The organism is Microlunatus phosphovorus NM-1, assembly GCF_000270245.1.
Classification (GTDB): Bacteria; Actinomycetota; Actinomycetes; order Propionibacteriales; family Propionibacteriaceae; genus Microlunatus; species Microlunatus phosphovorus.
Genome location: NC_015635.1, coordinates 5,578,436 through 5,683,123, shown reverse-complemented (window position 1 = coordinate 5,683,123; position 104,688 = coordinate 5,578,436). Strand labels below are relative to the sequence as shown.

The 104,688-nt window shown below is 67.3% G+C and carries 106 protein-coding genes, 1 tRNA gene and 1 pseudogene (1 of these 108 running past the window's edge); 45 read left to right on the top strand and 63 right to left on the bottom strand.

What is annotated here, in order from left to right; translation table 11 throughout:
• Positions 1-462 precede the first annotated feature (462 nt).
• From rpmH to MLP_RS25775, 10 genes are all read left to right on the top strand, one after another.
• A complete protein-coding gene (rpmH, locus tag MLP_RS27750; protein ID WP_013866184.1) occupies positions 463-600 on the top strand; it encodes a 50S ribosomal protein L34 in 138 nt (45 codons plus the stop codon).
• A gap of 25 nt (positions 601-625) precedes the next feature.
• The gene (gene rnpA / locus MLP_RS25820) at positions 626-1,015 is read left to right on the top strand and encodes a ribonuclease P protein component (RefSeq protein ID WP_013866183.1); all 390 of its coding nucleotides are present in this window, start codon (positions 626-628) and stop codon (positions 1,013-1,015) included.
• Between the two features lie 4 nt (positions 1,016-1,019).
• Positions 1,020-1,409 (top strand): membrane protein insertion efficiency factor YidD, encoded by a 390-nt coding sequence (yidD, locus tag MLP_RS27745; RefSeq protein ID WP_013866182.1) that lies wholly within the window; start codon positions 1,020-1,022, stop codon positions 1,407-1,409.
• Positions 1,397-2,449: a membrane protein insertase YidC gene (gene yidC / locus MLP_RS25810; RefSeq protein WP_013866181.1), complete on the top strand. Its 1,053-nt coding sequence runs from the start codon at positions 1,397-1,399 to the stop codon at positions 2,447-2,449. Before yidD ends, yidC begins: the two co-directional genes overlap by 13 nt.
• A gap of 114 nt (positions 2,450-2,563) precedes the next feature.
• Positions 2,564-3,193: a Jag family protein gene (locus MLP_RS25805; protein WP_013866180.1), complete on the top strand. Its 630-nt coding sequence runs from the start codon at positions 2,564-2,566 to the stop codon at positions 3,191-3,193.
• On the top strand, positions 3,186-3,848 hold the full coding sequence (rsmG, locus tag MLP_RS25800; protein ID WP_013866179.1) for a 16S rRNA (guanine(527)-N(7))-methyltransferase RsmG: 663 nt from the start codon (positions 3,186-3,188) through the stop codon (positions 3,846-3,848). Before MLP_RS25805 ends, rsmG begins: the two co-directional genes overlap by 8 nt.
• A gap of 1,853 nt (positions 3,849-5,701) precedes the next feature.
• Positions 5,702-6,619, top strand: coding sequence for a ParA family protein (locus MLP_RS25790; RefSeq protein WP_013866176.1), 918 nt, complete (start codon positions 5,702-5,704; stop codon positions 6,617-6,619).
• A gap of 37 nt (positions 6,620-6,656) precedes the next feature.
• Entirely contained in the window at positions 6,657-7,622 is a 966-nt protein-coding gene (locus MLP_RS25785) for a ParB/RepB/Spo0J family partition protein (protein ID WP_013866175.1), read from the top strand.
• Between the two features lie 57 nt (positions 7,623-7,679).
• Positions 7,680-8,465: a cyclase family protein gene (locus tag MLP_RS25780; protein ID WP_013866174.1), complete on the top strand. Its 786-nt coding sequence runs from the start codon at positions 7,680-7,682 to the stop codon at positions 8,463-8,465.
• Positions 8,465-10,105, top strand: coding sequence for a thiamine pyrophosphate-binding protein (locus MLP_RS25775; RefSeq protein WP_013866173.1), 1,641 nt, complete (start codon positions 8,465-8,467; stop codon positions 10,103-10,105). Before MLP_RS25780 ends, MLP_RS25775 begins: the two co-directional genes overlap by 1 nt.
• Before the next feature lie 34 nt (positions 10,106-10,139).
• On the opposite strand, the gene MLP_RS25770 is transcribed toward MLP_RS25775, so the two are convergent.
• From MLP_RS25770 to MLP_RS25750, 5 genes are read right to left on the bottom strand one after another with little or no spacing between them, the layout of a single operon-like run.
• A complete protein-coding gene (locus MLP_RS25770) occupies positions 10,140-10,994 on the bottom strand; it encodes a siderophore-interacting protein (protein WP_013866172.1) in 855 nt (284 codons plus the stop codon).
• A 56-nt stretch (positions 10,995-11,050) separates the two neighbouring features.
• Positions 11,051-11,488 carry a DUF3817 domain-containing protein gene (locus MLP_RS25765; RefSeq protein WP_013866171.1) on the bottom strand — a complete coding sequence of 146 codons (438 nt, stop codon included), beginning with the start codon at positions 11,486-11,488 and terminating at the stop codon, positions 11,051-11,053.
• 27 nt (positions 11,489-11,515) lie between these two features.
• Positions 11,516-13,033 carry a multicopper oxidase family protein gene (locus MLP_RS25760; protein WP_013866170.1) on the bottom strand — a complete coding sequence of 506 codons (1,518 nt, stop codon included), beginning with the start codon at positions 13,031-13,033 and terminating at the stop codon, positions 11,516-11,518.
• Between the two features lie 7 nt (positions 13,034-13,040).
• Positions 13,041-13,505, bottom strand: coding sequence for a COX15/CtaA family protein (locus MLP_RS25755; protein WP_013866169.1), 465 nt, complete (start codon positions 13,503-13,505; stop codon positions 13,041-13,043).
• Positions 13,502-14,218 (bottom strand): hypothetical protein, encoded by a 717-nt coding sequence (locus tag MLP_RS25750; protein ID WP_013866168.1) that lies wholly within the window; start codon positions 14,216-14,218, stop codon positions 13,502-13,504. The genes MLP_RS25755 and MLP_RS25750 overlap by 4 nt, the downstream gene beginning before the upstream one ends.
• A 112-nt stretch (positions 14,219-14,330) precedes the next feature.
• On the opposite strand from MLP_RS25750, the gene MLP_RS26935 reads away from it, so the two are divergent.
• From MLP_RS26935 to MLP_RS25735, 3 genes are all read left to right on the top strand, one after another.
• Positions 14,331-16,619: a sensor histidine kinase gene (locus MLP_RS26935; RefSeq protein ID WP_156821309.1), complete on the top strand. Its 2,289-nt coding sequence runs from the start codon at positions 14,331-14,333 to the stop codon at positions 16,617-16,619.
• On the top strand, positions 16,597-17,241 hold the full coding sequence (locus tag MLP_RS25740; RefSeq protein ID WP_013866166.1) for a response regulator: 645 nt from the start codon (positions 16,597-16,599) through the stop codon (positions 17,239-17,241). The genes MLP_RS26935 and MLP_RS25740 overlap by 23 nt, the downstream gene beginning before the upstream one ends.
• 166 nt (positions 17,242-17,407) lie before the next feature.
• On the top strand, positions 17,408-18,826 hold the full coding sequence (locus MLP_RS25735; protein ID WP_013866165.1) for an ankyrin repeat domain-containing protein: 1,419 nt from the start codon (positions 17,408-17,410) through the stop codon (positions 18,824-18,826).
• A gap of 100 nt (positions 18,827-18,926) precedes the next feature.
• Here MLP_RS25735 and MLP_RS25730 read toward each other — a convergent pair whose 3' ends face one another.
• The 3 genes from MLP_RS25730 to MLP_RS25720 are packed head-to-tail and all read right to left on the bottom strand — an operon-like array spanning position 18,927 to position 22,023.
• Positions 18,927-19,643 (bottom strand): SURF1 family protein, encoded by a 717-nt coding sequence (locus tag MLP_RS25730; RefSeq protein WP_013866164.1) that lies wholly within the window; start codon positions 19,641-19,643, stop codon positions 18,927-18,929.
• 27 nt (positions 19,644-19,670) lie between these two features.
• Positions 19,671-20,642 (bottom strand): D-alanine--D-alanine ligase family protein, encoded by a 972-nt coding sequence (locus MLP_RS25725; RefSeq protein WP_041793577.1) that lies wholly within the window; start codon positions 20,640-20,642, stop codon positions 19,671-19,673.
• 40 nt (positions 20,643-20,682) lie between these two features.
• Positions 20,683-22,023 (bottom strand): aminotransferase-like domain-containing protein, encoded by a 1,341-nt coding sequence (locus MLP_RS25720; protein ID WP_013866162.1) that lies wholly within the window; start codon positions 22,021-22,023, stop codon positions 20,683-20,685.
• 126 nt (positions 22,024-22,149) lie between these two features.
• Here MLP_RS25720 and MLP_RS28420 point away from each other — a divergent pair, with 126 nt between their 5' ends.
• The 4 genes from MLP_RS28420 (at position 22,150) to MLP_RS25700 (ending at position 24,986) form a co-directional block, all read left to right on the top strand.
• Positions 22,150-22,410 carry a hypothetical protein gene (locus tag MLP_RS28420; RefSeq protein ID WP_013866161.1) on the top strand — a complete coding sequence of 87 codons (261 nt, stop codon included), beginning with the start codon at positions 22,150-22,152 and terminating at the stop codon, positions 22,408-22,410.
• A 2-nt stretch (positions 22,411-22,412) separates the two neighbouring features.
• A complete protein-coding gene (locus MLP_RS25710; protein WP_013866160.1) occupies positions 22,413-23,075 on the top strand; it encodes a GNAT family N-acetyltransferase in 663 nt (220 codons plus the stop codon).
• A 95-nt stretch (positions 23,076-23,170) separates the two neighbouring features.
• Entirely contained in the window at positions 23,171-23,629 is a 459-nt protein-coding gene (locus MLP_RS25705) for an OsmC family protein (RefSeq protein ID WP_013866159.1), read from the top strand.
• An 88-nt stretch (positions 23,630-23,717) separates the two neighbouring features.
• On the top strand, positions 23,718-24,986 hold the full coding sequence (locus MLP_RS25700) for a GNAT family N-acetyltransferase (protein ID WP_013866158.1): 1,269 nt from the start codon (positions 23,718-23,720) through the stop codon (positions 24,984-24,986).
• Positions 24,987-25,196: 210 nt separating this feature from the next.
• Here MLP_RS25700 and MLP_RS25695 read toward each other — a convergent pair whose 3' ends face one another.
• Together MLP_RS25695 and MLP_RS28235 are read right to left on the bottom strand one after the other, a co-directional pair.
• A complete protein-coding gene (locus MLP_RS25695; protein ID WP_156821308.1) occupies positions 25,197-25,586 on the bottom strand; it encodes a hypothetical protein in 390 nt (129 codons plus the stop codon).
• Positions 25,547-25,909 (bottom strand): hypothetical protein, encoded by a 363-nt coding sequence (locus tag MLP_RS28235; protein ID WP_156821307.1) that lies wholly within the window; start codon positions 25,907-25,909, stop codon positions 25,547-25,549. Before MLP_RS28235 ends, MLP_RS25695 begins: the two co-directional genes overlap by 40 nt.
• Before the next feature lie 503 nt (positions 25,910-26,412).
• Here MLP_RS28235 and MLP_RS25685 point away from each other — a divergent pair.
• Positions 26,413-26,697: a helix-turn-helix transcriptional regulator gene (locus tag MLP_RS25685; protein ID WP_013866155.1), complete on the top strand. Its 285-nt coding sequence runs from the start codon at positions 26,413-26,415 to the stop codon at positions 26,695-26,697.
• On the opposite strand, the gene MLP_RS26930 is transcribed toward MLP_RS25685, so the two are convergent.
• The 6 genes from MLP_RS26930 to trxB all read right to left on the bottom strand — a co-directional run bounded on the left by MLP_RS26930 (position 26,698) and on the right by trxB (position 33,487).
• A complete protein-coding gene (locus MLP_RS26930; protein ID WP_013866154.1) occupies positions 26,698-27,480 on the bottom strand; it encodes a hypothetical protein in 783 nt (260 codons plus the stop codon). It abuts the gene before it with no gap.
• Between the two features lie 3 nt (positions 27,481-27,483).
• Positions 27,484-28,146 carry a hypothetical protein gene (locus tag MLP_RS25675; RefSeq protein ID WP_049804686.1) on the bottom strand — a complete coding sequence of 221 codons (663 nt, stop codon included), beginning with the start codon at positions 28,144-28,146 and terminating at the stop codon, positions 27,484-27,486.
• Complete coding sequence (locus MLP_RS25670) at positions 28,139-28,960, bottom strand: TIGR04255 family protein (protein ID WP_013866152.1); 822 nt, start codon at positions 28,958-28,960, stop codon at positions 28,139-28,141. The genes MLP_RS25675 and MLP_RS25670 overlap by 8 nt, the downstream gene beginning before the upstream one ends.
• Before the next feature lie 214 nt (positions 28,961-29,174).
• On the bottom strand, positions 29,175-31,916 hold the full coding sequence (locus MLP_RS25665) for a PEP/pyruvate-binding domain-containing protein (protein ID WP_013866151.1): 2,742 nt from the start codon (positions 31,914-31,916) through the stop codon (positions 29,175-29,177).
• Between the two features lie 132 nt (positions 31,917-32,048).
• The gene (gene trxA / locus MLP_RS25660; RefSeq protein WP_013866150.1) at positions 32,049-32,372 is read right to left on the bottom strand and encodes a thioredoxin; all 324 of its coding nucleotides are present in this window, start codon (positions 32,370-32,372) and stop codon (positions 32,049-32,051) included.
• Between the two features lie 119 nt (positions 32,373-32,491).
• Positions 32,492-33,487 carry a thioredoxin-disulfide reductase gene (trxB, locus tag MLP_RS25655; RefSeq protein WP_013866149.1) on the bottom strand — a complete coding sequence of 332 codons (996 nt, stop codon included), beginning with the start codon at positions 33,485-33,487 and terminating at the stop codon, positions 32,492-32,494.
• 327 nt (positions 33,488-33,814) lie between these two features.
• Here trxB and MLP_RS29145 point away from each other — a divergent pair.
• Positions 33,815-34,174, top strand: a pseudogene (locus MLP_RS29145) (AAA family ATPase); the annotation flags it as partial.
• Positions 34,175-34,363: 189 nt separating this feature from the next.
• Complete coding sequence (locus MLP_RS29140) at positions 34,364-35,080, top strand: ATP-binding protein (protein ID WP_231851513.1); 717 nt, start codon at positions 34,364-34,366, stop codon at positions 35,078-35,080.
• Positions 35,081-35,103: 23 nt separating this feature from the next.
• Here the strand turns inward: MLP_RS29140 and MLP_RS25645 are convergent, their stop codons facing one another.
• The 5 genes from MLP_RS25645 to MLP_RS25625 are packed head-to-tail and all read right to left on the bottom strand — an operon-like array spanning position 35,104 to position 42,992.
• Positions 35,104-35,907 (bottom strand): anti-sigma factor family protein, encoded by an 804-nt coding sequence (locus MLP_RS25645; protein WP_013866147.1) that lies wholly within the window; start codon positions 35,905-35,907, stop codon positions 35,104-35,106.
• Between the two features lie 35 nt (positions 35,908-35,942).
• The gene (locus tag MLP_RS25640) at positions 35,943-36,419 is read right to left on the bottom strand and encodes a hypothetical protein (protein WP_013866146.1); all 477 of its coding nucleotides are present in this window, start codon (positions 36,417-36,419) and stop codon (positions 35,943-35,945) included.
• Positions 36,419-37,057, bottom strand: a complete 639-nt coding sequence (gene sigM, locus MLP_RS25635; RefSeq protein WP_013866145.1) for an RNA polymerase sigma factor SigM — start codon at positions 37,055-37,057, stop codon at positions 36,419-36,421. The genes MLP_RS25640 and sigM overlap by 1 nt, the downstream gene beginning before the upstream one ends.
• Positions 37,058-40,837 (bottom strand): murein biosynthesis integral membrane protein MurJ, encoded by a 3,780-nt coding sequence (gene murJ, locus MLP_RS26925; protein ID WP_013866144.1) that lies wholly within the window; start codon positions 40,835-40,837, stop codon positions 37,058-37,060.
• Positions 40,830-42,992, bottom strand: coding sequence for a DUF6049 family protein (locus tag MLP_RS25625; RefSeq protein WP_013866143.1), 2,163 nt, complete (start codon positions 42,990-42,992; stop codon positions 40,830-40,832). Before MLP_RS25625 ends, murJ begins: the two co-directional genes overlap by 8 nt.
• Positions 42,993-43,157: 165 nt before the next feature.
• Between MLP_RS25625 and MLP_RS25620 the strand changes: the two genes are divergently transcribed.
• Complete coding sequence (locus MLP_RS25620; protein WP_013866142.1) at positions 43,158-44,639, top strand: CCA tRNA nucleotidyltransferase; 1,482 nt, start codon at positions 43,158-43,160, stop codon at positions 44,637-44,639.
• A gap of 156 nt (positions 44,640-44,795) precedes the next feature.
• Here the strand turns inward: MLP_RS25620 and MLP_RS25615 are convergent, their stop codons facing one another.
• Positions 44,796-46,118: an MFS transporter gene (locus MLP_RS25615; RefSeq protein WP_013866141.1), complete on the bottom strand. Its 1,323-nt coding sequence runs from the start codon at positions 46,116-46,118 to the stop codon at positions 44,796-44,798.
• A 283-nt stretch (positions 46,119-46,401) separates the two neighbouring features.
• Here MLP_RS25615 and MLP_RS25610 point away from each other — a divergent pair, with 283 nt between their 5' ends.
• Together MLP_RS25610 and MLP_RS25605 are read left to right on the top strand one after the other, a co-directional pair.
• On the top strand, positions 46,402-46,827 hold the full coding sequence (locus MLP_RS25610) for a hypothetical protein (protein ID WP_013866140.1): 426 nt from the start codon (positions 46,402-46,404) through the stop codon (positions 46,825-46,827).
• Position 46,828: 1 nt separating this feature from the next.
• Positions 46,829-47,254: an MmcQ/YjbR family DNA-binding protein gene (locus MLP_RS25605; RefSeq protein WP_013866139.1), complete on the top strand. Its 426-nt coding sequence runs from the start codon at positions 46,829-46,831 to the stop codon at positions 47,252-47,254.
• Between the two features lie 18 nt (positions 47,255-47,272).
• Here MLP_RS25605 and MLP_RS25600 read toward each other — a convergent pair whose 3' ends face one another.
• The 6 genes from MLP_RS25600 to MLP_RS25575 all read right to left on the bottom strand — a co-directional run bounded on the left by MLP_RS25600 (position 47,273) and on the right by MLP_RS25575 (position 52,060).
• Positions 47,273-48,079, bottom strand: a complete 807-nt coding sequence (locus MLP_RS25600; RefSeq protein ID WP_156821306.1) for an ABC transporter ATP-binding protein — start codon at positions 48,077-48,079, stop codon at positions 47,273-47,275.
• Positions 48,054-48,929, bottom strand: a complete 876-nt coding sequence (locus MLP_RS25595; RefSeq protein ID WP_013866137.1) for an ABC transporter permease — start codon at positions 48,927-48,929, stop codon at positions 48,054-48,056. The genes MLP_RS25600 and MLP_RS25595 overlap by 26 nt, the downstream gene beginning before the upstream one ends.
• 158 nt (positions 48,930-49,087) lie before the next feature.
• On the bottom strand, positions 49,088-49,888 hold the full coding sequence (locus MLP_RS25590) for a deoxyribonuclease IV (RefSeq protein ID WP_013866136.1): 801 nt from the start codon (positions 49,886-49,888) through the stop codon (positions 49,088-49,090).
• A gap of 49 nt (positions 49,889-49,937) precedes the next feature.
• Positions 49,938-50,648 carry a glycosyltransferase family protein gene (locus tag MLP_RS25585; RefSeq protein ID WP_013866135.1) on the bottom strand — a complete coding sequence of 237 codons (711 nt, stop codon included), beginning with the start codon at positions 50,646-50,648 and terminating at the stop codon, positions 49,938-49,940.
• A 115-nt stretch (positions 50,649-50,763) separates the two neighbouring features.
• Complete coding sequence (locus tag MLP_RS25580; RefSeq protein ID WP_013866134.1) at positions 50,764-51,819, bottom strand: M48 family metallopeptidase; 1,056 nt, start codon at positions 51,817-51,819, stop codon at positions 50,764-50,766.
• A gap of 7 nt (positions 51,820-51,826) precedes the next feature.
• Entirely contained in the window at positions 51,827-52,060 is a 234-nt protein-coding gene (locus MLP_RS25575; RefSeq protein ID WP_041790643.1) for a hypothetical protein, read from the bottom strand.
• Between the two features lie 364 nt (positions 52,061-52,424).
• On the opposite strand from MLP_RS25575, the gene MLP_RS25570 reads away from it, so the two are divergent.
• From MLP_RS25570 to MLP_RS25535, 8 genes are all read left to right on the top strand, one after another.
• Complete coding sequence (locus MLP_RS25570) at positions 52,425-53,648, top strand: ATP-grasp domain-containing protein (RefSeq protein ID WP_013866132.1); 1,224 nt, start codon at positions 52,425-52,427, stop codon at positions 53,646-53,648.
• Between the two features lie 29 nt (positions 53,649-53,677).
• On the top strand, positions 53,678-54,700 hold the full coding sequence (locus MLP_RS25565; protein WP_013866131.1) for a hypothetical protein: 1,023 nt from the start codon (positions 53,678-53,680) through the stop codon (positions 54,698-54,700).
• A gap of 100 nt (positions 54,701-54,800) precedes the next feature.
• On the top strand, positions 54,801-55,955 hold the full coding sequence (locus MLP_RS25560) for an alpha/beta hydrolase (protein WP_013866130.1): 1,155 nt from the start codon (positions 54,801-54,803) through the stop codon (positions 55,953-55,955).
• Between the two features lie 214 nt (positions 55,956-56,169).
• On the top strand, positions 56,170-56,460 hold the full coding sequence (gene rpsF / locus MLP_RS25555) for a 30S ribosomal protein S6 (RefSeq protein WP_013866129.1): 291 nt from the start codon (positions 56,170-56,172) through the stop codon (positions 56,458-56,460).
• Positions 56,461-56,545: 85 nt separating this feature from the next.
• Entirely contained in the window at positions 56,546-57,163 is a 618-nt protein-coding gene (locus tag MLP_RS25550) for a single-stranded DNA-binding protein (protein ID WP_013866128.1), read from the top strand.
• 108 nt (positions 57,164-57,271) lie between these two features.
• On the top strand, positions 57,272-57,508 hold the full coding sequence (rpsR, locus tag MLP_RS25545; protein WP_013866127.1) for a 30S ribosomal protein S18: 237 nt from the start codon (positions 57,272-57,274) through the stop codon (positions 57,506-57,508).
• Between the two features lie 18 nt (positions 57,509-57,526).
• Entirely contained in the window at positions 57,527-57,976 is a 450-nt protein-coding gene (gene rplI, locus MLP_RS25540; protein ID WP_013866126.1) for a 50S ribosomal protein L9, read from the top strand.
• Positions 57,977-58,169: 193 nt separating this feature from the next.
• Positions 58,170-58,505 carry a hypothetical protein gene (locus MLP_RS25535; RefSeq protein ID WP_156821305.1) on the top strand — a complete coding sequence of 112 codons (336 nt, stop codon included), beginning with the start codon at positions 58,170-58,172 and terminating at the stop codon, positions 58,503-58,505.
• Positions 58,506-58,601: 96 nt separating this feature from the next.
• Here MLP_RS25535 and MLP_RS25530 read toward each other — a convergent pair whose 3' ends face one another.
• Positions 58,602-58,982, bottom strand: a complete 381-nt coding sequence (locus MLP_RS25530) for a VOC family protein (RefSeq protein WP_013866124.1) — start codon at positions 58,980-58,982, stop codon at positions 58,602-58,604.
• A 148-nt stretch (positions 58,983-59,130) separates the two neighbouring features.
• Between MLP_RS25530 and MLP_RS25525 the strand changes: the two genes are divergently transcribed.
• The gene (locus tag MLP_RS25525) at positions 59,131-59,685 is read left to right on the top strand and encodes a potassium channel family protein (protein ID WP_013866123.1); all 555 of its coding nucleotides are present in this window, start codon (positions 59,131-59,133) and stop codon (positions 59,683-59,685) included.
• 6 nt (positions 59,686-59,691) lie between these two features.
• Here the strand turns inward: MLP_RS25525 and MLP_RS25520 are convergent, their stop codons facing one another.
• The 3 genes from MLP_RS25520 to MLP_RS25510 all read right to left on the bottom strand — a co-directional run bounded on the left by MLP_RS25520 (position 59,692) and on the right by MLP_RS25510 (position 62,402).
• Positions 59,692-60,510: a sugar phosphate isomerase/epimerase family protein gene (locus MLP_RS25520; RefSeq protein ID WP_041790640.1), complete on the bottom strand. Its 819-nt coding sequence runs from the start codon at positions 60,508-60,510 to the stop codon at positions 59,692-59,694.
• Between the two features lie 146 nt (positions 60,511-60,656).
• On the bottom strand, positions 60,657-62,000 hold the full coding sequence (locus tag MLP_RS25515; protein WP_013866121.1) for an MATE family efflux transporter: 1,344 nt from the start codon (positions 61,998-62,000) through the stop codon (positions 60,657-60,659).
• Positions 62,001-62,129: 129 nt separating this feature from the next.
• The gene (locus tag MLP_RS25510; RefSeq protein WP_013866120.1) at positions 62,130-62,402 is read right to left on the bottom strand and encodes a cell division protein CrgA; all 273 of its coding nucleotides are present in this window, start codon (positions 62,400-62,402) and stop codon (positions 62,130-62,132) included.
• A gap of 73 nt (positions 62,403-62,475) precedes the next feature.
• Between MLP_RS25510 and MLP_RS25505 the strand changes: the two genes are divergently transcribed.
• On the top strand, positions 62,476-63,282 hold the full coding sequence (locus MLP_RS25505) for a DUF881 domain-containing protein (RefSeq protein ID WP_013866119.1): 807 nt from the start codon (positions 62,476-62,478) through the stop codon (positions 63,280-63,282).
• Between the two features lie 97 nt (positions 63,283-63,379).
• Complete coding sequence (locus MLP_RS25500) at positions 63,380-64,018, top strand: aminodeoxychorismate/anthranilate synthase component II (protein ID WP_013866118.1); 639 nt, start codon at positions 63,380-63,382, stop codon at positions 64,016-64,018.
• 37 nt (positions 64,019-64,055) lie between these two features.
• On the opposite strand, the gene MLP_RS29310 is transcribed toward MLP_RS25500, so the two are convergent.
• The gene (locus MLP_RS29310) at positions 64,056-64,970 is read right to left on the bottom strand and encodes an Lrp/AsnC family transcriptional regulator (protein WP_013866117.1); all 915 of its coding nucleotides are present in this window, start codon (positions 64,968-64,970) and stop codon (positions 64,056-64,058) included.
• Positions 64,971-65,245: 275 nt separating this feature from the next.
• Here MLP_RS29310 and MLP_RS25490 point away from each other — a divergent pair, with 275 nt between their 5' ends.
• Genes MLP_RS25490 through MLP_RS25480 form a run of 3 tightly spaced genes read left to right on the top strand, consistent with a single transcriptional unit; the run spans position 65,246 to position 69,541 of the window.
• A complete protein-coding gene (locus MLP_RS25490; RefSeq protein ID WP_013866116.1) occupies positions 65,246-66,922 on the top strand; it encodes an amidohydrolase in 1,677 nt (558 codons plus the stop codon).
• 2 nt (positions 66,923-66,924) lie between these two features.
• A complete protein-coding gene (locus tag MLP_RS25485; protein ID WP_041790638.1) occupies positions 66,925-68,601 on the top strand; it encodes a thiamine pyrophosphate-binding protein in 1,677 nt (558 codons plus the stop codon).
• 16 nt (positions 68,602-68,617) lie between these two features.
• Complete coding sequence (locus tag MLP_RS25480) at positions 68,618-69,541, top strand: NAD(P)-dependent oxidoreductase (RefSeq protein ID WP_013866114.1); 924 nt, start codon at positions 68,618-68,620, stop codon at positions 69,539-69,541.
• On the opposite strand, the gene MLP_RS25475 is transcribed toward MLP_RS25480, so the two are convergent.
• From MLP_RS25475 to MLP_RS28730, 7 genes are all read right to left on the bottom strand, one after another.
• On the bottom strand, positions 69,538-70,170 hold the full coding sequence (locus MLP_RS25475) for an alpha-ketoglutarate-dependent dioxygenase AlkB (RefSeq protein WP_013866113.1): 633 nt from the start codon (positions 70,168-70,170) through the stop codon (positions 69,538-69,540). The genes MLP_RS25480 and MLP_RS25475 overlap by 4 nt on opposite strands.
• Before the next feature lie 64 nt (positions 70,171-70,234).
• Positions 70,235-72,004, bottom strand: coding sequence for a Stk1 family PASTA domain-containing Ser/Thr kinase (pknB, locus tag MLP_RS25470; protein ID WP_013866112.1), 1,770 nt, complete (start codon positions 72,002-72,004; stop codon positions 70,235-70,237).
• 106 nt (positions 72,005-72,110) lie between these two features.
• Complete coding sequence (locus tag MLP_RS25465; RefSeq protein ID WP_013866111.1) at positions 72,111-73,550, bottom strand: peptidoglycan D,D-transpeptidase FtsI family protein; 1,440 nt, start codon at positions 73,548-73,550, stop codon at positions 72,111-72,113.
• A 43-nt stretch (positions 73,551-73,593) separates the two neighbouring features.
• Positions 73,594-74,961 carry an FtsW/RodA/SpoVE family cell cycle protein gene (locus MLP_RS25460; RefSeq protein WP_013866110.1) on the bottom strand — a complete coding sequence of 456 codons (1,368 nt, stop codon included), beginning with the start codon at positions 74,959-74,961 and terminating at the stop codon, positions 73,594-73,596.
• Between the two features lie 3 nt (positions 74,962-74,964).
• Positions 74,965-76,605 (bottom strand): PP2C family protein-serine/threonine phosphatase, encoded by a 1,641-nt coding sequence (locus MLP_RS29620; RefSeq protein WP_013866109.1) that lies wholly within the window; start codon positions 76,603-76,605, stop codon positions 74,965-74,967.
• Positions 76,606-76,609: 4 nt separating this feature from the next.
• A complete protein-coding gene (locus tag MLP_RS25450) occupies positions 76,610-77,092 on the bottom strand; it encodes an FHA domain-containing protein FhaB/FipA (RefSeq protein WP_013866108.1) in 483 nt (160 codons plus the stop codon).
• Between the two features lie 12 nt (positions 77,093-77,104).
• A complete protein-coding gene (locus MLP_RS28730; protein WP_013866107.1) occupies positions 77,105-78,001 on the bottom strand; it encodes an FhaA domain-containing protein in 897 nt (298 codons plus the stop codon).
• 231 nt (positions 78,002-78,232) lie between these two features.
• Here MLP_RS28730 and MLP_RS25440 point away from each other — a divergent pair.
• The 4 genes from MLP_RS25440 to MLP_RS26920 all read left to right on the top strand — a co-directional run bounded on the left by MLP_RS25440 (position 78,233) and on the right by MLP_RS26920 (position 80,172).
• A tRNA-Leu gene (locus MLP_RS25440) sits at positions 78,233-78,315 on the top strand.
• A gap of 123 nt (positions 78,316-78,438) precedes the next feature.
• A complete protein-coding gene (locus MLP_RS25435) occupies positions 78,439-78,687 on the top strand; it encodes a helix-turn-helix domain-containing protein (RefSeq protein WP_013866106.1) in 249 nt (82 codons plus the stop codon).
• Between the two features lie 157 nt (positions 78,688-78,844).
• On the top strand, positions 78,845-79,090 hold the full coding sequence (locus MLP_RS25430) for a hypothetical protein (RefSeq protein ID WP_013866105.1): 246 nt from the start codon (positions 78,845-78,847) through the stop codon (positions 79,088-79,090).
• 227 nt (positions 79,091-79,317) lie between these two features.
• Positions 79,318-80,172, top strand: a complete 855-nt coding sequence (locus MLP_RS26920; protein ID WP_013866104.1) for a hypothetical protein — start codon at positions 79,318-79,320, stop codon at positions 80,170-80,172.
• A gap of 208 nt (positions 80,173-80,380) precedes the next feature.
• Here the strand turns inward: MLP_RS26920 and MLP_RS25420 are convergent, their stop codons facing one another.
• From MLP_RS25420 to MLP_RS25390, 5 genes are all read right to left on the bottom strand, one after another.
• Positions 80,381-81,667 carry an XRE family transcriptional regulator gene (locus MLP_RS25420; RefSeq protein ID WP_013866103.1) on the bottom strand — a complete coding sequence of 429 codons (1,287 nt, stop codon included), beginning with the start codon at positions 81,665-81,667 and terminating at the stop codon, positions 80,381-80,383.
• Positions 81,660-82,376, bottom strand: a complete 717-nt coding sequence (locus MLP_RS25415; RefSeq protein ID WP_156821304.1) for a hypothetical protein — start codon at positions 82,374-82,376, stop codon at positions 81,660-81,662. The genes MLP_RS25420 and MLP_RS25415 overlap by 8 nt, the downstream gene beginning before the upstream one ends.
• Positions 82,377-82,887: 511 nt before the next feature.
• Entirely contained in the window at positions 82,888-83,241 is a 354-nt protein-coding gene (locus MLP_RS25405; protein WP_156821303.1) for a hypothetical protein, read from the bottom strand.
• 234 nt (positions 83,242-83,475) lie between these two features.
• Positions 83,476-84,045, bottom strand: coding sequence for an ImmA/IrrE family metallo-endopeptidase (locus tag MLP_RS25395; RefSeq protein WP_013866099.1), 570 nt, complete (start codon positions 84,043-84,045; stop codon positions 83,476-83,478).
• The gene (locus MLP_RS25390) at positions 84,042-84,419 is read right to left on the bottom strand and encodes a helix-turn-helix domain-containing protein (RefSeq protein ID WP_013866098.1); all 378 of its coding nucleotides are present in this window, start codon (positions 84,417-84,419) and stop codon (positions 84,042-84,044) included. The genes MLP_RS25395 and MLP_RS25390 overlap by 4 nt, the downstream gene beginning before the upstream one ends.
• Positions 84,420-84,515: 96 nt before the next feature.
• On the opposite strand from MLP_RS25390, the gene MLP_RS28415 reads away from it, so the two are divergent.
• On the top strand, positions 84,516-84,680 hold the full coding sequence (locus tag MLP_RS28415) for a hypothetical protein (RefSeq protein WP_013866097.1): 165 nt from the start codon (positions 84,516-84,518) through the stop codon (positions 84,678-84,680).
• Positions 84,681-85,051: 371 nt separating this feature from the next.
• Here the strand turns inward: MLP_RS28415 and MLP_RS25380 are convergent, their stop codons facing one another.
• From MLP_RS25380 to MLP_RS25320, 12 genes are all read right to left on the bottom strand, one after another.
• Positions 85,052-85,636 carry a hypothetical protein gene (locus MLP_RS25380; RefSeq protein WP_013866095.1) on the bottom strand — a complete coding sequence of 195 codons (585 nt, stop codon included), beginning with the start codon at positions 85,634-85,636 and terminating at the stop codon, positions 85,052-85,054.
• A 1-nt stretch (position 85,637) separates the two neighbouring features.
• Positions 85,638-86,948, bottom strand: coding sequence for an HD domain-containing protein (locus MLP_RS26915; protein WP_049804685.1), 1,311 nt, complete (start codon positions 86,946-86,948; stop codon positions 85,638-85,640).
• A 176-nt stretch (positions 86,949-87,124) separates the two neighbouring features.
• Entirely contained in the window at positions 87,125-88,126 is a 1,002-nt protein-coding gene (locus MLP_RS25370; RefSeq protein WP_013866093.1) for a DUF4917 family protein, read from the bottom strand.
• A gap of 139 nt (positions 88,127-88,265) precedes the next feature.
• The gene (locus tag MLP_RS25365; RefSeq protein WP_013866092.1) at positions 88,266-88,841 is read right to left on the bottom strand and encodes a VUT family protein; all 576 of its coding nucleotides are present in this window, start codon (positions 88,839-88,841) and stop codon (positions 88,266-88,268) included.
• 26 nt (positions 88,842-88,867) lie between these two features.
• Positions 88,868-89,470 (bottom strand): 7-cyano-7-deazaguanine synthase, encoded by a 603-nt coding sequence (locus MLP_RS25360; protein ID WP_013866091.1) that lies wholly within the window; start codon positions 89,468-89,470, stop codon positions 88,868-88,870.
• The gene (locus tag MLP_RS25355; RefSeq protein WP_013866090.1) at positions 89,467-90,654 is read right to left on the bottom strand and encodes a PfkB family carbohydrate kinase; all 1,188 of its coding nucleotides are present in this window, start codon (positions 90,652-90,654) and stop codon (positions 89,467-89,469) included. Before MLP_RS25355 ends, MLP_RS25360 begins: the two co-directional genes overlap by 4 nt.
• Positions 90,655-90,661: 7 nt before the next feature.
• Complete coding sequence (locus MLP_RS25350; protein WP_156821302.1) at positions 90,662-91,165, bottom strand: hypothetical protein; 504 nt, start codon at positions 91,163-91,165, stop codon at positions 90,662-90,664.
• Positions 91,166-91,320: 155 nt separating this feature from the next.
• A complete protein-coding gene (locus MLP_RS25345; RefSeq protein ID WP_013866088.1) occupies positions 91,321-92,139 on the bottom strand; it encodes an 8-oxoguanine DNA glycosylase in 819 nt (272 codons plus the stop codon).
• Complete coding sequence (locus MLP_RS25340; protein ID WP_013866087.1) at positions 92,136-92,393, bottom strand: helix-turn-helix domain-containing protein; 258 nt, start codon at positions 92,391-92,393, stop codon at positions 92,136-92,138. The genes MLP_RS25345 and MLP_RS25340 overlap by 4 nt, the downstream gene beginning before the upstream one ends.
• 433 nt (positions 92,394-92,826) lie before the next feature.
• Positions 92,827-93,378: a hypothetical protein gene (locus MLP_RS25335; protein WP_013866086.1), complete on the bottom strand. Its 552-nt coding sequence runs from the start codon at positions 93,376-93,378 to the stop codon at positions 92,827-92,829.
• A gap of 270 nt (positions 93,379-93,648) precedes the next feature.
• Positions 93,649-93,921, bottom strand: a complete 273-nt coding sequence (locus tag MLP_RS28725; RefSeq protein WP_049804684.1) for a hypothetical protein — start codon at positions 93,919-93,921, stop codon at positions 93,649-93,651.
• Positions 93,922-94,168: 247 nt separating this feature from the next.
• A complete protein-coding gene (locus tag MLP_RS25320) occupies positions 94,169-94,660 on the bottom strand; it encodes a hypothetical protein (protein ID WP_041793542.1) in 492 nt (163 codons plus the stop codon).
• A gap of 666 nt (positions 94,661-95,326) precedes the next feature.
• On the opposite strand from MLP_RS25320, the gene MLP_RS25310 reads away from it, so the two are divergent.
• The 3 genes from MLP_RS25310 (at position 95,327) to MLP_RS25300 (ending at position 97,525) form a co-directional block, all read left to right on the top strand.
• Complete coding sequence (locus MLP_RS25310) at positions 95,327-96,691, top strand: cation diffusion facilitator family transporter (protein ID WP_013866083.1); 1,365 nt, start codon at positions 95,327-95,329, stop codon at positions 96,689-96,691.
• A 21-nt stretch (positions 96,692-96,712) separates the two neighbouring features.
• A complete protein-coding gene (locus MLP_RS25305) occupies positions 96,713-97,081 on the top strand; it encodes a PA14 domain-containing protein (protein ID WP_013866082.1) in 369 nt (122 codons plus the stop codon).
• A gap of 78 nt (positions 97,082-97,159) precedes the next feature.
• Complete coding sequence (locus MLP_RS25300; RefSeq protein WP_013866081.1) at positions 97,160-97,525, top strand: ArsR/SmtB family transcription factor; 366 nt, start codon at positions 97,160-97,162, stop codon at positions 97,523-97,525.
• 604 nt (positions 97,526-98,129) lie between these two features.
• Here MLP_RS25300 and MLP_RS25295 read toward each other — a convergent pair.
• From MLP_RS25295 to MLP_RS28405, 6 genes are all read right to left on the bottom strand, one after another.
• Positions 98,130-100,250, bottom strand: a complete 2,121-nt coding sequence (locus tag MLP_RS25295) for a heavy metal translocating P-type ATPase (RefSeq protein ID WP_013866080.1) — start codon at positions 100,248-100,250, stop codon at positions 98,130-98,132.
• Positions 100,251-100,349: 99 nt separating this feature from the next.
• Positions 100,350-100,652: an ArsR/SmtB family transcription factor gene (locus MLP_RS27730; RefSeq protein ID WP_407938978.1), complete on the bottom strand. Its 303-nt coding sequence runs from the start codon at positions 100,650-100,652 to the stop codon at positions 100,350-100,352.
• A gap of 201 nt (positions 100,653-100,853) precedes the next feature.
• Positions 100,854-101,720, bottom strand: a complete 867-nt coding sequence (locus MLP_RS25290) for an ABC transporter permease (RefSeq protein WP_013866077.1) — start codon at positions 101,718-101,720, stop codon at positions 100,854-100,856.
• Complete coding sequence (locus MLP_RS25285) at positions 101,720-103,735, bottom strand: cytochrome c oxidase assembly protein (RefSeq protein WP_013866076.1); 2,016 nt, start codon at positions 103,733-103,735, stop codon at positions 101,720-101,722. Before MLP_RS25285 ends, MLP_RS25290 begins: the two co-directional genes overlap by 1 nt.
• Positions 103,732-104,319 (bottom strand): copper resistance CopC family protein, encoded by a 588-nt coding sequence (locus MLP_RS28410; RefSeq protein ID WP_013866075.1) that lies wholly within the window; start codon positions 104,317-104,319, stop codon positions 103,732-103,734. The genes MLP_RS25285 and MLP_RS28410 overlap by 4 nt, the downstream gene beginning before the upstream one ends.
• Before the next feature lie 2 nt (positions 104,320-104,321).
• Positions 104,322-104,688, bottom strand: partial view of a hypothetical protein gene (locus MLP_RS28405; protein ID WP_013866074.1) — the final stretch only. 437 nt of this gene lie beyond the right edge of the window; 367 of the gene's 804 nt are visible here — the last part of the coding sequence; its start codon lies off the right edge, out of view — the gene reads right to left on this strand; the stop codon is at positions 104,322-104,324.

Sequence of the window (104,688 nt, the reverse complement as noted above, 5' to 3'; positions counted from 1 at the left end):
CGCTGGCCATTCCCCGTCTCTTCCACACGCTGATGTCTCGTCCCCAACCCTAGTCCATCCACATAGTTATCCACACCCTGTGTATAGATGGGTGGACACCGATCGCCTACCCCACAGGCGACCGCCCAGGCCGAAGCCAGCGTCGTCAGGAGCAGAGATATCGGATGGATCGAAGGGCGTCTGGTGGCGAAGGTTGGCGTACGAAACACTGGGCGAGGGAGAACGTAGCAATGCCAACCGGCGTGCCGCAACCCGTTCGTGACAATTTTGTGACTCGGTTTAGCTATCGTCGGCGTGTCGGCTGGACAGTGTCAGCAGATCCTCAGGATCGACCTTGGCGAGTTTGACCCTGTTGAGTGGGCCCCGTACCGTTAGAAGGTCGCCGCCAGTGCGGTGACCTCTGTTTGCTGCCCGTATATGCGGGTAGTCCTTGGTCAGATAGACGATATAGGGAGCCCTCCCGTGAGCAAGCGCACGTTCCAGCCGAGCAATCGACGCCGCAGTCGGGTCCACGGATTCCGCCTCCGGATGCGGACCCGTTCCGGTCGCGCCATCCTTGCCGCCCGCCGGCGCAAGGGCCGCGCCAAGCTGTCTGCCTGACAGCCGGCTATCCGGGGGTCGGCCCGTGTTGCCCACGTACGCGCGGATGCGTCGGTCGGAGGACTTTCGACGCACCGTGCGGCTTGGGGTGCGCGCCGGTCGCCGAACCCTGGTCGTGCATGCGTTCCGGGAGCCGGCCGCTCCTGCGATCGACGACCACGCCGGTGCCGAGAGCACGGCGAGTCGCGCGCCGCTGGTCGGTTTCGTCGTCTCCAAGACCGTCGGCTCGGCGGTCTGTCGCAACCGGGTACGCCGGCGGCTGCGGCACCTGACCCGGCCGCACCTGAGCGAGCTGAGCGCGGGTACGACGGTCGTGGTGCGGGCTCTGCCACATGCCGCGGCAGCCGGTCCGGACCTGTCGACTGATCTCGATGCGGCCTGGGCCTCGGCGATGGCCAAACTGAGGCGGCGATGACGCGATGAAGTACCTGCTGATCGGCCTGCTGAAGCTCTACCGGCTCGTCATCTCCCCCCTGTACGGGAACGTCTGCCGCTACTACCCAAGCTGCTCGGCCTACGCGTTGCGCGCGGTGCAGGTGCACGGGGCGCTGAAGGGGAGCTGGCTTGCCGGCCGTCGACTGCTGCGATGCCATCCATGGGCGCCCGGCGGCTACGATCCCGTCCCCGGCACTCCTGAGTTCGAGGAGGAGGCTCGGCTGCAGGCTGAGGCCGCTGCCGCCAGCCATGACCTGGCCCATCACGACTCGCCGGAGGTCAGCGCCCAGCGCGTCGACCCGATCCCCCGGCCCGAGGTGTCCGACCACAGAGCCGCCACGGCTCACGTACGAGGTGTGAATTGTTCGACCTGATCCCGCTCATCCCACTGAGCATCTGGGACCCGTTCGTCGCCATCGGCGGCGCGATCATGCGCCCGCTGTATTGGGTGGTGTCGGGTCTCCTCGTGCTGTTCCACAGCCTGTGGACCCCGGTGCTCGGCGCCGACAGCGGCTGGACCTGGGCCCTGTCGATCATCTGCCTCACTGTGGTGATCCGCATCGCGCTGATCCCGCTGTTCGTCAAGCAGATCAAGTCCTCCCGACAGATGCAGCTGCTGCAGCCGAAGGCGCGCGAGCTGCAGAAGAAGTACGGTCACGACCGGGAGAAGCTCGGTCAAGAGACCATGAAGCTCTATCGGGAGCACAACGCCAACCCCTTGGCCTCGTGCCTGCCGCTGCTGCTTCAGATGCCGATCTTCCTGGCATTGTTCCGGGTGCTCGATGGCGTCGCCCACGGGATCGCGCGGGGCCACTGGCTCGAGATCCATCCCGAACTGGTGACGTCACTGCAGAACGCCACCATCTTCGGGGCACCGATCTCCTCGACCTTCATGAAGGCGAGTGCGCTCGGCGCCGCCGCGATGAACGTCCGCATCGTCACCGTGGTGCTGATCCTCGCGATGACGGCGACCTTGTTCATCACCCAGCTGCAGCTGATGCGCAAGAACATGCCGCCGGAGGCGCTGACCGGCCCGTTCGCCCAGCAGCAGAAGATGATGCTGTATCTCTTCCCGATCATCTTCGCGGTCGGTGGCATCAACTTCCCGATCGGTGTGCTGATCTACTGGCTCGCCTCCAACCTGTGGACGATGGGTCAGCAGTTCTATGTGATCCGTCGCAACCCCGCCCCGGGCACGCCGGCGTACGACGCGTGGGAAGCCCGGCGGAAGCAGAAGCAGGCGCATGCGTCTGCCCGTCACCAGAGTCCCCCCGATGAGCCGGGTGGAAGCGCGAGTACCAACGGCAGCGGACCAAGCGGCAACGGCAGTGGTCCAGCCTCCTCACCATCCGATCCGCCCCGGGTGGTGCGCCAGCAGCCCCGGAAACAGACCCGTTCCCAGCGCAAGCGCTGAGGAGCCAGCAGATTTCACTGGTCCAGATGATCGAGGCAGGGACGAGTTCCCGCACGACCAGGACCCAGCCAGCATGAGTTGCGCGCCTGACTGTGGCGCCGGCGAGGGAGGAACATGACGAACACGGACGAGACGTCGACTTCGGTCGATGTGCAGGTAGCCGACGGGTCGGACGGCGTGGCGGGTGAATTGGTCGAGTCTGTCGCCGCGGGGCCGGTGGATGCCGCCGACCGTGCTGACTCGGACGAGGACGAATCAGATGATCCCGGTCAAGCCGACGCGAGTGACAACCCGCTGGAGGTCGAGGCCGAGGTGGCCGCCGACTATCTGGAGGAACTGCTGGACATCGCCGACCTGGACGGGGACATCGACACCTATGTCGACGGCGACCGCGCCCACGTGTCGATCGTCAGTAACAGCGATGCGCTGGTCGGTCGCGACGGCCAGGTCCTCGATGCGCTGCAGGAGCTGGCCCGGCTGGCCGTGCTCGCCGAGACCGGCCAGCGCAGCCGACTGATGCTGGATGTCGCCGGCTTTCGGGAGAAGCGTCGCACCGAGCTGCTGGCATTGGCTGCTGATGCGGTGGAAGTGGTGCGGGACGGTGCTGAGCCGGTGCACCTGAAGGCGATGAACCCGTTCGAGCGGAAGATCATCCATGACGCTGTCGCCGCGGCCGGACTGACCAGCGAGTCCGAGGGCGAGGAGCCTCGTCGGCACGTCGTCGTGCTGCCCGCAGGTGCCTGACGACTCCGTCGACTCCGGTTCTGCCGATCCTTGTTCTGTAGCACATCGTGCGGTGGTCAGCCGGGTCTACGGAGACTCCGATGCCTTCGAGCAGATATGTCGATATAGAGATATATTGGCAAATCGAGGTATTGAGTGGGGACTGCTTGGTCCACGCGAAGTTCCTCGGCTATGGGACCGGCACATCCTGAACTCAGCCGCCGTGGCCCAACTGGTGCCGGATCATGCCGGCGTCGCCGATATCGGCTCAGGGGCTGGGCTGCCGGGTATTCCGGTGGCCATCTTGCGACCGGACCTGGTCGTCGACTTGGTCGAGTCACTGCTGCGCCGGACCACTTTCCTCACCCACACTGTGGATGACCTGGGGATAACCTCGCGTGTCCAGGTGGTCCGTGCGCGGGCCGAGGAGTTGGACCGACGCTACGACGTGGTGCTGTCGCGGGCACTCGCTCCCCTGGATCGGCTGGTTCGCTGGTGTCGGCCATTGCTCAGTGACGGTGGCTCGATCCTCGCCATCAAGGGATCTTCGGCCGAGCAGGAGATCGCCGATCACGCCAAGTTGCTGCGTCAAGCCGGCTTGAATGCCGAGGTGGTTGCCTGCCGACTCGACGATGAGATCCCTCCGACGACTGTGGTGCGACTCCGCGCGCGGTGACGCTGCCGGACTGCGTGGGTCTCTTGCGGCGTCGCTCCTGAGTTCGACTTCGCACCATCTCCTGCGACTTCGCACCAGGCCCGCCGGGTGCGAGGTTGACCCAGTTGGTGCGAAGTGGTGCCGCTGCCGTCGAACTGACCGTGCATGATGTGATGCAGATCACATTGGATTGCACGGCATTCTTCGAGGACTCGCGACATGGTTCGCGTCTTTCCTCGTCCCTATCTGTGAGCGGCGAAGGTGTGGCGGGTGATCAAGGGGGCGTCATCCGCACGAAGCCGCCAGGGGATGCGCCCTCCGCGGCCCGACCGGGCAGCGGAACAGTCGGTGGTGAGTGGTGAATGAGGGAAGGGACACCCGCATCACTCACCACCGACGCGTGGCGGTCACTCCACACCAGCGAACTTCCATGGCAACTCCGCTACCGGCAGCCGTGAGCAGGTTGGTGAGTCCTCTACCTCGACCGCACCGGCCGCCTGATCCGCAGCTCGGCCCGGGACGCCTGACCCCTGACAGATACTCAGAAGAAGGACCTGATGGTGATCCCGCTGGTCTTCAACCCCGGACCTACGGCCACCACTCCGAACGGATCGTCGGACTGGACCGAGTGCCGTCCGGCACCCACCAGCAGACCAGCGCGAGAGTGGGACCGGTGGCTATTGCCAGCCGGGAGCTCAGTTCGGAGTCGGAGTGTGACCGGCACGGGCGGCATCGTGGACCTGGACCCGTTCACCGGCCGGATCGGCGGGTTCCGCAGACATTCGGCGGTTCGATTGGACGAGGCACCTGCCACCTCAGTCTCACCGTGCGTCGACGGAGCGCTCCCGTGGTGACCACGGACGGGTGACCAGACCGGGCGCTGAATCCCGGCGGGGTCGAGTCTTGCTTGGGTGACCCTGCCCCACGCGCCGCCCCCGGATCGGCTCACCGCCCGGTGCGTGGCTGGGCATCCCCTCGGTTTGATCTTGACCTTCTTGGTTGGCGTCCCACCGACGTTGCTGGCCTGTTCGACGTCGGCTCGGAGGCGAAGCCGACCTGGGCCAGCGAGTTACGTCGGTCGCCCGGCGATTGCTGGCAGCTGAGTGCCCTGAGGCGTTGTCTGGTGGTCGCGATGGTCAGGACGCGGACGTACGTCAGCGGATCACGCGGTGGTCTGGCCACTCAGCTGTGTGATTCGACACCGGATTTGATGCGCTGCTGCGCGGCACTCGGATGCTGTCGGTGGACTCGGTTACGGTGCTCTTGCATCGTAAACAAGGAGCGTGATGAGCATCTTCAAGACGGCCCATTCAGCCGCTACCAGGCGTCTGGGTTGGCCGGGTTCGCGACCACGTCGACCATCTCTCCTGGGTTGGCCGGGTGTTGCCGGCCATGCTCCTTCGGATGTGGAGTCGAGTGAGGAGGAAGTCGTTTCACGTGAAACCGACCGTGGGAGTGCCGAGGTTGTTTCACGTGGAACGAGGGAAGACCCGGACGACGAACCGCCAACTGGTGACTCCCGACTCGTCGGCGACGCCTTGGCCGACGATACGTCAGCTGAGCCTGTGCCAGCTGAGCCCTCCCCGACCGATCAGGGGACGACACCGATGCGGGTCGGTCGGTCGGCCGACGCGGTTGTGGTGGTCCCTGGAGATGACCACCTGGACGAGCCAACTGAGGGATCTTCAAAGGAAGACGATCCTGCGGGTGCCACCTCTCGTGAAGCCTCGTCGACATCTTCGGACTCGATTGGTGAGGCACTGGGCCTGGAGTCAGACCGTGATCAATCGGCGTCCGGCGAGTCTGCCACCAACGTTGCTGTGACCTCGACTGTGACGCTTTCAGCTGCTGCTGCTCCAGCGAGCACCGTGACCATGCGTGCTCGGGGCCCACGGCGAGCCAAGTTCGATCGAGACGAGTTCGACAACAGTCCTACACCTGACGAACCGTCGGCTCGACCAGCAGCGCAGGACCAGTCAAGCACCGGGTTCCCGGCACCGACGCAGACCCGCATCTTCGTCGTGGCGAACCAGAAGGGCGGCGTCGGGAAGACCACGACCTCGGTGAACCTCGCGGCAGCACTGGCGCTCGGAGGGCTCAACGTCCTGGTGCTCGACCTCGATCCCCAAGGCAACGCCTCGACGGCCCTGGGGATCGACCACGGCCCCGGCGTGCCGGGCACCTATGAAGTCCTGATCGAGGGCGCGGCGATCGAGGATCATCTGGTCTCCTCCCCCGAAGCGCCACATCTTCAGGTGCTGCCGGCAACGATTGATCTGGCAGGTGCCGAGATCCAGCTGGTCTCCAGCGTCGCGCGAGAGAACAGACTTCGGAAGGCGCTGCGCACCTACCTCGCAGACCATCCCGTCGACTATGTCTTCCTGGACTGCCCACCGTCGCTCGGACTGATCACCCTGAATGCGCTGGTGGCCGCCTCCGAGATCCTGATCCCTATTCAGTGCGAGTACTACGCCCTGGAAGGGGTCTCCCAACTCGTGCGGACCATCAACCTGGTCAAGGGCGAGCTCAACGAGGGTCTCGAGGTGAGCACGGTGCTGCTCACGATGTACGACGCACGGACCCGGCTCGCGGCACAGGTCGCTGAAGAGGTGCGCTCCTACTTCACCGAGCAGACTCTGCCGACGGTCATCCCGCGCTCGGTGCGGATCTCAGAGGCACCGAGCTACGGCCAGACCGTGCTGACCTACCACCCCGACTCGGCTGGAGCGGTCTCCTACCTCGAGGCAGCCCAGGAGATCGCTCGGCGTGGCGCACGACAGGAGGGGCAGTGAACATCCATCTATCCGCATCCAGGAGAGGCATCATCCAGTGGCCGAACGCATAGCAGATCGACGCGGTCTTGGACGCGGTCTCGGCGAGCTCTTCCAGCGCACCGAGCCAGTGGCCGCGCCCGCGGGTGCGTCCTCTGGAATGACGGCCGAGCGGGCGGAGCCGGCGCCGTCCGCAGTCGAGGGGACGCCCACCCCGATCCCGGATGGCTCCTACTTCGCGGAGATCTCCCTCGAGGCGATCACCCCGAATCCACGCCAGCCGAGGACCAACTTCGACGAGGAGGCCATGGCTGAGCTCGTCGACTCGATCGCTGAGGTGGGGCTGCTGCAACCCATCGTGGTCCGCCCGCTGGCTGACGATCGATTCGAGTTGGTCATGGGCGAGCGGCGCTGGCGTGCCGCACAGCAGGCCAGCCTGGAGGTGATACCGGCGATTGTCCGAGAGACCGAGACCCACGATCTGCTTCGCGACGCCCTGCTGGAAAACCTCCACCGCGCCCAGCTCAATCCGCTCGAGGAGGCGGCCGCCTATCAGCAGATGCTGGAGGACTTCGGCTGCACGCAGGAGGAGCTCGCTACACGGATCAAGCGGTCCCGGCCGCAGATCTCGAACACCATCCGGCTCCTGCGGCTGCCACCGACCGTCCAACGGCGCGTGGCAGCCGGCGTCCTGTCCGCCGGCCACGCTCGGGCATTGCTTGCCCTGTCAGACCAGGCGAGTCAGGAGCGATTGGCTCAGCGGGTGGTCGCCGAGGGACTCTCCGTGCGGGCCACCGAGGAGATCGTCACCCTTGGCGATGCCGAGGAGTCCTCGGCGACGCAGCGGTCACCGCGTACGGCTCGCGAGCCGAACCCCCGGGCGGGTGAGCTCGCCGGTCAGCTGGCCGACCGGCTCGACACGCGGGTGCGGGTGGACAGCGGAAAGTCCAAAGGCAGGCTGGTCATCGAGTTCGCGTCCTCGGAGGACCTGGAGCGCATCGCTCAGATCCTGTTGAATAGATAGATAGATAGATATATCGATAAATTTATGAAGAGATAGATCGAGAGAAGGACACAACACGTGACGACACCCAGCTTGCTCGACGCGGTGCAGGCAGCCATCTCCACTGGGTCGATCGAGGTGCTGGACCTGACTGCGCCGCTGTCGCCTCAGACCCCGGTGCTGCAACTTCCGCCGCCGTTCGCGAACACCATCGCGCTGAGTCTGGAGACCGTCAGCGACTTCAATGATCTCGGGCCGATGTGGAAGTGGCACAACATCCACACGGGCGAGCACACCGGCACTCACGTCGATGCCCCGGCCCACTGGGTGACGGGGAGGGATGGCTGGACGGTAGACCAGATCCCGCCGGCGCGTCTGATCGGTCCGGCAGTCGTGGTCGACGTCACCGAGCAGGCCGCCGCGAATCCGGATTTCCTGCTCGGGCCGGAGCATCTGGTGGCTTGGGAGGCCGAGTACGGTCAGATCCCGGAGGGCGCCTGGGTGCTGCTGCGGACCGGCTGGTCGGCACGGAACGGCTCACAGGAGGAATTCCTGAACGCCGACGAGAGCGGCCCACACACGCCTGGTCCGTCGGTCGCCGGCGCTCAGTGGCTCGCCTCGGAACGCGCGATCGCCGGCTTCGGAGTGGAGACCGTCGGCATCGACGCCGGGTCGGCCGGTGGGATGGACCCAGCCTTTCCCGCCCACTACTACCTGCTTGGCGCGGGTCGGTTGGGTCTGACGCAGTTGCAGCAGCTCGATCGGCTGCCGGCGACCGGCGCGCTGCTGATCGTCCAGCCACTACCGATCGTCGGTGGCACGGGCAGTCCGGCTCGGGTTCTCGCGCTGGTCGAACGTCGCTGATGCGGGTCGCTGAGGCGGTCGGGCAGGCGGTTGCCGACCTCGGGGCCGGACACGCGTTCGGTGTGGTGGGCAGTGGCAACTTCGCGGTCACGAACGCCTTGGTCTCCGCGGGCATACCGTTTCTGGCGGCTCGTCATGAGGGTGGTGCGGCGACGATGGCGGACGCGTACGCCCGCACCAGCGGCAAGGTGGGCGTGCTGACCCTGCATCAAGGCTGTGGCTTGACGAACGCGATCACCGGCATCACCGAGGCGGCCAAGAGCCGGACCTCGCTGCTGGTGCTGGCTGCCGATGTCGCGGGCTCGGCCGTCGGCTCCAACTTCAGGATCGACCAGGATGCTCTGGTTCGCAGCGTCGGCGCCATCCCCGAACGGGTGCACAGCGCCGCGTCTGCGCTGACCGATGTTCAGCGTGCCTACCGGACGGCGGCACAGCAGCGGCGCACCGTGGTGCTCAATCTGCCTTTGGATGTCCAGGCGGCCGAGCTGCCGGGGCCCTATCGGCTCGAGCAGGCTTTGCCGAGCCACCGTCCCGCGCCGGCGCCCGCCGCGGTCGCGGAACTAGCTGAGCTGATCGGCCGCGCCGAACGCCCGGTCTTCCTCGCCGGGCGGGGCGCGGTGGCGTACGGTCCACAGATTGCTGCGCTGGCTCACCAGTCCGGTGCGTTGCTGGCAACCTCCGCCGTGGCGGCCGGGACCTTTGTGGGTGAATCGTACGACCTGGGCATCTGCGGTGGGTTCGCCACGCCACTCGCGGCCGAGCTGATCGCCGACGCCGATCTGTTGGTCGCGTGGGGCTGCAGTCTGACCATGTGGACGACCAGACACGGCCGGCTGCTGGGCGCAGACACCGCTGTCGTACAGATCGACGACGACCCGACGGCGCTCGGATCACGTGCGGCGATCCGTCTCGGCGTGTTCGGGGATGTCGGTCTGACGGCGGAGGTGCTGGCCCAGCAGCTCGATGGCCAGCCGGCTCGCCGCGGATACCGAACAGCGCAGGTCGCGGAACGGCTCCGTGCGGAGGGTCGCTGGGCCCAGCTGCCGTACGAGGACTGGTCGACCAGGGACGCCATCGATCCTCGGACGCTCAGTGTCCGGCTGGATGAGCTACTTCCTGGCGAGCGACAGCTGGCTGTCGACTCGGGCAATTTCATGGGCTATCCGGCGGCCTATCTGGCGGTGCCGGGACCCGGTGCGTTCTGCTTCACCCAGTCCTTCCAGTCGATCGGTCTGGGGCTGGCCACCGCGATCGGCGCGGCGCTGGCCGCGCCGGATCTGCTCCCCGTGCTGGGGACCGGCGACGGCGGGTTCCTGATGGGCATCGCGGAGTTGGAGACCGCCGTCCGTCGAGGGATCGGGATGGTCATCGTGGTCTATGACGACGCCGCGTACGGCGCCGAGGTGCACCATTTCGGACCGGAAGGTGCTGATCTGTCGACGGTGGTGTTCCCAGACGCGGATTTGGCAGCGGTTGCTCGCGGGTTCGGCGCCGATGCCATCACCGTACGCACCAGTACCGATCTGGTGGGCCTGGAGTCCTGGCTGACGGGACCACGTGACCGTCCGTTGGTGATCGACGCGAAGATCAGTAGCGACGGTGGCGCCTGGTGGCTGCAGGAGGCCTTCCGCGGGCACTGAGCAGCTCGTCGTTTCGGCCGTTCGTCCGGTTCGTTCAGTGCGCCGCTGACGCCCGGCGTCGGTCGGCCGAGGGGGACTTCCAGAACCCGCAGAAGGTGATCCGGTCCTTCGGCAGACCCTGGCGGACCAGTCGGCGCCGGCCTTCGGTGGCCAGCCGGGACTCACCGACCAGGAACGCGTACGTGTGTGCCGGATCGAGTGGTGCCCTCTCGATCACTGCGGTCAGTGCCGCCAATGCCGCTGCACCAGGGGTCGCCGCTGGATCGCACTCGTCCCGGACCACCCACTGCACATCCAGCCCGGCAGGATGGGGCAGCTCCCGAACGTCGGCACGAGTGGGTACCTCGAGCACGGCGTGGCCCGCCGTACCCGACTCCAGGTTGAGCAGAATGCCGGCCAGCGCCGGAAGAGCGCTTTCGTCTCCGGCCAGCACGACGGCTGAGGTGTCCGAAGGCGGGTTGAAGAGCAGCCCTTCGTCCAGGAGAGCCACCCGATCACCGAGGTCGGCGGACGCGGCCCACTGGGCGACTCTTCCCTCGAGCTCCCCGGAGGGCCGACGGTGCAGCACGACATCGATGTCGAGTTCCCTCTCGGTTGGTCGGAAGTCGGCGACGGTGTAGTTGGCGCAGTGTGGCCGTTGCCGCGCCGGAGTGGCGAGCCACTGGGCGTACCAGAGCTTCGAGGTGGCCGTCGGCAACCGCCACTCGGTCTGGTCCGGGTGGGGGAGAAACAAGCGGAACCAGTGGTCGAAACCCAGATGGTCGAACGCGGACAGCTCCTCGGAAGACACGGTCACGCGCCGGAATCCCGGTCTCAACTCGGCTACCCGCGAGACCTCGGCACGATAGAACCGAACGGTCTCCGGCAGGATGGGACGGCGATTGCTCACCGACTCAGGTTAGCCTCACCTACATACTGCTCTCGATCGCAGGTTTCATCAGGTGATCAGTCGTTGGCGGGAGTCTCTGCCACGGGCGTCGAGGACTCCGGACGATCGGTCCGCACGAAGGTGTCGGCATTCTCGGGCGTCACTTTGGCAGCTTCCTCCGGCAGGGAGGACTGGGTGGCGTACTCGGGATAGACCGAGAGCTTGGCCCGCACATCCTTGGTCGCATAGTGCTCAGCGACGAAAGAGAGGAACGGGACGGTGCCGGCGAGGGCGATCAGGATCAGGCGACCCCAGCCCCATCGGGCGCGTCGGCCGAGGTCGAACGCCGTGATGATCAAGATCATGTAGAGCCAGCCGTGCGGGATGCCGGTCCAGGTCACCACGGTGTCGTTGTCGCCGAGGTATTTCAGCGGGACCCCGACGCAGACCAGGACGATCAGCAGACAGCCGACGACGTAGGCCATCACTCGGTAGCGGATCAGGGCACCAGTCACGGCTGCGAGCTTACGTCGTGGCGCCCCTCACTCCGGTTGGTTGTCCAGGTCACCGCCGATCCGAAACGGAGTGTCGACTCCTTCGTACATCAGGTGCGCGACCATGCCGTCCTCGGCGTGCTCGAGGTTGTGACAGTGGTCCATCCAGATCCCGGGGTTGCCGGCGACGAAGGCGATGTCGTACGTCTCCCGCGGCTGGACGTCGAGTGAGTCGACCCACCACGGGCTGCCGCTGCTGGGCTGACCGTCCCGGGCGAGCACCAGCAGGCGATGGCCGTGCAGGTGCATCGGGTGCACCTCACTGCTCCGGTTTTCCAGCCGCATGGTCACCAGGTCCCCGTCGGCGACCACATACATCGGGACGTGGGGGTAGAGATGGCCGTTGATCGACCACCACATGCCGGGACGTCCCCGGACGAACCCCAATCGCCGCCCGATGACGTAGTCGAAGTGTCGGGTCGCTTGAGCGGGGTCGATGCCGGTCGGCGCAGGCGTGCCGTACGTCAGCAGGTCGAGCCGCTCGGTCGGCTGTGCGGGCACCGCCGCCGGATCAGCAGCTCCCGAGCCGAGCAGGACCGCGGTCGCCCTGGACAACTGGATGCGTGCCAGCCCTCCGGCGGCTGGGACCTTCACCTGCAGATCGGCCCGGCCACCCGCCGCCAGACTCAGCGACCGGTCGGTGACCAGACCCGGTTCGTGCAGGTCGGTGCCGTCGACGGCCAGCACCCGATAGGGGAGGTTCGCCCACACGGTCATCGGTGCGTTGTCGGTGTTCGTGATTCTGACCCGGGCGAGCTGTCCCGGCGCGGCCGGGACGCGCAACTCGCCGGGTGCGCCGTTGATCGTCCGCACGCCGGCGTACGTGTGTGCCAGTGCGGTGACGTCGAGATCGGTGAGACCGGCCGCCGATGTCGTCCGCGGGACGACGACCAGCGAGCCGAACAGACCGCCGGCGACCTGCGGGTTCGACAATTGATGGGAGTGATACCAGAAGCTGCCCACTCGGTCGGCGACGAACCGGTAGACGAACTCCTCCCCGACGGGCACCGCATCCTGGGTGACACCGGCCACCCCGTCCATGGCGTTGGGCACGTCGACCCCGTGCCAGTGCAAGGTCACGCCGGCACCCACCGAGGCGTTGCGCAGCCGCACCTCGACAAGCTGGCCCTGGACGGCGCGGATCTCCGGTCCCGGCGTCACATTGTTCAACGTGAAACCATCGAGCTCCCGCTCTCCGATCCGGATCGACTCTTGCCGTGCAGTCAGCTCGACCCGAACGTCGACCGGTCGGCTCGGATCGGCGACCAGGTCGGTTACCGCGCGCGTGGTGGTCGGTGCGGCGGTATCCGCGTGGCCAGAGTGGCCGGCTGCCGCCGCCGCGGTGCCGCCGAGGTCGGCGTACCCCATCTCCATGATCGAGTACGACGACGGCACCCGGCTGTCCTGCCAGAGCCAGGCCAGCGGGGCGACGATCACCAGTGCTGCGAGCAGCGGGACGACCACCGCCCGATGCCGGCCCGATCGACCGGTGTTCCCCCGAGACACCGTCGGCTCAGCCGGTGGTGACCGACTGATCGGTATGGTGATCGGCCGGCTGGTCGAACGTCACCCGGCGGGCCGCGTATAGGGCCAAGGCGAAGACGACCAGCGCGTTCAGGCCGTGCAGGGCGCCGACGATCGGGACCTCATGGCCCAGGAAACCGAGCTGGCCCTGCAGCACCACACCCACGAACAACGCGACGGCGACGACGATCGGTCGCTTCCGCCGCGTGAAGAAGGACAGCACCATCAGCACCAGCGCGATGACCGGGATCACGATGCCGCCGTTGATGCCGTGGATGATGAACCCGGCGATCTCGGGAAAAGGAGCGGTCTCGCTCTCGATCAAGGACGCGTCGGCGACACCACCACCGGCGATCCACTTGCCCAGACCGGCCATGGCCCAGACGGCCGCCATCGCCTGGACGGCGACCTCGACGGCGATCACGTACGCGAGCACGCGGTAGGCAGTTCTCATCTGAAATCCCCCTTTTTGGAAACGTTCTCGGAAACGGTGGCCGGTTTGACCGCGGCAACCGGAGGCCGGGCTCGGAACACCGTGGCTGCGACCAGCAGCGGCCAGACGGGCAGTGCCAGCCAGTTGATGAAGCCCAGGATCACGGCCGGAATGACGAGCAGCACTCCCGGCATTCCGAACTGTTGCGCGCTGAGGTCGACGCCGCCGATCAGCAGGCCGGCCAGGGTGAGCAGCAGTGCGGCAGGCCAGGAGACTCCGAGCAGCAGACCGAAGCGGGTCACTGGCCGTGGCAGGGCGTTCGCACGGTGCCCGACCGAGCTGACCGCGAGCAGCCAGCCATAGAGCACGACCAGGAAGCCCATGACATAACGGACCTGGACCTCGAACGTCATGGCGCCCACCACCAGCGCGAGCGAGACCACCACCAGGCCCGCGGTGGCCACCAGGGCGAGTCCGGTGATCGCCTTCATCGCGTGGCCGGCCGGCAACAGTCGGGCGACGGCCGCGATCACCGGGATGAACAAGGCGAACTCGACGGTGCCGACCAGGTCGTTGGCGAAGCCGAGCCAACCCCAGGGTGTCTCCCGGGCCGCTGAATAGTCCAGGGCGAAGAACCCGACCAGCAACACGTTGGCGATGAGCCCGACGATGCCGCAGGCGAGCGCGGTTCGAAACGGCCCGCGTGCCAAGGAATCGGGTGTGGAACCAGTCATAGGTCCACGGTCGGCGGGGGTGGGTCCCGATGTCACGGGACGGTGTCCCGATCGGCCCGGGAATCTGCGCCGAAGGCTGTCCTCGCTGCCGGAAACGAGCCCACAATGAGGCATGAGCGCAGCAGTCAGCGGGGAGGCTGCCGGCCCCGCGCCCCGACCTACAGCTCGCGCCCTGACGCGGCGGTGGCCGGCGGTGGTGGCCACGGCCCTGATGCTGCTCGGAGTCCTGGCGGTGATCGTGCGGCTGGACGCGCCGTCCGATGGCACCCGGATCACCGACTGGGTGACCGGCGGCGTGATCGTGGCCGTCGACGCCGCCCCAGCACCCCCGACGGGAACAGTCGAGGGTCTGACCGACGGCGATGTGGTGCGGATGATCGGTGGTCAGTCGGTTGCGGATCGCCTCGATGTGCTGCCTCCCCCCGAGCTGGGGGCCAGGGTGGACTACCAGGTCGAGCGGGTCGAGGCTCCGATCCCGGTGCTGATCGGTCGGCCGGCGGTCCTGCCAATGCTGCAGTACGGCTGGGGCAACCTGGTCTTCGTCGTCACGCTGGCCCTGCTGGCCGTGTGTCTGTACGCCCGTCGGCCCGACGAGCCGGCGACGTCGCCGTTGCTGGTCGCCTCCGCAGGTCTGCTGGGCAGCACTGTTGTTGTGGTGGCCGGCGTCCCGGCGTTGGCGATGGCCGTCGGCGGTCCGCTGCTGTGGCTCTACAACCTGAACATCGTCGGCGCGTACACCATCGCCTGGGGCGCGATCCTGGCCTTCGCGCTGCTTCTGCTCGGTGGAAGGACGGTCTCGCGGGCGTGGCTGGCCGGCGCCTGGCTGCTGCCACCGGTCGCCACGGTCGCGTTGCTCGGCGCTGCGGCGCTGCGAGCCCATGACTGGTCTGAGTGGTTCGGCATGGTCTATGCCGGATCTACGGTGATCGTCACCGGGGCGATGCTGCTCATGCTGTTGCTCGGAGTCGTGGCCTATCGCGCGCCTGGGCATCCCGAGGGCCGCGCGCGGGTGCGCTGTCTCGCCGTGGGCTCGATCGTCACCGCGGTGCTGGCGATCGGGCTGTGGCACCTGCCCCAGCTGCTGATCGGGCACTCGCTCCTGCCCCTCGGAGCCTTGGGTCTGTCGGGGCTGCCGTTCATCGCCGCGGTGGGGATCGCCCTGTGGCGACATCAGCTCTTCGATATCGAGCGGCTGGCCAATCGGTCGCTGACCTACCTCGCCGTGACCGTGGTCCTGGTGGCCGGCTATGCGATGGTGGTCGCACTGCTCGGCAACGTCTTCGGACTGTCGGGCGGCATCGCCGCCGCCCTGGCCGCGATCGCGGCCGCGCTCGCGCTCGCCCCGGTGCTGCGAGCCGCCCGTCGTGGGGTGAATCGGCTGATGTATGGCGAACGCGACGACCCGGCAGGTGTGCTGGCTCAACTGGGCAGCCGGATGCAGGCCGCCATGCTGCCCGACGATGTGCTGCCCGTGGTGGCGGAGACGGTGGCGCAGTCGTTGCGACTGCCGTACGTGGCCATCGACCTGCCCGAGGAGACCGGTGGGTTCCGGACAATCGTCGAACGGGGTCGATCGGTCGGCACTCTGCACACCGAGGAACTGCGGCACCACGGCAGCGTGGTGGGTCGGCTGCGGGTCTCCGCTCGCGGCATCGACGATCCGCTGGAACCGGCCGATCTGGCATTGCTCCGATCGCTTGCCGGGGAGATCGGTCCGGCGGTCCAGGCGGTGCGACTCCATCAGGATCTGGTGCGATCCCGAGCCGAGGTGGTCGCGCTTCGGGAGGACGAGCGGCGTCGACTGCGCCGTGATCTGCACGACGGACTCGGGCCGGCCTTGGCCGCGATCGGATTGAAGGCCGGACTGGCCCGGCGTGACGTGGCGCAGACGACGCGGGCGTACGACCTGCTCGGTGAGATCGATGGTGAGGTGAAGGCATCGCTCGGCGGGATCCGACGGTTGGTGGAGGGTCTGCGCCCGCCGGCGCTGGACGAGCTCGGCTTGGTGGGGGCGCTCCGCACCCGAGCGGCAACGCTGGCAGCAGACCTCACGGTCGAGGTCACGGGGGAGCTCTCGGAGCAACGTCTGCCGGCAGCGGTGGAGGCGGCCGCGTACTGGATCGCAGTGGAAGCGATGACCAATGCCGCCCGACACAGCCAGGGCAGCCGTTGCATGGTGGATCTGCGGTTGTTCCACCACACGCTGGTGTTGGTGGTGGCCGACGACGGCCGAGGACTCGACTCGAGCCGGCCCTCGGGAGTCGGTTTGAGCTCGATGCGGGAGCGAGCGGTCGAGGTCGGTGGCTCGCTGGTGGTGCACGCTGCCGCGGACGGGACCGAGGTGGTCGCTCGGCTGCCGCTGGATCTGGGAGTTGTCGATGGTCACGTTGATCCTCGCTGACGACCACCCGGTGTTCGCTTCCGGGCTGCGCGCGGTGTTCGAGGCCGAACCGGACATCGTGGTGCAGGCCGTGGTCGGGACGGGCCGGGAGGCGGTCGCCGCGGCGCTCGAGCACCGGCCCGACGTCGCCGTTCTCGACATCGCCATGCCGGACGGCGACGGGTTGTCGGTCTGTGCTGAGCTCCGGCAGGCGGGACTGCCCACCCGGGCCCTGATGCTGACCATGTTCGACGACGATGACAACGTGCTCGCCGCGTTGCGCTGCGGTGCCTTCGGCTACACCCTCAAGGGCGCGGGTCCGGATGAACTGGTCGCGGCCGTCCGAGCGGTCGCGCGTGGCGAGGTGCTGTTCGGGGCCGGGATCGCCGCACGGATGCTCGAGCTGTTCGGCCGATCTGCCAGCACATCACCGTTCCCGCAGTTGACCGACCGCGAGTCCGAGGTGCTGGGTCTGCTGGCGCAAGGACTCGACAACGCCGTGGTGGCTCGACGACTCGGAGTGAGTGCCAAGACTGTCCGCAATCACGTCTCCAACATCATCACCAAGCTGCACGTGTCCGACCGGTCGGCGGCCATCCTGCGCGCCCGGGACGCCGGACTGGGTGGCGGACAAGCGAGCTGACACCCCTGTTGCACGGCGACCCCGCGGCGGCGTAGCGTCGGAGGCGGCGCGCAGGGCGCCACCGGTCCGCGGGCAGGGTCCAACCCACCTGACGCGCGACTCGCTGCTGGACGCCACCTCTTTCGCCCCGACGGCGCGGACATCGGGACCAGCGAAGGAGGCCACCGTGCCCTATCGACTCCCGGACCGCCCTGACCTGGAGCGACTCCGCAAGCAGGCGAAGCAGTTGCGGCGCCGCGCAGACATCGGCGACCCGGAGGCGGTCGCCCTCCTCACCCGCTATGACCCGGGTTCCGGACCCGTCACGCTGGCTCGTGCTCAGCGGGTGCTCGCCCGGGCGTACGGGTTCGCCGGGTGGTCACGCTTGCGCCAGCACTTCGCCACGTTGGCGGAATGGGGCCGGGAGCCGGCGGCGACCGCGGACTCCGACGACCCCGTCGACGCGTTCCTCCGGGCGGCCTGCCTGACCTACACCGGGCATTATGAGCCCGCCCGGGCACCGGCCCTCCTCCGCGGCGACCCGGGGCTCGCCGAGGCGACCGCCGCGACGATGGCCGTCTGCGGTGCCGCTGCGGCCTTGGCGGAGCTGCTCCGTCGTGACTCAGCGGCGGTGAACCGGCTGACCGGGCCGCACCGCTGGCCACCGTTGCTCTACCTCTGCTACGGCCGGCTCGATCTCGGTGATCCGGTCGCCACCCTCCGAGTGCTGCTCGATGCCGGCGCCGACCCGAACGCCGGCTTCCTCTGGGGGCGGCTGCCGTCACCGTTCACTGCGCTCACCGGGGTGCTCGGTGGCGGTGAGCGTGACGAGCCGGTCCATCCCAAAGCGGAGGTGCTGGCGACGATGCTGCTGGACGCCGGTGCCGACCCGAACGACAACCAGGGCTTCTACAACCGGCAGTTCCGGCCTGACGACTCCCACCTGCTGCCACTGCTCTCCCACGGTGCCGGTCAACCCCGTCCCTCGCCGTGGCGAGAGCGGCTCGGTTCGGCCTATCCCTCGCCGGCTGAGATGGTGGGTGAGCACCTGCGCACGGCTGCGGCCGCCGGGTTCACCGAGCGGGTCCGGGTGCTGCTCGCGTACGGGGTCGACCCGAACACACAGGGCTACCACCCGATCCTCGGTGACCAGACCGCGTACGAGGTCGCTGTCCGTCACGGACAGGCCGCGGCCGCGGCGCTGCTCGCCGACGCTGGTGGTCGCAGTGCGCGACTGGACGACGTCGATCTGCTGCTGGCGGCGGCACTGGGCGGCGACGGGGCAGCGGTGGACGGGCTGCGGTCGCACGGTCCGGCGTTGGTCGGACGCCGACCCGAGGCGGTGCGGCTGGCCGGTGAGCTGCACGACGTCGGCGCGATCCAACGGCTGCTCGAACTGGGCTTCGGCGTCGACGACACCGGGCCGGATGGTCGCACCGCGCTGCACGAGGCAGCGTGGCGCGGCGACGAGGCCGCGTGCTCCTGGTTGCTGGCCCACGGTGCGGACCAGACGCGTCGCGATCGTGACTTCTCCGCGACACCGGCCGACTGGGCCGCTCACGCCGGGCATGCCGAACTGGCGGAGCGGCTCAGAGTGCCCAATTAGTACGGGTAATGTTTTCGAGAATCTGCCGCACAGAAGAGCCCACTGCGCTCAGTCAGGCACGGCGTCATCTGTTGTGTGGCAGATTATCGAAAATCAGCGGCTAGCGGATGAGGGTGGAATCGAGTTCAGTCTTCTCGCCGATGTCGCGGGCCATCTTGACGCTCATCAGGATGGCGAACAGGCCGAAGATCCACCACTGGGCGGCGTACGCGCCGTTGCGGAGCCGGCCCTGGCCTGAGGGCAGCACCAAGGGCGCGGGCTCCAAGCCTTCCGCCTGGGCACCGCTAGCCGACAAGACGACGAAGCCGTCGACCATCGGGCCGGGCCAGGTCTGGGCGAGCAGCGGGATCCGTACCGACGGCAGCCGTGAGGTCGATCCGGAAATGGCCATGCCGTCGCCGGCCTCCTCCGACGGGAGCAGCACTCCCGTCTGGGTGACCTCGCCGACTGATGTCGATGGCGCCTCGCCGGAGTCAGCCGGGGCGAGCCCACGGACGACGGCGAGCGTCCCACCGCCGGACAGGTGCAGGGCGGTCACGACCCGGAACTGGGCGGGGGAGCCGTCCAGCGGCACCAGGACCTGCAGCGTGGGGTCATAGCTGCCGGTGAACTCCACCGCCCGGCCGTACCCCTCGGTCACCCTGGTCCCCGGCGCCGCGACACTGGTCAGCGGCACCGGCGCCTGGCTCGCCCGGGCGGCTGAGGCCTCGGCTCCCTGCCGGTGATAGACGTCCAGTTGCCAGATCCCCATCAACGCCATGCCCGCACCGATCGCACAGCCGAGCACGATGATGCCGAGCTGCTTGAGCAGGGTCATCCCAGAGACCTCAGGAGAGCGAGGCGGTCACGCGACGGGCTCCGCCGGCACGCGTCCACCTCGACGTGCCGCAACCCGGATCAGGTCGGCGCACATCTTGCCCAGGCTCCAGCCGGCAGACTCGACGGCGAGCGGCACGGCCGACGTCTCGGTCATGCCGGGAGCCACGTTGACCTCCAGGAACGTCGGCACCCCGTCGGGGGTGACGATCAGGTCGGTCCGTGACAGGTCGCGCAGTCCGAGCACGTCGTGCACCCGCAACGCCACGGACGCGCACGCCTCAGCTACCGCTGGATCGAGCTCAGCGGGGCACAGGAACCGGGTCGCGCCTGCCGTGTAGCGCGCGGCGTAGTCATACACGCCCGAGTCCGGCCGGATCTCCACGGCGGGCAGCGCCTTCGGACCGTCGCCTCGGTCGGCGACCGTGACCGTGACCTCCACGCCGGACACGAACTGCTCGATCACGGCCACCGAGCCGTACGCGTACGCGCCCACCATCGCCGAGGGCAGCTCCTCGGGCCGGGTGACCTTGCTGGCACCGAGTGCCGAGCCGCTCCGCGACGGCTTGACCATCATCGGGAACCCGATCTGGTCGGCGAGTGCCGCCATCAGGGCCTGGGCACCGAGCTCGCGGAAGATCTCGTGCGGCAGCGCGATCTGAGTGGGAGTGGCCACGCCGCTCTCGGCTACCACCGTGGTGGCGATCGACTTGTCGAAAGCGACCCGGCAGGCGGCGCCGACCGAGCCGACGAAGGGCACCCCGAGCAGCGACAGCACTTCCCGTAAGGCGCCGTCCTCGCCGGCTTCGCCGTGCAGCACGGGGAACACCACCGCCTGGGGCAGCGAGTCGAGCAGGCCGATCAGATTCGAGTCGACATCGGACTCGATCACCTCGACTCCCCGCGAGCGCAGGGCCATGGCGACCCGGCGGCCCGACCGCAACGACACGTCGCGCTCGTGGGACAGGCCACCGGACAGCACGACGGCGGTCTCTGTGATCGGCTGGCTGCTGAGGGTCACGGTCGTCTCTCTCCGGAGCTCATCGCTGGTTGGTTCCTGGGGACTCGTACAGGCGGTCGGTCGGACTGCCCGACTCGACCATGGTGCCGAACGTCGCCAACACGTCGGTCTCGTACTGCATGACCTCGCCGAGTCGCCGCGTCCCCTCGATGATCCGCTCCGGAGTGGGGAAGCAGTAGGACAGGCGCATGTGCCGGCTGCCGAGGCCATCGGCATAGAAGCCGGTGCCGGGCACGTACGCGACCCGCGCCGTCACGGCGCGCGGCAGCATGGCATGGCTGTCCAGACCCGGCGGCAGGGTCACCCAGACGAAGAAGCCGCCGCCGGGCACCGTCCAACTGGTGCCGGCGGGCATGTGGTCGGCCAGCCCGGCGAGCATCGCGTCGCGGCGTTCCCGGTACATCTCGCGGAACAGCTTGATCTGACCGCGCCAGTCGTGATTGTGCAGATAGGAGGCGACTGCGAACTGGGAGAAGGTCGGCGGACACAGGGTGGCGGATTCCTGCGCCAGCACCAGCTTCTCCCGCACCGCGTGTGGCGCGAGCACCCAGCCGACCCGGAAGCCCGGCGCGAACGTCTTGGAGAACGAGCCGAGGTAGACCACGCGTTCGGCGTCGAGGGAGCGCATTGCCGGCACCGGATCGCCGTCGAAGCCGAGCAGACCGTACGGATTGTCCTCCACCACCAGCAGGTCACCCTCCTCGGCGACGCGCAGGATCTCTGTCCGACGCTCGAGCGGCTGCGAGATGCCGGCCGGGTTCTGGAAGTTGGGGATCGTGTAGAGGAACTTGGCCTTCTTGCCGGCCGTCTTCAACGCAGCCAGCGCCTCGGCGAGCGCGCCGGGCAGCAGCCCGTGCTCGTCCATCGCGACATGGACGACCTCGGCCTGATAGGCCCGGAAGACGCCTAAGGCGCCGACATAGCTCGGCGCTTCGCACAGCACCACGTCGCCGGGGTCGCAGAACAGCCGGGTCACCAGGTCGAGCCCCTGCTGGGATCCGACGGTGACGGTGACATCGTCGGGGTGCGCGGTGATGCCCTCGAGCTTCATCACCTCACAGATGGCCTCGCGGAGCACCGGCTCGCCCTGACCGGAGCCGTACTGCATGGCCCGGCGTCCATCGCTCACCACCAGCTCGTTCAACACGGAGCCGACCACGTCGAGCGGCAGATCAGAGATGTTCGGCATGCCGCCGGCCAGTGAGACCACCTCGGGCCGGTTGGCGACGGCGAACAGCGCACGGATGGCCGAGGCTGTCATGCCGTGCGTACGGGCGGCGTACCGGTCGACATAGCTGTCGAGACGGGTGTCGCGGCGCTGCAGGCGCGCCAAGCCGGCGGCGGCGTCGGCCGCTGTCACTGGCTCGGGGGACGCTCCTCTTCCGCGGGTGGGCTCAGGCTCCTGGTCGGTCACCCTCCAAGGGTGCCTCATTCGCGCGACATGTGCAGGTGGTGACCGCAGGGCGACCGACCTACGATGTGGGGCATGGAGGCGAGCGCGGAGCCCGAGACGACCGGAACGGTCGAACGGCGTCTGCCACGGCCGGTGAAATGGCTGCTGTGGCTGTTGGGTGCGTTGCTGGGCAGCGTGGTGCTGGGGTTCCTCGCGGGACTGGCCAGACCGCGAGAGCCGGATCCTTGGTCAGCGTTGCCTCCGCAGAGCCCGGAGCCATCGGCATCAGGACCGACGGCGTCGTCGGAGCCGCTGGAGCCTCGAGCACCGTCGGCCGTCGCCGAGGATCGCTGACGATGGCCCGCCGCCTCCGCCCGATGACGGCAGCGGATCTGGCGCTGTTGCCGGATCAGTGCGCCCGCTGCACGTTCTGGGAGGTGAGCTTGCACGAACTGGCCGCGCCGGACCGGCACCGCAACCGGGTCGAGGCCAAACGGGCCTGGGCGGAAGCGGTCACGGCACGCTGGGGCTACTGCGGCGTGCTTGCTGCGGACGGTGACGAGGTGCACGGGTACGCGATGCTGGCACCGGCCCGACTTGTCCCGCGACTGAGTGCGATCGACCAGACGCCGCTGCACCCCGACGCTGCGGTGCTGGTGAACATGCGCGTCGAGGAGTCTCAGCGAGGTCGTGGCCTGGGCCGTCAATTGGTCCAGTCCGCTGCCGGTCTGATGGTGCGGCGAGACATCCGCGCGATCGAAGCGATCGGCAGCCATCGCAGCCCGTCGTGCATCCCACCGGTGGGCTTCCTGCAGCGGGTCGGCTTCACCGTCGTTCGGCAGCATCCGGTGACACCGCGGCTCCGGATGGACCTGCAGACGACCGCCCGCTGGCTGCCTGATCTCGGGGCGGCCTGGAATCGGCTGACCGGTCTGATGCCCCAGCCGACTCCCGGGCCCGAGCCGGCGCATCGGCAGCGTACGAGTGGCTCGGTGTCCGGCGCCGGTCTGGCCGGATGACTTCTCAGCGACGACCCTCACCAACCATCCCCCCGAGGATCCCTACCGAAGAACCCCACCTGAGGACCCCACCTAAGGACGGAGAGCGGCGAGACATGAGTGACGGATTGCGTCAGGTCAGCCTGGAGCGGACCAGCAGGGGGCGCCTGGTGGCGCGTAACGAGCGCGGCGCGACGCTGGCGCTGGGGATGGGTGAGGACGGCGACTTCACCCCGGTCGAGCTGTTGCTGGTCGCGATCGCCGGCTGCGCGGCCATCGACGTGGACCTGATCACCGGCAAGCGCAGTGCGCCGGAGGAGTTCCGGGTCGACGCATCCGGGGTGAAGATCCGGGATCAGCACGGCAATCGGCTGGTCGAGCTGAGTGTGGACTTCCAGATTCGCTTTCCCGATGACGACGGAGGTCGGGCCGCCGAAGCGGTGCTGCATCGGGCGATCAACGCCTCCCACGATCGGCTCTGCACGGTCAGCAGGACGGTGGAGACCTCCAGTCCGGTGACCGTCAACCTTCGGGGTGCCAGGGTCGCCGGACCGCAACTGGCGCCGGAGCAGTAGACCGCTCTCGACCGCTGCCGTCGGGCACGACCTTTCTGACTCGGTAACCCGGTGGCGGCGTCGCCTGCGGACGCTGTTGACTGGTCCGATGGCAGGCACTCACCGTCCCCGACCGCCGATGCCCACCTTGACCGAGGCGGGTCCGGACGAGCAGCAGCGACAGGACTTTCTGCGCGCGGTGATTCGCGGCTTCCACAGCGACAATCTCAGTCTGGATCGCTGGGATCTCGATCGGCGGCTGTTCGAGTTCGACCGGTGCTTCGGGTTCACCGTCGACGGGCGATGGGTGGCGACCTGTGCCGCTTACACCCGTCAGCTGACCACGCCTGGCGGATCGGTGCCGATCGGAGCGGTCACGACCGTCACTGTGGCGCCCACTCATCGTCGACGGGGCCTGCTGACGGCCATGATGCGACACCAGCTGGCCGACCTGCATCGCCGTCAGGAGCCGGTGGCCCTGCTCTGGGCCTCGGAGTCGTCGATCTACGGCCGGTTCGGATATGGCAGCGCGGTCCCGCGACTGCTGGTGAGCGGACAGACCCGGGACCTGGAGTTCGGGCCGTGGGCCGAGGTAGGCGACGGTTGGGTCGAGGAGGTGACCAAGGAGGAGTTCGCCGCGGCGACGCCCACCCTGCATGCTCGGCTGTTGCCGGATCGCCCAGGTGCGTTGGACCGGCCGGCGGTGTTCTGGGAGCGGGATCTGCTCGACCGACCTGAGGATCGGCACGGCTCACCTGCAGTTCGGTACGCCCTGTACTCCGCAGCGTCTGGTGAGCTCGCCGGTTACGCCCGGTTCAAGGTCTGCTCGGATTGGAACGGCGAACAGGTGGCCGGCGAGGTGGAGGTCGTCGAGATCGATGCGGTCGACACGCCGGCCAGGGCTGCGCTGTGGCGATTCCTGCTCGATCTCGATCTGATCCGCCGGCTCAAGGTGAGCAGTGTTGCCGTCGATGAGCCACTCCGCCACCTACTCGCCGATCCGCGCGCTCTGGACATGGTGTTCAGTGACAGCGTCTATGTCCGGATCGTCGATCTGCCCCGCGCCTTGCAGTCCCGCCGCTACAGCACCGCGCTCGATCTGGTGATCGAGGTCTCTGACCAGCTGTTGGAGCACAACCAGGGCGTCTTCCGGATCGTGGCTGAAGCCGGTTCGCCGGCTCAGGTGACTCGGGTCGAGAATCGGCAGCCGGATCTGAGGCTGGGCATCCGTGAACTCGGCGCGATCTATCTGGGCGGGGTTTCCCTGGCCGCGCTGCATCGCGCGGGACTGGTCACCGAGCACACGCCGGGATCGGTGGCGGAAATGGCTCTGGCCTTCGACTGGCCGATCAAGCCCTATTGCCCGGACAACTTCTGAGCTCGGCTGTCGCCGGGGAGGGGCCCGGATCGAGGATGGGGAGTTCTAGGTCAGGATCGCCTCCCAGTCCTTGAAAACGACCACACGGCATCCACGTGATCACAAATTGCCCGCCGGCTCGGGGTGCATCAGGGCACGGTGTGTGCGGACGCGGAACCTGTGACGACGAAACGACGCGCTGCCAACTCGTGAGGCGAGTAGTCGCGGCCCTTAGTTGTCCAGGACGCCCTTGAAGCTCACGTCCGAGGGATCCATGATGCGCCGGTTCTCGGCGACAACAGATCCGGCGAGGTAGTACTTCAGGCTGACTGTGCCCGCGCCCTCAGCCTTGGCCCGATCGACGAGCTGCTGGTTGATCGTCCGGATGAGGGTCTGAGCCTCTAGCGTCGTGGCAGACGCCAACATGAGATTCAGGTTGATGTAGTAGACGTCCCTTGTGCTGCCGTTCTCGATGCTGTCGATAACAGTTGCGCCGGCTGCCCCGTTCAGCCCCTCCACATGGTCCTTCAGCGCTTTGAGGAGGTCTGCACCTGACGCGGCCCCCTTCTCCTCCTTGGAGGTTATTCGGAAAATGTCTTCACCGAACGAGCCTTCAGCCATCCATCTGTCGTCTCGCCGCTGATCGTCACCTCGACCGTCTCCAGAACCATCTCGACCTTCGTCCCGTCGGTCCACTCGTCTGCGTCGGACTCCTCCACGAAGACAAGCAAGTCGTCGGCACCGTCCTTGGCCTTGAGCATCACCGAGTAGTCTCCCGATGCCCCCTTTCCCCAAGCATCGGACTCGAACAGCTCAGCGGTCACCCTGAACTGATCGCCGAGCTGGATTCCGCCCATGCCAGGGGAGTTCAGCTTGTCGAGAAGCTTGTCGACGGTGATGTCAGTGATCGTCGGTTCGGAAGGAGTCTCCGACGGCGTTGGCATCTGCGAAGGGGTTGGGGTCGCCTCGGGTGTCGGAGTCGGAGCAGCGGGAGCGGCTTCCGGGGCCGCTCCACCTCCCGATGCCGCAACGGAGACACCGACGATCCCTGCCAGCAGAACGGCTGCGACTACACCAGATGCGATCAGTTGACTCTTGGGCGCCAGGCGTCGAAATGACGCCCAAGCCGATGAGAGGGCTCGGAAGATCTGGAGCAGCGGGTTCTTCGGCTTCGGGCGTCGGAAGATCATCCCTGTCAGGAGCGTCCCTTGGTTCTGGGAGACGAGCTCCCAGCCCTGGTTCTCCATCTTCGACCTAGTGCGGGCTTCCCTGCCGCGCATCGTCTTGACCACCTGGGTCAGATACTGCACTTCCTCGGCAGCGTCGCTTCCGGACTGCGGTTCAACCACTGGTGTCACCTCTCACCGAGAGCGGAAGAGCGTCATCCACTCAAAATCAGCATGTATACATGCGCATGTGAACCCTACAGGGCCGACAGGCTCGATTTGTGGTTCCTCGCACTCCCGATGGCGACTCGTGGGCTGCCTACGCCCGCGAACTCGGGGTGCGACTTCACCGCGAGCGCGTGCGAAACGGCCTCAGCCAGGAGCGGCTCGCAGTCGCCGCCGGCATTACCGCGTTCACCTACCGCAAGTTGGAGAAGGGAGAGTCCAACCCGGGAACTCCGGCCAACCCCCGGCTACGCACCGTCGTCGCCCTCGCCGAGGTCATGGGGATCTCTGTGTCGGAGCTTCTCCCGCCAGAACCGGGAGGAGTGGCCCTTGGCAGGTAGTCACTCGAAGTGACGCAATGGTGGGGACAACCCCACAGGGTTGCCTGAACCTTCGTGAGGTCTGTTGTTCTCAGCGCGGTTCCGTTCTTTCAGTTCTTGGCGCATCGCGCGGCGGATCATGCTGTGTGACTGCGGGTTCTTCAGCAGTTCCTGATAGGTCGAGCCGTCCCGGTCGGCGCGCAACCAGTCCAGACACGCCTGGGTCTCTTCCCGTAGATCATCGCCGCCCGCTTCGTCGCACCAGTCCTCGATCAGGTCGGCTTCCTCGTAGAAGGCAACGGTCTGCTCGTGGAACGTGTGGGTGGGCACCACGACACGGGAGCTGTAGTGCACCCAGCGCTGAAGAAGGAGGTTCACTCCGAACGGTGACAGAGAGGCGATTCGCGAGGTCAAGTCGGCGGGTGCCACTGTGTAGAGGTTGTCGAAGTTCGCCGCCTGGTGCTGGCTCTGGGTCGTCACGTCGGGCCGGATGTCGGGCAGCGGCATCAGGTTGAAGTTTCCGTCCGTCCAGCCGGGTTCGTCGATCTCCTTGCGATTAGTCACCTCGGCAACGAGGACCTGCCAGGCAAGGTCGACCCCGTTCGTGCGCATTGAGCAAGGGTGTTGAAGCACTACAACCGAGCGCGCCTTGGTCTTGCCGGTCGATCCGGGCAGGAGCACTCCGGTGAAGATGTCACCTGTGAAGATCGGTCGGGTCGCCGAGACCTCGTCACCGCGCGCACGGTAGAGGGCGTCCCAGTCTGAGACACCCTCTGCGTACGGGGATTCGAGGTCTTTGCTCAAAGATCAACCCTTCATGCGAATCGAGCGGTTGCCGTCGCCCGCCTCGAAGACCTCGAAGTCTGATCGGTACCGTTCGCGCCAGTCGGGGTCGAACTCCGACAGCAGCGCTTCGGGGTCTACGTGACCGCTCGCAAACTCGAAAACAAGGTCAGCGCGATTAGCTGCGTAGAGCACGATCGGCGTGACGGGAGCAGAAGAAGAGAGTGGCATCTCGAACCAGGATGCAATCTCGTCGACCATGTAGTGACTTGTGATCAGGTCGCAAGCAGCAAGCAAGCTTGCAATCCGATGGCGGCTGTCACCCGATGCCTTCTCGCCTTTCCGCCACCTCTGCACTGCGGGCACGCTCACGCCGACCATCCGTGCGATGTCGCGCCAAGCGAATCCGAGATCAGCAAGCTCCGTAAGCATTGACATCACGCTGGCCTTGCCGCGTTCAGCTGCCGCCTTGCGCCACTCGTTTTCGTGGGTGCGCTTGTGAAGGTCGTCGACATCGTCGCGGAGTGCGCGGGCTACGCCCCGGATTCCGCCAACTTCCGTCGTCGTGAGACGAGGTGGTGTGAGTCGCGTCTCCGTCAGGTTCCGACGGAACGTGGAGTCGCCCGCGGTTGCGCGCGTTCCCAACGCCGACTCGACAGCGGCGTTTCGCACCGACGTGTCAGTCATTTCGCAACACTTCCTCTCGTAGTCGATCGGTAATCACGCTCTCAAACACCCCTCGCACCGGCTCATGTAGTGCGTCGGCCTGGCGCAGGATGAGATCCACGTCAAACTCTGGTACCTCGTCGGCTGCTTGCCAGAAGCTGTCGATGTCCAACTTGAACAGGGGCCCCGGAGGCGGGAGTGGGCGACGCAGGTCGGGCGTCGACTGCACGGCGTAGTCGCTCTGCGCGCCGTACCTGAGAACCAGTGCGTGATCGCTGCCTCCCGAGAAAACGAAGACCCCTTCGTTGACAACCGGTACGAGGCTCAGCTCCGCACCGACGTGCGCGGGTCCCAGCAAGGAGGCGTCCACCCACTGCTCCCACGTGGGAACGCTGCTGCCGTTCTCTGCTGGAACCCTGATTTCATCGATGTACCGAAGCCCGATCCGCTCGACTCCGGCTGGGGCTGCGACGGCCAGGCGGGCCAGGAGCACGATGTCGAGTAGTTCACGCATCCTGTCGTAGCTGCCGTAGTTGGTGGTTTCGATCACCAGGCTGTCCGGGCGGACCGAGAGGGCAGTTCGCTTGTCGCGACTCGTCCACCGCGGGAAGCTCCTGACGACCTGCTGCTGTACTGGTGGGCCATCGGAGCCAGCTTGCACGGTAACTGAGACCTCGTTCATCTCACTCGGCAGAGGCAGCAGGTGTTTGACCCGCGCTGACATGTCCGTCACCTGCTTGCGGTCAAGTGGTTCGCACAGCGGGTGCCGCACCTCGATCGCCATCAGAACGATAGGCGCGCTCGGGTAAATCTCTCGCTCCCTCACACAAGACATACTACCTATGCTGAAACTGAAACAACAACCAAGTCGTCGCTCGTGTACCACGCGTGGAGATCGTGTGCCGGTGTCAGTCCATCAGGCTTTGCCCGTCGAAGCCTGCCGCAGTGGCCTCCTCGACGGCATCGGCGGGCATCGACGCAGACCATTTCGCGAACGTGGCGCAGGCAGGTGCGATGGCTCACAGGTGCGTACCCGGAGTGGGCGTGAGTCAGCGGTGACGGCGGCGCTGAATGACCGCCGCGGCGGCGCTGCCGGCGACCGCGGCAACCGTGCCGCCGGCGATCAACCAGCGATTCAAACGGCGATGCTCGGGACCGACCAGAGCTGAGGCCGGCTCGGCCAGATACACCTTGCCGGTGTCCCCATCGACCGTGATCTGTTGCCCGTCGGTGATCCGGCGGGTGGCGACCGCGGTGCCGAGCACGGCCGGGATGCCGTACTCGCGGGCCACGATCGAGCTGTGACTCAACGGGCCTCCGATGTCGGTGACCACCGCGCCGGCGCGGGCGAACAACGAGGTCCACGCCGGAGTGGTGATGCTGGCGACGAGAATCTCGCCCGGCTGCAGGCGGGCGAAGTCGCTCGGCCCGGTCAGCACTCGGGCGGTGCCCGTAACCCGACCACTGCTGGCGCCGATGCCGGTGAGTACGTCGCCGGTCTGCTCGGTCATGGTGGCCGGCATCATGCTGCCCAGCTTGTCCATCCAGGTGCCCTGGGGCAACAGCTGGGGTGGAGTCGCCCGGCGCTGCCCGCGCCAGACCTCCCGACGCTGCTCGATCAGGGCCCGCAGGTCGTGGCGATCACCATCGGCCAGTGCTGCCTCGATCTCGACACGCTGGCACCAGTAGACGTCGTCGACCTGCTCGACCACGCCCGCCGCGACCAGCCGGTGCCCGAGCTCGGCGAGCATCCGGCGGAGTTGGGGCCAGGCCAGCCCGACATCGGCGAGCGCATCTTCGCGGATCGGCGCGATCGCCTGTGCTCGCCGGAGCAGCCAGTCGAACTGGCCGCGGCGTACCGGGTCGATCCGGCGTCGGATGACGACGGTGGCCGCATCCCGTTTCTGCTGCAGCCGCCGCTGCCGTTCGTAAGGATCTCCGGCCTGGCCTTGCAGATAGAGCCGGACCGTGTCGATCAGCGGTGCTGGGTCGTCGGCGGGCACCGGGTTGACGAAGTCCAGGTTGTAGACCGCGTGCCCGTACGCATCCAGGTGCTGGGTGAAGCGCGCCGCGAATTCCGCCGCCTCGGATTCAAGGCCTTCGGGCAGCTCTTCGTCCGCGGCGACCGATCCGAGGCCCAGGGCCGACACGACCTGATCGGCGGGTGTCGCCGTCAGCCAGGCGGCCAGTGCTGCCCGCTGCTGTGCCCAACGAGCCAGATCCCACAGCGACCGTTCGGCACGGATCGGCTCGCTGTCGAAGCCGAGCAGCAGGCCCGCGGCGGGCGGGTCCCCATCGCGACGGATGAACGCGTCGTAGTACCTGGTCAGCAGGATCTCGGCGGTCGCGGCCAGCGGGATGATCGTCTGCACCGCGGTGTAGTAGATCGCGCCGGCCAGGACCAGCTCGGCGACGCCGTCCAGCAGCTCGGCGGCGCTGAGCTCCCGCAGCGAGCGGCCGGTCCAGCTGTCGACAGCGGCCTGATAGGTGGGACGGGAGACGTTCTCCCACCGAGCCCGGCCGCCGAAGCCCTTCTGGCCGTACGCCCCGCGTAACGCGGCGGGCGACTTGCGCGCCACCCGCCACAGACTGTCGTTGGCGTACTCGTAGTAGGCATAGCCGTTGACGGTCGGCAGCCGAACATCGCCGGGCCGCACCGTCCCGGCCCCGATGAACTCGTTCATCAAGGAGGTGATCGAGCCCGTGACCGCCGGGTCGATCACCTCGGCGAACAGCGGTGTCAGGGGATCCGGCAGCTGCTCGACGATGCTGGCCCGGAAGTACCAGGCGTGGTCATGAGGCACCGGCCAATCCGTCGGCACCGGACCGATCGGGTCCGGCAGGGCGGTGATCGGGCGGGCTTGCACGATCAGCAGCTCACCGTTTGTACTGCGCACCCATTCGATGTCTTGTGGACTGCCGAAGTGCTCGGCGATCCGTCGCCCGAGCCCGGCGAGGGTACGTGCGGCGGTGTCGTCCAGGACGGCGGCACTGCGCCGATCAGCCGGCACTTCGATCTCGGCGGTGCCGTCGGTGGTGCGGACCGTCTGGACCGTCTTGTCGGCGGTATGCCGATCGCTGATCGTGAGATCCTCGCCGGCCAGGGTGAGCTGGTCGGTGTTGACCAGCCCACCGACGACGGCCTCGCCCAGTCCCCAGGCAGCACTGATCAGCACCAGGTCCCGGCGGCCCGTCCCCGGGTCGGCGGTGAACATCACCCCGGACGACGCGGCGTCGACCAGAGTCTGGATCACAACGGCCAGGCTCACCTCGGCCGGGTCGATGCCCTGCCGGGCCCGATAGGCCATCGCCCTGGCCGTCCACAGTGATGCCCAGCAGCGGCGTACCGCGTTCAGCACGGCGGCCGTGCCGACCAGGTTGAGGTAGGTGTCCTGCTGACCCGCGAAGCTCGCATCGGCCAGGTCCTCCGCAGTGGCGGAGGAGCGTACGGCCACCGCCGGCTCACCGAGTTCGCGGTAGGCGTCGGTGATCTCCTGCAGCAACACGTCGGGCATGGTGCCGCCGGCGAACAGCTCGGCGATCTGGGCCGCAGCATCCTCGTACGCCTGGTCGTCGCCGAGCCCGGCGTCGGGAACCAGCGCGACAATCCGATCCTGCAGCGCATTCGCGGCCACGTACGCCTGATAGCCGGCGGTGGTCACCACGAAACCGGGCGGCACCGGTAGCCCGGCACCGATGAGTTCACCCAGGTTGGCAGCCTTGCCGCCGACCACTGACACGTCGTCTCGACCGAATGCCGCCAGCCCAGCGACCAAACCCGAAGTCGTCACAGTTCCTGAATGTACGCCCTCGGCAGAAGGCCCGGACTTGCTCGATCTTGTCGGTCTTGCTCTATCTCTAGCCAGTGCAGATCCGACAAGATCGAGCAGATCAGGTCGGGGTTCGGCCGCTCGGGAAGGAGATCAGAGGTATTCCTCGATGGCCCGCAGCAGGACCGACTTGGGCTTGGCGCCGGTGAACGCCTTGACCAGCTCGCCACCGGTGTAGACCTGGATGGTCGGCAGGCCGAGGACCTGGTTGTTTGCCGGGGTCACCGGGTTGACGTTGGTGTCCATCTTTACGAAGGTCACCTTGTCGCCATAGGTCTTGGCGAGTTCCTCGATGATCGGGGCGACCTGCTTGCACGGACCGCACCAGTCGGCCCAATAGTCGACCATGACCGGCTTGTCGGACTTGAGGACGACCTCCTCGAAGTTGGCATCCGTGACTTCGGTGACTGCGCTCATGTGACTGCTCCTCGATAGGTGATTCTTTAGGTGGATTTCCGGTATCTGGTCCACCGTCGACGTGGACAGAACACCAGAATTCTCACTGGCGGCGGACGGTGGACGATCCGGGGCAAGGGTTAGACAGTGACGGTCTCGGCGAGGGCGGCGGCCTCGACCTCGGCCGCGTCGTGTAAGTCGGCCAGGTAGCGCTCGGCATCCAGGGCGGCGGCACACCCGCTGCCGGCCGCGGTGATCGCCTGCCGGTAGGTGTGGTCGACCAGGTCACCACAGGCGAAGACACCGACCAGGTTGGTCCGGGTGCTCTTGCCCTCGGTGAGGACGTAGCCCTCGGCGTCGGTGTCGACCTGACCCTGAATCAACTCGGAGCGGGGATCGTGGCCGATCGCGATGAACAGACCCTGGATCTCCAACGTACGGTCCTCACCGGTCACGGTGTCGCGCAGGGACACTGACTCCAGCGACTTCTCGCCGTGCAGGGCGGTGACCGCACTGTTCCAGGCGAAGGAGATCTTCGGGTCGTTCTCCGCGCGGGCGGCCATGATCTTGCTGGCCCGCAGGTGATCGCGGCGATGGATCACGGTCACCGAGTTCGCGAACCGGGAGAGGAAGGTCGCCTCCTCCATGGCCGAGTCGCCGCCGCCGACGACTGCGATGTCCTTGCCACGGAAGAAGAATCCGTCGCAGGTGGCGCACCAGGACACACCGTGCCCGGACAGCCGGTCCTCGTCGGCGATACCGAGCTTGCGGTACGCCGAGCCGGTCGCCAGGATCACGGTGCGAGCGGAGTAGATCTTCCCCTCCCCGTCGGTGACCGTCTTGACCGGACCCGTCAGATCCATTGCGGCGATGTCCTCGACAACCAGTTCGGCGCCGAAGCGCTCGGCCTGGGCGCGCATGTTCTCCATCAGCTCCGGGCCCATGATCCCGTCGGTGAAACCGGGGAAGTTCTCCACCTCGGTGGTGTTCATCAGCGCACCGCCGGCGGTGATCGACCCCTCGAAGACCAGCGGCTTCAAGTCGGCCCGGGCCGCGTACACCGCGGCGGTGTAGCCGGCCGGTCCGCTGCCGACGATGATGACGTCACGAATCTCGGTGGAGGTGTTGGGGCTCATCCGTCCTGCTCTCGAATACTCGTCTGCTCGGTTCCTGCGACTGGGACGCGCTGGGGAAGGAGAGCCCGTCGGACGCGCCGACCTTTGGGCCGGTCGCGGTCTGGGCCACCTTACAGCGATGCATCCTCGTCGCACGCGAGCAACGTTCGCTGGTCGAGCGCTATTCCGGCATGGGTTCGGTGCCGACCCGCCGGCCCCCAGGGTCACGCCTGGTTGGCGGCGAAGCTGGCAGTTCGGCAGTTCGTGTCGCGGCAGATCGGAAGTTCAAGGGTTGGCAGTTCGGCAACTCAAGCCTCGGCAGTTCGGCAACTCGACTATGGTTGACTAATGGAAACTAGCGGTGACCTGGTCGAACGCAGGATTTTTCCGGTCGCGATCGACCGCTGCGCGGAGAGCCCCGTCGTCTTGCTCGAGGGCCCGCGCACGGTTGGCAAGTCCACTCTCCTGATGGCTCTGGCCGGGCGACTCGGCGGCGACGTCCTCGATCTTGATGATGTCGACATGCGCACCGCAGTGCGCCGGGATCCCGCGGCGATGGTCGACGGTCCTGGCCCAGTGCTCATCGATGAGTACCAGCATGCGCCGATCGTGCTGGATGCCATCAAGGCACGGCTGAATCGGTCGAGCCGACCTGGGCAGTTCGTACTGACCGGGTCGGCTCGTCACGAGTCGCTGCCGCGGGCGGCGCAAGCACTTACCGGTCGGCTGCAGCGTCTCCCGGTTCTACCGCTGTCTCAGGTCGAGCTCGAGCACTCAGAAAGTGATCTCCTCCTCGGCCTACTGAACGGACCCGCTGAAGCGATTGTCGCCCCGGCATCGACGAGCACCAGGCAGGACTACGTCGACCGGGTAGCGCGCGGAGGGTTTCCTCTCGCCTTGGCAGCGCACGATGCGTCCGCACGCTCACGGTGGATCGATGAATGGGTCCGGCTCACCCTCGAACGTGACGTCGAAGAACTTTCTCGTGTACGGCAGGCGCACCTGCTGCCGCTCGTGCTCGAACGACTCGCTGGACAGACCGCGCAGGTGCTGAATGGTGCCCAGCTTGCGGGCGATCTCGGGATCAACGAGAGGACGGCGCGAGACTACATACGTCTCCTCGAGGCGGTCTTCCTGGTCCGGATGCTGCCGTCGTGGGATCGCACACTGACGAAGAGGACCACGGCGAGGCCGAAGGCGCACCTGATCGATTCTGGTGTTGCCGCCAGGCTGCTGCGACTGACCTCGGACAAGCTGGCGAGTAAGGATCCCGCCGTCCTCACTCAATTCGGCCATCTGCTGGAGAGCTTTGTTGTCGGGGAAGTCCTCGCACAGGCCAGTTGGACTGACGGGATCTCGTCCGCGGGTCACTGGCGAACTCGAGACGGCGTTGAAGTCGACCTGGTGATCGAGACAGATGACGGCCGTGTGGTCGCGTTCGAGATCAAAGCGGCCAGCCGAGCCAGCGGAAGTGACTTTCCGGGTCTGCGATCTCTACGTGACCATCTCGGCGATGCCTTCATTGCCGGCGTCGTGCTTTATACCGGTGCGCGCAGCTATACCTACGAAGACCGCCTCCACGTCATGCCGATCGACCGCCTCTGGCAAGCGTGACTGCCTTTGCGGCGTAGCGCGGGCTATTCGGTGAGGCGGACCGGAGCACCTGCCGTGGGGGTGTCCTCGGCGCAGCCGTGCAGCAGCCTCGCGTACGTGATCCCGCCGGCGCGGGTGTAAACGAGGTAGGTCTCTTCGCCCTCGGTGTAGACGGGGGTGATCCCGGTGATCCGGCCGTCGATCACCTGTCGGGCACAGCGCCAGGCGGCAGAGAACAGATGGGGATCCAGATCGCGGTTCTCGGCCAGCTCGGATGCCTGTGACGCCAGGGCATCCGGTTGGACCTGGACCGGTGAGATCGCCGAAGGCTCGTTCATCCCGGCCGACGCGCTGATCACATAGCCGCTGAACCCGACCACCGATGCCGCCGCGGCAGCGACCAGCATGATCTTGAGAAAGCCGGTCTGCTTCACATAGGAAGCGGTGGCCGGCGCCTTCAGCGGGGTGGGCTGCCGCAACGGCACTATGTTGTCGGTTGCTGGGTTGTCAGCTACGGCGTTGTCGGTTGCCGGCGAAGGGGAGACAGCGACGTCGGACTCCTCGGCCAGCACCCGGTCCAACCGTGCCGCCACGGTCACCGGCAGGTCAGCTGACGGTCCGTACCTCAGCTCCAGCGACCCCAAGGCAGAGCTCATCAGGTCGAGATCGGCCTGCACTTGCGCGAACTCGGCCTGACACCTGGCACAGTCGGCCAGGTGAGCCTCGACTCCGGCGGCGATGACCGGGTCTGTCGGTGGCTCTCCCACCGCCAGGTCGGCCAGCTCGTCCAACCCGAGATGCCCACCGACGGTATCCGCGGCGGGTTGGCTGGCGAGCTGATCGGGCATCGAATGTTCTTCGTCGGGAGGAAACGGCGGCGTGGTCATTCGACCAGCCCTCGGGTCTGCAGCAGTTCGAGCGTACGACGCGACCGCTTGTCCAAGGCCGCGTCCGGTGCCTGGCTCAGTATCCACGTGAACAGGGTCGCGGTTCCGCGCCGCAGCTGGGCGGTCGGCACGGTCAGCCACCTCAGCTCACCCAGACGTTCGACCTGGAGCCGGTACGACGGGCCGCTCGGCGTGATGATCTCCTTGACCGCTCGCACCTGCGGTCCCTCGACCCGTTCGTACGAGCGCCAGTGCCGGGTGGTGAGGACCGGCCCCTCGGTAAGCAGGTACGCCCGGGTGCGCAACCAGACCACCAGGCAATAGCCCGCCCAGCAGAGCAACAGCAGAAGGGAAGCCGACCACCAGCCGACCGCCTGGCCGCGGATGAGGATGCCGAGCAGCACGACCAGCGCGACCGTCGCGAAGACCACCGGGGTGCGCCAGTTGTAGGACAGCGGAAGCGGCTGGGCCATCAGGTCTCTCCCTCCCTGCCGATCAGCGCTCCCCGTTCTCGAAGCAGCCGAGCCAGCCGTACCCGACCTCGAGCACAGCGGCTCTTCACCGTGCCGACCGGTACGCCGAGGATGTCCGCAGCCTCCTGGACCGAGTATCCCTCGACATCGACCACGACCAGTGCGTTCCGCTGATCATCGTTCAACTCCGCCAGTGCCTCGATCAGGTCCCGCTGCACCTCGCGCTGCTCGACAGGGCTCTGCTCGGCCGGCTCGGCCAGCTCCGCCGTACGCTCCGGGTCGTCCGGCAGCGGCTGTTCGCGCTGCCGTCGCTGCAACTGGCGGAGCCGGTCGAGGCAGGCGTTCACCACGATCCGATGCAGCCAGGTCGAGACCTGTGCCTCGCCGCGGAACCCGGCAGCCCGTCGGAACGCGGCCACGTACGCGTCCTGCAACGCGTCGGCGGCGTCGTGCGGGTTGCGCATCATCCGCAAGGCCACGGCCCAGAGCCGGTCTTGATGACGGTGGACCAGCGTGGCGAAGGCGTTCGGATCGCCGGCGACGTGGGCGGCGAGCAGTGCGGCATCCGGGTTGGTGGTCGTCGGGGCACCGTCAAAGGTCGCCAGAGCACTGGTGACTCCGGTGGCACCGGCCCGCAACTACACCACCTCGACCTCGTAGATCCCGCCCCGGTAGCCGCCACCCTCCTTCGGCAAGGAGGTCAGATAGACAAGGACGAACCGGGTGGTCTCCGGAGCCTTGAGCTTGATCGACGCGGAACTGCCCGCTTTGGCCTGGGAACCCACCGTACGCCACTGACTGTCCGACTTCATCGGAGGTTTCGTGACTGTCGCTGGATCGGTCTTCGGCACCCGGATCTGCACATTGGTGCCCTTGCCGGACAGCCTCAGGTTCACCTGGCTCACCGGCACCGGCTTGCCCAGATCGACGATCAGGCCGACTCCCCGCTTCAGCCCCCCGAGCTTCGGGGTGCCGAGATAGCGCACCGTGGTCCAGCGGGTCTTCGGGTCGCCGTCGATCGCGAGCTTGGCGTCACCGTTGTTCTCGTCGTTGGGCGGGTCGCCCTGCGGGTCGAACGCCCGGGCGCCGGTGATCTGGAGCGGGCCGGAGCTCGCGGGCGGGTTCGGCTGGCTGGCTGAGGGCGACTGATCCGACGGAGCGGCACCCTGACGCTGGTTGAGGACGACGGCCGAGGTGATCCCGGTGGCCAGCAGCAGCAGACCCATGGCCGCGATCAGTGCCATCCAGCGCCGCGGCTGAGCCGGACCCGGCTTGGTCGGCTTGCGCAGCGGTCGCGACGGTGGTGGTGGCGTGGGCTGACGGATCAGCGTCACCCGCACCGAGTCCTCCTGCTGCGACGGGCTGGTCGCCGACCGTGGGATCGGTGAGGTGACGGAGCCGGCCGAACGGGCATGCGCGGGAATGGTGATCGGCGGGGTCGAGGTGACCTTGGGGATCGGCTGACGGAGCCGACGCTCCAGATCCGCTGATGCGTCGGCCGTGCCCAGCACCTTCGTCAGCGCGTTCACCACATCGTTGGCGGTGATGAGCCGCTCGGCCCGATGCCGCGGCGGGTCGCCCAGGATCTGGTCGCAGACCACATCCAGAGTGGGTGACACCCCGGCGCGGACCTGCCGCGGGCTCATCAGGTGCCGGCCGGCGACCGGGGCGCCGGGCAGGCTGAATGCCGGGCCGCCGGGCCAACGGGAGACCAGGCAGGCATACAGCAACCGGCCGAGGTCCAGGACGTCGAGATGCTCGGACGACAGGTCGGCGGCCCGGGGCAGCGCGTTCCCGGGGGCCGGCCGCAGCGCGGCCTCGATCAGCAGACCGCTGATCTTGACGTGTCCGTCGGGGGTGAGGATCACGGTGTCCGGGTTGATCCGCTGGTGATAGAGCCCGAGCCCGTGCACGCCGGACAAGGCGTCGGCGACCTCGCGTACCACCCAGGCCGCTTCCAGACCCGACAGCGGGCCGTGGCTGAGCAGCACCTCCAGCGAGCGGCCGACGGCATACTCGCAGACCACGTACGAGCCCTGCTCCGGATCGTCGCTGTAGATCGCGTCCAGCACGCGCAAGAACCTGGAGTCGACCGCCAGCGCCGCCTGCCGCGCGGTCTCCAGGATCTCTGGAGCCTGGGGATCGAGCGGGGCGAGCAGATGCACCACGACCGAGCGGGACAAGACCAGATCGAAGGCTCGCCAGGTCACGGTGCGCGAGGACTCGGCGAGCAGTTCCTCCATCCGATAGCGGTAGCCCAGCACCGTGCCGGCGCTGGTGGTGATCCGCGGCAGCGTGCTCGGGGAGGCGTCCGGGGTCAGGCTGTCCCCAGTGGCTCCCGGTTCCGGGCCGACCAGCGGGTCGGCAGAGTCGGCGTCCCCAGCATCGTGGTGCTGTGAGCCCGTCGTGGAGATGCCGCCGAGCACGTCGGTGGGACCGGGCGCCGAGGGTGGGGCCGACGCCGGCCCCGGCATCGTGCTCGCGCCGGCAAAGGTGACCATGGGATCCACGTTCTCGATCGGGCCGGCCATCGGTGTGGGGTCGGCAGATGCCCTGATGCTAGGCGAGCCCGCCTGGCGGATGAGGGTCGAATCGCCGACGTCATCCTGATCGGGCGAGTTCGCTCGCACCGCAGTCGCCACAGTTCTCTTCCCCTCTGTCCCACTGGACCCTGCCGACCCAACAGCCTCTTCCGTTGCACCGGCCGTCGGGTCATCCGTAGCCGATACGCCCGGACCACCGGGTTTGGCTGCGTTTCCTCCCTGCCTATTACGACGACGTACGGCGCCGACGATGTCGGTGACCTCACGGATTCTCAGGATTCGGGCGGCGACGACGTACAGACCGATCGCGAGCAGACCGGCGATCGCCAGGGTGGCGGCGCGCAGCAGCTGGCTGTCGGCGGCGACGAAGCGGACGACCAGCCAGGCGGCCAGTCCCGCCGGGATGCTGGCCAGGCCGGTCCGGACGACGAGTGCCAGGATCGGCCGCAGCGACAGCGCGGGCAGCGAGCTGCGGAGCTTCCGGAACGAGAGCAGGACACCGATCACGTACGCCAGCGAGTAGCCCAGGGCCAATGCGGCGGCGACCAGCGGATTGGAGTCCAGGTAGATCACCAGGCCGACGCCGATCACCACATTGGCGGTGGCGATGACGACCTGGATGGCGAACGGGGTCTTGGTGTTCTCCAGCGCATAGAAGGCCCGCAGGCACACGTACTGCAAGGTGAACGGCACCAGTCCGATGCCGAGCGCCATTAGGGCATACCCGGTGTATTGCCAGTCGGCGGCACCCTTGCCGAAACCGAACACCAGTTGCGCGATCGGCAGGCCGAGCACCACGAAGGCCACCGAGGTAGGGACCAGCACCGACAACGCGAGGCGCATCGTCCGGGTGGTCTCCTCGGCGACTCCCTTCAGATCGCCGGCAGCCGCCAGCCGAGAGGCACTGGGCAGCATCGCGGTCGCCAGCGAGACGGTGATCAGCGAGTGCGGCAGGATCCAGATCGCGTACGCATACCCGTACGCGGCCAGCCCGCCGCCACCGCCGTGGATCGTGGCCCCGGTGGCGACCTTGTTGATCACGACCAAGGCGAGTTGGGTGACCAGCACATAGCCGAGCACCCACTTGGCCAGCCGGACGGTATGGCCCAGTCCGGTGCCCTTGAAGTCGAACCGCGGCTGGAAGTGGAATCCGACGGCCCGCAGATACGGCACCAGGATTGCCGCCTGCGCCGCGACGCCGACAGTCGAACCGATCCCGAGCAGGGCCTCCTGGCCGGGCGTGAATGCGGCCGCGGTGTCGCTCTGGCCGAAGACGATCCAGAACAACAGCAGCACCGCGATCGAGACCACGTTGTTGGCGATCGGCGCCCACATCATCGGGCCGAACTTGTCCCGGGAGTTCAGCACCTGCCCCGCCAGCACGAACGCGCCGTAGAAGAACACCTGTGGCATGCAGTAGTACGCCAACGCGACCATCGACTGGTACTGCGCCGCGACGACCGGGTCCTTCCAATCACCGGCGGAATAGAGCGAGATGATCCAGGGCGAGGCCAGCGTCAGGGCCAGCGTGATGATGAACAACCCGATCAGACCGAGTGTCATGATCCGGTTGGTGTAGGCCTCGCCCCGATCGGAGTCGGACTTGACCGCCCGGACGATCTGCGGCACCAGCACGGTGTTGAGGATGCCGCCGGCCAACAGGATGTACATGCTGTTCGGCACGGTGTTGGCCAGGGTGAACATGTCGGCCTGCCGGGTGCCGTTGCCGAACAGGAAGACCAGCAGCACGAACCGGCCGAAGCCCATCATCCGGGAGACCGCTGTCCCGGCGGCCATGATCGCTCCGGAGGAGATCAGCCGATGTCGGGCCTGCCGGTCGCTGGGACGGGTCTCGACCGCTTCGGCCTCAGACATCGAGGGTGTCCTTCGTGGTCTCGTCGGGGTGGCTGGACGGGTCCTGGTGGCTGGGCGGGCGGGAGACGTGGATCGGCTCCGGCTCGCTCTCGGTCGCCGCGCGCTCCTTGTTGACCTGCCGGATCCGGAGCACGGTGGTGCCGATCAGGACGATGCCGGCCGCGATCGCGATCAGCCACCCGGTGGTGCCGGCCTGGGTGGCGCGCACTTCGATGGCCGTGGTCTGGCCGACCTGCTCGCCGCCGACGGTCTCGAGCCCGACGCGGACCTGGACGGTGCCGTTGGTCTGAGCGTCGACCTGAGCGATCGCCGTCTCGGCTTGGCCGGCTTCGACCGGTGGGATCTCCAGAGGCGCCACCGTGAGGCGCTGACTGGCCGCGGAGACGAACACCACGCGCACCCGAATGGCGTTGTCGTTCGGATCGTTGCCGACCGGCAGCAGGTTGCGAACAGTGATCGGGAAGGTGCCGGAACGACCCGTGGTCGAGACCTTGGCGGGCGCGGTGATCGAGACCTGACGACGCAGCAGGTCGGACAGCTGATCGGCGACGGCGGAGGTGTAGCGCTGGGCGGCTTTGGGCGCGTCCCGCCAACTCAGACTGACACTGCGGAGCACGGCGGTCGCCGCCTCGTTCCTGGCGGCTGCGGGTTCGACCAGGAGATCGGCGTACGTCTCGAACTGGCTCTCGAGCTGTTGGGTGGCCACCAGTTGGGTGACCGGGAGTTCGGCGCTGCGGGCGGAGTCGGTGTAGCGGTACTCGCCGGACCACGACACGGGCTTCCCGGCCAGCAGTTGGCTGAGAGTGGCGGCGGCGAACCAGTCGGCCTTGAGCGCGTTGTCGCTGCCGGCGGTCTGGCTCGGCTCGGTGATCAGCCGGACCCGACCCGGTGGGGAGCCCGCCGATGCCGATTTGGCGGCGATCCAGGTGTCGGACAGCATCCGCTGCTGGACCTTCGCCGGGGTGTTCCGAGGCGCCGGCCCAGGCCCGCCGCCCGAGGCGGCCGCGGTGTAGCGGACCAGCGTCGAGCGGTTGGGTCCACGCAGGACCGGAGACTCGGTCGCGTCGGGCAGCGTCGTGTCGGACAGCAGGATGGCCGCGGGCTCGAACCCCGCTGCGGCCTCGACGATCTGCTGGTCGGCGGCGCCGTCCCCGGGCAGCACCACCAGCGGCAGGCTGTCGGTGGCCTCCACCTGTGCCCCGGTCTGGACGGCCTCGGCGAGCAGATCGGATCGGCCGTTGTGGACGAGGGCAGCGATGTCAGGGTTGCCGTACGGCAGCCGATAGCCGTCACCCGTCCGGATCAGGGAGGCGAGCCGGCTCAGCCAGGCCTGTGCCGCGGCGGCGCCGCTACCGTCACGGAGGGTGCCGTCGGGTTCCTGGATGCGGTAGCCGCCGGCGACGGTCTGCGCTTCTTCGACCAGGGCCGGGTCCACGGCGAAGCTGGTGCCGCGCGCTCCCGCAGCCTCGAGCATGCGGGTCAGGCGGCCATCGGAGCCGAGCTCGTCGGCGAGGTGGTCGTCGGAGAGGACGCCGGTGCGCAGCAGGCTGGGCCGGCTGGTCAAGATCACGACCGAGACCTGACGGACCTTCTCCTTCGGCGATTTCGCCACCACCGGCAGGAACACCCGGCCACGGCCGAGCGTGATGTCCTGCCCGTACGGCTCGGTGCGACCGCGCAGATGCACCCCGACGAGGTAGACGCCGTCGATGTCGGGCAGTTCCAGCTGCGCCAAGGTGGCCGAGATGGTGAAGGTGGTGGATTTCCCGGGTTTCAGGGTCCGGTTGTTCTCCGAGGGGATGTTGACATAGATCGAGCCGTCCTGGGCCCGGGCGCCGAGGGGATCGTTGGCGGCGGAGGCGAGCGCCCGGTTCATGCCCTCGGCGCTGGTGATCGGGTCCAGTGAGCGCCAGTAGGCGATCTGCAGGTTGGACAGCTCGATGTCGGAGGTGTTGGTGATCCGTCCCGAGATGGTGACCTTCTGCTTGCGGTCGGTGGGGTCCGGCAGCGCGGGACGGAGTGCGTCGATGCTGATCCTGGCCCAGGACTCGGGCTCTTCGGCGTGGGCAGTCGGGGTGGTCTGGACGGCGAGCAGCAACGGCAGAGCGAGCAGTGTGGTGGCCAGGGTCGCCAGCAGCGCCCTCAACACCCTCACCTGCAACGCCTCGTCACCAGGAGGATTGTAGTGAGCGTGCAGCAGAATCGCTGGTATGCCGGGTTCCTCGGTGGCCTCGGGCGGCGAGCTGGCACGTGACCTTCGCCGCATTTCGACGCGCGGCTGGGGTCGCGCGGTTCGTGGTAACCACTAGGATCGACCCTCGTGTCTGGAGCCGAGCGGTTGAGCCGCAGCCAGGCGACCGCGCTGGCCGAGTTGCTGCGGGTCGCCCCGGTCGCCGACCGGTTGGGCGAGGTGTTCAGCGACGCGGGATTCCGGCTCTATCTGGTCGGCGGCAGCGTACGCGATGCGCTCCGCGGTGAGCTGGGGCACGATCTGGACTTCACCACCGATGCCCGACCCGACGACATCGAGCGGCTGCTGCGTACGGTGACGCCGACCGTGTGGACCATCGGCAAGGAGTTCGGCACGGTCGGCGGCCGGGTGGACGAGTCGCCCGGGCGTGCTGAGGCAGCTGGTGGGGAACTGGTGAGCTGGCTGATCGAGATCACCACTTTTCGCTCCGATGCCTACGCCAGTGACAGCCGCAAGCCGCTGGTGCAGTTCGGCGATACCTTGGAAGGCGACCTGGTCCGGCGCGATTTCACCGTGAACGCGATGGCGGTCGAGCTGCCCGGCAAGCGGTTCGTGGATCCCTACGGCGGCCTGGTGCACCTGGCGGAGGGCTGGCTGGACACGCCGGGCACACCGGAGCAGTCGTTCTCCGATGATCCGCTGCGGATGATGCGAGCGGCGCGGTTCACCTCGCAGCTGATGTTCCGGCCGGCGCCGCGAGTGATCCAGGCGATGACCGCGATGGCGGATCGGATCGAGATCGTGTCGGCCGAACGGGTCCGTGACGAGCTGTCCAAGCTGTTGCTGACGGCGCGGCCACGCCCCGGCCTCGGTCTGCTCGTGGCCACCGGACTGGCTGATCGAGTGCTGCCCGAGCTGCCGGCGCTGCGGCTGGAGCGCGACGAACACCATCGGCACAAGGACGTCTACGAGCACAGCCTCACCGTGCTGGAGCAGGCGATCGACCTGGAGGAGCGGCTGCCGGACCAGCCCGACCTGGTGATGCGTCTGGCGGCGCTGCTGCACGACATCGGCAAGCCGGCGACCCGGCGGTTCGAGCCGGGCGGCAAGGTGTCGTTCCACCACCACGATGTGGTCGGGGCGAAGCTGGCCAAGAAGCGGCTCAAGGCGCTGCGGTTCAGCGCCGGCGAGGTCGATGCGGTGGCCAAGCTGATCGAGCTGCACCTGCGTTTCCACGGGTACGGCGGAGGTCAGTGGACCGATGCGGCCGTCCGCCGGTATGTCCGTGATGCCGGCGACCAGCTGGCGCGGCTGCACGTGCTGACCAGGGCCGACTGCACAACCCGCAACGAGCGCAAGGCGGCCCGGCTGCGGCGTACCTATGACGAGCTGGAGTTGCGGATCGAGGCACTGGCCGAGCAGGAGGAGCTGAGCGCGCTCCGGCCGGATCTGGACGGCACCCAGATCATGGCCATCCTGGGCATCGGCCCTGGTCGTGAGGTCGGCGAGGCCTATCGCTTCCTGCTGGAGAAGCGGATCGAGGAGGGTCCCTTGGGCCCCGAGCGCGCCGAAGCCGAGCTCCGTTCCTGGTGGGCCTCCCGGGAGCCGTGAGCTCCGGCTCCCGGGCCCCGCGAGCCAGCCGTTTCGATAATCTGCCACACAGTTACATCGGGTACGCGTGACTGAGCGTAGAAGAGCGCTCAGTGAGGCAGATTCTCGAAAACGAGATCCGTACTAATCCTGCCGGGGTGCGTCTCGGCCGTCTGGTCAGGCATTTTGACCACGCAGGGATTCGGTGCCCTCGTCCATGGACAGGTTCCGGGTGATCAGGCCGAACCACAGCCCTAGCAGGGCGTACGCGACCGCGAGCCCGAGGATGATCGGCACCGATACGCCGTTCGCGGGCAGGATCGCGGCACCGATTCCGGCGGCCACCACGAGAGCGACGTTGAAGATCATGTCGTAGAGGACGAAGACGCGGCCCTTGAACTCGTCATCGACGTGCGCCTGGACCAGCGTGTCGACGCACAGTTTGATGCTCTGTGCGGTGATGCCGAGCAGGAAGCCGGCCAGCAGCAGTGGCAGCTGCCGGAAGATTGCGCCCGGCAACACCTGGAACACCGCGGACGTCAGGAACCCGACGACGACCAGTCGGCGTACCCCGAGGCGGACGCTCAAGGGTGGCGTCACGGCCGCCGCCGCCACGAATCCGGCCGCGGTCACGACCGCCAGGATGCCCAGATCGGCCAGTGCGGCGTTCACGTCATCGACCGCATTCAGGTAGTTGCGAAAGACCAGGATCATCGCCACCGTGACGACGCCGTACACGATCCGATGGGCACCGATCGCGATCAGACCCAGCCCGGCAGCCCGCCGTTCCCGCAGATGCCGGAGTGCCTCGACCAGACCATGCACGATCTCCCGGGCGAGTGCGGGGTCGGGCTGGTCCGGTCCGAGCGCCCGCCGCGGGATCCGCAGCGCCAGCCCCATGCTGATCAGCCAACCGAGCGCGGCAATACAGAACAGCACGGCGTTCGCGCGGTAGTCCGGCATCTGATTCCCCAGCACCACCCGCAGCGTGGTGCCCAACCCGACGCCGACCACGGTGCCGAGCGGTCCGATGGTCGGCATCACGGAGTTGGCGACCATGTACTCGCCCGGCTCGATCGTGTGCGGCAGCGCCGCCGACAAGGCAGCCAACAAGAACCGGTTCAGACTCATCGCCAGCAGCACACCACCGTAGAAGACCGCATCCGACCAACCGGTACGGATGCCGGATCCGACCAGGACCGCCAATCCGACGGCCAACACGGCGCGGGCGAGATCCAGCACCACTAGGATCTGCCGCCGTGACCAGCGGTCCAAGACCACGCTGACGAACGGACCGAGGATGGAGAACGGCAGCAAGGTGATCGCCAGCACGGCGGCGACCGAAGCGGCATCGGGCTGCCGCTGTGGGGAGAACAGCACGAAGGATGCCAGGGCGACCTGGAGTACGCCGTCAGCGGTCTGGGTTGCGACCCGGACCGACAGCAACCGCCGGAACAGCGAATGCCGGACCAGCTGCCGGAGGCTACGGACGAACTCCACCTGTTGAGGTTAGGAGATCGCCAGGAAGTTCGAGGACTTCCGGCATGCGCCTGGACAAAGACGTTCATGGCGCGCTCCAGGTGGGTCTCGAAGCGATCCTCATCGACTGGTGCGCTGTGGTTGTTTCGCGTCAAACGAAGCAACCACGACGCACCAGTGAGTGACCACTCACTTGGTCTTGGTGTGCGGACTCGTCCGATGGAGCATGCGTACGGTCTCGCGGCGTCCCGGCACTAGCCTCACACCGAGGGCGGCAGTATCGTCGCGCCATGGGTGGTTCGCGATGACAGCTGAGAAGCCGGAGTCCAAGCCGGTCGAGTCCACGCGTGCCGAGGAGGCGAAGATCCGACTCCAACTCGCGGCCAGCTCGGGACGCGGGGAGTCGGTCAAGGCCCAGGAGCTGATCGACGAGTTCCTCAAGGATGCCGCCGCAGCCGGGATCGCTCCCGAGCCACTGCGTGCCACGCTCTATTCAGGCCAGCCGGTGAAGACCGACAAACGGGGCTGGTATTTGCGCAAGAACAAGTCGGTCGCCATCGGCGAGGACGGTGGCTACTACATCCTGACCGTGCCCGGTGGCTTCATGGAGCGGATCCGTGGGGTCAAGCTGTTCCGCTCACCGCCGCCATTGGTCGTCGGCCTCGGCGGACGCGACGGTGAGACCGGCGACCTGGTCGATTTCCTCGCCCGGCGCCTCGCAGAGGGTTGAGTTGTCGACCTTCGAGGATGTGGCGCGGCTGGCCCGGGCGCTGCCGGAGACCGAGGAGACGACGTCCTGGGGCAATCTGACCTGGGCCGTGCGCAGCGGCGGCAAGGCCAAGCCCAAGGGCTTCGTCTGGGAGCGGCCGCTGAGCAAGAAGGATCAGGCGTTCCTGACCGCCGAGGGTGCCGAGGTGCCTCCCAACGAAGTGATCCTCGGGGTCCGGGTGGACGGGCTGGCGGAGAAGGAGGCAGTCCTTGCCGCGAATCCCGACTTCATGTTCACCACGCCGCACTTCAACGGCTACCCAGCGGTGCTCGTACGCCTGGACCGGGTGGACGAGGCGCGGCTCCGGGAGGTCGTCACAGACGCCTGGCTGGCCGTGGCACCGAAGAAGTTGGCCGATCAGTTCCTCGCCGGGGAGACCGACAGCTGAGTCCCGGACAGCTGAGCCTCAGACGTCGTCGTCGGCAGCGGAGGAGCCCTTCTTCACCTTGGTGAACTTCTTGTACTCCTCGACGACGTCCTCGGGTGACCCCTGCATCATCATCCGGCCCTTGTCCAGCCAGATGGCGTCGGTGCACATCTCCTTGATGCTGTTCAACCCATGACTGACCAGGAACATCGCTCGAGCAGAGCTGCGCAGTTCGGCCATCTTGTCGGTGGCTTTGGCTCGGAAGCGGGCATCGCCGGTCGACAGCGCCTCGTCCACCATCAAGATGTCCGGCTTCATATGGACAGCTACCGAGAAGGCGACCCGCGCGGACATGCCGGAGGAGTAGGTCTGCATCGGCATGTCGATGAAGTCGCCGATCTCGGTCCATTCCGCCACCTGGTCGGCGCGTTCCTCCACTTCCTTGCGGGACAGTCCGGCGGCGAGCCCGCCGAGGATGATGTTCTCCCGGCCCGACAGGCTCTTGTTGAAACCGACCCCCAGGGCGAGCAGTGTGCTGGCTTTGCCCCACACCTCGACGGATCCCTCGGTCGGTGGCAGGATCCCGGCGACCGCGCGCATCAGTGTGGACTTGCCGGCACCGTTGGCGCCGATGATGCCCATCGACGTACCTTCCGGCACGGTCAGGGTGAGGTCGGTCAGCGCCTTGACCTCTCGTACGGCTCGCTGACCACGGCCGAAGCGGACCAGTGCGGTACGCAGCGTCGGCCTGCGTTCGAACGAGGTGCGGTAGGTGATCGACAGGTTCTTGATCCTGACCGCCAACCCGGTCTGTTGCTCGTCAAGTGAGGCGGACAGCGAACTCACGCTCCCTCGAGATGAAGAACAAGAAGCCCACCAGCACGGCTCCGATTGCCCACGCGGCGGCGGCCAACCACATCCACAGCGGCGGTATGGCTTCGTCCTGCAGCAGGTTGGCGTAACCGGTGAGCATCGGATACATCGGGTTGAGCTGGACGATGAACTGCATCGCGGGGCCCATCCGGCTCAACATTTCCGGCAGCCACAGCACCGGCGACAGATACATCCACAGCCGCAGGACGTACGGCAGGAAGTTCGAGGTGTCCCGGAAGTAGACCTGGCAGGTGGCGAACAGCGCCGCCAAGCCCATGCTGAAGACCACCATGGTGCCCAGGAAGTAGAGGGAGACGATCATCCGCGGATGCCAGGTCAGCTGGAAGATGACGTGGAAGATCAGATAGACCGGAATGGTGGGCAGGAACCGCCAGAACGCCGTACGTACCGCTGACAAGGGGATCAACAGGCGCGGGAAGGCCGTGTTGATCAACAGCCGACCCGATCCGGTGACCGAGGTCGCGCCGGTGGAAGCCGCCGACTGCATCATCGTGAAGGCGAAGAGCGCCAGCGTCAGGTGGGTGAACAGCAACGGATCGTGCCGCTGCCGGATGATGGTGACCAGCAGGTAGTAGACGCCCGCCAGCAACAACGGATTGAGGATCAGCCACAACTGGCCGAAGGCGGTGTTGATATGGGCACCGCGCAGTGTTGCCTTGCTCATCTCCGAGGCGAACTCGCGTCGAGCCCACAGCTCTCGGAAGTACGGCACCAGTGGTGGCAGGCCGGCCCGATGTGGTCCGTAGCGGTGATAGACCGGCTCGAACTCGTCCTCGGAATCCACCCGTGTGGCCGCCGTCATGTCACCTCTTCCTCACCGGCATGGGTCGACCGGGGTCTGCTGCTGCGTTGAGTGTCGCCCGTGATCGGCAACGCGGTACGCCGACTGAGCGCACCATAGTCTGCCATGGGCGATCGATCGGGCGTATCAACTGGCCGAGAGCTGGCGGGCTCGAGATGTCAGCCCAGGTGACGGCGTAGCCAGCTGATGTCGGCTGCCTGACCCGCTAGCCCGCCCGGGGTCTCGACCACCACTGGAGCGCCGGCGGCGCTGATCACCGCCAGCAGGGCGTCGGGGTCGATCTCGCCGTCCTCGAGATTGGCGTGCCGGTCGGCGCCGGAGTCGAAGCCGTCCCGGGAGTTGTTGCAGTGGACCAGGTCGATCCGACCGGTGATCTCCAGAACTCGTGCGACCGCCTCGGCCAGCACGATCCCGCCCGCGTGCGCGTGACAGGTGTCGAGGCAGAAGCCCACGGTGTCGCCGCCGGTGGCCGAGGTGACGGCGTCCCAGAGCCGCTCGATCCGCTCCATCCGCCGAGCCATCGCCTGATCGCCACCGGCGGTGTTCTCGATCAGCAGCGGCACCGGCATCTCCAGGCTCTCGATGCATTTGCGCCAGTTGTCGAAGCCCTTGGCCGGGTCGTCGTTCTTGAGCACGTGGCCGCCGTGCACGATCACTCCGGCGGCACCGATCTCGGCCGCGGCGTTCAGATACTGCTGGAGGAACTTGCGGCTGGGAATCCGGATCCGGTTGTTCGTGGTGGCGACGTTGAGCACGTACGGCGCATGCACATAGAGCGCGATGTCGGCCTCGGCGGCTGCCTGCTTGAGTGCCTCGGCGCCGCCCGGGTACGCGATTTCGGGCCCCTTCCAGCCTTGCGGATCGCCGAGGAAGAACTGGGCCAGGTCCGCGCCGCGGGCCTTCGCCTCGGCGATCGGATCCTCCTGCTCGCCGTGGCCGCCGATCCGGATGTCACTCATGGCCCCGACCCTAGTAGCTGTTGTGCTGGTCGCCACTCGCGACGGGCAGTCAGCGGGAGTCGGGCGACTCCGGCGGTGTAGGCAGGGCCGACGGGAGCTCTTTCTCCAACTGGTCCAGCCGGGCGCGAAGCAGCTTCAACTCCTGGCCCCGGCGCTCCCAGAGCAGCAGAAGGGTGATGACGATCGCCCCGGTCACCGCGCCGAGGATGACTCCCCACAAGGTCGCCTGCCGGAACCCGGGGGCGGTCACGTCGAGCGTGCGCTCACCGGCGTGCGCAGCGGGACTGTTGCCGATGGAGATGCCGAGTGTCATCAGATTCGGCGCAGTCAGTGCGGCAGCAACCAGCACGATGATCGTCCTGGCCCGCCAGCTGAACGAGCGGTGCATGGCCTGAGCCAGCACGACCAGGGGCAGCAGCGTGAAGACGAAGCCGTACGAGAGGCCGAGCAGGATGCCGGTGCTGATCCTGCCGCCGGCCTGTCGACCGACGACTTGCGCCCACCAACGGGGGATCAAGGCGGAGAGCAAGAAGTAGAGCAGTACCGTCAAGATCGCACCGACGCCGATGAACACCACCCAGCGGATGATCGCCTTGCGGCGCTCCTGCTGCTCCGGGGTCGCGGGCTTCCGCTGTTTCGCCGGCTTGGGCTTCTTGGCCTTCTTCGCCTGCTCAGTCGGCTGCTCCGCCGTCGGCTTCGTCGCCGGCTGCCTATCGGCACCCGTCGTGGCCGGCTTCGCCGGATCCGCGCTCTCGCTCACAGAGTCGATGATGGCAGTCTTCCGACGGTTGTGCCCTGCCGGGTTCGCAACCGACCGCCGGATGCTGGTCAGGCTCGCCCACGCTGCCTACTCCGGCAGCGGGCTGGTTCGGTCGTCACTCGTGGTTCGGGTCGTGAGTGCCACGGCCGGTCTGCCACCAGTCGCGGACGCGACCGGCGGCGACATTCCCCACTCCGCCGACCACGGTGCCGACCTTGCCGACCACCCGGAACAGCGGATCGGAGGAGGTGCGGAAGGTGTTCGCGTACGAGGCTGCGGCCGCCTTCACGTCCTCACTCATGGGTGCGTTGGCGTCCTCCGAGCGGCGGGGATAGTCGCCGGACAGGATCGCACGGTATTCCGGGCCGGCCGCCCACTGCTGCAACTCGGCGGCGCGCAACGCAGCGAGCGGATGGGTCTGTGCGCTGATCTGCAAGATCTTCAACAGGCTGTCGCGGACATCGCCGCTGGACAGATACTCGGTGGCCTGATCGAGGAATCCGGCGACATCCATCTCGTCGGGATTCTGCGCTCCGGCCAGGGTGGCGTGGACGCGCAGTGCCGCCTTCGGATCCTGACCGCAGAGCAGACCGGCCCGGTCACAGGACAGCTCGGACTTGCGGTACCACTCGTTGAGTCCCTGGATGATCGCCCGGACACCCCAGTAGCCGATGGGCATCCACTGGATCGACGTCGCGATGTTGATCAGCTGCAGCAGCATCGTGCGATAGACAGCGTGACCGGACAGCACATGGCCGACCTCGTGCCCGATGACGAACCGCAGCCCGTCGTCGTCGACCAGATCGAGCATCCCGGTGCTCAACACGATCATCGGCCGATCAAGACCGATGGTCATCGCCGTCGGCTGGGGGTTCTGCTGTACGAAGAGTTCCGGCACCGGCTGCACATCCAGCGTGGTCGCGCATTCGCTGATCATCTGGTGGAGCAGTGGATACTGTCGCGGCGAGACTCGGATCGACGACGCGAGGCACAGCAGCCGTACGTTCCGTTCGCCGATCGCCCCAGACACGGCTTTCAGCACCGCATCGAAACCCGGGATCGCCCGCAGCGCGACCAGGGCGCCGCGGTCGGCCGGGTGCTCGTAGGCGCGCGGACTGATGTCCGAGAACCGGATCCGGCCCCCGCCGATGGCCCAACGCGAATTCGTCATCGCAGGGTCACCCCGTGAGATCGCGCATATTCAGTCCGAACACGATCAGGCTGATCAGACTGAGGGCTGCAGCGGCTCCGCCGACGATGATTCCGGCCAGTGCGACCCCATTCTTGAAGCCTGAGGATCGCGACTTGCTCCAGCCGATTGCGCTGACGATGACACCTGGTATCGCCAAGATGATGCCGACAGAGCACAGCAGGGTGAACAGGGCCCCGGATCCCGAGAGGACAAGCCCCACTATGCCCATCGTGCGGCCGGGATCAACCGGTGGCGGGCCCCCGTAGCCGCCGGGCGGACCGTAGCCGCCGGGTGGACCGTAGCCCGGAGCGCCGTAGGGCTGCTGCTGTTCACCGTAGGGCTGCCCATATGGGGGCTGCTGTCCGTACGGGGGTTCTTGACCATAGGGCTCTTCGGGCCGCTCAGGATCTGAGGGAGGAGGCTGTTGGTTCGACATGGGGCGCTCGCATCGCTTGGGGGCGGGTTGGCGGGAAACGAGAACAGAGGGGGATGGCTGCCGGCCAGCCTAGGAGACGAAGAGGTCGATCACCGGCAACGGCACCTGGTAGGGACAACAACGCCCAACCGTCGTAGGCTCGCCAGACATGAATGTGATCTTCGTCGAGCCCGCGTTCCCCGCCTATCAGCGCCAGTTCGTCCGCGGCCTGCACGCGGTCGGCGCCACGGTGATCGGCATCGGCGAGCGCCCTGGCGACTGGCTCGACGATGAACTGAAGAGCTGGCTGCATCACTACCACCAGATCGGCTCGGTGACCGACGTCGCCGAGTTGCACGACGCCGTGCGCTGGGTCCAGGACAAGGTCTGGGTGGACCGGCTCGAGGCGACGGTCGAGGCGCACATCCTGCCGACGGCCGAAGTTCGGGAGGCGTGTGGCATCCCTGGCACCTCTCGGCGGACCGCCTGGCTGTGCCGGGACAAGCCGGCCATGAAGGAGGCACTGCGCTCCGCCGGTGTGCCGACGGCCGCCTCGGCGGCAGTGGACTCGCTCGATCAGGCACTCGCCTTCGCCGCTGCCGTCGGCTATCCGCTGATCACCAAGCCGCGCGCCGCCGCGGGTGCCTCGGGCACCAGCCGGGTCGACAACGACACCGAGCTCAAGGCGGCCCTGGACCAGTTCGGGGCGGAGGGGGTCGGCTCGGTCGCGTTGGAGGAGTTCGTCGAGGGTCATGAGGGCTTCTACGACACGCTGTCGATCAACGGCGGTGCGGCGTACGACTTCGTCTGTCACTACTACCCGAACGTGCTGGAGGCGATGCGTACTCGATGGATCTCTCCACAGTTCGTCTCCACGAACCGGGTCGACCACGCGGAGAGCTACGGCGAGCTCAAGGAGCTGGGACACCGGGTCAACGAGGTGCTCGGGATCGGCACCTCGGCCACCCACATGGAGTGGTTCTTCGGCCCGAAAGGACTGCGCTTCTCCGAGGTCGGCTGCCGACCTGCCGGGGTCGGCGCCTGGGACCTGTACGCGGTCGGCAACGACGTCGACATCTACACGGAGTGGGCCCGCGCGGTGGTGCACGGGGATGTGCATGCCCCGTTGAGCCGGCAGTACTCCGCCGGTCTGATCGCGCTCCGGCCTACCGCCGACGGCTACATCCAGGGCTACTCCGGGGTGGAGGAGATGCAGTCCCAGTACGGCGAGTGGGTGATCGATGCACACCTGCCCGGAGCCGGTACGCCGACCCAGCCGGTCGCGGCGGGATTCATGGCCAATGCCTACATCCGGATGAAACACCCGGACTACGACGTGCTGCGTGGCATGCTCAACGACGTGGGCGAGACGATCACCGTGCACGCCGGCTGACGATCGAGAGGATCACGAGAGCACCACGAGTGGACGTCACAGTTCTTGGACCGCAGCGGCGGACTTCCGGCGCGAAGGCGGCGGTCGCCGAGCTCATCCCCCGTGGCCCCGTTGCCACGATCAACGCCGGCTGGCGAGAGCGGGAGAGCGAGGACGGTGAGCTGAATGCCGTCCTCGAGGGCAGGATGGCCAACCTGCGGCTCTATCAGCGGTGGACCGAGCTGATCAGCACCGATCCCGAGTACGCGGCCGCGGAGCGCAAGCTCGCCGACGAGCTGGAGGAGCAGCAAGCGGTCTACGCGCTGCGACTGTTCCACGCCGTCGCCGCATTGGACCAGGTGAACCGCCGGGACAAGATGCCGGCGGTGCGTGCCGCAGCGGTGGCCGACGGGATCCGGCAGCTGCGGGCACTGGATGCCTGGCATCTGTCCGAAGTGGCCGGCAGCCGGCACACCTTCTATCGCTCGATCATGATCGGCGAGCGGCCGAACGTGCTGGCCCATCGGCGAGAGTTGCGGGAGATCTGCCAGGGCAGCGCCGGCATGGTGATCACCGGCGGGCATGTCGGGGTGCTGCTCCATCTCATGCATGTGTTCGGGCTGGCGGCGATGCTCACCGAGCCGGTGATCACCTGGTCGGCCGGCGCGATGGCGCTGTCGGATCGGGTGGTGCTGTTCGGCGCCAACCGACCTGCCGGGCGACGGTTGCCGGAGGTCTGGGCGGAGGGCTTGGGCGCGTACCCGGGTGTGTTGCCGTTTCCCCAGCCACGTTCGAGGTTGCCGATGCACGACCCGTACCAGCTGGCGCTGCTTGCCCGCCGCTTCAAGCCCAGGACCTGCCTGCTGGTGGAGGAGAAGTCGCGGTTGCTGTTGGGCGAGGGCCGTCCGCTGCCGACGTCTGCGCGCTGGGTGGATCGGCAGGGTGCGGTGATCGTCAGGGGCCCGGAGGGTGACGTGGAGGAGCGCCCGGGCGTACCGGTCGATCCCACCGGCCAGCCGGCCCGCCGACCGGCGCATGCCGACCCGGTGACCCTTCGGAGGGTAGGCCCGTGATCGCCCTCCCCACGAATCTGCTCGATCTTGTCGGCTTCGCTCTATCTGCAGATCGAGCAGAGCCGACAAACCCGAGCAGCTCTGCGGAAGTGGGCCCCTGATGGCAGCCCAGCGGCCGAAGCTGGCGATCAACCGGCTCCGGGAGAGCAAGGAGCTCGACCACCAGGCGCTGCAGCGATTCGTCGACCAGCACGAGTTCCCGATCATCGAGGGCAACCAGTGCACCTTCGTCGCCTGGCAGCAGGCCGACGAGGTGTTCCTGCGACATCGCGTGGTCGGGATCCGTGATCCGCTGCCGTTGCGGCGGATCGAGCACACCGACTTCTGGTACGTGGTGCTGGAGATCCCCAAGGACTCCCGGGTGGAGTACCAGATCGAGGTACGCCGGGGCGAGCACTGGGAGCGCTTCAACGACCCGCTCAACCCTCGGATCGCCCGTAGTCCGGTGGGCAACTCCTCGGTCTGCTTCGGGCAGGGCTACCAGGTGCCGGACTGGGCGGTCTATGACCCCGACGCTCGACCCGGCGAACTGGTCGAGCTGATGATCAGGAGTCAGGCCCAGCGCCGGGACAACCGGGTGACGCTCTATCTGCCGGCACGATTCACCACGACCCAGCGCTATCCGCTGCTGGTGGTGCACGACGGCGGGGACTATCTGGAGTACGCGTCGATGAAGGTCGTGCTGGACAACCTGATCCACCGGCTGGACATGGCCGAGACCGTGGTGGCGTTCACCTACCCGGGGGAGCGGCTGCGGGAGTATCCGAACTCCGGGCCGCACGCCCGCTGGATCACCAAGGAGCTGATCGGTCAGCTGGAGGAGCAGTTCCCGCTGATCGCCCATCCGTCGGGGCGGGCGCTGCTGGGGTCCAGCTTCGGGGCGATCGCCTCGCTCACCACGGCGGTGCGCTATCCGCAGACGTACGGCTCGTTGCTACTGCAGTCGGGGTCGTTCGTGTTCACCGACATCGGAGCGCTGCAGGGCGAGGATCCGGCGTTCGATCCGGTGGTGAAGTTCATGAACCGCTATCGGGCCCGGCCGACCAGGTTCGCCGATCGGCTGTTCATGTCCTGCGGGGTGTATGAGCCGTTGATCATCTTCAATCGCTCGATGGTCCCGGTGTTCACCGAGACGGGGATGACGATCAACTACGTGGAGTCCCGGGACGGCCACAACTGGGAGTCGTGGCGCGACCGGCTCCGCGACGGCCTGTCCTGGATCTTCCCCGGCGAGAGCCTGTTCGTCTACGAATAGAGCATCTGCTCGATCTTGTCGGTTCTGCTCGATCTGCAGATAGAGCGACACCGACAAACCCGAGCAGATCGGGAGGGAGTTTGGCCGGACTGGGGCCCAACGGGTAACCTTGCCCGCTGGCGCGCGGCCGTCCTGAGGCCGTACGTCGTTGCATCGCCCTCCTGCCATGGGGACGTCCCATGGCCGCTGAGACCAGAGGAGGAGGAGTTCGCGCATGCGCCCGTACGAGGTCATGGTCATCTTCGACCCCGATACCGAGGAGCGTTCGGTCCAACCGACGCTCGAGCAATACCTGACCGTCATCACCAATGGTGGTGGCACCGTGGACAACCTGGACATCTGGGGCCGTCGCCGGCTGGCGTACGAGATCCAGAAGAAGTCCGAGGGGATCTACGCGGTCATCAACCTGACTGCCCAGCCCGACGACGTGAAGGAGCTGGATCGCCAGTTCCGGATCAACGAGTCGATCATGCGGACCAAGGTCATCCGGCCCGACACCCGCTGATCGCTCCGGCGAGCCCGCCCGAGTGTCAGTGGCCACTGACACGCTGGGCACCGCAACCAACAAAGATCGTCCAACGGAGACACACATGGCTGGCGAGACCTCCATCACCCTGATCGGCAACCTGACCGCGGACCCGGAGCTGCGCTTCACCCCGTCCGGGGCCCCGGTGGCCAACTTCACCGTCGCCTCCACCCCCCGCACCTTCGACCGGCAGTCCGGCGAATGGCGGGACGGGGACGCGATGTTCCTCAACTGCGCCGTCTGGCGGCAGTACGCGGAGAACGTGGCCGAGTCCCTGCAGAAGGGGATGCGGGTCATCGTCCAGGGCCGGCTGAAGTCGCGGAGCTACGAGACCCGTGAGGGTGAGAAGCGCACCGTCTTCGAGGTCGACGTCGAGGAGATCGGCCCGGCCCTGCGGTATGCGACGGCCAAGGTCACCCGCAGCTCCGGTGGGGGCGGCGGGAACTTCGGCGGTGGCAATGCCGGCAACTCCGGCGGCTATGGCGGTGGCGGCGGCTACGGCGGCAACCAGGGTCAGAGCGGCCAGGGTGGCGGTCGCCAGGGCGGCTACGGCGGTGATCCCTGGAATGCCGGCGGCGGACAGTCGGCTCCAGCCCAGGGCGGCCCGTCCCAGGGCAGTCAAGGCAATCAGGGCGGCGGCGACCCGTGGGGTGCCGCCCCCAGCGAGGAGCCCCCGTTCTGATCGTCGGATCAGTTCTGATCCTCGGATCGACGGGCCTCGTCATCCAGTAACAGCACCAACGGCACATTCCGGCTCCGAACGCCGGGCTTTCGAAAGGAGAGCACCACAATGGCCAGCACACCCCCACCTCCTCGCAAGGTGAAGAAGAAGGCCAACCCGCTCCGCGCGGGTCAGCAGATCGACTACAAGGACACCGCGACCCTGCGGAAGTTCATCTCCGAGCGGGGCAAGATCCGCGCTCGCCGGGTGACCGGCCTCTCCGTCCAGGAGCAGCGTCGCGTCGCCATCGCCATCAAGAACGCCCGCGAGGTTGCGCTGCTGCCGTACGCCTCGACGGCCCGCTGAGTTCAGGAGGGATCAGACATGAAGCTCATTCTGACCGCTGCTGTCGACAACCTCGGCCTGGCCGGCGACATTGTCGAGGTCAAGGACGGCTACGGCCGCAATTACCTGGTGCCGCGCGGCTATGCCATCCGGTGGACCAAGGGCGGCGAGAAGCAGATCGAGGGCATCAAGCGGAGCCGGGACGCCCGGGAGATCCGCAACCTGGATCACGCTCAGGAGGTCCGGGCCCAGATCGAGGGCCTGACCATTCAGCTGGACGTCCGCGCAGGTGAGAGCGGCAAGCTCTTCGGCGCGGTGACCCCGGCCGATGTCGCCTCCGCGATCAAGAAGTCCGGCGGCCCGTTGGTCGACAAGCGATCCATCGAGATCGTCAAGCCGATCAAGACCACCGGCAAGCACACCGTGGGCGTCAAGCTCCACGATGCTGTGACCGCGCACGTCGCGCTCGCGGTGACCGCGCAGGGCTGACGCCTGGCGCATCGACGCCAACGCGCATGATTGCACCGGCTGGCCCCTTCGGGGCCGGCCGGTGCCGCATTTCAGGGGTCATTGTGGCCACGGACAGCGGTCGGACGACGGTGAGGTCGCATGCCGCCCTCGTCACGGTGCCGCACGACGGCGATACGACGACATCATCGCCACGTCGACGGAGGGCGCGGAGTTGACGGCGCGCGTCGCTGACACGATGGCGGCGACCTTGCGTGACGACGCAGCCCTGCATCGCCTCTGGTACGACCTGCGCAACCAGTCGCTGTTCGAGGATGGTTTCCGCGACACGATCATCAGGATCGACGACCTGCTGCAGCAGATGGTGTGGACGATCGTCCTGCGCTATGCCGAGTTGATGGGGCGGGCACCTGCCGTGGCGCCCGAGTTCGCGTACGCGCTGGTGGACGGCCTGTTCCAGAATGAGCTGATCCGGTTCCTCCGAGGGGATCCCGAGGCGCTCGACCGGCTGCGCCGCGACTGCGTGACGCTGCTCTCCAACGTCGCCTGACCGGCGAGGTCCTCAGCCAGGCCTGGAAGGAGTCCTCGTCCCGCCAGCGGGTGACGGCCAGCCACTGCTCGCCGTCACAGGCCGTGCTGGTCGCGCTCAGCCCCAGTTGGCGGCGTTGGTCAGGCAGAACGGATGACCTGCGGGATCCAGCAGCACCCGCCACGTCTCGCTCGGCTGCTGCTCCGGAACGCTGGCACCGAGCGCGATGCAGCGCCGTTCGGCGGCTGCGATGTCCACGGCCTTCAGATCGAGGTGGAACTGCTTGCTGCCGTGCGGGTTGGGCCAGGCCGGCGGCTGGTAGTCGGGCACCTTGCCGAAGGCGAGAAGCATCGACTCCGGGCTCTTCAGCAGCGAATACTCGTCCTCGGCCATCACAATCTCCCAGTCCAGCAGCGCCGACCAGAAGGCAGCCTCGGCGCGTGGATCGGAGCAGTCCAGGTTCACCATGCCCAGCGATACGCCCGTGCTCTCTGTCATGGACCCATTCTGATCCGCACGGGAGGCTGCAGACTTGGACAAATCCGACATCGCCAGCCAGCACAGCCGTTCCGTACCGACCTACGAGACTCAGGAGATTCGGCGCGCCTTGGGCCGTGAGCGGCTCGGAGGGGGAAGAGTCTGGAACGTGAGTGACGTGCCCGAGGCCGGCCAACTGCGGGCGGGACAACTGCGGGCGGGACAGGTGCTACCTCTGGTCTGGCTGCTGGCCCGGCTGCTGCTGTCAGTCACGATCCTGCTGGTGATCTATTACCAGATGCCCGTTCACGAGGGCGGTTTGCGCTCGGACCTGCCCTGGCTCGGTCTCGACCTGCTGCTGTTCGGGGCGCTGGTCGGTGCTCAGGTGCCGTTGATCCTCCGCGCCAGGCACCCGGTGCTTCGCTCGGCGGAGGCGATGGCGCTCTGCGTGTGCTTCTACCTGATGATGTTCGCCCGGATCTACGTGTCACTCTCTGCGGCAGATCCGGCCGCGTTCACCCAGATCCTGGACCGCTCCACCGCGCTCTACTTCACCGTCACAGTCTTCGCCACCGTCGGTTTCGGGGATATCGCCGCCGCGACCAATCCGATGAAGCTGGTCGTGACCGTCCAGATGATCCTGAACCTGATCGTGCTCGGGGTCTTGGTCCGCACCCTGTTCACGATCGGACGGCGCAGCCAGGAGCGGCGGGCGAGGTCCTGACGCAGGTCAGTCGGCGAACACCTCGGTGATGATCGCGTACGCCTGCTCCAGGTAGCTCCACTCGTCCGGGTCCGGGCCGTCGTAGACCATAGCCAACGGACCGCCATAGCCCGCGTCGGCCAACACCGTCAGCGACCGGCGATAGTCCTCGACATCCAGACCGGCGTCGGTCACCCGCACCTTCGCCTGGCAGGTCTCGGCGAGGTGCGCGACGCGAGCAAGCTGGTCGTACTTGTCAGGTCCACGCCAGTTGCCCAGGTCGATCAGGAATCCCACCCGGTCCTCGGTCCGTTCCAGTAGCGCGATCACCGAATCGGCATCGGGCAGCAGCGCGAGCCAGTTCTCGGTCACCAAACGCAGCTCACGATGTCGGTCAGCCAGCCGGCGCAGGACGGCAGCGCTGGCATCCAGCCGCAACGGGGTCGGCTCGGACTTGCCGGCCGGCACCCGGGCGCGAGGGGCGCCGAGGATGGTGGCGATCTCCAGCCAGCCACTGAGCCAGCTCTCGCCCGGCGCGCTCCCGGTTGTGTCGGTCGGGTCGCCGTCATCGACCAGGAAGCACTCCAGCTCGACCCCGGACTCGGTGATCGCGGCTCGCAGTTCGTCGAGATAGGACGCTTCCGTGCTGGGCAGATAGAAGTGGGCCAGCTGAAAAGCCCCATAGCCTCGCCGGGCCAGCTCCGCCGGCAGATCGAGCAGGGCGATGCCGCCGCCGCCACCGGTCGGCAGCCCGCCCATCGGCATCGAACCAGGTGCGACGAACGAGCCGAGTGCGCGAAACAACGCCCAGCTGTGGACGGCCTTCACGGGTTGCTGTCGAGTCACGAGCCGAGGGTATTCGATGGGCGTATTCAATTGGCCCGTTCGCGACGACGGCGCGCATTCACCGGCTACGTCGTCACTCTTCACGAAGACGAAAGACGTGTCTTCGCTCATCGCTCCTCCGCACGCCGGGCACGCCGTCTTCCCGCTCACGAGCCGGACAGGTCGGAGCCGGTCCGGATCCAGGCGTTGCCACGGGCTCGGAGCACCAGGGTCAGCATCCGCGCGAGCATGAAGCCGCCGTACGCCACCCAGAGCCAGATCAGGCCCGCCTGGGACCACCCGACGGTCAGCACCAACGGGGTGTATGCCAGCAGCGAGATCACCCCCGCCAGCGCCAGATAGCGGCCGTCGCCGGCGCCGATCAGCACCCCGTCCAGCACGTACACGACGCCGGCGATCGGGGTGACCAGGGCGACCACGATCAGCACCCGAGCCACCAGTTGCTGTACCTGGGGATCGGAGGTGAACAGACCCGCGACGAACTGCCCGGCGACGGCGGTGATCAGCCCGAAGGCGATCCCGCAGAGTACGCCCCAGCCGATCATCCGGTTGGTCATCGCCCTGCCCAGCGCCACGTCGCCGGCACCGAGCAGGCGGCCGATGATGGCTTGGCCGGCGATGGCGATCGCGTCCAGCGCGAAGGCCAGCAGGGTCCAGATCGAGCTGGTCACCTGATGGGCGGCCAACATGACTGCGCCGCCGGCGGTGGCCACCACAGTGGTCATGGTGATCGCGATCTGCAGCGTCGCGGTCCGCGCGATCAGCCAGACGCCGGTCCGGGCCGCGGCCAGGATCCCGGCCGGATGAAAGCCCAGTGGCACTCCGGCGGTTCGGGCGCCCCGGATCACGATGACGGCGATGACCAGCGCGGCGACGGTCTGTGCGGTCAGGGTGCCGATCGCGGAGCCGGCGATGCCCAGACCGACGCCATAGACCAGCAGTCCGTTGAGCGCGATGTTCGCCAGGTTCGTTGCGACGGCCACCTTGAGTGGGGTGGTGGTGTCCTGCAACCCCCGGAGCACACCGGTGCCGGCCAGCAGCACCAGGATCGACGGGAGTCCGCAGATCGCGATCCGCAGATAGGTCAGCGCGGCGTCGCGGACTGCGGCCGGCGGCCCGTATGCGGCCACGATCGTGGGCAACAGGAGCTGCAACACGATGAGGATGACGACGCCGATCAGCACGGCGAGGGCGAGCCCGTCGATCCCGCCGGCCAGCGCCGCCCGCCGATCACCCGAGCCCAGGCGCCGGGCGACCGTGCTGGTGGTTCCGTAGGCGAGGAAGATGCACAGCCCGATCATGATGCCGATCAGGTTCGAGGCGATCCCCAATCCGGCGAGTTGGTCGGTGCCGAGGTGCCCGATGAAGGCCGAGTCGGCGATCAGCAGCAGCGGCTCAGTCACCAGGGTGGCGAAGGTGGGGACCGCGAGGGCGAAGATCTCGCGGTCCAGCGCGGCGTACCGACGCGCCCGGTTCGTGCGGGTAGGCATCCAGTTCTCAGGTCGAGGAGTTATCCACAGGAGTTATCCCCATTGTGGACGAGTTACATTGATGTCATTAGCGCGTCGCCCGGTGTTGGCCTGCAGGACAGCAAGGGCTCACCAGCGCGTCGGTCGGCACTACTTCCAGAGGGTCGCGATCCCGAAGGAGGCCGCCATGGCACCCATGCCGATCAGGATGTTCCAGTTGCCGAGTGCGGCCATGAAGGGGATGTGCTGTCCACCGACGTAGAAGACGATCAGCCAGAGCACGCCGAGCAGGCCGACGGTGATGAACGTCGGTGCGACCCAGCGGCCACCGCCGGGGGACTTGACCTTCTTCGGTTTCGCCTCTGCCGTCGCCTGCTGCTTCTTCTTGGTCTCGGCGGATTTGCGGGTTCTGGACTCGGGCACGCTGACTACTCCTTGGGTGTTGACCAATTAGCGTAGTTCACTCGGGAACAACATGGCGTGAGACGAGGACCGGATGGCCGAGGGCGGACTGACCCGGGTGTGGCAGCGCGTCCGGCGCGTCCTGCTCCGGGCGAGGTCGGCCCAGCGACGCCGGGCGAGCCAGCGAACCTGGTCGGCCCGGTTGGCCACCGCCGCGGTCCTGGTGGTCACCGGGCTGCTGGTGGTCGTCAGTGCGACTCACGCTCGGGGGATCGATCTGCGTCCCGGCCGGAACACCGATCTGGTGAGCCTGGTGCAGTCGGAGTCGCACCGGAACACCCAGTTGACCGCGGAGGTCACCCGGCTGCGCGCCGAGGTCGACCAGCTGGCGGCGGCCGAGGGCAGCACGGACAGCGACCTCGCCGGCGAACTGGCGGAGAAGTCCGCACTGGTGGGCTTGACGCCCGTCACCGGGCCGTCGGTCACGGTCACCCTCACTGATGCGCCGGCATCGGTCGCCGGTGACGGAGTGGACCAGGATCTGTTGGTGGTGCACCAGCAGGACATCCAATCGGTGGCCAACGAGCTGTGGCGTGGCGGCGCGGAGGCGATGACGATCCAGGGCCAGCGAGTGATCGCCACCACGGGCATCAAATGCGTCGGCAACACCGTGGTGCTGCACGGCGTGCCGTACGCGCCGCCGTACCGGATCAGTGCGATCGGCGACCCACGGAAACTGCAGGCGGCACTTGAGAGCGCGGAGTACATCAAGATCTACCGCCAGTACGTCGATGCGTTCCATCTCGGCTACGAGGTCACGGTTTCGGCTCGATCGACTTTCCCGGGCTACCAGGGCTCGGTCGACCTTCGCTACGCGACGGCATTCGACAGCCCGCGCTGAGCCGACCCCGCGGTTTTGTCTCATGGTGCACCTGAGAGGGGGACCATTGAACAAAACGTGGGCGCAGGCGGTCGGGTGGCACGGGAGAATGGTTCCCATGCCGCGCGCGAAGATCCTCGTCGTCGACAACTACGACTCGTTCGTCTACAACCTTGTCCAGTACCTGGCGCAGATCGGTGCCGAGGTCGAGGTCTGGCGCAACGACGACCCCCGATTTGCCGACGACTCCTTCACCGACGGCTTCGACGGCATCCTGCTTTCACCCGGTCCCGGTACGCCCGAGGAGGCCGGCGTGTGCATCGATGTGGTGCGCCGCAAGGCCGGCGTGGTGCCGATCTTCGGGGTCTGCCTGGGACTGCAGTCGATCGGAGTCGCGTACGGGGGGGTCGTCGACCGGGCACCTGAACTGCTGCACGGCAAGACGTCTGCGGTGCATCACGAGGGCGCCGGGGTGCTGGCCGGGTTGCCGAGCCCGTTCACCGCGACCCGCTATCACTCTCTGGCGATCGAGCCGGACTCGTTCCCGGCCGAGCTCGAGGTGACCGCGACGACGACCAGCGGCGTGATCATGGCCGTCCGGCATCGGACGCTGCCGGTCGAGGCCGTGCAGTTCCACCCAGAGTCGGTGCTGACCGAGGGTGGCTATCAGATGCTGGCCAACTGGCTGGTGCTCTGCGGCGACGCCGAGGCACCTGGTCGGGCTCGTGATTTCGCGCCTTTGATGAGTGTGCACTGACGCGGTGCTTGTTCGACGCAGTGCTTCTTCGAGCGGGCTACATCATCCGCCGGCGGTAGTCCTCCTTGACGGTACGCAGGTGGATCCACGATGTCGTGCGATTGACTCCGGGCAGTCGGCGGAGAACCTCGAGGTGCTCGAGGAGCTGGCCGGGGGCGTCGGCGGCGATGGTGGCGACTGCGTCGTAGGTGCCCAGCGTCTCGGTGGCGAACTCGACGAAGTCGGCGTCGCGCAGGAACCTGCTGACCGCGCCGTCGTCGGCTCCCAGGGTGAGACCCACCCCCATGGAGAGCTTGGCTCCTTGCAGTCCGCGGGCCTCGATCACCCCGATCTTGAGCAGCCGGGAGTCCAGCAGCCGCTGCAGCCGCGATCGGACGGCCGAGGGGGAGAGACCGACGCCGGTCGCGAGTGCCTGGTACGTCGCGCGTCCGTCATCTTGCAGGAGCCTGATCAAGGCGCGGTCGATGTCGTCGATCTCGATCGGCTCGAACGTGTCGTGGGCGAAGGAGCCGTGGATGATGCGTGAGTCGACCACCGTCGAGAGATCGGTGACCGATGGCTCACGACGGAAGCGAGCCACCAGACCGTACAGGTCTTCTCGAGTCGCGACGCGTGCCTCGACGAGGAAGTCGTGCTCGCCCAGGATCGCCGAGGCGAAGACGATCTCGTCCTGATTGAGCGCGAGCCGGGCTACGTCGGCGATCGAGCCTCGGGTCGAGATCGCGACCTGGGCGATGAGGGGCTGTCCCATGAATCCGGGGTTCACCACTCCGACGACTCGGACCGCCCCGGAAGCGAGCAACCGGCGGAGGCGTACGGAGACCAGCGATCTCGACTCGTTGACGGCCTTGGCGAGCGCTGAGATGCTCGCGCGAGGATCGGCGTGGAGGGTGCGGACCAGCCGCAGATCGGCGCCCTCGAGTCGTCGCTTCGGAGGGGCGGCAGGAGTCATGCGTAGACTTTCGATCAGATCGTTGATATTGAGGCTCACTGAGCATCGATCATGCCATGAAATGTGAGTTGAATACGTCAGATCAGTGTTCTGGTAGGTAAGTGACTACTGATCTGCATTGACGGGTGTGCTCGGCCTCTCCTATCCTGATGTCCAGCGCACAGGCCACTCCGGGGCCCGCACCACCACGGCCTCCGCAGCGCCAGGACTCCCGTGCTCGAGCCGAAGCCTGGCTCCAGCACGATCATTCTCACCACGCTCGATAAGGATCATCCATGCGGAAGCTCGCTTTCCTGCAGGCGCCCGACGACCGGGCGCCGCTCATTGTCACCGCGACCACGATTCGTACGCTCGATGCGGACGGCACGATCCCGGAGGCCTTCCTGATCGTCGGCGACCGGATCCGCCGGATCGGCACGATCGACGAGTGCCGGGATGCCGCCGCGGCCGTCAGCGCGCTGCCCGCTGAGGTGATCGATCTCGGCGACGCGACGATCGTGCCGGGCTTCATCGACGCCCACGCGCACCCGCTGATGCTCGGCCAGATGATGACCTGGGTCGACTGCGGCCCCGACAAGGCCGGCTCCATCCCCGAGATCGTCGCGCTGCTGCGCGAGGCCGCCGCGCGGATCCCCGCGGGGCGGCCGGTCCGCGGTTACGGCTACGAGCAACGCAACCTCGTCGAGCAGCGTCATCCGACCCGCCATGAGCTGGACGAGGTAGCCACCGACCGCGAGGTCTACCTGATGAACGCGTCCGGTCACGGCGGGGTCGTCAACAGCTACACCTTCGCGCTGCACGGCGTCACCAAGGACACCCCCAACCCGCAGGGCGGGGAGTTCTTCCGCGATGCCGACGGTGAGCTCACCGGCGAGCTCTCGGACGCAGCCTGCAACGTGCTGACGGGTCTCGAGGGTGTCAAGATCGGCCACCACGGTCCGAACTTCCACCTTGCCGACGATCTCGACGAGCACCGCCGCCAGTTGGCCGCTGCACAAGAGAACTTCCTGCAAGGCGGTGTCACCACCATCGGCGATGCGCAGGTCAGCAGACGAGAGTTCGACGTCTACCTGCGCCTCGCCGAGGCGGGCGAGCTCGACGTCCGGGTCTGCATGTATCTGCTCTCGCACCTGCTCGACGAGGCGATCGAGATGGGCCTGCACGGCCAGTTCGGCAACGAGCACCTGAGCTTCGCCGGCATCAAGTTCTATTCGGACGGCACGCTCGGCGGCTGGACTGCCTACTTCCCCGACGGGTACGTCGGCGACCCGTGCCGGACGGGCCAGCTCTACCACGACCCCGTCGACTACACCGAGCTGATCAAGAAGGCGCATCGGGTCGGCCTGCAGACGGCGACGCACTCGCAGTCGCCGACCGCGCTGGAGATGGTCATCAGCGCCATCGAGGCCGCACAGGGCGAGCGCCCGGACGCCGACGCCCGGCACCGGATCGAGCACTGCGGGCTGCCGACCCCGGCGCAGATCGAGCGGATGGCCAAGGCCGGCATCTATCCGGTCAACCAGCCGCAGCACCACTACAACTGGGGCGAGGGCGTCGAGCAGGCCATCGGTACGCCCGGCGAGCGGTTCAACCCGCTCGGCGAATTCGAGCGAGCCGGTGTGCCGGTGACGATCTCTTCTGACGCGCCGGTGGCCGATCCGCGTCCGCTCGAGGCCATCCAGGCCGCCGCCACGCGGATCACCCGCCGCGGTCACCAGCTCGGCCCCGACGACCTCGCGGTCTCGGTCGACACGGCCGTTCGCGGTCACACGATCTCGGCGGCCCGTGCGCTCGGTCGGGAGGACGACCTGGGCTCGCTCGAGGTCGGCAAGCGTGCCGACTTCGCGGTGCTCACCCAGGATCCGTACCACACCGAGCTCTCCGAGATCGCCCGGATCGGCGTCGCGCAAACCTGGGTCGGCGGCCAGCCCGTGTATGTGAAGGGAGCATGATCATGACCACGATTCCGGTTGACGAGATTCCGGTGGACGAAGCCGCCGCCGCCCGCGCGGCAGGCATCGAACCGGACAATGTCGGTCTCGCCGTCCTGCGGCTGTTGCGCGACTACGGCATCGACACGGTGTTCGGCATTCCGGGCACCCACAACCTCGAGTTCTATCGGCACGTGGAGCGGCTCGGGCTGCACGCCGTGACGGCTCGCCACGAACAGGGCGCGGGCTATGCGGCCTTCGGCCTGGCGCAGCGCACCGGGCAGCCCGGCGTGGTCATCACGACCTCGGGACCTGGCCTGCTGAACGCCCTCTCGGCGGCCGGCACCGCGTACGCGGAGTCCAAGCCGATGATCATCCTGGCGCCGGGTGTGCCACTCGGCGCGGAGTTCGCCGACATCGGTGCCCTGCACGAGACGAAGAACCAGGTCGCCGCCGCCGACGCGATCGTCGAGTGGGCCCGCCGGGCCGAGACCGCGCAAGACGCGATCGACGCCGTGCACGATGCGTTCGCGCTGTTCCGGACCGGTCGCCCCCGGCCCGTCTATATCGAGATCCCGCTGGACGTTCTCGAGGCCGCCGCCTCCGGTGTCACCCCGGACAGCCTCAGCCCGCGCCCAGCACCCGCGCCTGCCGCGGCCGATCCGGCGACGGTGGCCGCCGCCGCCGACCTGCTCGCGAAGGCCGAGCGCCCCGCCATCCTGGCCGGCGGCGGGGCGATCAATGGAGCGGAAGAACTCCGGCGGCTGGCCGAGCACCTCGGCGCTCCGGTGGTCACCAGTCTCAACGGCAAGGGGGTGCTGCCTGAGTCGCACCCGCTCGCGGTGGGCGCCGAGCTGCGGCTGGAGGCCGGGCGCTTGGCACTCAACTCCTCTGACGTGCTGCTCGCCGTCGGCACCAAGATCGGCGAGGCCGAGCTGTGGGGCGGCAAGGTCGAGCCCGCGGGCAAGGTCATCCGGGTCGACATCCTTGCCTCACAGCGGGACAAGAATCTGCCGTCCGACGTCGCGCTGATCGGTGACTCCGCCGCCGTGCTGGGGCAGCTCACCGACGCACTCGGGGTAAGCGACAGTGCCCAGCCGACGGCGGCCCCGTGGCTCGACCTCGACGCCGTACGTGAGTCCGTAGCCCTCGAGTCGGCGGCGTTCGCGCCGCTGGAGGATCGTGTCGCGGCCCGGATCGCGCGCGTCCTGCCCGCCGATGCGATCGTCGCCGGCGACTCCTCCCAGATCGCCTACTACGGGATGTCGAGCCGGGTACGCAGCGAGGAGCCGGGGGCGTTCCTCTACATGGCGGCGTACGCGACTCTCGGCTTCGGTCTGCCGGCGATGATCGGCGCCAAGATCGCCAGCCCGGAGCGCCCGGTCGTGGGCGTGATCGGCGACGGCGCGCTGATGTTCTCCATCCAGGAGTTGCAGACCGCGGTCGAGCAAGGCCTGGACCTCACCGTGGTCTGTGTCGACAACGGCGGGTACGGCGAGATCAAGCAGAACGAGGCGGACCGTGGCATCCCGCCGGTCGGCGTCGTGCTCGCGCAGCCGAACTGGCCGGCGCTCGCCGAGGCGTTCGGCGGCACCGGGTTCGCGGTGACGGCAGCCGATGATCTCGAGCGGGTGCTCGCCGACGCGCTCGCCACCGGCGGCGTCACCCTGGTCCACGTGCCGCTCGGACTCTTCGCGTAAGGATTGGAAGCTACTGATGGCACGAATCATCATCACCGACACCGGCGGCCTGACCGCCGAGCACGGGGTCGAGGCGCTGCGGGCGGCCGGCCACGAGGTCGCGGTCTTCGAGGCCGCGAGCTCTGCCGAGATCGCCACGGAGATTGCTGCGGCCGAGGCTCTGATCGTGGGCTATGTCCGGATCTCCGCGGCCGACATCACTTCCGCCCCGGCGCTTCGGGTGATCGCGACCACGACGACCGGTCTCGACCAGATCGACGTGGATGCGGCCCGGACCGCCGGCATCGCCGTCCATCCGCTGCCCAGCCCGGCGAGCGAAGAGGTCGCCACCCACGCACTGGCTGGGATGCTCACGCTGCTGCGGGAGATCCCCGCCGCGCAGGATGCGGCACGGAATGGCTGGGACTTCACCCAGATCCCGACGCCGCCGCGGATCAGTGAGCTCACGCTCGGCGTGTACGGTCTCGGCCGGATCGCGCGCAAGCTGGTCGAGCGGGCGCAGCCACTGTTCGCCCGGGTGGTGGCTTTCGACCCCTATCTGCCCGCCGAGCACTGGCCCGCGGGCGTCGATCGGGTCGACGATCTCGACGACCTCTTCCGGACTTCGAATGTGCTGAGCCTGCATGCGCCCGCGACCGCGGAGAACCATCACGCGGTGAACGAGCGCACGCTGGCGTTGCTCCCTCCGGATGCATACCTGGTGAATGTCGCCCGTGGCGAGCTCGTCGACTCCGCCGCCGTCCTGCTGGCCTTGGATGCCGGCACGCTGCGCGGCGCTTTCCTGGACGTCTTCGATCCCGAGCCGCCGTCGGCGAACGAGCCGCTGCTCAGTCACCCGCGCGCCATCGTGACGCCGCATGCCGCATTCTACAGCACCACGACCGATCTGGCCTATATGGGGATCGCGGTCGAGAACGTGCTCGCCGCGCTCGGCGACTAACGGACTCCGCGGGGTCGGAACTGCACGCTGACCCGAGGGCCGACCGGCCGGGCGGTCTTAGGCACTGCGTGCTCCCAGGTGCGCTGGCAGGAGCCGCCCATCACGATCAGGTCGCCGTGCCCGAGTCGATGCCGGATCGTGGCTCCGCCGCCGCGCGGCCGCAGCAAGAACTCGCGCGCCGAGCCCAGCGACACGATGGCCACCATGGTGTCCTCACTCCTGCCGCGCCCGATGGTGTCGCCGTGCCAGGCGACCGAGTCGCGGCCGTTGCGATAGAGGCACAGGCCGGCGGTCATGAACGGCTCGCCGAGTTCGGCCGCATAGTGCTCGTTCAAGGCTCGGCGGGCGAGGTCCAGGGTGGGATGGGGGAGGCGTTCCTCTTCGCCGTAGAAGCGAAGCAGCCGTGGCACATCGACCATCCGTTCGTACATCTGACGGCGCTCGGCCTGCCAATCGATGCCGAGCAGCCGGTCGTACACCTCATCGGCGCAGCCGAGCCAGCCCGGCAGCAGATCGACCCAGGCGCCGCGGCCCAACTCGTGCCGGACCACCAGGTCCGACAGCGGCCCCAGGCCGGGTTCAGTGTCGAGCTCGAACAGCGATCCTTGCAGTGCAGTCATCCCGGACATGACCCGAGTGTACGCCTATTCGAGCTAACGTTCTATTAAAGCGGTATGAGATTTCGACCGGACATCAGCCCGGGGTGTCGCCCGGGGTCGGCGTGCTGGACGTCGGCGGCGGTGTCGGAGTCGGGGTTGGCGTCGGAGTAGGCTTCGGCGCCACGGCCACGGTCGCCGAGATCGTCTCCCCGCGGGTGAGCTGCGTATTGGCCTCCGGATCCTGGTCGACGACCAGGCCGGGCGGCTGCTGATCGGTCTCGATTTCGGTGAACCGGACCTTGAAGCCTGCCGCCTTGGCATCGGCGGTGGCACGTTCCTTGGTGACGCCGACCAGGTTCGGGACCGTCGACTGACCGGTGGCGTAGGTGACGGTCACCTTGGTCGACAGCGGCACCGTGGCACCCTCCTTCGGGCTCACCGAGAGCACCTGCCCGGCCCGCGCACTGGCGGGCTCCGAGTCCGCCGGCTGTGGGTTGACGTTGTCGAAGCCGGCGTCGTTGAGCTGGTCCTCGGCCCGGTCCTTGTCACTGCCGATGAGCCCGCTGGGAATGGTGCCAGTCTTCGGACCCTGGTTCACGGTGATGGTCACCGTGCTGCCGACCTCGGCCTGTGTGTCGGGACCGGGATCCTGGTTGGTCACCTGGCCCTGCGTATTGGCCGAGCCGTTCACCTCGCGGACCTCGGTCTTCAGCCCGACCTCGTTCAACCGGGCGGTGGCCTGTTCCTGGGTGTACGTCACCACGTTGGGCACGGCGACCATCAGCGGCTCCGGCGGCTTGCTCGCCCAGCGCCAGACGCCCCAGCCCACACCCGCCAGCAGCAGGACCCCGAGGACGACGAGCAGCGCGATCAGGCCACCGCGCTTCTTCGGCTCCTCATCCTCCTCATCGAGATCGGCTGCCGCGCTCGCTGTCTGCGGTGCCGGCACCGGCGTCACCACGCGGGTCGGGATCTCCGACTCCGCGATCGGCCGCGGCACCACAGCGGTGGCCTGCTGCCCGGTCAGCACCCGGGAGATGTCGTTCTTGAACTCCCGGGCGGACTGATAGCGGTCATCAGGATCCTTCGCCAGCGCCTTCAAGGTGATGGCATCGATGTCCGGGGTGATCTCCGGGTCGAGCTGGCTCGGTGGCACCGGCGTCTCGCGGACGTGCTGATAGGCCACCGCAACCGGTGAATCGCCCACGAACGGGGGACGGCTGACCAGCAGCTCGTACAGCAGACAGCCCGCGGAATAGATGTCGGAGCGGGCGTCCACGGTCTCGCCGCGGGCCTGCTCCGGCGACAGATACTGCGCGGTGCCGATCACGGCGGCCGTCTGGGTCATGGTCGCTGAGGTGTCGGCGACCGCGCGCGCGATGCCGAAGTCCATCACCTTGACCTGCCCGTTCGGCGTCAGCATCACGTTCGCGGGCTTGATGTCGCGGTGCACGATGCCGGCCTTGTGGCTGTACGACAATGCGTCCAGCACCCCGATGGTGATCTCCAGCGCCCGCTCGGGGAGCAGCTTGCGGCCCTCCCGGAGGATCTCGCGCAAGGTCTGGCCCTCGACCAGCTCCATCACGATGTACGGGATGGAGGTGCCGGTCTGCGGGTCGGTCTCCTCGCCGGTGTCGTAGACGGCGACGATCGTCGGATGATTCAGGCCTGCTGCGGACTGCGCCTCACGCCGGAACCGGGCCTGGAAGGTCGGATCGTTGGCCAGATCGGCACGCAGCTCCTTGACCGCCACCGGTCGCCCCAGCCGGAGATCGAGGGCACGATGGACCTCGGCCATCCCGCCTCGCCCGAGCAGCTCACCCAGCTCGTAGCGTCCTCCGACCAGCTTGGGCTGGGTCGTCATCCGGTGCGTCCTTTCTCTACCTGGGCGCGCCTCGACCTCGTACGCGTCCGGTCCGACCATCCCACGACTGCCTGTCGTCGCGCGAATGCCCCCGACTTGTCCCCGCTCACTGGAGGGCCGCCTGCATCGTCGCCCGCGCGATCGGCGCGGCCACCCGGCCCCCGGCGATGTCCTCCCGGGGGATGTCGGCGTCCTCCACGATCACCGCGACAGCCACCTTCGGGTCGTCGACCGGGGCGAACGAGGTGAACCAGGCGAACGGCTTGCGCTTCGGGTCCGACTGTGCCGTACCCGTCTTGCCGCCGACCGACACACCCGAGATCTGGGCCGCCGAGCCGGTGCCCTGGGCGACCACGATCCGCATCATCTCCTGCAACTCCTTGGCATTCGACGGCGACATCGCCTGACTGAGCTTGGCCGGCTTGGTCGTCGACATCGGCTTCAGGTCCGGTCCCTGCACCATGGACACGACATACGGATCCATCACTGCGCCGTCGTTGGCGATGCCGGCGGTGACCATGGCCATCTGCAGCGGGCTGGCCGCGACGTCGAACTGACCGATCGAGGCCAGCGCCAGCTGTGCGGCGTCCATGTCGTCGGGGAACTGGCTCGCCACCCCGTTGAGGTCATTGAGATGGCGGGCGTTGAAGCCGAACTTCTGTGCCTGGTCGCGAAGCTTGTCCTGACCCACCTTGAGGCCGACATTGGCGAAGGCGGTGTTGCACGACACCCGGAGCGCGTTGGTGAGCGTGGTCTGCGAGCCGCCGCAGTTGGTCGAGTTCGGCAGATAGGTCTGGGTGTTCGGCAGCTTCAGCCGGTCCGGCGAGGCGATCTTGCTCTCCGGCGTCATGCCGTCCTCCAGCGCGGCTGCTGCGGTCACCAGCTTGAAGGTCGAACCAGGGGGGTAGATCTCCCGGGCCGCCCGGTTGGACAGCGGACTGGTCTTGTCCTTGGCGAGCCGGGTCCAGGACTTGTTGGCCGCCTCGATGTCGTGACTGGCGATCTCGTTCGGGTTGTAGCTCGGACTGGTGACCATCGCCAGCACTGCTCCGGTCTTGGGATCCAGGGCGACGACCGCGCCCTTCTGGTTGCCCAGCGCCTGGGTGGCGGCCTGCTGCACCCGCGGCACGATGGTGGTCTGGACACTGGCGCCCTTGGTGGCCGTGTTGGTCGCCAGGTCGACCAGGCGCCGTACGAACAGGGAGTCGTCGGTGCCGGCCAGCTCGGTGTTGTAGGAGTTCTCCAGGCCGGTCCGGGCATGGTCGTAGGAGTAGTAGCCGGTGACCACCGCGTACAGCTCGTCGTCGGGATAGACCCGCTGGAATCGGAACCGGTCGTTGGACTCCTGGGTCTCGGCCATCGGCACCTTGCCGGTGGCCAGGATCGCGCCCCGGTCCTGGGCGAACTCCGCGTCGCGGGTACGCCGGTTCTGCGCGTTCGCGTCCAGGGAGGCCTGACGGAACAGCACCGAGTAGGTGACGTTGCCCAGCAGCAGCGCGAACATGATCAAGGCGAAGAAGGCCACCCGGCGGATCGGCTTGTTCATGGGGTGTCCAACCTCGGGCAGTCCTGGCTCAGGCGGTCCCGGCTCATACGGGCCTCGCGATCAGCTGGGTCGTCTCGTCGGAGGGGTCGATGTCCAGTGCGGTCGCGATCGGTTTGCGGGCGTGGTGGGAGATCACCATCAACAGCCCGATGATGATCCAGTTGCTGATCAGCGAGGAGCCGCCTTGGGAGAGGAACGGGGTGGTCAGGCCGGTCAGCGGCAGCAGCCGGGTGACGCCACCGATGATCGTGAAGACCTGCAGCGCGAGCCCGAACGCCAGACCGGCGGCCAGCAACTTGCCGAACGGATCCCGGCACTGCAGCGCGGTGCGCAGGCCCCGGAAGACGATCAGCGCGTAGATCACGATGATGGCCATCAGCCCGGTCGCGCCGAGCTCCTCGCCGAAGGCGGCCGCGATGAAGTCGGACCGGGCCAGCGGGGTCAGTCCAGGCCGGCCCTCACCGAGCCCACGGCCCAGCAGACCGCCCCAGGCCATGCCGAATTGCGCGTTCACCACCTGGTAGTAACGCTCGTAGTCGCCGAAAGGATCCAGCCAGGCGCCGACCCGGATCTTCACGTGGTCGAACATCAAGAAGGCGACGTACGCGCCGGCGACGAACAGCGAGCCGCCCAGCACCACCCAGCCGCCGCGCTCGGTGGCGACGTACAGCATCATCACGAACATGCCGAAGAACAGCAGCGAGGTGCCCAGGTCGCGCTGCGAGATGAGGATCAGCAGGCTGATCGCCCAGACGCACAGGATCGGTCCGAGATCGCGAGCGCGCGGCAGGTCCAGACCGAGCACCCGCCAGCCGGCCAGCGCAAGCACGTCACGCTTCTCCACCAGATAGGAGGCGAAGGCGATGGCCAGGAGCACCTTGGCGGCCTCGGCGGGCTGGAAGCTGTACGGGCCCACCTGGATCCAGATCTGCGCACCGAACTTCTCCGTGCCCAGCCCGGGCACCAGCGGCAGCAGCAACAGCACCAGGCCCGCCAGGCCGAGGGTGTAGGTGTAGCCCTGCAGCGGCCGGTGATCGCGGATCACGACCGCGACTCCGATGAACATGATCACCCCGAGCACGGTCCAGATCAGCTGTGTCCGGGCACCGTCCAACGGGGGGTTGTTGATCAGGTCGATCCGATGGATCATCGCGATGCCGAGGCCGTTGAGCAGCACCACGCAGGGCAGCAGCACCGGATCGGCGTACGGGAGCCGCCAACGTACGGCGGCATGAGCGGCGATCACCGCCACCACTGATCCGATGGCCAGCACCGGGAAGCGACTGGAGAGCTCGCCGCTGACATTCAGATCGACCTGTGCGTAGGCACCCAGCACCAGCACGAGCGCGAACAGCAGCAGGAACAGCTCTGCCCCGCGCCGCTTCTTGGGGACGACCACCAGGTTGCTCATGGCTCAGCAGTCCTGTGGGGTGGCCGGGGTGGACGTCGTCTCCGACGGAGTCGGGCTGGTCGGACTCGCCGATGGGACCCTCGGGCCGATCACCGTGGGGCTGGGCGAGGTGGAACCGGTCGAGCCGTTCGGGGTTGGGATCGGCTTCGGGCTGCCGGTTGGGCCGGGTGTCGGGCTGAGCGGTGGCCGGGCGCAGCGCGCGGCCTCTCGCTTGAGCTGCTCGACGGTGGCGCGCGCGGCGTCGAGGTCGGCGACCTCGATGCCGGAGATCACCTGTGCTTGGTAGTACGGGGGCAGGCTGGCGACCGGCAGGTCCTGCACCTCGTACACCTGGGAGAGCGAGAGTCCGGGGATGCCGTCCGGTAGCCCCTGGAAGATGGCGACCTGGGTGTTGTCGGCACCGACGAAGTACTGCGTACGAGTCCAGGCATAGCCGGCACCCAGTCCGGCCGCGGTGACCAGCAGCACCGCCAGGCCGATCAGCAGCGTACGTAAACCACGTCGCTTGGCCGGGGCGCGCGGGGCATAGCGGGACTCGTCGTCGGTCTGGGGGTCGACCGCGGTGCGGGCGGCCGTGGCCGGGCCGGCGCTGCGGCGGCCTGGGTCGAGGTCGTCGTCCTGCCCCGCGCCGGGGACGCCGAGGGCGCCTTCCTCGAAGTGGGTACGCCGGGGAGCTGCCGGGATCTCGCGCTCGGCGGCGGCGCCGAGGATCAGGGCAGTCTCGGTCGCGCCATTCTCGGTTGCGCCGTTTTCGACCGGGGCCGGTCCCGCGACGGCCTCGGCGAGGACGACGGTGATGTTGTCGATCCCACCGCCGGCCAGTGCGGCCTCGACCAGCTCGGTCACCGCCTGGTCGAGGTCCGGGACGGCCATCAACGCGGCGATCTCGTGGTCGTCGACCATGCCCGATAGGCCGTCGCTGCAGAACAGCACCCGGTCTCCGGCCTGCAGCGGGACCGAGGTCAGATCGGGGTCGTTGGCCGGCTGACCGTTGAGCACCTTGAGCAGCAGGGAGCGGTGCGGATGGTACGCCGCCTCTTCGGGGGTGATCTTGCCGTCGTCGACCAGCGACTGCACCCAGCTGTGGTCGTGGGACAGCTGTTCCAGCAGTCCGTCGCGCAGCAGGTAGGCCCGACTGTCCCCGATGTGAGCCAGCGCCAGTTGGTTGCCGTCGAAGATGGCGCCGGTGACGGTGGTGCCCATCCCCTCCAGGGTGTAGTCGGCGGCCACCTGGTCGGCGATCCGCTCGTTGGCCTCGCCGATGGCGGTTTCGAGCCGTCCCAGCAGTGGGTTGCGCCCGACCGCGCCCTGCACCAGGGTCGCCGGCTGCTCAGCGGTCTGTTCGCCGAGCGGCACGATGATCGTCTGCTCGACTTCCTGGCTGGTCTCGATCTCGACCGGTTCTGCAGGCACAGTCGCAGCGGCCGGCTCGTCGGGAGCCGGCTGTTCCGGCGCCAGCAGCTCCGGCGTGTCCAGATCCTTGATCACGCCGATGGCGACCGCTGATGCCAGATCCCCGGCGGCGGCACCGCCCATGCCGTCGGCGACCACGAGCAGCTGCGGACTCGCGTACCCGGAGTCCTGGTTGTTCTTGCGGACCAGGCCGACCACGGACTGGGCCACCACGCGGAGGTGCAGGGTCACCTGCTCATACCTCCAGCTTCAGGACTGTCTTGCCGATTCGGATGGAGTCCACCAGGGAAACGCTGGTGGGAGCGGTGATCCGCTGGCCGTTGACATAGGTGCCGTTGGTCGAGCCGAGGTCCTCGACATACGGGCCGGCATCGGCGGCGACCAACCGAGCGTGTCGGGTGGAGACGTAGTCGTCATCGAGGATCAGTTGGCAGTCCGCGCCGCGGCCGATCAGCACGACACCGTCGCTCAGACTCGCGGAGAGCCCGGTCTGCGGACCTTGCACGATGGTCAGTTTGTGGGGTTCGCCCTTCTTGCCCCGCCGCGACTTCTTGGCGCGCGCGGGCTCCTCCAGCGGCTGCGGCTCGTCGGCCGGACCGGGCTGGGGGACCGTGTGGCCGAACAGGTCGCTACGAATGACCGACACGACGGAGAGGATGAACAGCCACAGCAGTGCCAGGTACAAGACCTTGATGGCGGTGACGGCGAGCTCGGACATGGGCCGCCTCCCTCAGCGCCCCGCGGGCGCGTGCACCAGCATCCGGGTGGAGCCGATCTCGATCCGGGTGCCTTCGACTAAAGGGGCGCGCTGCACCTTCTGACCGTTGACCGTGATGCCGTTGGTGGAGCCCAGGTCGACGATCTCGGCTGAGTGGGTGCTGGGATGGACCGTCACCTCGGCATGCAGCCGGGAGATGCCGGGGTCGTTGATGCGCACATCCGCGTCCGTGCCGCGGCCGATCACGAAACCGGGCGGGGTGAGCGGGTGCCGCATGCCGTTGACCTCGAGCACCAGCTGCTGCTGAGACTGGCCATAGCCGTACGGGCTGTCCGACGCGCTTTCCGCTGATCTGCCGGAGTGGGCCGACCCGGCGGAGAAGGCCGACGGTCCCGACTGTGCGGACGGGGCTGAGGCGGCTGAGCCTGCGGATGGAGCAGACCAGGGCGACGGGGCTGCGCTGCCTACCGGGCCGGCATGACTGCCGGCGCTCGGGGAGGTCCCGAGCCGAGACGAGCTCACCCGCCCTGCGGTCGTACCCGCGACCGCCTCCGACTCGACGGTGAAGCGGCCGGTCGGCAGGGAGGACTGCTCCTCGAAGTGGATCCGGATGGGTCCGTTGAACACGTACCCCATCTCCCGCGCGTGGGACTTCAGTTCGCCGGCGAGCTCGGCGATCAGGGTCTTCGAGTACGGCGTGAGTTTGGCGTAGTCGTGCTCGGACAGCCCGATGCGGAACTCGTTGGGCACCAGCCGCTTGTCGCGCGACATGAGCTTGGCCTCGGCGTCCAGCTCCTTTTGCAGCCGGGCGGCGATCTCGACCGGCTGGACGTCACCCTTGAAGGCGCGGGCGAAGACGCCGTTGACGGCACTCTCGACCTTCTTCTCGAACTTGCCGAAGATGCTCACGTCGTCCTCCTCCCTAGTCCGGCACGGTGGATCAGCCTAGATCGTATCCACCAGAATCGGGGGAACCCTGTCCATGCCAGCCGAGCGGGGCACGGTTCGATCACAACACTGTGGTCGTCCTTGGCCAGGGACAGGGGCTGAGGTCTCTGCCTGATAACGAATGACGATTCGATCCTCCTCGCCACGGCGTGCTAGCCTTTCCCGGCGGTTGTCCCAGGTGGGGTGACTGACGCGCGAGTGGCGGAACGGCAGACGCGCTGGCTTCAGGTGCCAGTGTCCGCAAGGACGTGGGGGTTCAAATCCCCCCTCGCGCACAGCAGAGCGGTTCGGGGAACTGGACCGCGTTTCTTCACAAACTCCAATGGCGGCCTGACCAGGGGTTTTGTCAGTTCTGGGCCGTACGTTGGAGTGGTGGTGACTGGAAAGCACGTGGCGACATGACACGTGAGTCCCCCCTCGATTCCGGCGTCAGTGCGGCCGGTGTTGATGATCTTGTCCGGCTGGGTCAGCGGATCGCCGCAGTCCGGAAGCAGCGCGGCTGGACCCAAAGCGACCTGAGTGAAGCTGCCGGCATCAGCCGGGTCACAGTGTCGAAGATCGAGCGCGGTACCACCGACGTCGGCTACGTACGGCTCGTCCGGTTAGCGCGGGCGCTTGAGGTCTCAACGTCGGTGTTCGTGGACTGATCCCCGCGACGGCGTGGACAGCCGACCGAGTTGTGGCCGGGCGCCAGCCGGACCCTCGAATGGGCCGCGAGGCGCGGCTCATCGCACCGTTGTCACGCCGGCCATCGCGCTGCCGATACTCCAGATGGAGACACATTCACTGCGAGAAAGGCCGCTCATGCTCAAGGTATACGACGTCAACTGGCGCCTCATCTGGTCGAGCGACGAGTCGAGTAATCCCGAGTTCGGTGTCGATTGGCTCAAGGGTCAAGGTGTGGCGGTCGCGGAGCTGGTGCCCTGGCCTACTTCCCAGGTGCCAGGGGGCCGCGACAACTTTCCATCGAACGGCGTCCTCCACAGCTATCGCGTCTCCGTCTACGACCGCGGCGGGTACTTCATCGTTGTGGGTAACGAGATGACGTAGCAACTCACCGAACCCTGAGCAACCAGAGCTGCGACCCGAGCCGCTGCCCCGGGCTATACCCGATCCCTGCCCCGACGAGACCAGCCACGTCGACCGCTGCCCGGTTCACCACCCCTTACTCCGCCAGCCTCGGTGGGCCGCTGGACGGTGTGTGACGCTAGTAACACAGCCGCCGCTTCGCCGAACTCCCACCTACGCTGGAGTGCCGCGACCTGAAGGTAGGCCCGATGCGCCAGCTGCTGCGACGAGTCACACTGATGCCGGCCGCTTTGCTGGTCGCCACGGTCGGGCTGCTCACGGCCCAGACTGCCCCGGCACACGCCAACGCCTGCGGGCCCACCTCTTTAGTCGACGGAATCGCCGTCGAACGCTGGCCTGATCGCGCCCGGATGAAGATCGTCGTCTCACCGTCCGTGGACGGCCGGGTGGCACCGTGGGGCACAAACGAGGTGTGGCGCGCAATCCAGGCCTGCGTTCCCGGGCTGACCGGGGAGGTCGCCGATTCCATTTACTGGCAGCTCGATTGCCACGTCTTGGGCGCCAGCATCGGCAGCGGCAGCGACGGCGTGTCCAAGGGGGCCATTAATGGCCCGGAGTTCGCGACCGGCCAGAGCTGGGACCTGGAGACGTGGCAGCCGGTGATGGGCCGCGACCTGGTCCGCTACCAGCGCACCGCTTGCGAGAGCGCGGACGACAAAGAACTTCCCGCTGGTCAGTGGCAGGTGTACTTCGGAGTCGATCCGATCGACAAGTCCGATCAGGACCTAGCCCGACTCCGGGAGGAGGCCGAGCAACGACGGGCAGCCAAAGCGGCCACGGCGGCAACTGACGCGTCGACCGGCGTCGTCTCCCGGACCGGCGGCGAGGGACTGTTTGCCCATACCGACCAGTGGCTCCTCGACAAGGCCACTCTGCTCGAAGAGGGAACGAGCGTCACCCTGCTGTGCCAGACCACCGGGCCCAACGTCGTCGACTACGCCTCCAGTGACCTGTGGGACAAAGTCCGACTCGCCGACGGCCGTGAACTGGTCGTCAGCGACCTGTTCATCGATCACCACGGAAACTTCGTACCGCCCTGCTAGTCGGACGCCGACGGCCTTCGCATCACCCTTGGGCACGGCCCCGCTGACCCAATGACGACCGACCCCCTCCGGGAACCTCAGACTGGACGCACACCCTTGGGCTCGGGCCGAGCCCGCCGTCCGTCAACAGACCCACCCTTTCCGCAGCCACGGCTCACGCCGGTTCGGCGCCGTTTTTCCTCAGTGCGGGCTGTCTTGGCGTGTCCGGTTATTGGGTGAGAAGGAGCTTGGGCCGCGGATCCCCCTGGCCGAGAAGCTCGTCGATGCGGCGTGCAGGCCATCGCAGTTGCTGGGCCAGCGCGACGCGGCTGTGGCCCAACGATCCGGCCACCCGCACCGCCTCGATGAGCATCTGAGGACGCTCGCCGGCGTAAGCGTGCACGGGGTCGGGCCGTCGAAGCTCTTTGGTGCTGGCCAACTTGATGTAGGCGCGGCGCATCGTCGCGTCGGAGACGACTCGCAACTCCGACATCCGACGCACCAGCGAGGCCACCTCCACACCCCAGTCACGCGACAACCGGTCGAGTGCGGCAAGGTCCATCCGTTCGGGTAGCAGGGATCGCATCTCCGCCGCGGGCGTCAGCAACTCGGCGGCGAACGCGTCGGCCTCCTTCTCCCGGGTGTGCACAAGCGTGGTCTCCGTGGACTGGTCCGGGTCGTCATCGGAATGCAGCAGCAGGTGCGCAAGCTCATGCGCGCTAGAGAACCGGTGATCGAAGACGTTCTGGGATCGGCGTTGGGTGGTGACGACGATCGGCCGGCCTGCGACGACCGCCGAGAAGGCGTCGACCCGTTCGATGTAGTCGAGGTCAGCATGGACCACGACCACACCGTTCACTTCGGCTGTAGCGACGAAGTGCCGGAATGGCCCATGCTGCTGCCCCCAGTGCACGCGCACCATCCGCGCGGCCTCCCGCGGCGAAGTGCCCGCCGGCACGACCGGCAGGTTCGGCTCGGGCAGGTGCACGTAGTGCTCCAGGGCGCAGGTCAGCTCCCACACCTGCTCGACGGTGGCGAGCGACCGCGCCCGGTCCGAGGCACGCATGGAGCGCAGGGAGCGGAAGTGGGCGTCGGCGGTATCGAGCCGCTTGTGCGGCCGCCCGGCGGCGAAGAAGGCCGCATCGACGTGCAATGACCGTGCTAGGTCGGCGACGTTTTCAGGCCGCGGTGTTGCGACGTTGGATTCCCACTGGCCGACCGCCTGGGCACTGACCCCGACCCGGTCGGCGAGATCGCGCTTCGTCAGGCCGGCGAGCACGCGTGCCTGGGTGAGCCTGGCCGGTAGGAACGCCGAGGATAAGGCGCCGAGCGCGACCCCCGCACGCTTCTGATCGAGCGAGCCACTCCCGGCTTCTCTGGCGGTGTCCGACTGGACGGACTGGTCGGTGAAGAGCGTGAGCTGCGGCCTGTCCGCGCCCAGCCCGCTCTGTCCCGGCTTGTCCTGACCCGGTCCTGTCCCGTTTCGTCTACCCCCGAGTCGGTTCCGGTCAGCCATCGGAGGTGGGCTGCTCGGGGCGGACCCTCGGGCTGACCGGCGGCCGGGGCGGCTGGCCCGAGTCGAAGGACGAGCCTCCGATGTCGGCCGGGCCCGACCCGGACGTGCCGTCCCAGAGCAGCTCCGGCTCCCAGACGAGCATGCCGTCGGCGTTCAGCGAGGCCGGACCCCACTCGATGCTGTCGACCTGATGCGAGCTGGACGTCATGGCGACGATGACCACGTGCAGGTGTTCCCCTGCCGCGAGCAGCTCGGCCAGCGGGTCGGTCATCTCAGGGTCGGCGGGATGGTCACGGACCAGGTCGTCGCCCTCCACTGTGAATAGCGGCAGCTCATCTGACTCGCGTCGGACGCGCCACAAGCCGTCGCGGCTAACCGATCCGCCGAACTGGACGTTCTCTGGCCTCGCGCCGCCCGGCGGCCGCCACGGGAAGTACAAGGTGCCATCGATCACCGGGACCTGGTAGCCGGCGTGGCCGACTTTGCGCACGTCCACGTCGTCGCGCCGCATCAGCAGACCGCCGCGGAGACGGTCCGGCAGGTCAGCGAAGATCTGACCGTACACACGCTGGTGCCGGCTGCCGGAGCGGTTCTGGCTGTCGGCGTACGCCGCGTGGATCTCCAGCATTACCTCGACGATCTGCTGGCCGAGGTCGCCCTCTTCGACTGGCTCCTCCGACTCTACGACAACAGCGGTAGTAGTCGTCATCACGTTCCTTTCGTTGATGGCGTCGAATCTATCTCATCGCTTTATATTTGCGCACGCAACGCGCAGTGCCGAGTCGGGATCGGGATCGACGACCCTATGTGGGCCGCGGAGACCGAGCAGCTCGCCGACTGGCTACTCCGGGTATTGCATCGAGCCGGGCAACGGCTTACACAGCATTGAACCCAGCCGGCCCCGGACGTCCTCACGGTGAGGCTTGTGGTTCGACCGCGTGGGGTTGTTAGTGACGCCGCTTGCTCATCATCGAGGGCGAGGCCGCCCCGGTTGCCGGGGTGCGGGTGTGCCGTGTGGCGGGTTGTCGCGTCGCTCGGGGACCGTCGGGGAAGGCCTCGTCGGAGGCGCCGGCTCCGGCCTTGGTTGCTGCGCGGGTGCACCGCCCCCGGTAACAGCCCGGGTCGGGCTGGGACGATCAGGCGGCTGGGGGAGGCTCGGTGCGATCGGCCGCCGAGGTTTCGGATCCGCCGGCGCCTTGGCCTGTTCCTTCATACGAGTCCTATCTCATCCACAATGCGAGCACCCAGAACACGACCTCGGCCGCGATGGCGACGAGAGCAATCCGTAGACACCACCACAAGCAGTCCAGCTTCTTCGAGTTGGAGTCGGTATCTACCTGCATATACCAGGCCAGGCTCCGTCTCATCTCGTCGATTGGGGCCGGCGGGTCGGCTTCGACGTAGTCGCCGAGCAGGCGTCGAACGTCGATTCCCCAGCGCCACTGATACGGCCAGACGATGGAGATGGCGGCGACGAGGACGACGAACAGGCACGCGAAGGCCAGCAGCACCCAGTGGGTCGACGGTGGCCGATCCTGGTCGGACAGCGCAGCCGCTCCGAAGAACGAACTCACCAAGGACGCAGCTGCGACAAGAGTGCCAGCACGGGCTCGGAGGTTGTCGAGCGCGGCCTGCTGCTGCGTCAGCCCGCGATGCGCTTGGGCAAGAACAAGTTCGAGCCTCGGATCGGCTGTGTCGTCGGCTGAAGGCTCACGCGCTCGCGTACGTCTGTGTCGACGGGTGGACGTGCCGCGCAGCCGCCGGCGACGTGGCTGCGCGGAAGGTGCGTGATTGCGATCTGGCACAGGTCATCCAGCCGATGATCGACGCTTGCGGCGGGCACGGTCAGCGATCAGCGCGCCGCCCGACACGCTCATCCGCCACTGCGCCATCTGGACGCTCACGCCGTACTGCTGGGCCAGATCCACAGTTGGCACGCCCCGCATAGCGCTGCGTTGGGCGATCTGCGGTGGGATCAGCAGCGCCCCAGCTAGCTCAGCGGCTTCGTTCTCCTGCGTCTTGCCCCAGCCGGAGCAGCGGCCGTCGGGAGTCGTCCAGGAGAGCGTCACCACATGCTCAGCTACTACATGGGCGGCCTCGTGAGCGAGGTCTGACCGAATGCGCGGGTCTTCGTGGGAGTCGTTGTAGACGACGACTTGACCGGTGCCGTTCGGAAGCAGTGCGGCGGACCATCTCGCCGACCCGGCGCCGAGGAAGCGACCGACCGCCTCATCCTCGGTCTGGAGAGCGCTGAGCTTCACGATCGGTACGCCGTACTGCTCACTCCACGCTTCCGGGTCGAACGGTTGAGTGGCCACGAGGCCGATCTCCGCGCGCACATCGGCGGCGAGACGGTGCAGCGCGGCCTTCGAGGTCATGGCCGGTCCTTCGGCCTGACTTCGCGGATGTGCCGGATCGTGGCTGTGAAGACGGACTCCAGGTACTGCTTGTCGGCGTCGTCGAGATCGTGGCGGCCACGGAGCAGTGCAGTGATCGCGGTCTGCAGCTCGGTTTCCGTTTCCGTCTTGGTCGGCTCGCCGAGGAACTCGTCCATCGTCATGCCCAACCAGGCGGTGATCTTGGCGAACGCAGGCAGATCCGGCTGTTGCCCGTTCTTCAATCGCGACAGCAGTGACGGGCTGACGCCGATCTTGGCGGCCGCCTGACGCCAGGAGCCGCCAGTGCTGTCGATCCGTTGCTCCAGGACTTTGACCAGTCTGGAGACGTCGACGGTCGGGGCGGGGGAGTTCACAACCACAGTGTATCGGAACTGCGACACTGTTGCGGAGGCGAGCCACCGCTGTTACTGTATCGGCACAATGTTGCACTGAAGAAACTAGGAGTAGTCATGGCCAAGAACACTGGCAAGGGGCATCGGATCGGGGCCGTCAAGAACCGGTCTCAGACGTTCAACCCGTCAACAAGACTGTTCACCAAACGGGGCGGTGACGGTCGGTTCGCAGACACCAAGACCTCCGGCGGCCCGTTCAAGGGGGTCCGCAAGGAGAAATAGAACGGGCGCGCAGTCGAGACGTGTCTAGAACCGGAGGGCTGCCGACAGGCCAGCGAACGCTTCGTCCAAGAGCGTGCGTAGGCAGTCGTCGGCAGCCTGAGGTGAGGCCGACTGGCAGGCACGAAGCTGGGTAAGCGTCCATCGATAGGTCCGCCAAGACACCTTCGCTGACGCTTGCACACCGCGTCCGGAGCAGACCTCGCCCAGGTGCAGCCGCACCGGTAGGCCGGAGATGGCGGATCCGGGAATCTCCAGCTCCCACGCATCGTCCCCGACCGGGAACCGGATGACCCAGTGGTCACCGCCTACCTCATACGCGCAGGTACCGTTCGATACCTGCTGCACAGGACACGTAAGGGCGGAAGCGAGTGTCATCGCTGAACCTCGACGAGGTTGAGACTGTTGAGGACGTTGGCGGCGTCCGCAACACGATCAGCCCGTAGCGTCCAGCCGTAGTCTTTTGCGAGGTCTGCGACGGTGTCGGGGGTGACTGGGCTCCCTTGCTCCCGGGCGATGTAGTAGGTCTTCGCGGCAGCCGCCAGGGTGGTCTGATCGAGTGAGCCGATGACTGCAACCAACTGCTTCACAAGCTCATCCACGACACCGACCTCAGTTGGGTACTTGCCCTTGAGCTGTTGAACTCGTTGTTTCCCGTCGCTGGAGACCTTGTACTGGTACCTGGTGATCGGGAAGCCTCGATTGTTTACTCCGATGGTGCTGCTGTCTTCCTCGACGAGCGTAGCCATCACGAGTGCTTCGGTGTCCTGTTCGACAGCCGCAGAGTACGGGCCGTAGTAGTAGGCGGAGTGGCCCAGGTCGACGCCCAGCGCGATGGCTGCGAAGAAGGTGGTCTTCTGCAGGGAGGTTCGCCCGAAGTCCGGTCGGCCCGAGGCGGCGTCGATCACGGCGAGCACCAGGTCGCGGGCTTGCATGGTCGTAGGGGTGTCGTCGCTCATCTCAAATCACCTGCCCTGCCAGACCGATCTTCGCGATCTCCTGTCGTGCGCTTTGCATGACAGTATCCGAGGAGACACTGACATTTGGCTGCGACGTGCTGCTGGAGCCAACGTAGACCGCAACGTGACGTCTGGACCGGATCGACTCGTCCCTGAACACCTCCGAGACCTCAGTGAACTTGTCGTTCACCCGGGTGCCATCATGGCCGGTGATGGGTATCTCCTTGTCGGTGACTCGGGAATCGTCTTTCGATGACAGCGGGTTCTGCAGGTCCTCCCAATGCAATGCCACCCACAAGGGATCCACGCCAGCAGCCTCCGCCACGGCTGCCTCAACATCCTTCTGCATCGCATCCAGGACGCTTGCAGTCGGCTGCATAGCGAACCCAGCCGCCACGCGGTCCACCTGCCCCAATAAGTCGTCGAGCGCTACGACACCCACCCGCTTGAACAGCCTCCGTTCACGGAGCGCGCGCATCAGGTCACCACCTCCACCGTCAGAATCGCACAGAGTATCGATTACTCGTCGATCGTCCCATAGTAGGTACTCTTCGACGAAATCCCCATCGATCGGTTCCGGTTCGAACACCGAACGCGGCAGCACCCCGTCTTGGACGCCCAGCAGCATTGCCCGCATCAGCATCTGGTCGGTTGCGAGCCGAGTCTTGTGGCCATAGACCTGTCGGTGCATGTGGTAGCGAGCGAGGAGCATCTCCTCCAGGGCGAATACGCCATCTGGGTGGTATGCGAGGTAGTCACCGTCGGTTCGGGTCACCAACCTCGCAGACTCGACCAGTTTGTCCAGGTCGTAGCGGCCGTAGTTCACGCCGCAGAAGTGGCTGTCACGGAGGAGGTAGTCCAGCTTGTCGATGTCGGCCGGGCCGGCAACGATGTCACGGTCGACCGATCTCCTACTTCCGTGGCCTTCGCCCGCCAGCAGATCGGCGGCCCAGTCGCACAACTCGGCGCCAAGACCGCCCCGCACCTGTTCGTCGTGCCGCAAGATCGCGGCGGAGATCGACTCATGAACGTGCTCCTTGCCGGTTAGCTTCTCGAACACGAACTCGCTGACGTGGCTGAACGGCCCATGCCCGATGTCGTGTGCTAAAGCTGCGGCTCGGATGCGGCGCACACGGTCTGCGTGCATCTTGTCGGGACTGAGGATCGCCAACCGCGCGGCCAGACGACCTGCAACATGGCAGGCACCGACGCAGTGCTCGAACCGTGAGTGCCGTGCTCCCGGGTAGACCAGATGCGTCATTGCGAGCTGCTGAACGCCACGCAGCCGCTGAAACGGCCGACTGTCGACCACCTTCCACTCATCCGGGCTAAGAGAGATCAACCCATGGACGGGATCACGAACTTCGCAACTGGTCAAATTCTGTTCACTTCCGTTCGATTTGCCCACGCATGTTACAGAAGCATCAGGACGGCGCGCTGCGCGGAGATCGCTGGCGCTCGTCAATTCCGGGTCAATCCCAAAGCTCGCTACTGCTTGGCCGCCCGCAGGACGGGGTCGCCAAGCGGATGAGTGGCCGAATCGAAGAACAGCAGTGTGTGACGCGGGAACTTGGCGTGCATGTCAGCCTTCAGCTGGACAATCTGCTCAGTCGACTGCCCATCAACGCATACTGATATCGCGATCCTTCGGCTCGCGCCAGCGGCAAGTGCTTCAACGATGTGGGTGTCCGACGCGGATAGTGCCGAGCCAAAGACCACAGTGTCCTTCGTGTCGTCGAAGAGTTTCCGGGTGACGATCGAGAGGTACTCCGAAGTCTGTATCGCCCGGAGCTTGTCGACCGATGTGCCTTCACTCACGAACAGAGGCTGCCGGTCAGTTGTCGCGTCGTACCCGTTCGCCACCTGCTCCAGGATGTTGATCCCCTGGTGCTGCCACTTGCCCACCGTCCCAGTCGACCTGCTACGCCACAGATGCAGGCCACCGTGCAGGTAGTAGATGCCGGTCCACCCTGGCCACAAGTCTGAGTGCCGGTCGAAGGTGCCCCCCAACCCCCACATCAGATCCGCGGTCTTCGCGTTGTGACGGTCTTCCACGTGCATGCGAGCCCAGTACAAGATCAGGTCGTAATTGGTGGTGAAGACGCTCTCATAGGTGCACAGGTGCATGCCGATCGCGTTTTTGGTGATGTCAGGAAGGTCGTTCCAGGTGATGTGGACTTGCTGGACGGCCAGGAAGAGCTGGTCTCGAATCGTTGTGTAGAGCGGGTCGATCCAACTGGCATCCTTGTCGGCCGCTTCCGTGATCGCGCGCGCCTCAGCTAGGCGCCGCATCGCCTCCTCGAAGTTGGTGCTGTCGATCGCGGTGAAGATCGCCTTCGCGCTTTCCGGCAGCGGTGTCTGACGGAACAGCGAGCTGTAGTTGAACGACGGCCAGATGTTGATGCTGAGGCCGTTGCCTACCAGCAGTGTCTTGAACGTGTCCGCAGCTGAGATCGACGGCCAGGGTTGGACATCGGGCGTGATCACCATGGTGTCGAGTCTCGATTCCTCTGTCTGCGATGGGGTTGGGTTGCAGTTGCCGCCGTCGGCTCCTGGCCAGGTGTTCGGACCGTGATCGGTGCATCATCATGCTCGGGGCTCTCCGTCGGCGTCTCGCGGCACTGTCGGCTCATCGCCACCATGGCTCGCTAAGGCAGATTGGCGCCGTCCCGACTGGATCAGATGGGTGACGGACGCGTCGGACAATCACGAGCATGATCACGACGGTGATCGTCGATGACCCCACCTTCCCAAGGGTCAGTCCCAGGGTGCCGTGTAGCGCCTGAGCCGCCCCGAACGCCAGTCCCAGAAACAGTGCTGAGTCGATCAGCGACGACGCGAGATTGCTAGCGATCGCGGCCGTCGCATATCCACTCGCCCTGATGCGACGGTAGACCAGCAGGTCGACGGTCTCGGCGACGACGAACGTGACGACCGAGGCGACTGCTAGCCCGGGGGACGCAGCGATCATCGTCACCGGTGCGCTGACGATGATGATCACGAGAACGGCGGCAGAGCCGAGACGTTCGTGGATGACGTCGCGCAGCGCGAACAGAGCACCTGCGAACACCACTCCTGACGGTGCGGACAGCCCGAACCCGACCGGTATCGTCCGCGGCGCATCCGGTCCATGATCGACACCCAGATGGGTGATCGCCCAGTTGGAGGCGACAATGCAGGCCAGGAAGGTCGCAATCCACGCCATATCAACACCGGTGCCGTGTCTCCGCATCATCGGAGCCGATCGAGTTGCTGCAGCACTTCCTGCCGTTTCACGCAGCCGGGGCAAGCCCCGCAGGGAAAGTTGGCGCGATGGCACGAATGGGTCCAGCCGAGCACAGCGTCGGTGACACCCGAGGTTGTGATCAGCTCGGCGCTGGACATGCCCGCGGCTGGTGCTTCGACGCGAAGGTGGCCCTCTTGGACGGCCAGCAGATCGTCGATCCGGGTGAGGAAGTCCCGGGTGCCGTCAGCGTGACGGGCACCGTCGGAAGCGACAGTGCCGATGATCACGACCTCGAAGCCGCGTTGCACTGCCCACGCCGCAGCGAGCGTGATCAGCAGCTGATTCCGGAATGGCCACCACTCCGGTGACACGTCGACAGGTAGTCCGTCGGCTGCCTCTGCACTCATCAACCCGGCACCGACCTGCCCGGCCGGGACAGCAAGCGAGGTGAACGGCAGTCCAAGATCAACGGCAACCTGCGCAGCCGCACGCAACTCAGCCTCCGCGGGGATCTGGCCGTAGTCGACGTGCACGCAATGCTCGGGCCTGACCATGGCGGCGACAGCAGTGCTGTCGAGACCCCCGGACAGCAGCAGGACACGGTTCACGTGCTGGCCGCTCGACGCATGGCCGCCCAGGCGGCGCTGTAGACGGCGCTGGCAAGGTCGGAGACAACGCGGCTGCCGGTGCCGCGGATCATCGTCCACCCATGATCATCGACGCTGTCGGCGAACCCGATCACTGGGATCCCTTCGCGGGTAGCCCATCCGACCTCGAACACTGTTCCCGGGTCTGCACCATCCAGCAGAGCCAGCACACTGTGGCAGCCTGCGAGTCCGTCGAGGTCGGCGACGGCGACCTCGTCCCCGCCGCGACCGACATCATGCAACGGTGAGAACACCTCGACCCCAATCTGTAGCAGCGCGTGCCGTACGACATGGATCAGGGTGCGTTGGGCGAGATCGAAGAACGGACCGGCCAGGTACACGCGCGGCCATTGCCCTGTGGGGTACGGCAGCGGATCGTCCAGACAATGGAGAGACTGCGTCACCTGCGGTGACCCGGCGAGTGAGTGCGCGGCCGCCACCTTGGAGCCGAACCGGGCCGCGGTGGCCGGGTCGGCGTCGTTGAGTGCCCAGGCGTGGGCGAAGCCGGCGCTGAACGCGTCACCAGACCCGAGGGGCTCGACCAGGTCGGTGGCATGCGCGCCAAAAGCCTCAACTCCGTCGGCGGACGCGATCAGGCCACCGACAGCACCTTGCTTCACCACCACCACATTCGCGGGAGCTGCGAGCAGGGCTTGGGCGGCGGCCGTGAGGTCATGTTCGCCGGTGATCCGGCGGGCCTCGTGTTCGTTCAGCACGATCGCTGTGCGGCCCGCCGAGCAGCGCTGGAGCAGGTCAGCGACGGACGCATGTTGCGGATCGATTACCAACACTGACGCGTCCGCAGACCACTGCGTTTCCACCATGCCGAAACCGAGCACCGCGCTGTCAGCAGCATGCAACGGGCTCGCAGCTGATGTGCCATAGGTGTTGGGGTGGTGTAGGGGAGTGTCGTAGGCGAACGTCACCGGCTCCGCCCTGGTGTGGGCCGCCACGCGGATCCCGAGCGTATGGGCCACGGCCGACAGTTCATCGCTCGTGTCGTCGTCGATGCAGGTGACCAGCTGGGTGTCATGGCCAAGGTCAGCCAGCGTGGCGGCGGCACGCATGCCGGATCCGAGGAGCCGGTCGATGCTCGGTTCGCGGCAGGTTTCACGGTAACTGCCACCGATCACGGTCACACCCATGCTGCGACTACCGGGTGACGATGACCGTCGGGACGGCTGGATCATGCACCGTCGCCCGACGCGCAGTTCCGCCGCGAACTGCGTCGGCCAGGGCCACCGGTTCTGCCCTGATTCGGCCGATGTCGCTGCCGAAGATGTCAACGGCGACGACCTTGCCGCCGCTGTCGAGTCGCAGGTCGAAGTCATCGCCGGCGGTGAGCATGGCCCCTGCCGGCACGTCGCTGAGCACGGCGGTGAACGGCAAACCCAGCAGGTAAGGATTTCTGGGGCGGACGTACAGTCGGATCGGTGCGGTCGTGATCACCTCAGCTTCGTAGGCGAAGCCCGCGCCGATGCATCGCATCAAGATCATCATGCGTTCGGTGATCGCCCCGAGTTGCTCCCCCGAACGTCGCACATAGACAACGAGCTGGGGTGGCGTCCCTTCGAGCAGGATCTCGCAGTCGGTGCCGATTGCCACAGTTGAGGCGACCGTCGGTATCGGCGACATCAACGCTGCCTGAAACTCCAACGACCCGCAGCCTAGAACCTCGCCTGGCCCACCGAACTGCGAGCCTCCCGACGAGGTTGGCTCGCCGCCGCCGCTGCCGCCCATGATGACGTCTCCTCCATCGAGTGGGCAAGACCTTAGCGAAGCACCGGACCAGACATTGGTCGGACCCCCAACTAATCGAGGTCGGAGAGATGCTTCACACTGAATAGCGTGCGAGCTGCGGGGCCGAGTGCCGCGAGTTCGGACCAGATGCACGCGTCGAGGTCAGCGGTGGGCACTCCACCGATCCGTGCCCAGACGACGAATGCGGTCTCGAAGTGGTTGTAGTCGCGGGGGAGCCGCCATGCCGGGTCGAACAGGCCGGCCACGATTCCGGCCCTGCGGATGTGAACGTCGATTACGGCGACGAGGTCAGTGCGGGTCATGTTCCGCACGATCCATGACGCTGTCTTCGGGCCCACGCCTGGCAGAGTGAGCAGCCAGTCCCGAAGCAGCCGCGGTTCGTCTGTGCCCGGTGGCTCGGAGCGGTGGAGGGTGTCGATGACGGCTGCCAACCGTCGCCCCTTCGACCGCGGAAATCGGTAGTGAACCGCACGCTGGGAACCGGGCAGCTGGAACGGCGCCGACAGGACGGCGGCGACAGCCTCCTCAGTGACGGGTTTCCCGGTCAAGAGGCCTTCTTCGCGGACGCGGTGGAAAGCGGCGCTGGCCATGCGTTCGGTGATCCCGTAGCCGCCGAGCATGCACACCCCAACCTCTTCCAGCAGAGTCTTGCCGATCTGGTACGTGATCGGGCGGGCACGTTGACGGGTCAGCTCCACCCAGAACGCCGGCGTGGCGAAGCGGGTCGCATCCCACCACTGCAGGTAGCGCGACCAGTCACGGCTGACCAGGACTACGTCGCGGCCGATGGGCTCCGGGACGCTGCAAGGGTGGTCGACGTCAACAGTCAGCGGGACCGACGCGGACGGCAGAGCGATGATCGAAGTCACTGCTTGCTGTTCCCGTCAGTAGCGTCGCCGAGCAGGTCGTCGAGGGAAACGTGCAGCACGGCTGCGATCCGGGCGATCTGAAAGAACCCTGGAGTGGGTGTCTTGCCTTCTTCGAGTTTGCGGAGCGCGTCGATCGAGATCCCTGCCTGATTCGCCACCTGGGCGCCACTGGTTGTGCCGCGTCGACGCTGCAGGGACGCGCCCAGACGTCGGCCGCGCCGCTGGTCCTCTTGCGTCAGGACGGGTCTTGGCATGCTGATAACTATACGAGTATAGATATCTGGCCGAGCCGATCCCGCCCAAATCGGGACGGCTGACCATGGAGAGCGTGAGGATGGTAAACGGCATCCGTGCCCCCCTGACACACGTGAAGAGGGCCATCTATGACGTCACTCGTGACCTCGCGGCCCGCACGGTGGCGACGAGGTCATGTTCCAGGGTGTGTGGACGGCCGGATCCGTGACAAGAACGCCACCGCGCAAGCGAAGGATCCATGCACGAAAGGGTTGATACGGCACCGGCCACCGGAACGGGACCGTCATGGCGAGTGCTGGGAGTGGTCGTCAGGGCCCGTCGATCTACGCATCGACCGCGGTCTCGCCGAACAGGTCGCCACGGACTGGTTGCTGGCTATTCACCGTGCCGGAGCAGTGGCTAGCTTTTGTTGTCCCTGCGCTCGGGCCGCCGTCAGGTGCCTGGTGATTGGCGTGCGGGTGGTTCTGTTCGGATCGTGGTGTCGGTTTGGCGTGATCGTCGAGTGAGGTCGGCGGCCAAGACGGCAAGATCGGCGACGGCTTCGGTGAGGTCTTGGGCTAAGAGTCTGGCGTGCGCGGGTTCGATCTGTGCAAGGGGCAACAGCCGGCCGGCCCGCGCCGATTGGCTGACCTGGGTCAGCAGGGTCTCGGCCCGGCGGGCGGTGGCCTTGGTCCCTTGCCCCTGCGGCTTGTCTAGCGTCCGGACCCGCTGAGCCAGGGATCGTCGTAGCGCAGACACATCTTGCAGGTCGACATCGGGGCGGGCCAAGACCAAGACGTGTCGGGCCTGGCCGCCGACGACGGCGGACAGGGTGGCCTCCTGTGCCTGACCGGCTGCAACGTAGCGGTGAGCTGCGCGCCTGGCGGCAGTGATCTCGGATCGGGTCGGTGTACGACCTAGATGCTGCGCTACCGCATCACCGACACGGACCACGGCGTTCTCGGCGAGGGCCCGATCCAGGACCTGATGCCACTGCACCGTCATGGACAACACCGTACCCAAGGTGTTGTCCCAGCCCAGGTATTCCGCCGCAGCATCATCGAGCCAGTCGGGCTCCGTTTCAGCCCGAACGAGCAGATCACCCCTGCGCGATCCGCCACACCTCCGGCGCGGGAAACGACCAGCGCGTCCACGTCACGGGGAGAGGCAATCCCAGTCGTCGGTAAACGCCGAAGACTCCTTGGTGGCGTAGCGCAGATCCCACTCGTCACCTGTGGGCGGCGGTGGGACTTGCTGGCCGCGCTTGGCGCGCCATCAGACCGGCTGGTCCAGCGGTGTGGACACCTCGGCGGCGAGGGATGCCGCGAGGCTGGGGTCAGACCAGATCTCGGCGGTGTTGCGCCAGTTGTCGATCAGATCAGCGAGCGCGGTGAACCTGCCGATGGAGGCGCACGCGCGGAGCGTGTCGGCGGCCTCGGTGGCAAAGGTCTCCCGATCGGTGTCGGGCAGGAACGCCACCCACGGCAACACGGTCACCAATGCTGCCGCGAAGCGTTCCACCAGTGCCTCGTCGTGCACGAGTGCCACCAGCGCGGGCGGAGAGGAAGCCGGTGGCCTCAGCGGTCGCCCGGACCCGATGCTCGGACTGCAGCACCCATTCGGGCAGGCCGGCACGCTGTTCGAGGACGAGCACATCATCGCTGCGCTCAGCCTCGGTCAAGTGCAGGTTGTAGTTCTGGATAAACCGGCTCATGGGCAGCGACCTGGTCATGACACCCACTAGACGTAGCTACTTGCGTAGATTCCAGGTCGGCCCGGCTCGACTCGCGTCCGGTCACGCTTTGGCCAGCGAACGGGAGGTGATGAGAATCCCGCGGCGCCGAAACGCTTCTGGGCTCTCCCGATCGGCGTCGGCATGGAAGATCGCCGGAACAGCGGGGTACCAGCCGCTGGTGCTGCGTGACTGGTCGAACGCCCACGCGGGGGCTTGCCAGCAATCACGGTCGGCGAGGTAGTCCGCGAGCGCGGCGAATGCGGCGTCGACCTCAGCGGAGCCGGTGCGGGGCGGCTCGTCGGCGAACACTCCAGCGGCGAGGGCAGGGCCGCCGCGTCGCCGGGTGGAGGTGTAGTCGTCCAACGTCTGGAGGATGCCGAACCGCCAGCACACATCCGGGCTCTCGCCGTCGTCGATGAGCGCGCGGCAGGCGGCAGCGTTCTGCGCGGCGGTGTGCCGCACCCCAATGCTCGGATCCGGCACGGGCTCGGGCGCGGCGCGGGCAGCATCAAGCAGCGCGCCGACCGACAGCACCTTGCCCTGGAACACCATGGCCACGCCTTCCTTTCTCGTCTCTATTCTTTCAGAGCCGCCCGGCGAAGGGTTGGTCTACAGCCCGAGTCCCGGCCCGTCGAGGCGCGATCGTGCCTGCACGCGGGATGCTCGGGTTCAGCGCCGGCCAGTTGGCTCTTTGGCTGCGCCTCTTCGTGCTTGCTCCGCGGTGGCGCACTTGGCTTCGCTGCGCGCGATGCCGTCGTTGATCGCGAGCGCGTAGTTCGTCGGCGTCACGGCGTGGCGGCGCTCGCGGCTTTGGGCGTGCGTTGCGAGCTTCTCAGTGGGGATTGGTGAGCCGGGCCCAGCCGCGGCGCACCTGATCTGCCCCGTACTCAGCGTTCAGCAGCCACGACGTTCCGAACCCGCCCACCGTGGAGAGTCGGACGCTGGCAGCATTCTCGTCTCCGAAGGCGCCGAGGACGCCGCTGATACCGGACTGGACTGGCCGGTCCCCAGGTTCCTCGGAGACTGGCTGAGCGCCTGACGCCAGTTCGCGGCACCAGACCGGACTCCGGCGCGAGCTGTAACAGCTGCTCGTTCCGCAGCCGCCCTCCACGGGTGGGCACTCGGCGAATGACCTGATCGCCGGCGGTTGCGGTTGCCGAAGCGGTTGGAACCTGCTTAGTATCTGCGTATGCACGCAGATACTAAGGCGGGTGTGCGATGAGCGCAACCGGATCCGGGGCCTCTGACCTCGATGACCCCGGGACAGGTCGGCGACGTACTGGCGACGCGGCCACCCACGCTCACCCGACGGTCGAGCAGGATCACCGCAGCGGTGATCCTGAGCAGCGGCGGCACAACGGGCATCAGGACCACGATCATTCACACGGCGACCGCAGGCAAGACCACAGTGACGACCCGCACAGCCACGGCCATGATCACGGTGACCACAGTCATGATCACGGCGAGCACGGCCATCGGCACCGGGCCGGGGTCAGGGGCTTCCTCTACGGGCTGTTCGTACCGCACAGCCACGACGCCCGAGACTCAATCGACGACGCCCTGGAGGCCAGCCACGAGGGAGTCCGGGCACTCAAAGTCAGTCTGTTGATCCTGGCTGTTACAGCGGCCTTGCAGGTCGTGGTGGTGGTGATCAGTGGCTCGGTCGCGTTGCTGGCCGACACGATCCACAACTTCTCCGACGCATTGACCGCGGTGCCGCTTTGGGTGGCGTTCGTGCTCGGACGCAGGGCCGCGACCCGTCGCTACACCTTCGGCTACGGTCGGGTGGAGGATCTGGCCGGGTTGTTCATCGTCGCGATGATCGCGTTGTCGGCGGTCGTGGCCGGGTATGAGTCGATCCGCCGGTTCTTCGAGCCGCAGCAGCTGGAGAACATTTGGTGGGTGTTCGCGGCCGGGCTGATCGGGTTTGCCGGCAACGAGATCGTCGCCTCCTACCGGATCCGGGTCGGCCGCCGGATCGGGTCGGCGGCGCTGATCGCCGACGGCGTGCATGCCCGCACCGACGGGTTCACCTCCCTCGCGGTCGTGTTCGGCGTGCTCGGGGTGTGGGCCGGGTTCCCGCTCGCGGACCCGATCGTCGGTCTGCTGATCAGCATCGCGATCTTCGTGCTGTTGTTCGGCACCGCCCGCGACATCGGCCGCCGGCTTCTCGATGGTGTCGATCCGGCCCTGGTCGACATCGCCGAGCAGACCCTCATCGCGGTGCCGGGCATCACCGGAGTGTCCGAGACCCGGCTGCGATGGATGGGGCACCGGCTGAGTATCGAGGCCACCATCACTACCGACCCGGACCTACCGGTCGCCGACTTCCACGCGCATCGAACACGCTGCCGACGTCGCGATCCGCAGCGCTATGTCCAGCATCGGGGTCGTCCGGCTCGTGCCCGATGCGCACCGCGCACTCAACGACAGCCATACGACGGCTGCGATCTGACAGTTCAGCGCACCCCGACCTCCTGCCAAAGGCGACCGGATTTCGATGCCAACGGCGGCGGCTTTCGGTTCACCAAGTCAGTCTTTGCATATCTGCGCTTATTCGCGGATACTTGGCGGCTCGTGTGATTCGTTCGTGGGATGGTTGGAATGACGGTGGCGGGTTCGGCCGAGGAGTCGACGGCGCAGACTGAGGGTCTGCGCTGGTTTGTACTACGACTTGGAGAGCCGGTCAGCGTTCGCGGCGTCGACCTCGACGCCCATGCCCTCGACGGTCGTCCGGTTGCAGCGGTGGTGTTCGAGAGCCGACCTGACGGGCCCGGTGATCTGGTGTTGAGCGTGGTCCGGGGCTGGGGCGCGCAACCGCGGCTGGATTTGTACTGGGACGCCAGCGGCGCCGGGCCAGGTGAGCACGGCTACGCCTGGTCGGTGTCGGCCAGCGGCTCACTGCTGGTCACCGCCCGCGGCGAGGCGGTGATCGAGTACGGTCCTGCCGCTTGGCACCAGTGGCAGCCCTGACGGGCATCGGAAGGCCCACGCCATCGGCCGTGGCGGCTCGGCGCGTCGCGGAAACTGTAGTTGGCTTAGCATCTGCGTGTGCGCGCAGACAACCAGCGGGACCGTGTGGAGGTGGCCGGGCCGGTCGACGCGCAGTTCGTTGAGCTGGCGGTGGAGGTGTTTTCCATGCTGGCCGACCCGACCCGGGTCCGGATCGTACTGGCCCTGCAGGGCGGCGAGCTGCCGGTGAACACGATCGCTACCGCAGTCGATAAGGCACCGGCATCGGTCTCGCAGCACCTGGCGAAACTCAGGTTGGCCCGGATCGTGGCCTCCCGGCAGGACGGCAACAGGGTCTTCTACCGGCTCGCTAATGAGCACGCTGCGCAGCTGGTCACTGACGCCATCCATCAGGCCGAACACGCCCTCGGCCAGCCGCGGCACCACCGCCGGGACACCACTTGACCGGGCGGGTCAACACCAGCAGCCCCTTGTTCCCACGCACTCCACGACACGATCACATCCATCCTTCTGGGTGATACGCGGACAGCTGCGCCGATCTCTTCGGCCCGTCAGCAGGTCTGTTGGAGCGTCGGGACGGTCGGTACCCCTGCTCTCGGCAGAGCACAGGTCGGCGAGGATTCGCCCATGGCGCTCGAATCCTCACGATCGCCGGCGAAACTTCTCCGGCCGCCCTGGACCTTGACAAAGCCCGGTGTGTCTGGCGGCGGCTTGACCTTCGCATCGGTTCTCGATGGCCTGACAGATGGTGCCTCCGCATCAGGCTGAAATGTGCTGGGGCCGTCTGTAGCGCTATGTCGCTGTGCGTCGGCGAGGTCTTCCACGGGCCTTTGCTGATTGTCAACCTCGCCACCTCGGCGGTGGAGCCGTTCGTCACGCGCTGCACCGCGGACCTCGGGTTCGGCCCTGCTCTACCTCGCCCACAGACACGCGACCCGGATCCTGCCCGGATCGCTCGCACGAGGGTCGTGCACCAGCGCGTTGTCCGTGGGGAGTGTTCCGGTAGCGCGTCCAGGTCACTCGGAGGATCCTGGCCCAGGCGAGAGGGCTAGGCGCAGCAAGAACATTGGCCTGCCTCACAGCGGCAGCCGGCAGGTCCCGACATCGTGGCGGGCGCAACCGGCTTCGGGATCAAGGGCAGCAGCGGCCACTCACCCTGTGCCGCCGGTTGGGGTGCGGCAGAAACTCTCACCGGCGCGGTTCGATGTATCGCGGACGGCGCAATCGAATGAGCGGGGTGGGCTCCGCGGAGGGGCGGACGGGTAGGAAGCAGCCGGCGACGACCAGCGCGGATGCCGTTCAGGATGACCAATACCTCGGCGAGTTCGTGGGTGGCGACCACGACGGCCAGGCCGAGCAGTCCGAGCGCGGACAGCGGCACTAACACGGCGATGATTAGCCCTGACAGGACAAGGCTCTGGGTGAGGATCACACGAGCATGCCGAGTGTGCGCGATCGCGTCCGGCAGCCGCCGCAGGTCTTCGCCCATCAGGGCCACGTCGGCGGCCTCGATGGCCACATCGCTGCCCATGGCGCCCATCGCGATCCCGGCGTCGGCGGTGGCCAGGGCGGGTGCATCGTTGATGCCGTCGCCAACCATCGCCACGTGGCCGCGGGTCTTCAGCTCGGACACGATGCCGGCCTTGTCGGTCGGGCTCAGCTCGGCTCGAACCTCGCCGATCCCGGCCTCGGCGGCGATTGCGTTCGCGGTGCGGGCGTTGTCGCCGGTCAACATCACGACAGACACACCCTGGCGGCGCAGCAGGCCGACAGCTTCGGCGGCTTCCGGTCTGATCTCATCTCGGACCGCGACCGCTCCCAGCACGATCTCGTCGCGTTCCACCAGGACCACGGTCGCGCCAGCATCTTGTAGCCGCTCCACCTCACGTTCCAGCCCGGCCGTGGGGACGAATCCGGGTTTGCCGAGTCGGGTTGGTTGGTCGTCCACGACACCGATGAGGCCGTGGCCGGGGACGGCCTCCACGTCGAGGCCGCGCCGTGGCGGTAGGTCGGCTGCGGCCGTCACGATCGCGGCCGCGAGTGGGTGCTCGCTCCGGTCTTCGAGTGCGGCCGCAACCGCCAGCACCTCACCCGAATCGACGCCGGCTGCGGGGACGACGTCGATGACCGACGGCTCATTGCGGGTCAGGGTGCCGGTCTTGTCCACTGCCACCACGGTGACGGCTCCGAGTTGCTCGACCGCTGCGCCGCCCTTGATCAACACTCCAGATTTGGATGCGGCGCCGACTGCTGCCACGACCGCGATCGGCACGCTGAGGGCGAACGCGCACGGTGCCGCGGCGACCAGCACCACCAGCGCCCGAGGTATCCACACGGACGGTTCGCCGGCCAAGCTCCCAACGACAGCTATCAGGCCGGCCAAGATCAACACCGCGGGCACCAGCGGCTTCGCGACCCGTTCGGCCAGCCGTTGGCTTGATCCTTTGCGTTCCTGCGCTTCCTGCACAGTGTGGACTAGCCGGGCCAACGAGTTGTCTGCGGCGGCAACAGTCACCTGGACCTCGATCGCGCCGGTGCCGTTGACGGTACCCGCAAACACCAGCGACCCGGGCCCGACCTCGACTGGCACAGACTCCCCGGTCACCACCGAGGTGTCGATCCAGCTGCGACCTCCACTCACGATTCCGTCGGTCGCGATCTTGTCACCAGGTCGCACCAGCAGCATCTCGCCGACCCGCAACTCAGCGGCCGGGACGGTGACCGTCGCACCGCGGCGGAGGACCGTCGCGGACGGCGGCGCCAGATCCAGCAGGGCCCGCAGGCTATTCCTGGTCCTGGTGAGTGCGTACCGTTCCAACCCTTCTGCGATCGAGAACAAGAACGCCAGCGTGGCGGCTTCGGCAACCTCCCCCAACAGCACGGCGCCGATCCCGGCGATCGTCATCAACAATCCGACCCCGAGCCTGCCCTTGATCAGTCCACGGATCGCGCCCGGCACGAAGGTGGTCGCACCCACCAAGGCCGACGTCGACCACAGCACCGTTTCGACAGATGAGCCCTCACTTGCGACCGCCCCGGCCAGCAGCAGCATTCCCGATACGGCCGCTGCCTGAAGCTCCCGGATCCGCCACAAAGGCATCAGCTCCGCTGCCGCGCCTTCTGACTCTGGGCCGGTCGTCTGGTCGGGGCCGCAGCACTCGTCAGCCACCAGAACCCACTACTGCGACTTCGTCTGCAACCGGCTCTCCGTTGCACGTGTAGTCCTCCGGGCTGCACGGCTCTTCGGTATGGGCGTTGTCGGAGACGATCAGCACCAGCTGCGCCAACTGGGCCAGCGCTCCGCCAGCCGCGGGTCCGCCAGCTCATAGCGAACCCGACGCCCTACCGGAGTTGTCGACACGAGCCCACAGCCGCGCAAACAGGCAAGATGGTTCGACACGTTTCCCCGGGTGAGTGCTAGATCCGCGGCCAGGTCGGATGGGAACGCTGGACCGGTCACCAGCGCCAACAACAGCCGACGTCGCGTCGGATCAGCCAATGCGGTCCCGATTCGACCCAACGCCTCTGCATCCACTGCGACACGCGCAGCCGACCAATCCGTGACAGCCATTCCCACATAGTACAGTCCAGACTGAATTCAGCAGAACTGATCGATCGGTCGGTCAAGCCACGCTGATCAGCATCAGCCCGGACGGCAGGGTTGCGGCTGGCCAGACGGCGCAATCCTTCCGAGTCCGGGGATCCCCGCACGATTCTCCAGGGACACAGCGCCATCCCAGCGACTGGAGATCTACACGTCGGAGAACATCTGTCAGGTGAGGCGTACGGCGAACTCACGCTCCCTGCCGATGAAGAACAAGAACCCGACCAGTGACGCGCCGAGAGCCCATCCAGCGGCTGCGGCCCACATCCAAGGCGGCGGGGTCTGGCCGCCTTGGAGTAGCTGTGCGTAGCCGGTCAGCATCGGGTACATCGGATTCAGCTCCACGATGATCTTCGTCGCCGGACCCATCCGGGCGAGCATCTCCGGCAGCCACAGCACCGGCGACAGGTACATCCACAACCGCAGGAAGTACGGCAGGAAGCTCGAGGTGTCGCGGAAGTACACCTGGCAGGTGGCGAACAGCGCCGACAGCCCCATGCTGAACACGACCATGGTGGCGAGGAAGTAGAGGGAGATCATCATCCGTGGATGCCAGGTGAGCCCGACGATGATGTGGAAGAGCAGGTAGATGGGGATCGTCGGCAGGAATCGCCAGAAGGCCGTTCGCACCGCCGACAGCGGAATGAGCAGTCGCGGGAACGCGGTGTTGATCAGCAGCCGGCCTGAGCCGGTCACCGAGGTAGCTCCGGTCGAGGCGGCGGACTGCACCATGGTGAACGCGAACAGCGCCAGCACCAGGTGGGTGAACAAGGCGGGATCGTGTCGCTGCCGGATGATCGTCACCAGCAGGTAGTAGACGCCGGCCAGCAGCATCGGGTTGAGGATCAGCCACAGCTGACCGAACACCGTGTTGACGTTGGAGCTGCGCAGCGACGCCTTGCTCATCTCGGCGGCGAACTCGCGTCGCGCCCAGAGCTCACGGAAGTACGGCACCAGCGGCGGTAGCCCGGCCCGATGCGGCGTGTAGCGGTGGTAGACCGGCTCGAACTCGTCGTCCACGTCGGTTGGCGCCATCAGTCCAGGCCTTCGAGGTCAGTCGACGACTTGGGGACGCGGGGGCGTTGGAGGCGTTGGAGGTGAGCGTTGTAAGCCTGGAGTTCAGCGTCGTCGTCGCGGTCAGCTTGGCGGTCATGGCGGCGTGCGTCGCGGGTGTCGTCGGCGATCCAGGAGACGATCAAGGCGACCGCGAGGATGGCGATGGGGTAGTCGCCGAGGGCCCAGACCAGGGATATGCCGAGTGCTTGATCGTCGGCGATGCTGGGCCCCCAGCCGCGGTCGAGGCTGGTGTACCAGGATTCGGCGAACATGGCGGCGCCAGACATCAAGGAGACCGCGAAGAATGCATGGAAGCCGAAGGTGACGATCAGCAGGATCAGCCGGAACAGGTGGTGTGGCCGGGGTGGGCCGGGGTCGATGCCGCAGATGATGTTGGCGAACAGGTAGCCCACGAGCAGGAAGTGTCCGAGCATGAGCAGGTGCCCGACGTGGGTTCGTAGGGAGAACTCCAACGCTGGGGTGTAGTAGAACCCGATCAGGGAGCCGAGGAAGAGTGCGATGACGACCACTGGATTGCTGAGCACTCGCACGTAGCGGGAGTGGAGTACGGCGAGTAGCCATTCGCGGGCGCCGCGGCTGCCGTCGATGCGGGCCGGCAGGGTCCGCAAGGCCAGGGTGACCGGGGCGCCGAGGACGAGGAACGTGGGCACGGCGGTGGCGACTGTCATGTGCTGCACCATGTGCATGCTGAACAGGACTTGGCCGTACACGCCGGGGCTGCCGCTGGTCGCGGCAACCATCATCAGGCAGCCGGTCAGGAAGGTGATGGTGCGGGCGGGTGACCAGCGGATGCCGCGGCGGCGCAGCCGCATGACAGCGACCAGGTAGCTGGCGGCGGCGGCCAGGGCGAGCGGCAGCCAGAGCGGGTCTGGACGCCAGGCGGTGAACACGGTGGTGGCGGTCAGCGGCGGCGGCATCGGGTAGCCGAGCAGGGCGGTGGTGGCGTCGATCGCCTCCGCCGCGCCAGCATCGGGCGGAGGGGTGCGGGCCAGCGCAACACCGAGTCCGATAGCGGCACCCATCACCAGCAACTCGGCCATGACCAGGCGGGCGAAGGGGCGCCGGCCGGGAGCCGTCCCCAACTGCCGGATGATGCGGCGGCGGTGGTACCAACCGGCAACCCCGAGGATGACCAGCACGCCGGCCTTCGCGAGCAGGATCTGTCCGTAGCTGGTGGTGGTGATCGCGGCGAGGCTCGGGACGCGGACGGCCGCGCCTGCGATACCGCCGGCTGCGACCAGGGCGTAGCACCAGCCGGCGAGGACGGAGAACCGGGCGACCGACGTCTTGAGCGCGTCGCCGAGGCGGCCACGCAGGATGAGGATGGCGGCGAGCCCCCCGACCCAGACAGTGACGCCGACAAGGTGGGTCATTTGGGCGTCGACCGCGGTCGCATGGTTCACGGTGCTGCCGGCGTGCCCGGTCCACGCCAGCGGCAACACCGCCGCCACCGCCAAGACAGCAGCCAGGCCGAGGTGACCGGGCCGGTCGGCGGTGGCAGCGACGAACCCGGCGAGCAGGGTCCCGGCGGTAGACAGCCCGAGGGCACGTCCCAGGTCGAAGTCGGTGAGGAAGTAGGGCAACGCCGCGACGGTGTCCACACCGATCGTGGTGCCGGCGAGGTTGGCGTAGGTGAGTAGCAGCATCGCCACGGTGGCCGCGGCCCACCCGGACGCCGCGGCGGCGGCAATCACCGCAGTGCGTCGCTGCAGATTGGTGAGCGCAGGCAGGCGCCGACGCGAGCCAGGGCCGGGCAGCACGGTGGCAGCTGTCACCAGCAGCCCGACGGTCAACGCTGCAGCGACGTCACGCAGGGCAGTCGCGGCCGGTAGACCAACCCTGACCGCAACCCCGGGGTCGGGCAGGCCACCTGTCGGTGCCGCCAAGGCGCCGGTGGCGGCGAGGACGGTGATCGCGACCGTCGGCGCAGTGACCACGCCGGCCCACGCCACGGCCCGGGACGCCCCGGTCACGGGTCGAGGTCCTCACGCTGCCGAGGCCTGCGGCCGGCGCGGAGCACGGCAGCCACCACCAGCAGCAGGACGACCACGACAAGCCACCGCCGGTCCGGTTCAGCTACGGGTGCGGTGGTGGCCGGCGGCAGATGCGTGGCTGGGCTGCTGGTTGGGGCCGTCTCGGTGCTGGACGGTGCGCCGGTGGCGGGCTGGGTAGTGAATCTGAGCTGATCGACAACCGGGTGGCCGTCGCTGGAGACGATCCGGTAGGCGAGGGTCCACCGCTGCGCCGAAGGGGGCGCGGGTTCGGGTGGGATCGCGGTCAGGGTCGCGCCGTCCACCCGAAGGTTGATGGGTTGCGCGGGTCCGTCGTCGACCGACAAGGTGACGGCGGCGAAGCCGGGGGTGATGGGTTCACTGAAAGTGAGCCGAATCTCAGGGATTGGGGTGGCGACGACGGTATCGGCGGCCGGGTTGCTGCGTACCAGCCGGTCGTGCGCGGCGGCAGTCGGCTGCGGTCCCGCGGCCTGCGCAACCACGACGACCAAGACTGCTGCCGCCCCGGCGAGTCGTTGTTGTCGTAGCCGTGTGGCGTGCGGCACGGTCAGTCCTGTCGCCGAGGTCGGCACGCGACAACGACCCCGTCCATCAACACACTCGTGGTGGCGACAGCGTCGCGGAGCAGGCCAGGCCGCGTGCCGAGTTGGGCGAGTACGCGTTGCATCGTGCCGGCAAAGCTTGGTGGAGTGCAGGCCAGGCGTTGCGCGCCGCTGAGCAGCTGGGCGGGATGGGGCGGCCAAGTGCCCGCATGCCCGTGAAGGGCGTGAGCTGCCAGGTCTGCGGCCCGGGTCAGCCCGGCAGCCGTGCCGGTGGTGTCGCCGCGGTCGGCGGCGCCGGATGCTGCGTCGAGCAGTGGGCGGATCTCCCAGAGTCGAGCGACCAGGCCGTCGCCGAGCCGAGACGGATAGCGC

Coding starts and splice junctions, on each gene's coding strand:
- yidD (WP_013866182.1), top strand. CDS start 1,020: ATGAAGTACCTGCTGATCGGCCTGCTGAAGCTCTACCGGCTCGTCATC.
- MLP_RS25805 (WP_013866180.1), top strand. CDS start 2,564: ATGACGAACACGGACGAGACGTCGACTTCGGTCGATGTGCAGGTAGCC.
- MLP_RS25790 (WP_013866176.1), top strand. CDS start 5,702: ATGCGTGCTCGGGGCCCACGGCGAGCCAAGTTCGATCGAGACGAGTTC.
- MLP_RS25775 (WP_013866173.1), top strand. CDS start 8,465: ATGCGGGTCGCTGAGGCGGTCGGGCAGGCGGTTGCCGACCTCGGGGCC.
- MLP_RS25755 (WP_013866169.1), bottom strand. CDS start 13,505: ATGAGAACTGCCTACCGCGTGCTCGCGTACGTGATCGCCGTCGAGGTC.
- MLP_RS25750 (WP_013866168.1), bottom strand. CDS start 14,218: ATGACTGGTTCCACACCCGATTCCTTGGCACGCGGGCCGTTTCGAACC.
- MLP_RS26935 (WP_156821309.1), top strand. CDS start 14,331: ATGAGCGCAGCAGTCAGCGGGGAGGCTGCCGGCCCCGCGCCCCGACCT.
- MLP_RS25740 (WP_013866166.1), top strand. CDS start 16,597: ATGGTCACGTTGATCCTCGCTGACGACCACCCGGTGTTCGCTTCCGGG.
- MLP_RS25730 (WP_013866164.1), bottom strand. CDS start 19,643: ATGACCCTGCTCAAGCAGCTCGGCATCATCGTGCTCGGCTGTGCGATC.
- MLP_RS28420 (WP_013866161.1), top strand. CDS start 22,150: ATGGAGGCGAGCGCGGAGCCCGAGACGACCGGAACGGTCGAACGGCGT.
- MLP_RS25710 (WP_013866160.1), top strand. CDS start 22,413: ATGGCCCGCCGCCTCCGCCCGATGACGGCAGCGGATCTGGCGCTGTTG.
- MLP_RS25705 (WP_013866159.1), top strand. CDS start 23,171: ATGAGTGACGGATTGCGTCAGGTCAGCCTGGAGCGGACCAGCAGGGGG.
- MLP_RS25700 (WP_013866158.1), top strand. CDS start 23,718: ATGGCAGGCACTCACCGTCCCCGACCGCCGATGCCCACCTTGACCGAG.
- MLP_RS25695 (WP_156821308.1), bottom strand. CDS start 25,586: ATGGCTGAAGGCTCGTTCGGTGAAGACATTTTCCGAATAACCTCCAAG.
- MLP_RS28235 (WP_156821307.1), bottom strand. CDS start 25,909: ATGCCAACGCCGTCGGAGACTCCTTCCGAACCGACGATCACTGACATC.
- MLP_RS25675 (WP_049804686.1), bottom strand. CDS start 28,146: ATGACTGACACGTCGGTGCGAAACGCCGCTGTCGAGTCGGCGTTGGGA.
- MLP_RS25670 (WP_013866152.1), bottom strand. CDS start 28,960: ATGTCTTGTGTGAGGGAGCGAGAGATTTACCCGAGCGCGCCTATCGTT.
- trxA (WP_013866150.1), bottom strand. CDS start 32,372: ATGAGCGCAGTCACCGAAGTCACGGATGCCAACTTCGAGGAGGTCGTC.
- trxB (WP_013866149.1), bottom strand. CDS start 33,487: ATGAGCCCCAACACCTCCACCGAGATTCGTGACGTCATCATCGTCGGC.
- MLP_RS25645 (WP_013866147.1), bottom strand. CDS start 35,907: ATGCCCGATCAGCTCGCCAGCCAACCCGCCGCGGATACCGTCGGTGGG.
- MLP_RS25640 (WP_013866146.1), bottom strand. CDS start 36,419: ATGGCCCAGCCGCTTCCGCTGTCCTACAACTGGCGCACCCCGGTGGTC.
- murJ (WP_013866144.1), bottom strand. CDS start 40,837: ATGTCTGAGGCCGAAGCGGTCGAGACCCGTCCCAGCGACCGGCAGGCC.
- MLP_RS25610 (WP_013866140.1), top strand. CDS start 46,402: ATGACAGCTGAGAAGCCGGAGTCCAAGCCGGTCGAGTCCACGCGTGCC.
- MLP_RS25595 (WP_013866137.1), bottom strand. CDS start 48,929: ATGACGGCGGCCACACGGGTGGATTCCGAGGACGAGTTCGAGCCGGTC.
- MLP_RS25590 (WP_013866136.1), bottom strand. CDS start 49,888: ATGAGTGACATCCGGATCGGCGGCCACGGCGAGCAGGAGGATCCGATC.
- MLP_RS25580 (WP_013866134.1), bottom strand. CDS start 51,819: ATGACGAATTCGCGTTGGGCCATCGGCGGGGGCCGGATCCGGTTCTCG.
- MLP_RS25570 (WP_013866132.1), top strand. CDS start 52,425: ATGAATGTGATCTTCGTCGAGCCCGCGTTCCCCGCCTATCAGCGCCAG.
- MLP_RS25560 (WP_013866130.1), top strand. CDS start 54,801: ATGGCAGCCCAGCGGCCGAAGCTGGCGATCAACCGGCTCCGGGAGAGC.
- rpsF (WP_013866129.1), top strand. CDS start 56,170: ATGCGCCCGTACGAGGTCATGGTCATCTTCGACCCCGATACCGAGGAG.
- MLP_RS25550 (WP_013866128.1), top strand. CDS start 56,546: ATGGCTGGCGAGACCTCCATCACCCTGATCGGCAACCTGACCGCGGAC.
- rpsR (WP_013866127.1), top strand. CDS start 57,272: ATGGCCAGCACACCCCCACCTCCTCGCAAGGTGAAGAAGAAGGCCAAC.
- rplI (WP_013866126.1), top strand. CDS start 57,527: ATGAAGCTCATTCTGACCGCTGCTGTCGACAACCTCGGCCTGGCCGGC.
- MLP_RS25530 (WP_013866124.1), bottom strand. CDS start 58,982: ATGACAGAGAGCACGGGCGTATCGCTGGGCATGGTGAACCTGGACTGC.
- MLP_RS25515 (WP_013866121.1), bottom strand. CDS start 62,000: ATGCCTACCCGCACGAACCGGGCGCGTCGGTACGCCGCGCTGGACCGC.
- MLP_RS25505 (WP_013866119.1), top strand. CDS start 62,476: ATGGCCGAGGGCGGACTGACCCGGGTGTGGCAGCGCGTCCGGCGCGTC.
- MLP_RS25500 (WP_013866118.1), top strand. CDS start 63,380: ATGCCGCGCGCGAAGATCCTCGTCGTCGACAACTACGACTCGTTCGTC.
- MLP_RS29310 (WP_013866117.1), bottom strand. CDS start 64,970: ATGACTCCTGCCGCCCCTCCGAAGCGACGACTCGAGGGCGCCGATCTG.
- MLP_RS25490 (WP_013866116.1), top strand. CDS start 65,246: ATGCGGAAGCTCGCTTTCCTGCAGGCGCCCGACGACCGGGCGCCGCTC.
- MLP_RS25485 (WP_041790638.1), top strand. CDS start 66,925: ATGACCACGATTCCGGTTGACGAGATTCCGGTGGACGAAGCCGCCGCC.
- MLP_RS25480 (WP_013866114.1), top strand. CDS start 68,618: ATGGCACGAATCATCATCACCGACACCGGCGGCCTGACCGCCGAGCAC.
- MLP_RS25475 (WP_013866113.1), bottom strand. CDS start 70,170: ATGTCCGGGATGACTGCACTGCAAGGATCGCTGTTCGAGCTCGACACT.
- pknB (WP_013866112.1), bottom strand. CDS start 72,004: ATGACGACCCAGCCCAAGCTGGTCGGAGGACGCTACGAGCTGGGTGAG.
- MLP_RS25465 (WP_013866111.1), bottom strand. CDS start 73,550: ATGAACAAGCCGATCCGCCGGGTGGCCTTCTTCGCCTTGATCATGTTC.
- MLP_RS25460 (WP_013866110.1), bottom strand. CDS start 74,961: ATGAGCAACCTGGTGGTCGTCCCCAAGAAGCGGCGCGGGGCAGAGCTG.
- MLP_RS25450 (WP_013866108.1), bottom strand. CDS start 77,092: ATGTCCGAGCTCGCCGTCACCGCCATCAAGGTCTTGTACCTGGCACTG.
- MLP_RS25435 (WP_013866106.1), top strand. CDS start 78,439: ATGACACGTGAGTCCCCCCTCGATTCCGGCGTCAGTGCGGCCGGTGTT.
- MLP_RS25430 (WP_013866105.1), top strand. CDS start 78,845: ATGCTCAAGGTATACGACGTCAACTGGCGCCTCATCTGGTCGAGCGAC.
- MLP_RS26920 (WP_013866104.1), top strand. CDS start 79,318: ATGCGCCAGCTGCTGCGACGAGTCACACTGATGCCGGCCGCTTTGCTG.
- MLP_RS25420 (WP_013866103.1), bottom strand. CDS start 81,667: ATGGCTGACCGGAACCGACTCGGGGGTAGACGAAACGGGACAGGACCG.
- MLP_RS25415 (WP_156821304.1), bottom strand. CDS start 82,376: ATGACGACTACTACCGCTGTTGTCGTAGAGTCGGAGGAGCCAGTCGAA.
- MLP_RS25395 (WP_013866099.1), bottom strand. CDS start 84,045: ATGACCTCGAAGGCCGCGCTGCACCGTCTCGCCGCCGATGTGCGCGCG.
- MLP_RS28415 (WP_013866097.1), top strand. CDS start 84,516: ATGGCCAAGAACACTGGCAAGGGGCATCGGATCGGGGCCGTCAAGAAC.
- MLP_RS25380 (WP_013866095.1), bottom strand. CDS start 85,636: ATGAGCGACGACACCCCTACGACCATGCAAGCCCGCGACCTGGTGCTC.
- MLP_RS25370 (WP_013866093.1), bottom strand. CDS start 88,126: ATGGTGATCACGCCCGATGTCCAACCCTGGCCGTCGATCTCAGCTGCG.
- MLP_RS25365 (WP_013866092.1), bottom strand. CDS start 88,841: ATGGCGTGGATTGCGACCTTCCTGGCCTGCATTGTCGCCTCCAACTGG.
- MLP_RS25355 (WP_013866090.1), bottom strand. CDS start 90,654: ATGGGTGTGACCGTGATCGGTGGCAGTTACCGTGAAACCTGCCGCGAA.
- MLP_RS25340 (WP_013866087.1), bottom strand. CDS start 92,393: ATGCCAAGACCCGTCCTGACGCAAGAGGACCAGCGGCGCGGCCGACGT.
- MLP_RS25335 (WP_013866086.1), bottom strand. CDS start 93,378: ATGACGGTGCAGTGGCATCAGGTCCTGGATCGGGCCCTCGCCGAGAAC.
- MLP_RS25320 (WP_041793542.1), bottom strand. CDS start 94,660: ATGGTGTTCCAGGGCAAGGTGCTGTCGGTCGGCGCGCTGCTTGATGCT.
- MLP_RS25310 (WP_013866083.1), top strand. CDS start 95,327: ATGAGCGCAACCGGATCCGGGGCCTCTGACCTCGATGACCCCGGGACA.
- MLP_RS25305 (WP_013866082.1), top strand. CDS start 96,713: ATGACGGTGGCGGGTTCGGCCGAGGAGTCGACGGCGCAGACTGAGGGT.
- MLP_RS27730 (WP_407938978.1), bottom strand. CDS start 100,652: ATGGCTGTCACGGATTGGTCGGCTGCGCGTGTCGCAGTGGATGCAGAG.
- MLP_RS25290 (WP_013866077.1), bottom strand. CDS start 101,720: ATGGCGCCAACCGACGTGGACGACGAGTTCGAGCCGGTCTACCACCGC.